The sequence below is a fragment of the Methylobacterium sp. J-067 genome (assembly GCF_022829465.1).
Lineage (GTDB): Bacteria > Pseudomonadota > Alphaproteobacteria > Rhizobiales > Beijerinckiaceae > Methylobacterium > Methylobacterium litchii.
The window spans coordinates 384,720-494,018 of the sequence record NZ_JAKSXZ010000146.1; the positions used below are offsets into that span (position 1 = coordinate 384,720).

General features: G+C 71.1%; 118 protein-coding genes (2 of these 118 running past the window's edge). 56 read left to right on the plus strand and 62 right to left on the minus strand.

What is annotated here, in order from left to right; genetic code table 11:
- The 11 genes in view from MKK52_RS25270 to MKK52_RS25320 are tightly spaced (at most 32 nt apart) and all read right to left on the minus strand, a layout consistent with a single transcriptional unit that may run on beyond the window.
- On the minus strand, positions 1–2,411 hold the 5' portion of the coding sequence (locus tag MKK52_RS25270) for a glycoside hydrolase TIM-barrel-like domain-containing protein (protein WP_243959185.1). Its footprint begins 1,471 nt before the window's first position; the window shows 2,411 of its 3,882 coding nt (coding positions 1–2,411); it begins with the start codon at positions 2,409–2,411; the stop codon falls past the left edge of the window.
- 32 nt (positions 2,412–2,443) lie between these two features.
- A complete protein-coding gene (locus tag MKK52_RS25275) occupies positions 2,444–2,890 on the minus strand; it encodes a peptidase P60 (protein WP_243959187.1) in 447 nt (148 codons plus the stop codon).
- Complete coding sequence (locus MKK52_RS25280; protein ID WP_243959189.1) at positions 2,887–3,762, minus strand: DUF2163 domain-containing protein; 876 nt, start codon at positions 3,760–3,762, stop codon at positions 2,887–2,889. Before MKK52_RS25280 ends, MKK52_RS25275 begins: the two co-directional genes overlap by 4 nt.
- On the minus strand, positions 3,759–4,394 hold the full coding sequence (locus MKK52_RS25285) for a DUF2460 domain-containing protein (RefSeq protein WP_243959191.1): 636 nt from the start codon (positions 4,392–4,394) through the stop codon (positions 3,759–3,761). The genes MKK52_RS25280 and MKK52_RS25285 overlap by 4 nt, the downstream gene beginning before the upstream one ends.
- Positions 4,395–4,407: 13 nt before the next feature.
- Positions 4,408–4,989, minus strand: coding sequence for a phage tail tape measure protein (locus MKK52_RS25290; protein ID WP_243959193.1), 582 nt, complete (start codon positions 4,987–4,989; stop codon positions 4,408–4,410).
- On the minus strand, positions 4,986–5,225 hold the full coding sequence (locus MKK52_RS25295) for a phage tail assembly chaperone (protein ID WP_243959195.1): 240 nt from the start codon (positions 5,223–5,225) through the stop codon (positions 4,986–4,988). Before MKK52_RS25295 ends, MKK52_RS25290 begins: the two co-directional genes overlap by 4 nt.
- On the minus strand, positions 5,201–5,557 hold the full coding sequence (locus MKK52_RS25300) for a gene transfer agent family protein (protein WP_243959197.1): 357 nt from the start codon (positions 5,555–5,557) through the stop codon (positions 5,201–5,203). The genes MKK52_RS25295 and MKK52_RS25300 overlap by 25 nt, the downstream gene beginning before the upstream one ends.
- Before the next feature lie 14 nt (positions 5,558–5,571).
- Entirely contained in the window at positions 5,572–5,982 is a 411-nt protein-coding gene (locus MKK52_RS25305; RefSeq protein ID WP_243959199.1) for a phage major tail protein, TP901-1 family, read from the minus strand.
- Between the two features lie 13 nt (positions 5,983–5,995).
- Positions 5,996–6,412: a DUF3168 domain-containing protein gene (locus MKK52_RS25310; protein ID WP_243959200.1), complete on the minus strand. Its 417-nt coding sequence runs from the start codon at positions 6,410–6,412 to the stop codon at positions 5,996–5,998.
- Positions 6,409–6,762, minus strand: a complete 354-nt coding sequence (locus tag MKK52_RS25315; RefSeq protein WP_243959202.1) for a head-tail adaptor protein — start codon at positions 6,760–6,762, stop codon at positions 6,409–6,411. Before MKK52_RS25315 ends, MKK52_RS25310 begins: the two co-directional genes overlap by 4 nt.
- A 26-nt stretch (positions 6,763–6,788) precedes the next feature.
- Positions 6,789–7,352, minus strand: coding sequence for a hypothetical protein (locus tag MKK52_RS25320; protein ID WP_243959204.1), 564 nt, complete (start codon positions 7,350–7,352; stop codon positions 6,789–6,791).
- A 26-nt stretch (positions 7,353–7,378) separates the two neighbouring features.
- On the opposite strand from MKK52_RS25320, the gene MKK52_RS25325 reads away from it, so the two are divergent.
- A complete protein-coding gene (locus MKK52_RS25325; RefSeq protein WP_243959206.1) occupies positions 7,379–8,116 on the plus strand; it encodes a S1 family peptidase in 738 nt (245 codons plus the stop codon).
- 131 nt (positions 8,117–8,247) lie between these two features.
- Positions 8,248–9,123, plus strand: a complete 876-nt coding sequence (locus MKK52_RS25330) for a S1 family peptidase (protein ID WP_243959208.1) — start codon at positions 8,248–8,250, stop codon at positions 9,121–9,123.
- Positions 9,124–9,149: 26 nt separating this feature from the next.
- Here MKK52_RS25330 and MKK52_RS25335 read toward each other — a convergent pair whose 3' ends face one another.
- Genes MKK52_RS25335 through MKK52_RS25345 form a run of 3 tightly spaced genes read right to left on the minus strand, consistent with a single transcriptional unit; the run spans position 9,150 to position 12,087 of the window.
- Complete coding sequence (locus MKK52_RS25335; protein ID WP_243959210.1) at positions 9,150–10,421, minus strand: phage major capsid protein; 1,272 nt, start codon at positions 10,419–10,421, stop codon at positions 9,150–9,152.
- Positions 10,418–10,909: an HK97 family phage prohead protease gene (locus MKK52_RS25340; protein WP_243959212.1), complete on the minus strand. Its 492-nt coding sequence runs from the start codon at positions 10,907–10,909 to the stop codon at positions 10,418–10,420. The genes MKK52_RS25335 and MKK52_RS25340 overlap by 4 nt, the downstream gene beginning before the upstream one ends.
- A gap of 29 nt (positions 10,910–10,938) precedes the next feature.
- On the minus strand, positions 10,939–12,087 hold the full coding sequence (locus MKK52_RS25345) for a phage portal protein (RefSeq protein ID WP_243959214.1): 1,149 nt from the start codon (positions 12,085–12,087) through the stop codon (positions 10,939–10,941).
- Between the two features lie 256 nt (positions 12,088–12,343).
- Here MKK52_RS25345 and MKK52_RS25350 point away from each other — a divergent pair, with 256 nt between their 5' ends.
- Complete coding sequence (locus tag MKK52_RS25350) at positions 12,344–12,610, plus strand: hypothetical protein (protein ID WP_243959215.1); 267 nt, start codon at positions 12,344–12,346, stop codon at positions 12,608–12,610.
- 29 nt (positions 12,611–12,639) lie between these two features.
- Here MKK52_RS25350 and MKK52_RS25355 read toward each other — a convergent pair whose 3' ends face one another.
- Entirely contained in the window at positions 12,640–13,932 is a 1,293-nt protein-coding gene (locus tag MKK52_RS25355) for a DNA-packaging protein (RefSeq protein ID WP_243959756.1), read from the minus strand.
- On the minus strand, positions 13,907–14,548 hold the full coding sequence (locus MKK52_RS25360) for a hypothetical protein (protein ID WP_243959217.1): 642 nt from the start codon (positions 14,546–14,548) through the stop codon (positions 13,907–13,909). Before MKK52_RS25360 ends, MKK52_RS25355 begins: the two co-directional genes overlap by 26 nt.
- A 208-nt stretch (positions 14,549–14,756) precedes the next feature.
- Here MKK52_RS25360 and MKK52_RS25365 point away from each other — a divergent pair, with 208 nt between their 5' ends.
- Positions 14,757–15,821, plus strand: coding sequence for a sensor histidine kinase (locus MKK52_RS25365; RefSeq protein WP_243959219.1), 1,065 nt, complete (start codon positions 14,757–14,759; stop codon positions 15,819–15,821).
- 8 nt (positions 15,822–15,829) lie between these two features.
- Positions 15,830–16,252 carry a SufE family protein gene (locus MKK52_RS25370; protein WP_243959221.1) on the plus strand — a complete coding sequence of 141 codons (423 nt, stop codon included), beginning with the start codon at positions 15,830–15,832 and terminating at the stop codon, positions 16,250–16,252.
- Here the strand turns inward: MKK52_RS25370 and MKK52_RS25375 are convergent.
- The 3 genes from MKK52_RS25375 to MKK52_RS25385 form a co-directional block, all read right to left on the minus strand.
- On the minus strand, positions 16,249–17,109 hold the full coding sequence (locus MKK52_RS25375; RefSeq protein ID WP_243959223.1) for a DUF6456 domain-containing protein: 861 nt from the start codon (positions 17,107–17,109) through the stop codon (positions 16,249–16,251). The genes MKK52_RS25370 and MKK52_RS25375 overlap by 4 nt on opposite strands.
- A gap of 74 nt (positions 17,110–17,183) precedes the next feature.
- Positions 17,184–17,402: a hypothetical protein gene (locus tag MKK52_RS25380; protein WP_243959225.1), complete on the minus strand. Its 219-nt coding sequence runs from the start codon at positions 17,400–17,402 to the stop codon at positions 17,184–17,186.
- Positions 17,403–17,508: 106 nt separating this feature from the next.
- A complete protein-coding gene (locus tag MKK52_RS25385) occupies positions 17,509–17,940 on the minus strand; it encodes a MucR family transcriptional regulator (RefSeq protein ID WP_243959227.1) in 432 nt (143 codons plus the stop codon).
- A gap of 384 nt (positions 17,941–18,324) precedes the next feature.
- Between MKK52_RS25385 and MKK52_RS25390 the strand changes: the two genes are divergently transcribed.
- Positions 18,325–20,436, plus strand: coding sequence for a S9 family peptidase (locus MKK52_RS25390; protein WP_243959228.1), 2,112 nt, complete (start codon positions 18,325–18,327; stop codon positions 20,434–20,436).
- On the opposite strand, the gene MKK52_RS25395 is transcribed toward MKK52_RS25390, so the two are convergent.
- The 3 genes from MKK52_RS25395 to MKK52_RS25405 all read right to left on the minus strand — a co-directional run bounded on the left by MKK52_RS25395 (position 20,400) and on the right by MKK52_RS25405 (position 24,726).
- A complete protein-coding gene (locus MKK52_RS25395) occupies positions 20,400–20,852 on the minus strand; it encodes a type II toxin-antitoxin system MqsA family antitoxin (RefSeq protein WP_243959230.1) in 453 nt (150 codons plus the stop codon). The genes MKK52_RS25390 and MKK52_RS25395 overlap by 37 nt on opposite strands.
- 72 nt (positions 20,853–20,924) lie before the next feature.
- Positions 20,925–24,383, minus strand: coding sequence for an AsmA-like C-terminal region-containing protein (locus tag MKK52_RS25400; protein WP_243959232.1), 3,459 nt, complete (start codon positions 24,381–24,383; stop codon positions 20,925–20,927).
- An 85-nt stretch (positions 24,384–24,468) separates the two neighbouring features.
- Positions 24,469–24,726 carry a hypothetical protein gene (locus MKK52_RS25405; protein WP_243959234.1) on the minus strand — a complete coding sequence of 86 codons (258 nt, stop codon included), beginning with the start codon at positions 24,724–24,726 and terminating at the stop codon, positions 24,469–24,471.
- Between the two features lie 106 nt (positions 24,727–24,832).
- Between MKK52_RS25405 and MKK52_RS25410 the strand changes: the two genes are divergently transcribed.
- From MKK52_RS25410 to MKK52_RS25440, 7 genes are all read left to right on the plus strand, one after another.
- On the plus strand, positions 24,833–27,196 hold the full coding sequence (locus MKK52_RS25410; protein ID WP_243959237.1) for an ATP-dependent helicase: 2,364 nt from the start codon (positions 24,833–24,835) through the stop codon (positions 27,194–27,196).
- Positions 27,197–27,513: 317 nt separating this feature from the next.
- Positions 27,514–28,230: a PhoH family protein gene (locus tag MKK52_RS25415; protein WP_243959238.1), complete on the plus strand. Its 717-nt coding sequence runs from the start codon at positions 27,514–27,516 to the stop codon at positions 28,228–28,230.
- A 134-nt stretch (positions 28,231–28,364) separates the two neighbouring features.
- Complete coding sequence (locus MKK52_RS25420; RefSeq protein WP_243959240.1) at positions 28,365–28,619, plus strand: hypothetical protein; 255 nt, start codon at positions 28,365–28,367, stop codon at positions 28,617–28,619.
- A 179-nt stretch (positions 28,620–28,798) separates the two neighbouring features.
- On the plus strand, positions 28,799–29,080 hold the full coding sequence (locus MKK52_RS25425) for an accessory factor UbiK family protein (protein ID WP_243959242.1): 282 nt from the start codon (positions 28,799–28,801) through the stop codon (positions 29,078–29,080).
- Positions 29,081–29,361: 281 nt separating this feature from the next.
- Positions 29,362–29,871: a YbjN domain-containing protein gene (locus tag MKK52_RS25430; RefSeq protein ID WP_243959244.1), complete on the plus strand. Its 510-nt coding sequence runs from the start codon at positions 29,362–29,364 to the stop codon at positions 29,869–29,871.
- A 14-nt stretch (positions 29,872–29,885) separates the two neighbouring features.
- Positions 29,886–30,689 carry a pyrroline-5-carboxylate reductase gene (gene proC, locus MKK52_RS25435; protein ID WP_243959758.1) on the plus strand — a complete coding sequence of 268 codons (804 nt, stop codon included), beginning with the start codon at positions 29,886–29,888 and terminating at the stop codon, positions 30,687–30,689.
- A gap of 100 nt (positions 30,690–30,789) precedes the next feature.
- Positions 30,790–31,587: a TetR/AcrR family transcriptional regulator gene (locus MKK52_RS25440; protein WP_243959246.1), complete on the plus strand. Its 798-nt coding sequence runs from the start codon at positions 30,790–30,792 to the stop codon at positions 31,585–31,587.
- 24 nt (positions 31,588–31,611) lie between these two features.
- Here the strand turns inward: MKK52_RS25440 and MKK52_RS25445 are convergent, their stop codons facing one another.
- On the minus strand, positions 31,612–31,962 hold the full coding sequence (locus tag MKK52_RS25445; protein WP_243959248.1) for a histidine kinase: 351 nt from the start codon (positions 31,960–31,962) through the stop codon (positions 31,612–31,614).
- Between the two features lie 318 nt (positions 31,963–32,280).
- Here MKK52_RS25445 and argJ point away from each other — a divergent pair, with 318 nt between their 5' ends.
- From argJ to MKK52_RS25480, 7 genes are all read left to right on the plus strand, one after another.
- Entirely contained in the window at positions 32,281–33,528 is a 1,248-nt protein-coding gene (argJ, locus tag MKK52_RS25450) for a bifunctional glutamate N-acetyltransferase/amino-acid acetyltransferase ArgJ (RefSeq protein ID WP_243959250.1), read from the plus strand.
- Positions 33,525–34,229 carry an SIMPL domain-containing protein gene (locus MKK52_RS25455; RefSeq protein ID WP_243959253.1) on the plus strand — a complete coding sequence of 235 codons (705 nt, stop codon included), beginning with the start codon at positions 33,525–33,527 and terminating at the stop codon, positions 34,227–34,229. The genes argJ and MKK52_RS25455 overlap by 4 nt, the downstream gene beginning before the upstream one ends.
- Entirely contained in the window at positions 34,226–34,636 is a 411-nt protein-coding gene (locus MKK52_RS25460) for a (deoxy)nucleoside triphosphate pyrophosphohydrolase (protein WP_243959255.1), read from the plus strand. Before MKK52_RS25455 ends, MKK52_RS25460 begins: the two co-directional genes overlap by 4 nt.
- Positions 34,637–34,865: 229 nt before the next feature.
- Positions 34,866–36,044 carry a malate--CoA ligase subunit beta gene (locus MKK52_RS25465; RefSeq protein ID WP_243959257.1) on the plus strand — a complete coding sequence of 393 codons (1,179 nt, stop codon included), beginning with the start codon at positions 34,866–34,868 and terminating at the stop codon, positions 36,042–36,044.
- Between the two features lie 21 nt (positions 36,045–36,065).
- The gene (gene sucD / locus MKK52_RS25470; protein ID WP_243959259.1) at positions 36,066–36,956 is read left to right on the plus strand and encodes a succinate--CoA ligase subunit alpha; all 891 of its coding nucleotides are present in this window, start codon (positions 36,066–36,068) and stop codon (positions 36,954–36,956) included.
- Positions 36,957–37,140: 184 nt separating this feature from the next.
- Entirely contained in the window at positions 37,141–39,885 is a 2,745-nt protein-coding gene (locus MKK52_RS25475; RefSeq protein WP_243959262.1) for a phosphoenolpyruvate carboxylase, read from the plus strand.
- A gap of 109 nt (positions 39,886–39,994) precedes the next feature.
- Complete coding sequence (locus MKK52_RS25480) at positions 39,995–40,963, plus strand: HpcH/HpaI aldolase/citrate lyase family protein (RefSeq protein ID WP_243959264.1); 969 nt, start codon at positions 39,995–39,997, stop codon at positions 40,961–40,963.
- A gap of 642 nt (positions 40,964–41,605) precedes the next feature.
- Here the strand turns inward: MKK52_RS25480 and MKK52_RS25485 are convergent.
- The 3 genes from MKK52_RS25485 to MKK52_RS25495 all read right to left on the minus strand — a co-directional run bounded on the left by MKK52_RS25485 (position 41,606) and on the right by MKK52_RS25495 (position 43,579).
- A complete protein-coding gene (locus MKK52_RS25485; RefSeq protein WP_243959266.1) occupies positions 41,606–42,457 on the minus strand; it encodes a glycosyltransferase family 2 protein in 852 nt (283 codons plus the stop codon).
- Positions 42,454–43,191 (minus strand): PIG-L deacetylase family protein, encoded by a 738-nt coding sequence (locus MKK52_RS25490; RefSeq protein ID WP_243959268.1) that lies wholly within the window; start codon positions 43,189–43,191, stop codon positions 42,454–42,456. The genes MKK52_RS25485 and MKK52_RS25490 overlap by 4 nt, the downstream gene beginning before the upstream one ends.
- Before the next feature lie 64 nt (positions 43,192–43,255).
- Complete coding sequence (locus tag MKK52_RS25495; RefSeq protein ID WP_243959270.1) at positions 43,256–43,579, minus strand: multiprotein-bridging factor 1 family protein; 324 nt, start codon at positions 43,577–43,579, stop codon at positions 43,256–43,258.
- A 177-nt stretch (positions 43,580–43,756) separates the two neighbouring features.
- On the opposite strand from MKK52_RS25495, the gene MKK52_RS25500 reads away from it, so the two are divergent.
- The 3 genes from MKK52_RS25500 to MKK52_RS25510 all read left to right on the plus strand — a co-directional run bounded on the left by MKK52_RS25500 (position 43,757) and on the right by MKK52_RS25510 (position 45,356).
- Positions 43,757–44,272, plus strand: a complete 516-nt coding sequence (locus tag MKK52_RS25500; RefSeq protein ID WP_243959272.1) for an META domain-containing protein — start codon at positions 43,757–43,759, stop codon at positions 44,270–44,272.
- A gap of 93 nt (positions 44,273–44,365) precedes the next feature.
- On the plus strand, positions 44,366–44,527 hold the full coding sequence (locus MKK52_RS25505) for a hypothetical protein (RefSeq protein ID WP_243959275.1): 162 nt from the start codon (positions 44,366–44,368) through the stop codon (positions 44,525–44,527).
- A gap of 28 nt (positions 44,528–44,555) precedes the next feature.
- Entirely contained in the window at positions 44,556–45,356 is an 801-nt protein-coding gene (locus MKK52_RS25510) for an ABC transporter permease (protein ID WP_243959760.1), read from the plus strand.
- Here MKK52_RS25510 and MKK52_RS25515 read toward each other — a convergent pair whose 3' ends face one another.
- A complete protein-coding gene (locus tag MKK52_RS25515) occupies positions 45,357–45,539 on the minus strand; it encodes a hypothetical protein (RefSeq protein ID WP_243959277.1) in 183 nt (60 codons plus the stop codon).
- Positions 45,540–45,715: 176 nt separating this feature from the next.
- A complete protein-coding gene (locus tag MKK52_RS25520; protein WP_243959279.1) occupies positions 45,716–45,994 on the minus strand; it encodes a hypothetical protein in 279 nt (92 codons plus the stop codon).
- A gap of 107 nt (positions 45,995–46,101) precedes the next feature.
- On the opposite strand from MKK52_RS25520, the gene MKK52_RS25525 reads away from it, so the two are divergent.
- Both MKK52_RS25525 and MKK52_RS25530 read left to right on the plus strand, forming a co-directional pair.
- Positions 46,102–46,881, plus strand: coding sequence for an ABC transporter ATP-binding protein (locus tag MKK52_RS25525; protein WP_243959280.1), 780 nt, complete (start codon positions 46,102–46,104; stop codon positions 46,879–46,881).
- Positions 46,882–46,904: 23 nt separating this feature from the next.
- Positions 46,905–47,435 carry a gamma carbonic anhydrase family protein gene (locus MKK52_RS25530; protein WP_243959282.1) on the plus strand — a complete coding sequence of 177 codons (531 nt, stop codon included), beginning with the start codon at positions 46,905–46,907 and terminating at the stop codon, positions 47,433–47,435.
- 47 nt (positions 47,436–47,482) lie between these two features.
- On the opposite strand, the gene fchA is transcribed toward MKK52_RS25530, so the two are convergent.
- The 4 genes from fchA to MKK52_RS25550 form a co-directional block, all read right to left on the minus strand.
- Entirely contained in the window at positions 47,483–48,124 is a 642-nt protein-coding gene (gene fchA / locus MKK52_RS25535) for a methenyltetrahydrofolate cyclohydrolase (protein WP_243959284.1), read from the minus strand.
- Positions 48,124–48,984 (minus strand): NADP-dependent methylenetetrahydromethanopterin/methylenetetrahydrofolate dehydrogenase, encoded by an 861-nt coding sequence (locus MKK52_RS25540; RefSeq protein ID WP_243959285.1) that lies wholly within the window; start codon positions 48,982–48,984, stop codon positions 48,124–48,126. Before MKK52_RS25540 ends, fchA begins: the two co-directional genes overlap by 1 nt.
- A 159-nt stretch (positions 48,985–49,143) precedes the next feature.
- A complete protein-coding gene (locus MKK52_RS25545) occupies positions 49,144–50,088 on the minus strand; it encodes a D-2-hydroxyacid dehydrogenase (RefSeq protein WP_243959287.1) in 945 nt (314 codons plus the stop codon).
- A 105-nt stretch (positions 50,089–50,193) separates the two neighbouring features.
- A complete protein-coding gene (locus MKK52_RS25550; RefSeq protein ID WP_243959289.1) occupies positions 50,194–51,405 on the minus strand; it encodes an aminotransferase class V-fold PLP-dependent enzyme in 1,212 nt (403 codons plus the stop codon).
- A 510-nt stretch (positions 51,406–51,915) separates the two neighbouring features.
- Between MKK52_RS25550 and MKK52_RS25555 the strand changes: the two genes are divergently transcribed.
- The 3 genes from MKK52_RS25555 to MKK52_RS25565 are packed head-to-tail and all read left to right on the plus strand — an operon-like array spanning position 51,916 to position 54,414.
- On the plus strand, positions 51,916–52,749 hold the full coding sequence (locus tag MKK52_RS25555) for a UDP-2,3-diacylglucosamine diphosphatase (RefSeq protein WP_243959291.1): 834 nt from the start codon (positions 51,916–51,918) through the stop codon (positions 52,747–52,749).
- Positions 52,746–53,786, plus strand: coding sequence for a glycosyltransferase family 4 protein (locus MKK52_RS25560; protein ID WP_243959293.1), 1,041 nt, complete (start codon positions 52,746–52,748; stop codon positions 53,784–53,786). Before MKK52_RS25555 ends, MKK52_RS25560 begins: the two co-directional genes overlap by 4 nt.
- A 31-nt stretch (positions 53,787–53,817) precedes the next feature.
- On the plus strand, positions 53,818–54,414 hold the full coding sequence (locus MKK52_RS25565) for a ribonuclease HII (RefSeq protein WP_243959295.1): 597 nt from the start codon (positions 53,818–53,820) through the stop codon (positions 54,412–54,414).
- Here the strand turns inward: MKK52_RS25565 and MKK52_RS25570 are convergent.
- Positions 54,401–55,498, minus strand: coding sequence for a PA0069 family radical SAM protein (locus tag MKK52_RS25570; protein WP_243959298.1), 1,098 nt, complete (start codon positions 55,496–55,498; stop codon positions 54,401–54,403). The two genes, MKK52_RS25565 and MKK52_RS25570, sit on opposite strands and share 14 nt — an antisense overlap.
- A 135-nt stretch (positions 55,499–55,633) precedes the next feature.
- On the opposite strand from MKK52_RS25570, the gene MKK52_RS25575 reads away from it, so the two are divergent.
- Both MKK52_RS25575 and MKK52_RS25580 read left to right on the plus strand, forming a co-directional pair.
- Entirely contained in the window at positions 55,634–56,149 is a 516-nt protein-coding gene (locus MKK52_RS25575; RefSeq protein ID WP_243959300.1) for a hypothetical protein, read from the plus strand.
- Between the two features lie 134 nt (positions 56,150–56,283).
- The gene (locus MKK52_RS25580) at positions 56,284–57,735 is read left to right on the plus strand and encodes an amino acid permease (RefSeq protein WP_243959302.1); all 1,452 of its coding nucleotides are present in this window, start codon (positions 56,284–56,286) and stop codon (positions 57,733–57,735) included.
- Here the strand turns inward: MKK52_RS25580 and moaB are convergent.
- The 3 genes from moaB to MKK52_RS25595 form a co-directional block, all read right to left on the minus strand.
- Complete coding sequence (moaB, locus tag MKK52_RS25585; RefSeq protein ID WP_243959304.1) at positions 57,732–58,280, minus strand: molybdenum cofactor biosynthesis protein B; 549 nt, start codon at positions 58,278–58,280, stop codon at positions 57,732–57,734. The two genes, MKK52_RS25580 and moaB, sit on opposite strands and share 4 nt — an antisense overlap.
- Positions 58,281–58,335: 55 nt before the next feature.
- Positions 58,336–58,884 (minus strand): GNAT family N-acetyltransferase, encoded by a 549-nt coding sequence (locus MKK52_RS25590; RefSeq protein WP_243959761.1) that lies wholly within the window; start codon positions 58,882–58,884, stop codon positions 58,336–58,338.
- Positions 58,885–58,972: 88 nt separating this feature from the next.
- On the minus strand, positions 58,973–60,139 hold the full coding sequence (locus MKK52_RS25595; RefSeq protein WP_243959306.1) for a type III PLP-dependent enzyme: 1,167 nt from the start codon (positions 60,137–60,139) through the stop codon (positions 58,973–58,975).
- A gap of 689 nt (positions 60,140–60,828) precedes the next feature.
- On the opposite strand from MKK52_RS25595, the gene MKK52_RS25600 reads away from it, so the two are divergent.
- Together MKK52_RS25600 and MKK52_RS25605 are read left to right on the plus strand one after the other, a co-directional pair.
- The gene (locus tag MKK52_RS25600; RefSeq protein ID WP_243959764.1) at positions 60,829–61,293 is read left to right on the plus strand and encodes a GNAT family N-acetyltransferase; all 465 of its coding nucleotides are present in this window, start codon (positions 60,829–60,831) and stop codon (positions 61,291–61,293) included.
- 89 nt (positions 61,294–61,382) lie between these two features.
- A complete protein-coding gene (locus MKK52_RS25605; protein WP_243959308.1) occupies positions 61,383–62,825 on the plus strand; it encodes a lipopolysaccharide biosynthesis protein in 1,443 nt (480 codons plus the stop codon).
- Between the two features lie 34 nt (positions 62,826–62,859).
- Here the strand turns inward: MKK52_RS25605 and prfB are convergent.
- The 7 genes from prfB to MKK52_RS27035 form a co-directional block, all read right to left on the minus strand.
- Positions 62,860–63,988 (minus strand): peptide chain release factor 2 gene (gene prfB / locus MKK52_RS25610; RefSeq protein WP_243959310.1). Its coding sequence is split into 2 segments (ribosomal slippage): positions 62,860–63,918 and positions 63,920–63,988, totalling 1,128 coding nucleotides; the frame shifts between segments, so codons are not numbered across the junction.
- 81 nt (positions 63,989–64,069) lie between these two features.
- Positions 64,070–65,068 carry a MaoC family dehydratase gene (locus MKK52_RS25615; RefSeq protein ID WP_243959312.1) on the minus strand — a complete coding sequence of 333 codons (999 nt, stop codon included), beginning with the start codon at positions 65,066–65,068 and terminating at the stop codon, positions 64,070–64,072.
- 17 nt (positions 65,069–65,085) lie between these two features.
- Positions 65,086–66,183: a redox-regulated ATPase YchF gene (gene ychF / locus MKK52_RS25620; RefSeq protein WP_243959314.1), complete on the minus strand. Its 1,098-nt coding sequence runs from the start codon at positions 66,181–66,183 to the stop codon at positions 65,086–65,088.
- An 8-nt stretch (positions 66,184–66,191) separates the two neighbouring features.
- Entirely contained in the window at positions 66,192–66,641 is a 450-nt protein-coding gene (locus tag MKK52_RS25625) for a PIN domain-containing protein (RefSeq protein ID WP_243959316.1), read from the minus strand.
- Positions 66,631–66,867 (minus strand): hypothetical protein, encoded by a 237-nt coding sequence (locus MKK52_RS25630; protein WP_243959318.1) that lies wholly within the window; start codon positions 66,865–66,867, stop codon positions 66,631–66,633. The genes MKK52_RS25625 and MKK52_RS25630 overlap by 11 nt, the downstream gene beginning before the upstream one ends.
- A 46-nt stretch (positions 66,868–66,913) precedes the next feature.
- The gene (gene pth / locus MKK52_RS25635; RefSeq protein WP_243959320.1) at positions 66,914–67,522 is read right to left on the minus strand and encodes an aminoacyl-tRNA hydrolase; all 609 of its coding nucleotides are present in this window, start codon (positions 67,520–67,522) and stop codon (positions 66,914–66,916) included.
- A gap of 118 nt (positions 67,523–67,640) precedes the next feature.
- Entirely contained in the window at positions 67,641–67,766 is a 126-nt protein-coding gene (locus tag MKK52_RS27035; RefSeq protein ID WP_279598080.1) for a hypothetical protein, read from the minus strand.
- Between the two features lie 262 nt (positions 67,767–68,028).
- Here MKK52_RS27035 and MKK52_RS25640 point away from each other — a divergent pair, with 262 nt between their 5' ends.
- Positions 68,029–68,298 carry a hypothetical protein gene (locus MKK52_RS25640; protein WP_243959322.1) on the plus strand — a complete coding sequence of 90 codons (270 nt, stop codon included), beginning with the start codon at positions 68,029–68,031 and terminating at the stop codon, positions 68,296–68,298.
- A 27-nt stretch (positions 68,299–68,325) separates the two neighbouring features.
- Here the strand turns inward: MKK52_RS25640 and MKK52_RS25645 are convergent, their stop codons facing one another.
- Together MKK52_RS25645 and MKK52_RS25650 are read right to left on the minus strand one after the other, a co-directional pair.
- On the minus strand, positions 68,326–69,939 hold the full coding sequence (locus MKK52_RS25645; RefSeq protein WP_243959324.1) for a putative bifunctional diguanylate cyclase/phosphodiesterase: 1,614 nt from the start codon (positions 69,937–69,939) through the stop codon (positions 68,326–68,328).
- 94 nt (positions 69,940–70,033) lie between these two features.
- Complete coding sequence (locus MKK52_RS25650) at positions 70,034–70,300, minus strand: DUF1127 domain-containing protein (RefSeq protein ID WP_243959326.1); 267 nt, start codon at positions 70,298–70,300, stop codon at positions 70,034–70,036.
- Positions 70,301–70,411: 111 nt separating this feature from the next.
- Between MKK52_RS25650 and MKK52_RS25655 the strand changes: the two genes are divergently transcribed.
- Positions 70,412–71,806, plus strand: a complete 1,395-nt coding sequence (locus tag MKK52_RS25655; protein WP_243959328.1) for a PLP-dependent aminotransferase family protein — start codon at positions 70,412–70,414, stop codon at positions 71,804–71,806.
- A gap of 4 nt (positions 71,807–71,810) precedes the next feature.
- Here the strand turns inward: MKK52_RS25655 and MKK52_RS25660 are convergent, their stop codons facing one another.
- The 10 genes from MKK52_RS25660 to rho all read right to left on the minus strand — a co-directional run bounded on the left by MKK52_RS25660 (position 71,811) and on the right by rho (position 80,484).
- On the minus strand, positions 71,811–72,695 hold the full coding sequence (locus tag MKK52_RS25660) for a TIGR01459 family HAD-type hydrolase (protein WP_243959330.1): 885 nt from the start codon (positions 72,693–72,695) through the stop codon (positions 71,811–71,813).
- A gap of 22 nt (positions 72,696–72,717) precedes the next feature.
- A complete protein-coding gene (locus MKK52_RS25665; protein ID WP_243959332.1) occupies positions 72,718–73,920 on the minus strand; it encodes an alpha/beta hydrolase family esterase in 1,203 nt (400 codons plus the stop codon).
- A gap of 26 nt (positions 73,921–73,946) precedes the next feature.
- Entirely contained in the window at positions 73,947–74,366 is a 420-nt protein-coding gene (locus MKK52_RS25670; protein ID WP_243959334.1) for a CopG family transcriptional regulator, read from the minus strand.
- Positions 74,367–74,458: 92 nt separating this feature from the next.
- A complete protein-coding gene (gene dnaQ, locus MKK52_RS25675; protein ID WP_243959336.1) occupies positions 74,459–75,178 on the minus strand; it encodes a DNA polymerase III subunit epsilon in 720 nt (239 codons plus the stop codon).
- A gap of 31 nt (positions 75,179–75,209) precedes the next feature.
- Complete coding sequence (coaE, locus tag MKK52_RS25680; RefSeq protein WP_313898778.1) at positions 75,210–75,839, minus strand: dephospho-CoA kinase; 630 nt, start codon at positions 75,837–75,839, stop codon at positions 75,210–75,212.
- A complete protein-coding gene (locus MKK52_RS25685) occupies positions 75,836–76,666 on the minus strand; it encodes a shikimate dehydrogenase (RefSeq protein ID WP_243959338.1) in 831 nt (276 codons plus the stop codon). Before MKK52_RS25685 ends, coaE begins: the two co-directional genes overlap by 4 nt.
- Positions 76,663–77,625, minus strand: coding sequence for a cation diffusion facilitator family transporter (locus MKK52_RS25690; protein ID WP_243959340.1), 963 nt, complete (start codon positions 77,623–77,625; stop codon positions 76,663–76,665). The genes MKK52_RS25685 and MKK52_RS25690 overlap by 4 nt, the downstream gene beginning before the upstream one ends.
- An 18-nt stretch (positions 77,626–77,643) precedes the next feature.
- Complete coding sequence (locus tag MKK52_RS25695; protein ID WP_243959342.1) at positions 77,644–78,255, minus strand: Maf family protein; 612 nt, start codon at positions 78,253–78,255, stop codon at positions 77,644–77,646.
- 159 nt (positions 78,256–78,414) lie between these two features.
- Positions 78,415–79,038, minus strand: coding sequence for a PAS domain-containing protein (locus MKK52_RS25700; protein WP_243959344.1), 624 nt, complete (start codon positions 79,036–79,038; stop codon positions 78,415–78,417).
- 102 nt (positions 79,039–79,140) lie between these two features.
- Positions 79,141–80,484: a transcription termination factor Rho gene (gene rho, locus MKK52_RS25705; protein WP_243959346.1), complete on the minus strand. Its 1,344-nt coding sequence runs from the start codon at positions 80,482–80,484 to the stop codon at positions 79,141–79,143.
- A gap of 361 nt (positions 80,485–80,845) precedes the next feature.
- Here rho and MKK52_RS25710 point away from each other — a divergent pair, with 361 nt between their 5' ends.
- From MKK52_RS25710 to MKK52_RS25740, 7 genes are all read left to right on the plus strand, one after another.
- Positions 80,846–81,349, plus strand: coding sequence for a DUF3429 domain-containing protein (locus tag MKK52_RS25710; protein ID WP_243959348.1), 504 nt, complete (start codon positions 80,846–80,848; stop codon positions 81,347–81,349).
- 94 nt (positions 81,350–81,443) lie between these two features.
- Positions 81,444–82,979 carry a histidine--tRNA ligase gene (gene hisS / locus MKK52_RS25715; RefSeq protein ID WP_243959350.1) on the plus strand — a complete coding sequence of 512 codons (1,536 nt, stop codon included), beginning with the start codon at positions 81,444–81,446 and terminating at the stop codon, positions 82,977–82,979.
- A 5-nt stretch (positions 82,980–82,984) separates the two neighbouring features.
- Positions 82,985–83,548 carry a carboxymuconolactone decarboxylase family protein gene (locus MKK52_RS25720; RefSeq protein WP_243959352.1) on the plus strand — a complete coding sequence of 188 codons (564 nt, stop codon included), beginning with the start codon at positions 82,985–82,987 and terminating at the stop codon, positions 83,546–83,548.
- 72 nt (positions 83,549–83,620) lie between these two features.
- Positions 83,621–84,103 carry a 6,7-dimethyl-8-ribityllumazine synthase gene (ribH, locus tag MKK52_RS25725; protein ID WP_243959354.1) on the plus strand — a complete coding sequence of 161 codons (483 nt, stop codon included), beginning with the start codon at positions 83,621–83,623 and terminating at the stop codon, positions 84,101–84,103.
- A gap of 11 nt (positions 84,104–84,114) precedes the next feature.
- Complete coding sequence (gene nusB / locus MKK52_RS25730; RefSeq protein ID WP_409564752.1) at positions 84,115–84,639, plus strand: transcription antitermination factor NusB; 525 nt, start codon at positions 84,115–84,117, stop codon at positions 84,637–84,639.
- Positions 84,640–84,641: 2 nt separating this feature from the next.
- Positions 84,642–85,634 carry a thiamine-phosphate kinase gene (gene thiL, locus MKK52_RS25735; RefSeq protein WP_243959356.1) on the plus strand — a complete coding sequence of 331 codons (993 nt, stop codon included), beginning with the start codon at positions 84,642–84,644 and terminating at the stop codon, positions 85,632–85,634.
- A gap of 246 nt (positions 85,635–85,880) precedes the next feature.
- Positions 85,881–88,025, plus strand: a complete 2,145-nt coding sequence (locus MKK52_RS25740; RefSeq protein WP_243959358.1) for a sodium-translocating pyrophosphatase — start codon at positions 85,881–85,883, stop codon at positions 88,023–88,025.
- Here the strand turns inward: MKK52_RS25740 and MKK52_RS25745 are convergent.
- Entirely contained in the window at positions 87,985–88,632 is a 648-nt protein-coding gene (locus MKK52_RS25745; RefSeq protein ID WP_243959360.1) for a TetR/AcrR family transcriptional regulator, read from the minus strand. The genes MKK52_RS25740 and MKK52_RS25745 overlap by 41 nt on opposite strands.
- Before the next feature lie 253 nt (positions 88,633–88,885).
- Here MKK52_RS25745 and MKK52_RS25750 point away from each other — a divergent pair, with 253 nt between their 5' ends.
- From MKK52_RS25750 to MKK52_RS25760, 3 genes are all read left to right on the plus strand, one after another.
- A complete protein-coding gene (locus tag MKK52_RS25750) occupies positions 88,886–89,977 on the plus strand; it encodes an alkene reductase (protein WP_243959362.1) in 1,092 nt (363 codons plus the stop codon).
- A gap of 142 nt (positions 89,978–90,119) precedes the next feature.
- Complete coding sequence (locus MKK52_RS25755) at positions 90,120–92,030, plus strand: PAS domain-containing protein (protein ID WP_409564741.1); 1,911 nt, start codon at positions 90,120–90,122, stop codon at positions 92,028–92,030.
- A complete protein-coding gene (locus tag MKK52_RS25760; protein ID WP_243959364.1) occupies positions 92,027–92,677 on the plus strand; it encodes an HAD hydrolase-like protein in 651 nt (216 codons plus the stop codon). Before MKK52_RS25755 ends, MKK52_RS25760 begins: the two co-directional genes overlap by 4 nt.
- Here the strand turns inward: MKK52_RS25760 and MKK52_RS25765 are convergent.
- A complete protein-coding gene (locus MKK52_RS25765) occupies positions 92,671–93,168 on the minus strand; it encodes an outer membrane protein assembly factor BamE (RefSeq protein WP_243959366.1) in 498 nt (165 codons plus the stop codon). The genes MKK52_RS25760 and MKK52_RS25765 overlap by 7 nt on opposite strands.
- Before the next feature lie 173 nt (positions 93,169–93,341).
- Here MKK52_RS25765 and MKK52_RS25770 point away from each other — a divergent pair, with 173 nt between their 5' ends.
- From MKK52_RS25770 to MKK52_RS25820, 11 genes are all read left to right on the plus strand, one after another.
- Positions 93,342–93,905 (plus strand): ubiquinol-cytochrome C chaperone family protein, encoded by a 564-nt coding sequence (locus MKK52_RS25770; protein WP_243959368.1) that lies wholly within the window; start codon positions 93,342–93,344, stop codon positions 93,903–93,905.
- Entirely contained in the window at positions 93,902–94,420 is a 519-nt protein-coding gene (locus MKK52_RS25775; RefSeq protein ID WP_243959370.1) for a YceD family protein, read from the plus strand. The genes MKK52_RS25770 and MKK52_RS25775 overlap by 4 nt, the downstream gene beginning before the upstream one ends.
- A gap of 120 nt (positions 94,421–94,540) precedes the next feature.
- Entirely contained in the window at positions 94,541–95,575 is a 1,035-nt protein-coding gene (gene plsX / locus MKK52_RS25780; protein ID WP_243959372.1) for a phosphate acyltransferase PlsX, read from the plus strand.
- Positions 95,576–95,632: 57 nt separating this feature from the next.
- On the plus strand, positions 95,633–96,598 hold the full coding sequence (locus MKK52_RS25785) for a beta-ketoacyl-ACP synthase III (RefSeq protein ID WP_243959374.1): 966 nt from the start codon (positions 95,633–95,635) through the stop codon (positions 96,596–96,598).
- Positions 96,599–96,744: 146 nt separating this feature from the next.
- Complete coding sequence (locus tag MKK52_RS25790; protein ID WP_243959376.1) at positions 96,745–97,065, plus strand: integration host factor subunit alpha; 321 nt, start codon at positions 96,745–96,747, stop codon at positions 97,063–97,065.
- Between the two features lie 83 nt (positions 97,066–97,148).
- Positions 97,149–97,640, plus strand: coding sequence for a MerR family transcriptional regulator (locus MKK52_RS25795; protein WP_243959378.1), 492 nt, complete (start codon positions 97,149–97,151; stop codon positions 97,638–97,640).
- Positions 97,641–97,710: 70 nt separating this feature from the next.
- Entirely contained in the window at positions 97,711–98,130 is a 420-nt protein-coding gene (locus MKK52_RS25800; protein WP_243959380.1) for a hypothetical protein, read from the plus strand.
- An 83-nt stretch (positions 98,131–98,213) separates the two neighbouring features.
- Positions 98,214–98,684, plus strand: a complete 471-nt coding sequence (locus MKK52_RS25805) for an Ig-like domain-containing protein (RefSeq protein WP_409564753.1) — start codon at positions 98,214–98,216, stop codon at positions 98,682–98,684.
- Positions 98,685–98,913: 229 nt separating this feature from the next.
- Positions 98,914–100,866, plus strand: coding sequence for a PrkA family serine protein kinase (locus MKK52_RS25810; protein WP_243959382.1), 1,953 nt, complete (start codon positions 98,914–98,916; stop codon positions 100,864–100,866).
- Between the two features lie 97 nt (positions 100,867–100,963).
- A complete protein-coding gene (locus MKK52_RS25815; protein ID WP_243959384.1) occupies positions 100,964–102,259 on the plus strand; it encodes a YeaH/YhbH family protein in 1,296 nt (431 codons plus the stop codon).
- Between the two features lie 55 nt (positions 102,260–102,314).
- On the plus strand, positions 102,315–103,883 hold the full coding sequence (locus tag MKK52_RS25820; RefSeq protein WP_243959386.1) for a SpoVR family protein: 1,569 nt from the start codon (positions 102,315–102,317) through the stop codon (positions 103,881–103,883).
- A gap of 4 nt (positions 103,884–103,887) precedes the next feature.
- Here the strand turns inward: MKK52_RS25820 and MKK52_RS25825 are convergent, their stop codons facing one another.
- Positions 103,888–105,618: a sensor domain-containing diguanylate cyclase gene (locus MKK52_RS25825; RefSeq protein WP_243959388.1), complete on the minus strand. Its 1,731-nt coding sequence runs from the start codon at positions 105,616–105,618 to the stop codon at positions 103,888–103,890.
- A gap of 231 nt (positions 105,619–105,849) precedes the next feature.
- Here MKK52_RS25825 and MKK52_RS25830 point away from each other — a divergent pair, with 231 nt between their 5' ends.
- Positions 105,850–106,278, plus strand: coding sequence for a PaaI family thioesterase (locus tag MKK52_RS25830; protein ID WP_243959390.1), 429 nt, complete (start codon positions 105,850–105,852; stop codon positions 106,276–106,278).
- A gap of 4 nt (positions 106,279–106,282) precedes the next feature.
- Here the strand turns inward: MKK52_RS25830 and MKK52_RS25835 are convergent, their stop codons facing one another.
- The 4 genes from MKK52_RS25835 to glyA form a co-directional block, all read right to left on the minus strand.
- Complete coding sequence (locus tag MKK52_RS25835) at positions 106,283–106,903, minus strand: riboflavin synthase (protein WP_243959392.1); 621 nt, start codon at positions 106,901–106,903, stop codon at positions 106,283–106,285.
- A gap of 3 nt (positions 106,904–106,906) precedes the next feature.
- A complete protein-coding gene (gene ribD, locus MKK52_RS25840) occupies positions 106,907–108,007 on the minus strand; it encodes a bifunctional diaminohydroxyphosphoribosylaminopyrimidine deaminase/5-amino-6-(5-phosphoribosylamino)uracil reductase RibD (RefSeq protein ID WP_313898779.1) in 1,101 nt (366 codons plus the stop codon).
- Positions 108,004–108,528 (minus strand): transcriptional regulator NrdR, encoded by a 525-nt coding sequence (gene nrdR, locus MKK52_RS25845; protein WP_243959394.1) that lies wholly within the window; start codon positions 108,526–108,528, stop codon positions 108,004–108,006. The genes ribD and nrdR overlap by 4 nt, the downstream gene beginning before the upstream one ends.
- A 92-nt stretch (positions 108,529–108,620) precedes the next feature.
- On the minus strand, positions 108,621–109,299 hold the 3' portion of the coding sequence (gene glyA, locus MKK52_RS25850) for a serine hydroxymethyltransferase (RefSeq protein ID WP_243959396.1). It continues 626 nt past the right edge of the window; 679 of the gene's 1,305 nt are visible here — the last part of the coding sequence; the start codon falls outside the window, past its right edge; its stop codon occupies positions 108,621–108,623.

Sequence of the window (109,299 nt, forward strand, 5' to 3'; positions counted from 1 at the left end):
GTGCCGCCCGTGGCCGACACGTCGAGGCCGAAGACCTGCGCCAGGGGTTCGAGGGCACCGCGTGCGGTGAGCGGCCGGTCGATGGCGTAGCCGTCGCAGAAGGCCGCCGCCTCCACCGTGACCGGGGCGTCGAAGCCGAACTCGGCGAGGATGCGCGCGATCAAGAGGTCGAGGTCGCAACCCTCGATCCGGCCGGTGATCCAGTGGCCGAGGCCCCATTGCGGAGCGTCCGCCCAGGTGGCCGTCATGTCGGAGAAGACGGGGAAGGGCCGCGCGTCCCAGCACCAGACGAACACGCCGGCCGGATCGACCATCCGCCCGCCATAGACCGGCGAGACCGGGTTGTCGGCGGCCGAGAAGCCCGGCGCGGCGGGGTCGAAGCGCGTCAGCACCGCCTCCAGGCCGCGGAGCTGGATCAGGTCGTCGCGCACCCCGCGCGAGAAGGGCGGGACGGCGTTCTCGGCGGATTTCGGATCGGGGAAGACGTTGGGGCCGTTCGTGCCCTTGTCCACGGCCGGCACGCCCACTTCCGTGAGCCAGATCGGCTTGCCCGCCGGCACCCAGGCGGTGGCGCGGGTCTCGACACCGCCGTCGCGCTCGACGTGGCGGTTCGACCACCAGCCGACGAGGTCCTTCGGCCGGAAGATCCACGGCTTGCCGGAGGCGCCGTCGGTGATTGGGTGGCGGTCCTGCGCGGCGCGGGCCGTCGTGTTCGGGTAGTACCAGTCGAAGGCCTCGGCCGAGGCGCCGGCCGCCTTGAGATAGGCGCGGTCGTGGATGTCGCCCGCCAGCGCGAGGTCGGCATGGCCCGGCCCGTCGCGCCAATCGGTGAAGGGCGGATACCAGTCGATGCCGACCGCCGCGATGTTGGCGTCCGCGAACAGGTCGTCGAGGGGGAAGCGGATCGTCGCCCCGCCGTCGCGGACATGGGCGCCGTACTCGGTCCAGTCGGCGGCGTAGACGAGGGGCACGCCCGCCCCGAGCCGGCGCCGCACCTCGGCGGCGAGGTCGCGCAGGGCGGCGACCGCCGGGTAGCCGGAGGCGCCCCGCACCCGCGTCAGCCCGAGGAGTTCGCTGCCGACGAGGAAGCCCGCGATCCGCGCCCCCGCGCCGATCCACCCGGCGGCGAGGTCGGCGTAGTGCAGCACGAGGGCGCGGTAGCCGTTGGCGAAGAAGGCCGCGACCTGGGTCTCGGCGGCCTGCGTGCCGTCCGGGCTTCCGGCGACGCCGGGGGCGGGATCGCAGGAGATGCGCCCGCGCCAGGGATAGGGCGGCTGGCGGGCCGCCGGGTCGCGCGGATCCGGCAGGGCGTTGCCCGGCGGCACGTCCATCATCACGAACGGGTAGAGCACCACGTCGAGCCCCCGCGCGGAGAGTTCCGCCACGAGCCGCCCGAGCCCGGCATCGGAGGGCGTGCCGCCATAGGCGGGGGTCGTGCCGTCGGGCAGGAGGGAGACGGTGCCCGCCGCCTCGCGCGACAGGCCGGCGACGCTCCACTCATCGCCCGTCGTCGCCTTCAGCGCGGTCTCGACCTTCGGCGCGATGCGGCATTGGCCGGCGCGCAGGTCGTCCCCGAACCACGCCGCCACGACGGCGACCCGGCGCAGGTTGGGGCAGAGCGCCTGGAGCGCGTCGAGGGAGGCCAGCACGTCGCTGGCATGGGTCTGCTGGTGGCGGTTCGCGGCCTGCGTGCGCCCGCAGCCGAGATCCACCGTGACGGCGGCGGGATCGAGGACGAACTCCCCCGCACCGGGGATGAGGTCGACGGCGCGGATCAGCGGGCACAGGCCGTTGACCGGGCGCACCACCTCGAAGGTGAATTGCGGGATGCGGTTGCCGTAATCCGCGAGCGGCAGGGCCTCGAACACCACGTAGGCGAGGCCGCGATAGGCGGGGGCGTTCTGCGCGCCCTCCTTGGCGACGATCAGCGGATCGGGCGCCTGATCCGCCGTGCCGGTGTGGACGCGCAGCGTGAGGCGCGTCCGGTCCACCTCGACCCCGTCCGCCCAGATCCGGCGGACATAGGCGATCTCGCCCTCGCACAGCCCCACCGCGAGGTTGGCGTAATCGGCGTAGGCGGTGCGCACGGTGCGCTGGCCACCCGAGCCCTTCGACGGGGAAGCCGCACGCTCGACATGGGTGTTGGCGATTTCCAGGGGCCGCGTCGCCCAGATCAGGCACCCGCCGATCCGCGCCCGGCCGTAGACGCGCGGGATCGGGTCGCCCTCGGTGGAGGTCATGCCCGCCACGTCGGAGAGGCGTGGCCCCTCGACGAAGCGGGTCTTGTGGCCTGCGCCGGACAGCGCGCCGCCGAGCGCCGCCCCGGCCGCGCGCCCGAGCGCCCCGCCGACGGGTCCCCCGAAGGCGGAGCCAAGGGCGTTGCCGACGGTGGAGAGGACCAGGGTCGCCATGGACGGCTCCGAAGCGGGTCAGTGCGGGCGGGTCAGGGGCGTGGCGGGAAGCGGAACGCCCCCGCCAGATGCCGCCGCCACCAGGGGGTGAGGGCGACTTCCGTCACCTCCGCCCGGTCGTGGGCGTGGATCATCGCGTCCGGCCCGGTGGCGATGGCGCAGTGGCGCGCGGGCAGATGCGCGCGGAAGGCGAAGAGCAGCACGTCGCCGGGGGCGGGCCGGTAGGCCGGCAGCGGCTCCTCGACGGGGAGGAGATGGCGGACGGCGGCCTCGCGGAACGGGTCGGCGCCGGCGGGCGCCGATTCCGCCCAGGTGGCGCCATAGGGCGGCGGGCGCTCCGGCTCGTCGCCGTAGAGTCCCCGCCAGACTCCGCGCAGCAGGCCGAGGCAATCGCACCCGACGCCGTGCAATGAAGCCTGATGGCGGTAGGGCGTGCCGAGCCACAGGCGCGCCTGCGCCACGGCCTCCTCGCCGATCATCGGAAATAACTCCCGCCGTCGAGGACCGGCGCGGAGCCCGGCACACCGTGCAGCAGCGTGTCGTTGCCGGGCATGTGCGGGAAGCCCTGGAAGTTCACCGCGTTGGCGAAGCGGTCGCGGCAGGTGGCGAGGCGCTTGTCGCAGCCGGCCGTGAGGGTGAACGTGTCCCCCGCCGCCACCGGTCGCGGCGGCGCCTCCCACAATTCCACGAGATCGCCCGCGTGCAATCGCAAGTCGGCAGAAAGGCCTGCGTTGGCCCCGCCGGTCCAGGCGAGGCGCCCGCCCGTGAACAGCCCGTCCGCGAAAGTGCCGTCGATGGCCACACGCAGCGTGGCCGGCTCCGGCAGGGCGAGGACGCGGCCCGTTTCCCGCCACGCCGCGAGGTCCACCCGGCAGCGGGCATCCCCCAGCACGGCGCCGCAGGTCGCCCGGTAGCTGTGCCCGATTTCGGCGTCGAGGCGGGCGGCGACCCCGCGCAACTCGGCCACGAAGGCGTCGTCCTCGCGGCGGATCTCGCCGATCGTGCCGATGTCGAGGAGGAGGCGCGTCTCGGGGTTCGTCCAGTCCACGAGCCAGGTCTCGACGCTCGCCCCGTCGTAGAGGCCGCCCGCGATGTCGGCCTCGGTGAGCCCGAGGGAGGACAGCGCCCCGGCCACGTCGCCGCCGGAGACGGCAAAGCCGCCCTCGGCGCTGGCCTCGGCCGCCTCCAACCCGGTGCGGGCGGCGTGGACGAGGCCGGCAAACGTCAGGTCGCGATCATGGTCGGTGAAGCCGAGGGCGACGCCGTCCCGGCGGCGCAGCGACCAGCAGCGGCACAGGGTGGTGACGCCGCCCGCGCAATGGGCGACGAAGGCGGGAGGCAGGTCCCTCACGGCACGATCTCCACGAGCGGCACTTTCGGGATCTCCCCCGCCGTGAAGGCGGCGAGGTCGATGGTGAGGTCGTCGGTGTCGAAGCGGACGGGCACGTCGAAGGCGAAGCCCGCCGTCACGGGGGCGTTCGCGGCGGGCGCGCGGGCGAGGGTCACGAGGCCCGTCGCCAGGTCGCAGGCGAAGGCGGCGGGCGCCAGTTCGGTGCCCGCCACCGCCACCCGCACGCTGCCCGCCACCGGCTTGGCGATGGCCCTGCGGTAGGGCGCGAAGCCGCCGCCATAGGTCTTGGTGAGGGGGAAGGCGGTGGTCGCGCCGTCGCCCCGCCCGATCACCTGATCGAACGGCCCCGGCGCCTGCCCCGGCGGGCCGGAGCGGAAATCGACCCTGTCGCGGTAGCGGAAGCCGTAGAGGCGCCCGCGCCTTTCCTCGAAGAAGCCGATCACCGCGTGGAGCGCGTCGAGGCTGCGGATGCCGAAACCGGCATCGTAGCGGCGGCGGGAATCGGCCCAGCGGCCGTTGCGGTGCTCCCGCCCCGAGGCCAGCGTGACGATCTCGGTCATCCGCTGCGGCCCGCCGCTGCCGCGCAGGGCGACGTCGAGGGGGAACAGCACCTCGTGGAAGTCCTCGGCCATGGCGCCCTCCGGGTCAGAGGGCGCGCTGGCCACGGGCCACCGCCCGCGCCAGGGTCGCGGCGACCTGCGCCTCGGAGCGGCGGAAGGCGGCGGGGTCCGGCGTCGCGATGGTGACGTTCACCGAGACCGGCCGGGCAGCGGCCCCCGCCGCGACGCCGAGCTTGCCGTCCGGCCCCCGGCGCAGGGGCATGATCGCCTCCGGCCCCGCCTCGCCCATCAGCCCGGCGCCGCCCGCCATGGGGAAATAGGTCGGCGCCGCCACGACCCCGCCGGACGCGAAGGGCGTGACCCGCCCGCCCCGGAAGACGGCCCCCCTGGCGAAGGTCGGGGCGGAATCTTCCGAATCCGGCCCGTCCGAGGATTCGAACAGGCTCCGGAAGCCGGCCTGCAGGGGCTTGGCGGCGGCCTTCGCCGCGAGGGTCGCGAGGCGGGCGCCGAGCGTGCCCAGCACCCCATCGAGGCTGCGGCCGGAGGTGGCGCTGCGGGCGAGCGCACCGCTGAGGCTGCGGCCGAAGCTCTGCGAAAGCCGGTCGAGGTTCACGAGCTGCGCGGCCCGCGCATCGTTCTGCCGGTCGGTGTCGGTCTCGTCGCTCATGGGGCACTCCTGCGGGGCGAGGGATCGGGATGGGCCGCGAGCATTCGCTCGAACTCGGCCCGGCCGAGCCCGTCGGGGGCGCCGGCCCGGCCGAGGGCGGCGGCGAGTTCACGGGGCGTCGCGGCCCAGAAGTCGGCCGGGCGCCAGCCGAGCGGGCCGAGGGCCAGGGCGAGGGCGTCGTCCCAGGGGAAGGGCCGTGGGGGGGCGGGGCTCAGGCCCCGCGCTCCTCCCCCCACGGCGGGGGAGGGTTTTCCAGCGGCCCCGCGCCGAAGGCCGCCTCCAGCACTTCGGCGAGGGCTTCGACCAGGGCGTCCATGTCGCCGGCCAGCGGCAGTCGGCGCACGTCCTCGTCGGTGAGGGCGTGGCCGCCGCCGCGCAGGGCGGCGCCGAGGAGCGCGATCAGGTCGGCGGTGCGGGGGCGGCCGGCGGCGAGGCGCTGGCTGAGCCCGGCGAGGTCGCCGGCCCGCAGCGCGTCCTCCAGGTCGGCCAGCGCCCCGAGGGTGAGGCAGAGGGTGTAGCGGTGACCGCCCAGGGCGAGGGGCACCTCGCCGCGCCTGCGGTTGGCCATGGCGTCGCCCTCCCTCAGGCCGCCGTGAAGGTGAGGGCGCCGGCCGATTCCAGGCTCATGTCGAAGGTGACTTCGCCCGTATGCTCGCCGCGATACTCGAGGCTCGCGATCTGGAACGGCCCCTCCATCGTCCCGAAGGCGGGCACCACGATCTGGAAGGGCGCGACCTGCCCGTCGAAGAACATCTGCCGCAGGCGCAGGTCCGACGCCTGGTCCCGGAACACGCCGGAGCCCGAGACCGCAGCGCGGCGCACGCCCGCCCCGGCGAGCAATTCCCGCCAGCGGCCGGCGGAATCGGCGTTGGTGACGTCTACCGCCTCCGCGTTGAGGCTGAAGTGCCGGGCCCGCAGCCCCGCCACCGCGACGTAGCCGCCGGCCCCGTCGCTCGCCCGGATCAACAGGTCCTTGCCCGCCTGCGCGCCCATCTCATCCTCCGTGTCAGAGTGCTTCGGTGACGGCCTCGACCGTCAGGGTCGCGCGGGCCTCGCCCGTGCGCTCGTCGCGGCTCGCCTTCAGGGCGCTCACCCGCAGGGTGACGAGGCAGCAGCCCTGGAGCGGCATGTCCGGTTGGGTCAGCAGCGCCGCCATCCGCGCGGCGGCATCGAGCGCGGTGCGGACGGAGCCGGGCTTGGCGATCACCGCCACCTCGTGCCGGTGGCGGTGGCGGCCGGCGCCATCGACGGAATCGTCGCGGATCTCGGCCTCGCCGAACAGCGCGTAGACCGGCACGGCCCCGCGCGGCGGCTCGTCGTAGAGGCGGACGCCGCCGCCGAGCAGCGCCACCCGGGCCGCGTCGGCGGCAAACCGCGTGAGGAGGCCGGCGCGGAAGGCCAAGAGCGGGCTCGGGTCGCTCATTGGCCCGCCTCCGGCACCAGTTCCTCGACCTCGCAGACGCAGTCGCGGCCCCGTTCGTCCGGGTCGGACACGGCGCGGATCGCGAAGCGGCGCGGGCCGGCGCTGAGGCGCATGGCGGGGGTCAGGTCGGCGCGGGCACGAAGGGTGACGCGGTGGGTCACGAGCCTGTCGGCCCGGCCCCCGCGCGGGCGCTCCACGGCGCCCACCGCCGCGATGGCGCCCCAGAGGGTGGGGCCCGCCACGTAGCGGCGCAGCACGCCGCCGAACCCGTCCGGCTGCTCCACCGGCTTTTCGAGCACGAAGCGGCGGCGCCGCGCGCCAAGCGACGGGCGACGGTCAGGGGATGCCATGGCGGGCTCCGGGTTTTCGGGAGGTGTCAGAGGCGCAGGCGGCGCGCGGGCGCGGCGAGGCGGCGCGCGTCGGCGGGGCTGTCGTCGGGCTCGTCGCCCCGGTGCTCGTAGCGGGCGGCGGCGAGGCGCAGGATCGCGAGACGAAGGTCCTCCGGCAGCGGCGGCCCGTCGCCGCCGTAGCCGGCCGCGACCTCGATCACGAGGGTCGCCGCGCCGAGGTCGGGCAGCGGGCCGGTGAAGCACAGGGCCGGCGCCTCCACCGGGTCCGGCCCGAGGCTGACGAGCCCGGCGGGCAGGTCGGCGACGCTGCCGTCAGGCGCCGCGAGGCCCGCCCGCACCAGCCCGACGAGGGGGCTCAGCGGCAGGGGCAGCCAGTTCTCGCGCGGCCAGCCCGGCAGGGCGATGCGGTAGCGGCCGGGCACGAGGACCCGCCAAGCCTCCCGTTCCAGGCTCGCCCGCGCCCCGGCGAGGAGCTGCCCGAGGAGCGCGTCCTCGACGCCGCCGTCGTCGGGATCGAGGCGAAGGTACAGGCGCAGGTCGGTGACGCTCACCGGCTCGACGGGGGGCGTCGCGGCGCGTATCGGGGTCATCGCGCGGGTCTCCTTCAGGACGTTCGATGCCGTTGCCCAGAGCTGTGCCCGCCCTCTGCCTGACCCTGTCGGCGTGGCTTCTGTCGACTTGGCCGGCGGCGGCGATCGTGGGCGGGGCCGACACCCCGCCGGGGGGCGCCGTGATGGTGCTGAACGCGGTGGGCGGCGTGTGCACGGGCATCGTGCTCGCCCCGGACGCGGTGCTCACCGCCGGCCATTGCGTTGCCGGGCCGCACGCCCTGCGGGTGCATTACCGGGGCACGGACGGGGCGCCGGTCCTCGTCGAGGTCGCCGCCCGGGCGGTGCATCCGGGCTACGATCCGGGGGCGGTGGCCAAGCGCCGCCGCTCCATCGACCTCGCGCTGGTGCGCACCGCCGAACCCCTGCCGCCGCGCTTCGCCCCCGCGACCCTCGGCACCGCGCCGGCGCGGGCGGGGGAGAGCCTGACGCTCGCCGGCTACGGCGCGTCGCGGCCCGGCGATCCGCGCTCCACCGGCACCTTCCGCAGCGTGGCGGTGCCCGTGGTGGAGCCCTACGGCCCCAGCGGGATCCTCCTGTGGCTTCAAGGCAGCCAGGGCGCGGGCGCCTGCCAGGGGGATTCCGGCGGCCCGGTGACGGGGGCGGACGGCGCGGTGCTCGCGGTCTCCGCCTGGATCGGCGCGGCCTGCGGCGGGCTCACCCAGGCGGTGCGCCTCGGCCCCCAGCGCGACTGGCTCGACCGCACCCTCGGAGGGTGGGGCATCACGGCCCGCTGGACACCCTAGAATTCCCTTGGATGACCCTGCACAACGGCCAGTACTGCGGAACCGCAGCTTGGCCGCTCGGTTTGTCTGAACTACCGTTGCTTGGGTACGGTCCCCCTGGCGTCGCCTTGGCCCTTCCCCCGGAGTCCCCGATGCCAGCCCGTTTGCCCCGCACGACCGGCCCGATCCTCGCCGGCCTCGCGGCCTTCGTCGGCCTGACCTTCGGGGCGGTGCCCCCGGCGCGGGCGGTGATCCAGGGCGAGGTGGCCCGCGACCCGAACGGCACCCGCAGCTTCGTGGTGCGCGTGGAGAGCACGGACGGCGAGATCTGCTCCGGCACGCTGATCGGGCCGGATCTGGTCCTCACCGCCGCCCATTGCGTGATGCGCCCGGCGGGCTACCGCGTGGTGAGCGTGGACCGCGCCTTCCGGCAGCACCGCATCGACGTCATCGCCGCGACGATGCACCCCGATTTCGTCCCCGGCACGACGCCGGAGGACCAGCCCGGCGTCGACCTCGCCCTGCTCAAGCTCGCCCAGCCCCTCGGGGCCGATTACATGCCCCTCGACCCGCGCAGCGCCGGCTCCATCGGCACGGGCGACACGGTCGAGATCGCCGGCTACGGCGTGGTGGCCGAGAACCGGCGCGGCAGCGCGCGGGTGCTGCGGCAGGCACCGCTCGTGTCCATCGGCTCGCTGCAGGTCGCCAACCGCGTCACCGTGGTGACGGACCGCCGCCGCCTCGCGGAGACGGCGGGCGCGGGCGCCTGCCTCGGCGATTCCGGCGGGCCGATCCTGACCGGCGGGCCCGGCGGCTACCGCATCGCGGGCGTGGTGAGCTGGTCGAGCGGCGCCCTGCAGCAGGGCGCCCGCCGCACCGCCTGCGGCGGCTTCACCGCCGTGACCCCCGTGGCCGAGCATACCGGCTGGATCGCCTCGCGGGCGGCCGAGCTGGCGCAGGTGCAGCCCGGCGAGGCGATCCCCCGCCGCCACAGCTCCGACTGGATGGCCCGTCCCGGCCGGCGCTGAGGCGCACCGGCCGGGCGGACGCGCGATCAGGCGAACTTCAGAAGCTTGATCGCGTCGAAATCCTGCACCCCGCCGCCGACGCGCTTCGTGGTGTAGAACAGCACGTAGGGCTTGGCGGAATAGGGGTCGCGCAGCACCCGCAGGCCCGTCCGGTCCACCACGAGATAGCCCCGCCGGAAATCGCCGAAGGCCACGGACAGGCTCCCGGCGCCGATGTCGGGCATGGCCTCGGCCTCCGTGACGGGGAAGCCCATCAGCGTCGCGGAGCGGTCGGCGGCGAGCGCCGGCTGCCACAGGTAGTTGCCGTCCGCGTCCTTGAACTTGCGGATGGCGCTCTGCGTCCTGCGGTTCATCACGAAGCGGGCGTTCTGGCGGTAGGCGGCCCGCAGGGCGTAGACAAGGTCGAACAGCACGTCGGACGGGTTCGCCGCCGCGAAGGCGCCGGCATTGCCCGTGCCGACGAAGCCGAGCTTGCCCGGCACCCAGGCGGCGTTCGCCACCGTGTCGGAGGTGAGGAAGCCCTTCGGCCGCCCGACGCCGCTGCCGGTGACGAAGGCGATGCCCTCCTGCTCGGCGAAGGCGGTCTCGACCTCCCCCGCCAGCCATTCCTCGACGTTGACCACCGCATCGTCGAGGAGAGTCTGGGTCGCGGCGGGCATCGCGTAGAGTTCCGCCGCCGGGAAGGCGAGCTGCGCGAGGCTCGGCGCGTCGGTGCCGGGGCGGGCCGCCGTCTCGGACACCCAGCCGGTGACGGGGGCGCCGGTCGAGACCGCCCGCTTGTACTGGCCGCCGGAGATCTGCTGCACGCTGGCGATGGCGCGGATCGGCGAGAGCACGGCGAGCCGTTGCAGCACCGTCCGCTCCAGGGTGTCGGGCACGAGGTAGCCGCCATCCGGCCCGGAGCCCGCCGACATCGCCTTCGATTCGAGCCGCTTCAGCCCGCCGCTCTCGCCGGCCCGGACATAGAGGTCGAAGGCCGCCTTGTGCTCCTGCGCGGCGCCGTCGTCGCGGGTCAGCGGGTCGGCGAGCGCCGGGCGGGCGCGTTCCAAGCCCATCCGGTCGAGGCGGGTGCGGGCGGCATCGATGGCGGCGTCGAGGCGGGCCAGCTTCTCCTCCGTCACCACGTCTGCGCCGAAGCGGGTCTCGATCTGCCGCAGGCGTTCGTCGTTGGTCTCCTTGAAGGCCGCGAAGGCGGCGGCGACGTCATCGACGGCCGAGCGGACGGGGGCGGGCTCGGCGGCCTTGTTCTCCAGCGGAGGCAGGACGGCCTTGGTTTCGAGGGCGGCATGGAACGTCATCGGCAAACCTCGGTGCGGGGGGTGGAAAGGGGTCGCGCGGGGGCGATGAGCCGGGCGAGGCCGCGCAGGGCCTCGGGGCTGGGGCTCGGGCTCGCCCGGGCCCCCGGCTGCAGGGGAAAGGTCACGACGGAGATCTCCCAGAGGTCGATCCCCTGCAGGCGGCGGGACCCGTCGGCGCTGGGGCGGGCGCTGAGGGTGCGGAAGCCGATGGAGAGGCCGTCGAGCGACCCTTCGCGCATCAGCGCCGCGATCTCGCGGGCGCGCTGGACGGCGAGGTTGAGCCGGCCCTCCGCGTAGAGGCCGCGCGCATCCTCGCGGAGCGCGATCCAGCGGCCGATGGGCTCGGCCGGATCGTGCTGGAACAGCATCCGCACGCCCGCCGCGCCGCGCCGGGCCAGGGTGCCGGCGAAGGCGCCGGGCATGACCACGTCGCGGCCGAGATCGGGCACGCCGAACAGGCTGGCATAGCCGGTGATGAGGCCATCCATGGGGGCATTCCTGGTGGAGGGGGGCGGGCTCAGGCCTCGGGCGGGTAGCCCACCGCCTCGCGCTTCTCGGCCTGGGTGAGGAAGTCGGCGCCCTGGACGCGCCGCCACAGGGATTCCCGCTCGGAGGCCAGGGCCTCGATCCGGTCGAGGTCCGGTTCCAGCTCCACCGCGCCGAAGGCGGGTTCCAGCCAATGGGCGATGGTCTGCGCCGTGCGCCGCGCGAGGGGGATCAGGGTCTGGCGGTAGAGGGCGCGGTTGGCCTCGGCGTAGTTGGCGTGGGTGCTGTCCCCCGGCAGGCCGAGGAGGAGCGGCGGCACCCCGAAGGCCAGGGCGATCTCCCGCGCCGCCGCGTTCTTGGCCTCCACGAAATCCATGTCGCGGGGGGAAAGCGCCAGCGGCTTCCAGTCGAGCCCGCCTTCGAGGAGGAGCGGGCGCCCGGCATTGCCGGCCCCCTGGTAATTCGCCTCCAGCTCGCCCTTCAGCCGGTCGAACTGCGCCTCCGAGAGGGTGGCCCCCGCGAAGACGAGGGCGCCGGAGGGCCGGGCGGCGTTGTCGAGGAGCGCCTTGTTCCAAGCCGCCGCCGCGTTGTGGATGTCGAGCGCCGTCGCCGCCGCCGCGATGGGCGGCAGGCCGCCATGGTCGTCGCCCGGATGGAACAGGCTGAGCGCCAGGATCGGCGGCACCATTCCGTCCATCAGGTCGAAGCGGCGGCTGCGCCCGCCCACCGTGTAGACGTAGGCGCTCGGCCAGCCGTCCGGCCCCGTCACCACCCGCATCCGCTCCGGCCGCAGGGCCTGCAACCCGACCACGCGGCCGTCGACGCTCACCGCTTCGAGATACGCCGAGCCGGCGAGCATCAGGTCGGCATAGACCGTCTCCAGCAGCTGCACGCCGCTTTCGCGCAGGTTCGGCCGGGCGAGGAGCGCCATCAGCCCCCGCCCGTCGCCGGAGACTGCGCTGAGCGGTAGGCTCGCGGCCGATTCCGCCACGAGCCGCACCGCCCGGTAGACCACCGGATTGCGCTGGTACCCCGCGAGCGCCAGGGAGGCCGGATCGCGCGGCGTCCAGTTCGGCCGGCAATCGGCATAGAGCGCGAAGCCCGGCGGCGACGCCTTGGTGGCGAGTGGCGGGCGTGCGCGTCCGGCTGCCCGGACGAGCCGGTCGAGAAGCTTGGGCATGGTTTGCCTCGTGCGGGAGGAAGGCGGCGCGCGGGGCGACGCAACTTAGGCGCGAAAGAATGACGCATTGCCCGGCGGGCGTGATGCTTTCGCCACAGCGAGCCACAGCATGATGCTGTATTCGGAATACGGTTCGTTCCAGAGACCACGGACCCACTGACGGCGCGCCCTTCACGGGGCGCGCCGTTTTTCTGCGAACCTCTTCGCGCCGGGGCACGTTGGACAGCGAGACTTCTTGGAAAGAGGGTTCGCTTACATGCTCGTTCGTACCATCGTCGCGTCCACGACCATCGTGCTCGGCTTGACCGGCGCCGCCCTGGCGCAGACCGCCGCGACCCCGCCCACCGCGCCGCAATCCTCGGCGCCCGTGGTCACGCCGCAATCGGGCTCGACCGGCGCGCCGAACGCCGCCACCATCTCGAACGGCAACCCCGCCGACACCGTCACCACCAATTCCTCGGCCGGCGGCAATGCGGGCCAGCCCTCCCGCGCCGTGCCGCAGGGCGGCGGCAGCAACAAGTAAGGCCGGTCCCCGGCGCCGGGCGGTTCCCGCTACATGCGCCGGATCCTCGGCTCGGCGCGGGCGCCGAGCATGAGGTCGGTGAGCGCCCAGACGAGGGCGTCGAGCCGATCCGGGGAGGCCCCGTTCGACAGGCCGTCGGGCCCGAAATCGCACATCTCGTCCTCCAGCGCAGGCAGCGCGCCGACATGGTGGACGAGGCCACGGGCGTAGAGCAGCGAGACCGGCTCCGCCCGCAGGTACTTCCCCCGCCGCGCCCGCACCGCCACCACCGGCACGGCGGGGTCGCATTGGGCGATGACGCTCTCCGCCATCTCGCCCCCCTGGTTCACCTCCACCACGAGGGCGTCGGCCTCCAGCCGGTGATAGAGCGCGAGCGCCGCCGCCGCCCAGGCCTCGGGCGTGGCCCGGCGCAGGCTCGCATCCGCCAGCACGAAGGCGCGCTCCCCCTGCCGCCCGGCGGCGATGATCCCGCAGGCATCCGAGCGCGCCCCGGAACTCGCGGGCGGGTCCACCGCCACGACGATCCGCGACAGGTCCGGCGCCGCCGCGACACGGGCCGCCTCGATCCCCTCCCGCGTCCACAGGGCGTCCGGCCGGTCGGCGATGAGTTCGCCGTCGAGCTCCTGCCGCCCGAGGCGGGTGCCGGCGTAGCGCCCGACCACCGCCGAGAGGAAATCCGGGGCGAGGTTCTCGGCGTTGTCGTGGGTGCGCGCCCGGGTGACGACCGTGCGCGGGTCGGCGAGCAGCCGCCGGATCAGCGGCACCGGCCGGGGCGTGGTGGTGACGAGGCTGCGCGGTCGCGCCCCGAGGCGCAGGCCGAATTGCAGCATGTCGAAGGCGGCCTCCGTATCGCGCCACTTGGCGATCTCGTCGCACCAGGCCGCGCCGAATTGCGGGCCGCGCAGGGAATCGGCCTCCTCGGCCGAGAAGGCCTGCGCCACCGCCCCGTTCCCCCAGACCAGCCGGCGGCGGCTGGGGAACCAGACGGGCCGCGCCCGGCCCCGCCGGGGCAGGTTGAGCAGGCCCGATTCCCCCTCGATCATCACGTCGCGGACATCGTGCAGGGTCTCGCCGACCAGGGCGATCCGCCCCACCGCCTCCCCCGTGAAGGCGGGGTCGCCCCGCGCCAGGGCATCGACCCATTCGGCCCCCGCCCGCGTCTTGCCGCAGCCGCGCCCGCCGATCACCGCCCAGATGGTCCAGTCGCCCTCCGGCGGGAGCTGGTCCGCCCGCGCCCGGTGGAGCCAATCGGCGTCGAGCCCGGCCAGCAGATCCGGCGGCAGGCCCGCCAGGAAGTCAGGGAGCCTCCCCGCCCGCGACAAAGCGATCAAAGCGCCGCGCGATCTCCTCGCGGAGGGCGGCCGGGTCGCCGAAGCCGGCGGGATCGTCGGAGCGGGACGGCTCGTCATGGACCGCGCCCTCCCCTGCCCCATCGGAATCGAGATCGTCCAGCAGCCGCTTCAGGCCGCCGAGGTCGCGCAGCACCTTGGCCGAATCGAGCCCCGGCCGCTCCGGCGCCGAGAGCGCCGCGTCGAGCACCGCGATCTGCCGGCCGATATGCGCCCGCAGCCGCGCCCGCAGATGGGGCGGGTCCGCCACGTCCCCGTCCGCTTCCCGCCAGGGCGCGGCGCCGAAGGCGGCGAGCAGCATGTCCGCCGCGTCCCGCGCATAGCCCGCCGCCTCCGCGACGTCGCCGGGGTCGATCTCCGGCACCGCGAGGAGCCGGGACATCGCCCCCCGCCGGGACGGGAGCCATTCCTTGAGGGTGCGGGGATGAGGCTTGGGCGGGCGCGCGCCGCAGCGCAAGTTCCAACCGACGACCGTGCGCGCGGGCACGCCGAGCCGCTGCGCGATGGCGCCGACGGTCAGGCTTCTGTCTTGAAGGAGACGCTGCGCCTCGGCGCGCAATGCGGCCGGGTGGCCGGCTTTGTTAGGCATCGGCCGCCCCCACACTTCTTGAGCGTGCGTACCTTCTACCGAACCAGCGCACCGCTGTCAACGATAAAAATCATATCCTGGGCCTGTAATCTTGGGAGAGGTGCCGCGTCGGCATGTCCGCTGTGCGAAGCCGGAACGGCACCCACCCCGACACGTTGACCGGCGCGTTTCCTTCGGCCACCCATCCCGATAGCGCTATGAGTTAAGCATGGGCGAAACCCCATCATCGGCTGATCGGAGCGGATCCCAGGTGTCGGACGATGCGGGGGCTGCTGCCCTGAGCGACAGCTTCCGCCGTTTCGCGGACGTGGTGCCTCTGATGTTGTGGCGTTCCGACCAGTATGGTCAGGCGGTCCACCACAATGAATGCTGGCTGGAATTCACCGGGCGGACCCTGGAGGACGAGCTCGGCCGGGGCTGGCGCGAGGGCCTGCACCCGGAGGATTTCGAGCGCCACGCCCGGATCGTCGAGACGGCGCTGGCCGCGCGGGAGCCCTTCACCGTGGAGTTCCGGCTGCGCCGGCACGACGGCGTCTACCGCTGGCTCCTCGACACCGCGCGCCCCCTCGTGGAGGAGGGCCGGTTCCTCGGCTATCTCGGCTCCTGCTTCGACATCACCGACCGGAAGCATGCCGAGGAGCATATCGAGCACGCGCTCGCCGAGAAGGAGGCGCTGCTCGCCGAAGTCTACCACCGGGTGCGCAACAACCTCCAGGTGATGGTGAGCCTGATCGGCCTCTACGGCCGCGCCGCCCCGGATGCCTGCCGGGGCAGCTTCGAGGCCCTGGGCCAGCGGGTGCGGGCCATCGCCCTGGTCCAGCAGCACCTGCACGAGGCGCCGCACATCGCCTCCATCGACCTGCGCGACTACCTGCGCCGCCTCGCCTCCGGCCTCGGGCAGTTGCGCCGGGCCGGGCGGATCGGCGTGCAGGTGAACGGTGGCGGCAACGGCCTCGTGGAGCCGCGCACCGCCAACGCACTCGGCATGATCGTCGCCGAGATCGTCGCCGAATGCCTCGACGCCACCGCAGAGACGGTGGCCTGCTCCATCGCCATCGGCATCGAGGCGCCGCCGGACGCGCCGATCACCGTCACCGTCATCTCCAACGTCAGCGATGTCGGCGAGCCGAACCGGCCGACCGTGCCGAAGCTCGGCCCGCGCCTCATCGCCGCCTACGCCGCGCAGGCCGAGATCCTGGCCAGCGGCGAGGCGACCCCCGCCAACCCGCTGACGCTGGAACTGCCCCTGCCCCGCGCCACCGAGGCGCCGTGAGCCCCATCATGCTGCCGCCCATCACGACCATCATCGACAATTTCGAGTTCATCGACGATTGGGAGGAGCGCTACCGCTACCTGATCGAGCTCGGCCGCCAGCTGCCCCCCGCCGACGAGGCCCTGCACGCCGAGGCCAACAAGGTGCAGGGCTGCGCCAGCCAAGTCTGGCTCGACCTCGCCGTGGACGAGGCCGGGGGCGACCGCAGGTTGCGGGTGAAGGGCGACAGCGACGCCCACATCGTGCGGGGCCTCGTCGCCCTGATGGTCGCCCTGTTCGACGGCAAGTCCCCCCGCGAGGCCGCCGACACCGACGCCTTTGCCCTCTACACCAAGCTCGGCCTCGGCGAGCACCTGACGCCCCAGCGCTCCAACGGCGTGCGCGCCATGGCCGACCGCATCCACCGCGACGCGGTGCGCCTCTCGGCCTAGCCGTTCATCCGCCACAGGCGGGAGCGGGCCCGCTCCGGCCCGCGCGCCTCGCGCTCCAGCCCGTAATGCTCCGCGAGCCGCGCCAGGGCGATGCGGGCCACCACCTTGGCCGAGCGCGCCGGCCAGCGGCGCTCGGTCTCGATCCGCTCCAGCCCCTTCAGGAAGCCGCAGAGGTCGAGGAGCAGGTCCGACAGGTCGCGCCCCACCGCCGCGAGCGCCGCCCGCACCCGCTGGCGCGCCGCCACCGCGCTGTCGGACCCCGAGGCCGGGTCCCACGCGCCGCCGCCATCGACGCGGGGGGCGGTCCAGTCCGCGCCCATCTTCGGCAGCATCAGCGCCTGGGCGATGTCCCGGCGCAGGCGCTCCCCCGCCTCGTATTCGACCGGATCGATCATCGGGCGCCCGTCGCGGTCCCGGCGGCGGGCCATCCAGGCGAGCGGGCTCTCCCCGGCATCGCGCAGGGGCGGCTCGCCCGGCCCCCGGCCGCGCACCACGTCGAGATGCTGCCCCCGGAACGGCTCGATGGCGCCGCCCTGCTCCCGCCGCAGCCGCGCGAGGCCCGGCGCCGTCACGACCACGCGCCCGCCCGCCATCGCCGCCGCGAGGTCGGCCGCGCGCAACTCCTGCGCCGCCCGCCGGGGGAACCGCCCGCCGCCGAGGGACACCCCGCCCTCCGCCCGGCGGACGATCAGCGCCTCCCCGTCGAACGGATCGGGCCGCGCCTCCGCCCCCGGATTCGCCAGGGCCGCCAGCAGCCGCGAGGCCTCCCGCGAGAGGATCACGCTCGCGGGGGCGGCCCGCCGCGCCTCGCCCCGGCGCAGGGGGCCACGGGCCACGCTATCCGTGCGCTTGTTCATGGTTTGTTCCCTCATCGTGACGCGGTGGACCGGAGGGAACCAGAGATACCAGAAAATAGTCTTAAGTCAAGAATTCAGGCAGATCTGTCCACAGGGCGCGTCGGCGGGTGGCGCAGCACCTCGGCGATCGCGTCCTCGTCCTTGCCACGGACCTCGTAGCCCATGGCCTCGAACCGCTCCACCAGCGCGTCGCTGGTCGCGGCCGAGCGCGCCGCCCAGTCCGCGAGGTTGGCGTTGATGGCGTCAAGATCCTCGGCGGGGCTCGCCTCGCCGGTCACGGGGTCACGGGCCATGTCGTTCCTCGCTGGGACCATCGCGGCAAGCGCGGCTCAGCCATAACGCCGCGGGTGCGCAAGCGTTGCCCTGCCCCGGGCCGGAACCCGGGGCCGCAGCGGCGGATCAGGCCGCCTGCCCGAAGCTCTCGCGCGGCTGGCCGAGGCCGATCGCCTTGGCGAGGTTGGAGCGGGCCTGGGCGTAGTTCGGCGCCACCATCGGGTAATCCGGCGGCAGGCCCCACTTGGCCCGGTACTGCTCGGGGCTGAGATTGTATTTCGCGCGCAGGTGCCGCTTCAGCGACTTGAAGCTGCGCCCGTCCTCCAGGCAGATGATGTATTCGTCCGTCACCGACTTCTTGATCGGCACCGCCGGCTCGAGCGGGCCGGTGGGCGCCTTCGCCACGACCTTGCCCGTCGCCACCCCGACCAGCGCATGACTGATGCGCTCGAGCAAGGGCACGAGTTCTTCCGCCGCGACGTTCCTGTTGCCGACGTAAGACGTGGCGATCTTGACGGTCATCCGCATCCGGTCGAGCGCGACTTGCTGTCTTTTCATGACCTTAGATCCTTACCTCAAGGGCAGTGAGTGGTTAGCCCGTGTCGTTTCCTGTTTAGTTTTTAAATCGCTAACGCGCTGACTGAGTTATCACTAACGAACTTGCTGCATGCCGCCGGAGCCTGACTTCGCGACAACCACACCATGCGGCATTCAATTCGGATAAGATATCGGAAAAGGCATCGCAAGGCGCCAATACGGCAAAATTGACGAATCAATTGCTTCCGATATCCCTCATTTGATTTGCAATACCTCTCCTGCAGTAGTATTTACCACTTAAATACGATCCGCAGTTGCTTTGCGATCCCGCGACGGCTCCGCTTGCCTCCGTCCGCCGCACGCGGCACACCCGGCGCCATGAATGCCGAGACGGAGTGGGCGCAGATGCTGAAGGGTAAGGGCGGGGATGCACCGGTCGCCGAGATCCGCCCGTCGCAGGTCACCGTCCACGGGCGGACGGTCGAGGACGATTACGCGTGGCTCAAGGCCGCGAACTGGCAGGCGGTGTTGAAGGACCCCGCCGCGCTGCCGGAGGACATCGCCGCGTATCTCCGCGCGGAGAACGCCTATACCGACGCCGCGCTCGCCGGCACCGCCGACCTGCGCAAGCGCCTCGTCGCCGAGATGCGCGCTCGCATCCGCGAGGACGACAGCGGCGTGCCCGAGCCGGACGGCCCCTTCGCCTACTACACCCGCCACCGCGACGGCGGGCAGCACCCCCTGGTCTGCCGCCGCCCCACCCGGCCGGAGGCGCCGCTCGGCCTGCCGGAGGAGGAGACGATCCTCATCGACGGCGACAAGGAGGGGGCCGGGCTGCCCTTCTTCGAGATCGCCTCGGCCTCCCATTCGGACGACCACGCCCGCCTCGCCTGGGGTGCGGACACCAAGGGCTCGGAGTTGCACGCGATCCGGGTGCGCGACCTCGCCACGGGGGAGGACGGGCCGGACCTGATCGAGGCGACCTCCGGCGAGGCCGTCTGGACGGCGGACGGCGGCGGGTTCTGGTACGTCGCCCTCGACGCCAACCACCGCCCGGCGCGGGTGATGTTCCACCGGCTCGGCCAGCCCCAGGCCGAGGACGAGACGGTCTATGTCGAGCCGGATGCCGGCTACTTCGTCCACATCTCGGAGACGCAATCCGGCCGGTTCCTGGCCATCACCGCGAGCGACCACGAGACCGCCGAGGTGCGCCTCATCGCCCGCGCCGCGCCGGCCTCGCCCGCGCTCCTCGTCCAGGCGCGCACGCCGCTCCTGATCTACTCGGTGGACGACCACGGCGAGAGCCTGTTCATCCGCACCAACGCGGACGGCGCCGAGGACTTCAAGGTCGTCACCGCGCCGCTCTCCGATCCGGGCATCGAGAACTGGCGGGATCTGGTGCCGCACCGGGCGGGGGTGATGATCCGCCACCTGCACGTCCTCTCCGGCCACATGGTGCGGCTGGAGATCGAGAACGCGAAGCCCCGCATCGTGGTGCGCGACCTCCTCGACGGGCAGGAGCACCCGGTGGCCTTCGGAGAGGAGGCCTATTCCTTGGGCCTGCAGCCCGGCAGCGAGTTCGAGACGGCGCGGATTCGCTTCGTCTATTCCTCGATGACGACCCCGGCCGAAACCTTCGACTACGACTGCGCCAGCCGCGAGCGCTACCTGCGCAAGCGCCAGGAGGTGCCGAGCGGGCACGATCCGGCGAACTACGTGACGCGCCGCCTGTTCGCGACCGCCGAGGACGGGCAGGAGGTGCCGATCTCGCTGCTGCACCGGAAGGGGCAGGCCCTCGACGGCTCCGCGCCGCTGCTGCTCTACGGCTACGGCTCCTACGGCACGCTGATGCCGGCGGCCTTCCGCACGAACCTGCTCTCCCTGGTGGATCGCGGCTTCGTCTACGCCATCGCCCATGTCCGGGGCGGCACGGAGAAGGGCTGGCGCTGGTACCTCGACGGCAAGCGCGAGAAGAAGCCGAACACCTTCACGGATTTCGTGGCCTGCGCGCGGGCGCTGATCGCGGCCGGCTACACGGCGGAGAAGCGCATCGTCGCCCATGGCGGCTCGGCGGGCGGGATGCTGATGGGGGCGGTGGCCAACCTCGCGCCGGAGCTGTTCGCCGGCATCGGCGCGGACGTGCCCTTCGTGGACGTGCTGAACACGATGCTCGACGCGGAATTGCCGCTCACCCCGCCGGAATGGCCCGAATGGGGCAACCCGGCCGAGAGCGTCGCGGCCTTCGAGACGATCCTCGCCTACTCGCCCTACGACAACGTGCAGGCGAAGGCCTATCCGGCGATCCTGGCGCTGGGCGGCCTCACCGACCCGCGCGTGACCTATTGGGAGCCGGCGAAGTGGGTCGCCCGCCTGCGCGCGACCATGACGGGCGGGGGGCCGATCCTGCTCAAGATCAACATGGAAGCCGGCCACGGCGGCGCCGCCGGCCGGTTCGACCGCCTGGAGGAAGTCGCCCTGATCTACGCCTTCGCCCTAGCGGCGGCGGGGGTGGAGTAGGAAAGCCGAAGCTCCTCGGCGAGTTCGGGGTGGCGGTCCAGCACGCGCATGAGCTGGATCGTCGGCCCGCTGGGTTCCACGAGGCCGCGCTCGTACTTGTCGAACGCGTTCTCGCCGACCCGCAGCAGGGTCCCGGCCTCCCGCTGGGAGAGCTTCAGCTTGCGCCGGACCCGGCGGATGGTCGCCGGGCTTGGCAGCCCGTCGATCCTCTCCTTGAGGGTCCGCAGCGCCGCATCCACGATGGTCATGTCGTCGCCGACATGGACCCCCTCCCCCTCGCCGTCGGGGTAATAGCCCGGCAGGTCGACGGTGAGCGTCTCGCCCTTGTACGTCACCGCGAAGGGACGCACGCCGCGCGCGAGCGTCAGGCCCGTCTCCGGCGAGGTCATCGTCTCGGGCAGGATCGGCCGGGGCATTTCACCGCTCCTTGAACGACATGAGGCGCAACTGGATCATCTCCTCTGCAAGGGAGGCAGATCAATGTGTCGCTACGGTTGCGGCGACACCGGCTCTGGGGCCGCCGGAGCGGGCGCTTCGCTGCGCTCGCGGGCTTGGCGCTCGGCCTCCTCGGCGGCGAGCTTGTCCGCGTAGGCCTTGAGGGCGGCGGCGCGGGTCTTGTCGAGCTCGATCCGGTCGCGGCGGCGCTGGCGCTCGATCTGATCCGCCTCGTTCAGTTCCAGCGATTCCAGCTCGCGCTGCAGGACGAAGGCCGCGAGGCCGGTCGCAAGGGGGCCGGCATCGAGACTCCGCGCCGGGTCGGCGAGGCTGCCGGTCAGGGCGTACTGCACCGAAGGCGGGCCCGCCGGCCAGCCCGGGGGCACCGCGCCGCCGGCGAGGGTGCCGCGCGCGTCGAGGCGGCCTTCGCGAAGATCCTCGGTGACGCTGCCGGTCCAGCGGGCGGGGCCGAGATCGATGTCGAGGGGCCCGGCCCGCAGCACGCCGCCGACGATGGTGGCGGGGGCCGAGACCGGCGCGGGAGCCTGCGCCCCCGCCTTGCCGAGTTCCTGCGAGACCAGGGCACCGAGCCGTCCCTCGCGCAGCGGGTCCTCGGCCTCGGCGGCCAGCGCCAGGGCGCGGCCGAGGGCGGCAGGATCGAGCCCCGAGACGGCGAGGTCCTTGAGCGTCAGGCGACCGCTCCCGGCGAGGTTGGCGGCCAGAGCCGGCAGGGCGTTGGCGCTCGCCGCGAACCGCATCCCGGCGGTCAGGCGACCGGTGAGCGCGCGGCCCCCGGACAGGGCGCCGAGCGACAGGTCCTCCGCACTCCCCTCCCCCGTCACGGCGAGGCTGTCGCCCCGGCGCGCCAGGGTCGCGCTGCCGGAGAGCCGCCCGTCCGCCAGCCGCGCCGTCAGGCCGCCGAGTGTGAGGGTGTCGGGCTCCAGGCCGAAGGTGAAGGCCGCGTCCGAGGCGACGAGCCCCCGGCCGAGATCGAGGCGCGCGACACCGAGGTCGAGGCTGCCCTGCGGCCGGGCCGGCAACGGGCCGGGGCGGCCCCCCTCCAGCGGCATGAGCAAGGCGGCCGCGAGCCGGGGCAGCGACAGCTGGGCGAGGCGGGCCCGGCCGCGCAAGGCGCCGTCGCCGCCGCGGATGAGCGTGCCCTCGACGGCGGAGCCCGCGATCGCGCCGCTGACCGCCGCCTGCGGATCGCCCCCGTCCGCGGACAGGGTCGCCGTGAGGTCGGCGGGCCATGCGCCCGGCTCCAGCCGCGCCGCGCCCGCGAGGGTGAGGAACGGGGCGAGGTCGGCCGTGCGCAGGGTGATCCGCCCGCCCTCCGGCGCCGCGCCCTTCGCGGGCAGGAGGATCGGCTGGTCGGTGCCGATGGAAAGCCCCGCCACGGTGCCGGCGACGGTGAGGGCGAAGCCCATCCCTTCAGGCTCCTTCGGCAGGCGCAGCTCCGAGACCGCGCCGCGCGGCTCGGCGGTGAAGCGCAGGTCCGCCGGCTGTTGCAGCCCGGGGATGTCGGTGCGGCCGAACCACGATCCCGCGTGGGGGGTGGAGAGCGTGCCGTTGCCGGCGAGGAAGCGTCCGTCGCGGCTGCGCACGGCAAGGTCGAGGGTGCCGCCGCCGGCCTTGCCCTTGGCCTGCACCCGCAGGCCGCCGCTCTCCGGCGCGTCCCGGTCGAGGACCACGGCGAGGTCGAGGGGCGCGGTGCGCAGGAAGGCCGGAACGGCCTGCAGCTCGTCCGACCAGACCCGTTCGAGCAGCCCGACGAGGGGCGCGGCGGCGGGGGCCTGAAGCCGGCCGGCGATGCGGCCGGTGCCGTCCGCCGCGAGCGAGCCGGAGAGCTTGGCGCTGGCGCCCGCGAGGTCGCTCACGTCGAGGCTGTCCACCACGAGGCGGCCTCCATCGGACTGGATCCGCGCGGCGATGGTGCCCGCCCCGGAGCCGACGCTGCCGAAGCGCACGTCCTTCGCCTGGAGGGTCAGGGCGAGGTCCATGTCGCGCAGGGCCGAGAGGGCCGTGCCGGAGGGCGGGAGGGCGGCGATGTCGAGGCCGCTCGCCAGCAGCTGCGCCTCGAACCGGCCCCGCGTGCCGGCCTCGGGGGCGACGTAGCGGGCATTGCCGCTGAGGCGGGCGGTGCCGAATCCGGCACGCAGGTTGCGTAGGGAAAGATCGGAGGGCGAGGCCGCGACATCCGCCGAGAGGTCGAGGGCCCGCCCGTCGAACAGGCTCAGCCACGGCCCCTCGGCGCCGAGGCGGCGCAACAGCCGCCCGAGGGCGTCCGACTGCTTGGCGAGGAGCGAGACCGGGCCGGTGAGCCGCAGGGGTGCCCCCTCGATCTCGCCGCTGGCGGTGATCCGCGCCTCGCCGGGGCCGGTCGCGGCGAGGCGCCGGATCAGGAGCCCGCCGCCCCGCTCCGCCGTGCCCGCGACCGCGATGTCGCTCCATTCGGCGGCCCCGAAGGCGGCGCTGTCCACCGCGACGTCGAGATCGAGCATCACCGGCAGGCCCCAGCCGCCGCGCGGGATGCCCCGCGCCAGCAGGGCCCCGCCCTCGGTGGAGGTGAGGAAGGCGTCGAGATCGAGCCGGCGGGCCTTGAGGGAGAGGGCCGCCCGCCACTGGTGCAGGTCGAGGCGGCCGGTCCCTTCGAGGTGCAGGGTCTTGCCGCCGGGGTCGATGTCCACGCTCGCCTGATCGAACCGCACCTGCGTGCCGCGCGACTTGAACGCCCCGGACAGGGTGAAGGGCAGGTAGGCGCCCGCCGCCTGGCTCGGCGGCCCGACGACCAGCCGCGCGGTGCCCTCGGCCCGCACGATGCTGGCATCCGAATCGGTGTCGTCGAGGGCGAGCCCGAACCGCGCATCGACCTCGAACAGGGGCGAGGCGTCGCCGCCGCCGGAGATCTTCACCGGCAGGCGGCCCTCGGGATCGGGCGTGCCGCTGACGGCCCGGAAGGGCACGCCGCCGCTCGTCGCCTCGACGCGCCACGGGCCGACGAGGGAGGGCGCCTGCACCCGCACGTCGTCGGCGGTGAACTGGTCCGTCCGGCCGGTGGCGCGCACCGCCGTGGTGACGAGGAATTGCTGGATCTGAAGGTTCTCGATGGCGAGATCCTTCGTGCGCAGCCCGTCGAGGAGGCCGCGCGGCAGGTGGACCGATTCGCCCTCGCTCACCGGCAGGCGGATCTCGGCTCGGCCGACCCGCGTCTCGGTGAACCGCGCCTCGCCCTTCAGGAGCGGGGCCAGCGCGATCTCGGATTTCACGAAGCGGGCGTCGAGGGCGGGGCCGTCCCGCCCGCCGACCACGAGCCGGTCGACGCGCAGGCGCGGCGAGGGCAGGAGCCGCACCTCGACGCGGCCCTGGCTCTGCACCGGCACCCCGAGGGATTGCGACAGCGTGCGGTCGATGAAGGCCCGGTGGGCCGTCCAGTCGATGAAGGGCGGAACGGCGAGCGCCGCGATCAGGACGAGGACGATCGCGCCTGCCAGCGCGGTCAGCAGATCACGCACCGTTCCCGTTCCAGACCTCTCCGCGTGCCCCCGTGGGCCGCCCGCCCGCGCCTATAGCATGAAGGGGGCGGGCCCGCGCGAGCCCTCAGCGGCCCGTGGCGCCGCCGGCCCTGGGGATGGGCGACGGGATGGGCGGCGGGGTCGGGGCGCTGCGCGGCTGGGTCATCGTCGCGCCACCGTTCGCGGAGGGGCCGGCACCGATCTCCTGCGAGCGCTGGGTGCTCATCCGCGACATCGAATCGTTGGCGGCGTTCGGGTTGGCCTGCTGCACCTGCGCCAGGGCCGGGGCGGCCGTGAGGGCGAGGGACAGAGAGAGGACAGTCAGGGCGGTGAACGGACGCATGGGGGGCCTTGCGGTGTCGGTTATCGAGACGTCTGACGGGTCAAGCGGCAGCCGGCGGCGGGGTTCCGGCCTCGACGCCGTTCGCGATTTGGTCCAGTGAGGAACGATGCAGAACCGCCCGAATGCCCTGCCCGCCGCGGACGGCCCCACCGCTTCGATCACCGCCCGCGCCCTCGGCACGCTACGGCGGGAGTCGGACGGCTATCTCGACGGGCTGAACCCCGAGCAGCGCCTCGCCGTCGAGACGACGGAGGGGCCGATCCTCGTGCTCGCGGGCGCGGGCACGGGCAAGACGCGGGTGCTGACCACGCGCATCGCGCACCTGATCACCACCGGCCGCGCCCGGCCCTTCGACATCCTGGCCGTGACCTTCACCAACAAGGCCGCCCGCGAGATGAAGTCGCGGATCGGGTCGCTGATCGGCCCGGCGGGCGAGGGCATGCCCTGGCTCGGCACCTTCCACGCCATCGGCACCAAGATCCTGCGCCGCCACGCCGAGATGGTGGGGCTGAAATCCGACTTCACCATCCTCGGCACGGACGACCAGCTGCGCCTGATGAAGCAGGTGCTGGCCGACCAGAACATCGACGAGAAGCGCTGGCCCGCCCGCGCCCTCGCCCACACGATCGACGGCTGGAAGAACCGCGGCCTCTCGCCGGAGCAGGTGCCGCCGGGCGAGGCGACCTCCTTCGCCTTCGGCAAGGGCGGCGCCCTCTACACCGCCTACCAGGCCCGCCTCGCGACCCTGAACGCGGTCGATTTCGGCGATCTGCTGCTGCTCTGCCTCAAGCTCTGGCGTGAGAACCCGGACGTCCTCGAAAACTACCAGGAGCGGTTCAAGTACATCCTCGTCGACGAGTACCAGGACACCAACGTCGCGCAGTACCTGTGGCTGCGGCTGCTGGCGCAGAAGCGCAAGAACGTCGCCTGCGTCGGCGACGACGACCAGTCGATCTATGGCTGGCGCGGCGCCGAGGTCGACAACATCCTGCGCTTCGAGCACGACTTCCACGGCGCCACCGTGGTGCGCCTCGAACGCAACTACCGCTCGACGGGGCACATCCTCGCCGCCGCCTCGGGCCTCATCGCCAAGAACGAGAGCCGGCTCGGCAAGACGCTGCGCACCGAGGACGAGCCCGGCGAGCCGGTGACGGTGACGGGCGCCTGGGATTCGGAGGAGGAGGCGCGGCTGCTCGCCGAGGCCATCGAAACGCTTCAGGTGAAGAAGCATCCGCTCTCGGAGATCGCGGTGCTGGTGCGCATCTCGGCGCAGATGCGCGAGATCGAGGACCGGTTCGTGCAGCTCGGCCTGCCCTACCGGGTGATCGGCGGTCCGCGCTTCTACGAGCGGGCCGAGATCCGCGACGCGCTCGCCTATCTGCGCGTCACCATGAACGGCAGCGACGACCTCGCCTTCGAGCGGATCGTCAACACGCCCAAGCGCGGCCTCGGCGACGCCACGCTTCAGCAATTGCACGGCTACGGCCGCGCCGAGCGGGTGCCGCTGCTCACCGCCGCCCGCCGCCTGTGCGAGACCGACGAGCTGAAGCCCAAGGTCCGCCAGACCCTGCGGGCGCTGACCGAGAGCTTTTCCCGCTGGGCGCGGCTCGTGGAGAGCCAGCCGCACAACGAGGTCGCGCAGACGATCCTGGAGGAATCCGGCTACACCGAGATGTGGCAGAAAGAGCGCTCCGCCGACGCTGCAGGCCGATTGGAGAACCTGAAGGAATTCGTCCGCTCCATGGAGGAATTCCCCGACATGGCGGCCTTCCTCGAACACGTCTCCCTGGTGATGGAGGCCTCCGAGGCCGAGGGCGCCGACCGCGTCTCGCTGATGACGCTGCACGCGGCCAAGGGGCTGGAATTCGACACGGTGTTCCTCCCCGGCTGGGAGGACGGCCTGTTCCCGAACCAACGGGCGCTGGACGAGAGCGGCCGCGCGGGCCTGGAGGAGGAGCGCCGCCTCGCCCATGTCGGCCTCACCCGCGCCCGCAAGCGCGCGAAGCTGTCCTTCGCGGTCAACCGGCGCATCCACGGGCTGTGGTCCTCGACCATCCCCTCGCGCTTCATCGACGAATTGCCCGCCGCCTCGGTGGACGTGGTGGACGCTCCCGCCCACTATTCGGCCGGCGCCTCGCGCTTCGACCGCAACCCGCAGCCGTTCGGATCGAGCTACGGCACGCCGGGCTGGCAGCGCGCGCAAGAGCGCACGAATGCCAACACCGGCGGGCGCGGCTTCGGCGCCTCCCCCGGCCGGCGGGGCACCGCCTCGTCGGGCCCCCGGCAGATCGAGGGCGAGTTGATCGCCAAGTCGACGGGCACGCCCTCCGCCTACAGCACGGGGCAGCGGGTCTTCCACACGAAGTTCGGCCCCGGCGAGGTCGCGGCGGTGGACGGCAACAAGCTCACCGTCGATTTCGACAAGGCGGGGCGGAAGATGGTCCTCGACAGCTTCGTCCAGCCCGCCTGAGCGTGGCCGCCGGGACACGCCGGCCCGGGACGGAATAGGACTTCGCGCCTTTCCGGCCCTCCGGCCCGAAACCGTCACCCGCGAGTCACACCCGGTGAACAAATCTGGCGCGCAGCCGATTTTGGTGTGTTGGTTGCTTCGCCGGCTCCGTTCCGGGGGTGAAATGGTTTACTCTCCACAGGCAACCTTCGAAGCCCTGGAACTTCGATGAGCGCCAAGAATTGGCCCATCGCTATGCTTGAAAGTAGCAGGAGTACGTAGACTACGTCGGTTCAGGTACACGTCCAGATAGGCCAGCCCCGTTGGAGTGTTGACCCATGAAGAGACGCCGCGCACGCCTTGAATTGGTTGAAGACCGAACGACCCGCCTCCACCGCACACGGTTCGACGAGGAGCGGCATCTCAGCCCGATACAACCTCTCACCGATCGCCAGGCCGAGTATCTCGAAGCCCTCGGCCGCTCCCCTCAAGTGATCGTCCTCGGCCCCGCCGGCACCGGCAAGACCTACATCGCCGGAACCCGCGCCGCCGACCAACTCCGCCAGCGCCGCATCGCCAAGGTGGTCATCACGCGGCCCAACGTGCCCTCCGGCCGGTCGCTCGGCTTCTTCCCCGGAACCCTCGAAGAGAAGATCGCCCCCTGGGTCGCCCCGCTCACCGAGGCGATGAAGGAGCGGATGGGGGCCGGTGCCTTCGAGATCGCCCTCAAGGCCGGGGACATCGAGATCGTCCCCTTCGAGGTGATGCGCGGACGCACCTTCAAGAACTGCCTCGTGATCCTCGACGAGGCGCAGAACACCACCACCAACGAGATCAAGATGTTCCTGACCCGCATCGGCGACGATTGCCAGGTCATCATCAACGGCGACGTGTCCCAGACCGACCTGCGGGAGACCTCGGGCCTGCGCACGGTGATCCACCTCGTGAAGAGCCGGATGATGCCGATCCCGGTCGTGGAGTTCACCCGCGCGGACATCGTCCGCTCCGGCATCTGCGCCGAATGGGTCGCAGCCTTCGAGGAAACGAATCTCTGACCTGACCGTTACACACGGCGGACTGGCGACGGTCCGCCGTGCCCTTCTCGGCGCGAGACAACTCCCCGAACCTCCCCCTGCGGGAGGACAAACCGGGTGTCATCCCGGCAAACGGAAGAATTGGAGTCTCCCTCGTGAGGAAACTGACCCTGACCGCCGCCGCCTTCGCGTCCCTGTTCGGCGCGGCGCTGGCGACCCCCGCCCTTGCCGTCCCCGCCTCCCCGACCGCGATCGCCGCCCCCGCGGCCATGACCACGGACGTGCGCATGTCGCCGATGGAGCGCCGGATGATGCACCGTCGCATGGAGCGCCGCATGATGCACCGGCACATGGAGCGCCGCATGATGCGCCGCCACATGGAGCGCCGGATGATGCGCCACGGCATGTGAGCCGTTCGGCGCCTTCCGGTCGCGACCGGAGGGCGCCACCCCTCGACCGACGACGAACCGATCCGAGCCGGGCCGGCGTTGCCCCGGCGCCGCAAGATTCTTATGTCGGGGCGCACGCGGTCCCCGGATCTGCCAGCGCCGCCGGCGCGGCGTCCGGCGACCCTTCCGGGAGACGGACGATGCCCCCCTCCAACCGCCTGTTCGACGACCTCGCCCGCCTGATGACCGACGCCGCCGGAGCCGCCCAGGGCGTGCGCCGCGAGGCCGAGACGGTCGTCCGCGCCCAGGCCGAACGGCTGATCCGCGACCTTGACGTGGCCTCCCGCGAGGAGCTGGACGTGCTGCGCGACCTCGTCACCACGCTCCGCACCCAGAACGACGCCCTGACCGCCCGCGTCGCCGCCCTGGAAGCCAAGGCGGGCCCCGCCGCCGGGGTCGCGGGCCTGAGCGAAGGGGCTTGATTTCGGCGGAAATGGTTTTGCACAGGAAGCCGCCCCGGCGATTCCGTTTCCTGTTCACCGATCCCGCAATCGGCTTTGTGTCGCGAGTCGCGCCCGGTTTATATTGGGTCATGGACTGATTCGGGGCAGGCGGAAGGATGAGAGCGGACGTTTCCTAGTCGTTCTCGTTGTCCACCTCCCTATCGGCCAAACAACTCTCGATCTCGGGGCGTCGAGGCGCCCCTCGTCACGTGGTCATTGCGCCGGCACGGAGAGTATCCGCGCCGTCAACTTGGATCGTCATGCCGCTGCTTCACATCGACTATCACGATCCGAACCGGACCGAGCACCCGCTCGACGTGGTCGAACGGCTGGCTTCGCTGCGCGACTGGATCTTCGACCGGGCGGAAACGGACGAGATGTCCGTGAACAGTCCCGGCCGGTGGACCGACTATCACGTCGCCTTCACCTGGATCGAGGACGTGGAGGCCCTGCACGTGGCCTGCGCCTTCGACCTGAAGGTGCCGGAGCGCCGCCGCCCCGAGATCCAGAAGCTGATCGGCCTCGTGAACGAGCAGCTCTGGATCGGCCATTTCGACCTGTGGTCGAGCGACCACGTGGTGATGTTCCGCCACTCCCTCCTCCTGGCGGGCGGGGTGGTGCCGACCCAGCCGCAATGCGCGACCATGATGAAATGCGCGGTCGATGCCTGCGAGCGCTACTTCCAGGCGTTCCAGTTCGTGCTCTGGGCGGGCAAGAACGCCCGTGAGGCCCTCGACGCCGCCCTGTTCGAGACCGAAGGCGAGGCGTGAGCGCCCGGCCGGGTATGCCCGCCTCGCTGATGCTGGTCGGCGTGGGCAAGATGGGCGGGGCGATGCTGGAGGGCTGGCTGGAGGCCGGCCTCGACCCGACCGCCACCGTCGTGCTCGACCCGGCGCCCTCCGAGACGATGGCACAGCTCTGCGCCGAGCGGGGTGTCGCCCTCAACCCGCCCGACCCGGCCCCGGCGGCCGTGCTGGTGCTCGCGGTCAAGCCCCAGGGGCTCGACGCGGCCGCGCCCGGCCTCGACCGGCGGATCGGGCCGGACACGCTCCTCGTCTCGGTGCTGGCCGGCAAGACCGTCGCGGATCTGCACGGGCGCCTGCCAGCGGCGCGGGCCGTGGTGCGGGCGATGCCGAACCTGCCGGCGAGCATCGGCCACGGCGCCACGGGGGCCTTCGCCAACGGCGCGGTCTCCGAGGGCCAGCGGGCGAGCGCCGACGCGCTGCTCGCGGCCTCGGGCACGGTCGCGTGGCTCGACGACGAGGCGATGATCGACGCCGTCACCGCCGTGTCGGGCTCCGGCCCGGCCTATGTCTTCCTCCTGGTCGAGACCCTTGCCCAGGCCGGGATCGAGGCCGGGCTCCCGCCGGATGTGGCGACGCGGCTGGCGCGGGCGACGGTGGCCGGCGCGGGCGCCCTGCTCGACGCCGAAGGGACCGAGGCCGGCGCCCTGCGGCAGGCCGTGACTTCCCCCGGCGGCACCACGGCGGCGGCCCTTCAGGTGCTGATGGCCGAGGACGGGATGGCGCCGCTGATGCGCCGCGCCGTGGCTGCCGCCCAGCGTCGCGCGGGTGAATTGTCGGGCTGAATCGGGGGGCCTTCCCTCTGCGGCATCCCGCGCCCGCCCCTGACATGGGGCGGTTCCGCGCCTAAATGGGGGGCAGGACAGACCGGAACGACGACCTGCGATGACCGATCCCAAAGGCCCGACCAAGCGCCCCCGCAAGGCCGCCGCGCCCGCCGCTTCCGCCGCCGCCACCGAGGCGCCCGCCGCCGCGCCGGAGCGCGAGGATGCCCCGGCCGCCCCGAAGCCGTCGCCGCGCGAGGCCGCCGTCGAGGCGCTGATGCGGCTCGCCGCCGAGCAGCCCTGGAACGACATCGAGGTCAGCGACATCGCCCGCGAGGCGGGGATGACGCTCGGCGAATTGCGCGAACTGTTCCCCTCGAAGGGCGCCGTGCTCGGCGGCCTTGCGCGAATCATCGACCGCAAGGTGCTGGAGGGCGACGGCACGGACCTCGCCGACGAGCCGACGCGGGAGCGCCTGTTCGACGTGCTGATGCGCCGCCTCGACGCGATGACCCCCTACAAGACCGCCCTGCAGCGGATCTCCTACGCCCTGCGCGGCGATCCGTTCTCGCTGCTCGCCCTCAACGGCGTGATGCTGAACTCGCACCGCTACATGCTGGCCGCCGCCGGCATCGACACCGAGGGGCCGCTCGGCCAGCTCAAGCTGCAGGGCGTGGTGATCGCCTTCGCCCGCGTGACGCAGGTGTGGCTGGACGACGACGATCCCGCGCTCGCCCGGACCATGGCCCGGCTCGACAAGGAGATCCGCAGCGGCGAGCGGTTCATGGAACGCGCGGAGGACGTCCGCCGCCTCACCGCCCCCCTGCGCGCCGTGGGCCGCTCCCTCCTCGACCGGCGCTCGCGGGCGGATCGGGAGGACAATCTGCGCGACGAGCCGCCTGCCTCGACCTCATCCTGAGGTCGTGGAGGGTCGGGGTACCTCTCAGGAAAACCGCCCGGCCAGCACGTCCCGCACGGTGCCGACCACCTCGCCCCCGGTGAGGCGGTCGCGGTCCACGGTGAGGGCGTCGGGGATCATGTCAGCGATGCCGTCGTCGGTGTCGTCGCTGGCGAAGACGATGCGCAGGTTCGGCCGCAGCACCCGCGCCTCCACGGCGAGGCGGCTGCCGCACAGGCTGCCCCGCAACGCCGTATCGATGACCAGCACATCGACGGGCAGGCCCAGCGCCAGCACCGTCATCGCATCGACCCCGCGGTCGCAGAGCGTGGCCTGGAAGCCGACGCGGTGGACATGCGCCGCCGCCTCGTCGCGCCAGCGCTTGTCGTGCCCCACCACGAGCACCTGGATGCGGTAACAACCCCCGGTAGCGGAAGCAAACCGTACGGAGGGTCCGACGGCGGTTGATCCCATGCGCGTAAGGCCACCACTTCGCGTTGCAATGCGGCATGCTATGCCGTGATCTTGTTTTCGCGCAAGGGCGGAACCGCGAAATTGCCCCAAACGATGCCGGCGCTGCCCAAGGGGGAGGCATGCGCCGAGGGTGGCGCCGTATGAGGCAACGGCCCCTGGAACCGGTTGACGCGGCGGGGCCCCGGCGGGCAACACCAATGGGCGGCCGGCTCTCAGCCGGATCACGGAGCTTCCGATTCGATGTCGTCCAAGCCGTCGCCCGTTTCGCCCCTCGCGCCCACTTCCTATCCCGACCTGCCGCCGGTCGCCGGGGTGCGCCTCGCTACGGCCCAGGCCGGCATCCGCTACAGCGGGCGCACCGACGTGCTGTTCGTCGGGCTCGATGCCGGCACCCGGGCGGCGGGGGTGTTCACCCGCTCGAAATGTCCCTCCGCGCCGGTCGATTGGTGCCGCGATGCCCTCGCCAACGGCGGGGCCCGCGCCCTCGTGGTGAATTCGGGCAACGCCAACGCCTTCACCGGCCGGCTCGGCCGCGAAGCCGTGGCGCTCACCGCCCGGATCGCCGCGCAGGCCGCCTCCTGCGCCGAGGACGAGGTCTACATCGCCTCGACCGGCGTGATCGGCGAGCCGCTGCCGGCCGAGCGGTTCGAGGGCGTGCTCGCCGACTGCGCGGGCCGCGCGCAGGACGGCGCCGAGGCTTGGGCCGAGGCCGCCCGCGCCATCATGACCACCGACACCTTCCCCAAGCTCGCCACCCGCGAGGCCGAGATCGGCGGCACCAAGGTGCGCATCAACGGCATCGCCAAGGGCGCGGGGATGATCGCCCCCGACATGGCGACGATGCTCGCCTTCGTGTTCACCGACGCCGCCCTGTCCCAGGGGGCGGCGCAGGCCCTGCTGGCGCAGGGCGCGAACGACAGCTTCAACTGCGTGACCGTCGATGGCGACACCTCGACCTCCGACACGCTGATGCTGTTCGCCACGGGCCAGGCCGGCCACGCCGAGGTGGCGGACGCCGCCGACCCGGCGCTCGCCGGGTTCAAGGCGGCCCTGGACGACCTGCTCGCGGAACTGGCCCAGCTCGTCGCCCGCGACGGCGAGGGCGCCCGCAAGTTCGTGACGGTGCGGGTCGGCGGCGCCGAGAGCGACGCCTCCGCCCACCGCATCGCGATGTCCATCGCCAACTCGCCGCTGGTGAAGACCGCCGTGGCCGGCGAGGACGCCAACTGGGGCCGCGTCGTGATGGCGGTCGGCAAGGCCGGCGAGCCCGCCGACCGGGACCGCCTCGCGATCTGGTTCGGGGATGTCCGCGTCGCCGTCGCGGGCGCCCGCGACCCCGCCTACAGCGAGGACGCCGCCAGCGCCGTGATGCGGGCGCCGGAGGTGGAGATCCGCGTCGACCTCGGCCTCGGCTCCGGCCAAGCGCGGGTGTGGACCTGCGACCTGACCAAGGGCTACATCGAGATCAACGGGGATTACCGCTCGTGAGAGCGGCGCCCCTCGCCCTCCTCGCGCTGCTGGCCGGCGGGGCCGCCCGCGCCGACGACCGGCCCTGCGACCGGCACGTCAGCGTCACCGGGCACGCCGCCTCCGCGCAGGCGCCGGATTTCGCCGAGGTCGCCATCGGCATCGAGGCGAAGGGCGCCAACGCCGCCGCCGCCCTCGACGCCGCCTCGAAGGCCGTGGCGGGTCTCACCGCCACCGCCCGCGACGCCGGCCTGTCGTCGGCGGAGATCGGCACGGCGGCGGTGAGCCTCCAGCCCGCCATCCGCGCGGTCAACCGGCCGGGGGGCGTCACCGAGGAGCCGGACGGCTACGCGGCAACCAACATCGTGCGCCTGCGCGTCGGTGACATGGGCCGCCTCGGCGACCTCCTACGGCGGATCCTCGATTCGGGCGCGAACCGCATCGACGGCATCACCTTCGGCCTGCGCGACCCGGAGGCGGCCCGCGCCGCCCTGCAGGTCGCCGCCGCCAAGGATGCCCGCACCCGCGCCGCCACCCTGGCCGAGGCCGTGGGCGCGAAGCTCGGGAGCCTCTGCACCCTCACCGCCCTCGACACCGGCCCCGGACCCTTCGCCATGCGCGCCATGGCGGCGCCCTCCCCCAAGGCGCGGCCGGTGCCCGTCGAGGCCGGCAGCATCGAGAGCGCGGCCTCCGTCTCGGCCACCTTCGCCCTCGACCGATGAGCGGTCTTCGCCTTCTCCTCGTCGTCGCCGTGGCCCTCGTGGATGCGGACGGGCGCGTGCTGGTGAGCGAGCGCCCCGCCGGCAAGCAGCTCGCCGGCCTGTGGGAATTCCCCGGCGGCAAGGTCGAGCCCGGCGAACGCCCGGAGGAGACCCTGATCCGCGAGCTGGCGGAGGAGCTCGGCATCACGGTCGCGGAGCCCTGCCTCGCGCCCCTGACCTTCGCGAGCCACCCCTATCCGGACTTCCACCTGCTGATGCCGCTCTACGTCTGCCGCCGCTGGGAGGGCACGCCGCGCTCCCTGGAGGGGCAGGCCCTCAAGTGGGTGTCTCCGAAGGCCCTGCGCGACCTCGCCATGCCCCCGGCCGACGCGCCGTTGATTCCGTTCCTCATCGACCTGCTCGGATAGCCGCCGCAAAATATTTTTGCCGGCACCTCAAGTCGAAGCCGGGCGCGGACAGCGTCCGGCTTCGTCGTTTCAAGCATTTCGCAACGCACCATTGCATACGGTTCGTGCTGCGGCCGCGAGAAAGGCAGGCTGAACCAGCAAATCAAAAAATTTGACGGGCGGAATCGTGGGCTACAAGTAAAATAAACGCCGAACACGGGTCACCAAGAGACACCGGAGGAGGCGCCGCATGGACGTTCACGAGTACCAGGCCAAGGAGCTGCTCGCGAGCTTCGGCGTCGCGGTTCCGAAAGGCGCCATCGCCTTCAGCCCGGACCAAGCGGTTTACGCCGCCACCGAACTCGGCGGCTCCTTCTGGGCGGTGAAGGCGCAGATCCATGCCGGCGCCCGCGGCAAGGCCGGCGGCATCAAGCTCTGCCGCACCTACAACGACGTCCGCGACGCGGCCAAGGAGCTCCTCGGCAAGCGCCTCGTCACGCACCAGACCGGCCCCGAGGGAAAGCCGGTCCAGCGCGTCTACGTCGAGACCGCCGACCCGTTCGAGCGCGAACTCTATCTGGGCTTCGTCCTCGACCGGAAGGCCGAGCGCGTCCGCGTCATCGCCAGCCAGCGCGGCGGCATGGAGATCGAGCAGATCGCCGCCGAGGAGCCTCAGGCGCTGATCCAGGTCGTGGTGGAGCCCGCCGTCGGCCTGCAGCAGTTCCAGGCCCGCGAGATCGCGTTCAAGCTCGGCCTCAACATCAAGCAGGTCGCTGCGGCGGTGAAGACGATCATGAACGCCTACCGGGCGTTCCGCGATTGCGACGGCACGATGCTGGAGATCAACCCGCTGGTCGTCACCAAGGACGACCGGGTGCTGGCGCTCGACGCCAAGATGTCCTTCGACGACAACGCCCTGTTCCGCCGCCCCGGCATCGCGGACATGCACGACCCGTCCCAGGGCGACCCGCGCGAGGCCCAGGCCGCCGAGCACAACCTCAGCTACATTGGCCTCGAGGGCGAGATCGGCTGCATCGTCAACGGCGCCGGACTGGCCATGGCCACGATGGACATGATCAAGCATGCCGGTGGTGAGCCGGCGAACTTCCTCGATGTCGGCGGCGGCGCCTCCCCCGAGCGCGTGGCGACCGCCTTCCGGCTGGTCCTCTCGGACCGCAACGTGAAGGCGATCCTCGTCAACATCTTCGCCGGCATCAACCGCTGCGACTGGGTGGCCGAGGGCGTCATCCAAGCCGCCCGCGAGGTGAAGATCGACGTGCCGCTGGTGGTGCGGCTGGCCGGCACGAACGTCGAGGCCGGCAAGAAGATCCTGGCCGGAAGCGGTCTCGACCTCATCACCGCCGACACGCTGACCGAGGCCGCACGCAAGGCGGTCGACGCCTGCAACGCTGCCAAGAATAACCGCTGAGTTCAGGGGGGAGATCGCGCCATGAGCATCCTCATCGACGAAACCACGCCGATCATCGTCCAGGGCATCACCGGCGACAAGGGCACCTTCCACGCCAAGGAGATGCTGGATTACGGCTCCAACGTTGTCGGCGGCGTCACGCCCGGCAAGGGCGGGCGCACCCATCTCGGCCTGCCGGTGTTCAACACCGTGAAGGAGGCCGTGGAGGCGACCGGCGCCACCACCTCGATCACGTTCGTCGCCCCGCCCTTCGCAGCGGACGCGATCATGGAGGCGGCCGATGCGGGCCTGCGCCTCGTCTGCTCCATCACCGACGGTATCCCCGCCCAGGACATGATGCGGGTGAAGCGCTACCTCTACCGCTACCCCAAGGAGAAGCGGACGATGGTGGTGGGTCCGAACTGCGCGGGCATCATCTCGCCCGGCAAGTCGATGCTCGGCATCATGCCCGGCCACATCTACCTGAAGGGCAATGTCGGCGTGATCTCGCGCTCCGGCACCCTCGGCTACGAGGCCGCCTCGCAGCTGAAGGAACTTGGCCTCGGCATCTCGACCTCGGTGGGCATCGGCGGTGACCCGATCAACGGCTCGTCCTTCCTCGACCACCTCGCCCTGTTCGAGATGGACCCGGACACCGACGCGGTGCTGATGATCGGCGAGATCGGCGGCCCGCAGGAGGCGGAGGCCTCGGCCTGGATCCGGGACAACATGTCGAAGCCGGTGATCGGCTTCGTGGCCGGCCTCACCGCCCCGAAGGGCCGGCGCATGGGCCATGCCGGCGCGATCATCTCCGCGACCGGCGACAGCGCCGCCGAGAAGGCCGAGATCATGAAGAGCTACGGCCTCACCGTGGCGCCCGACCCCGGCTCCTTCGGCCAGACCGTCGCCGACGTGCTCGCGCGGGCGGCGTAGCCGCCTCCAAAAGCCTCATCGTCTTTGCGAGCGACAGCGAAGCAATCCAGGGCAGCGGGACGTCTCAGACCGTGGCGTGTCCCTGGATTGCTTCGCTCAGCTCGCAAAGACGGAGCCCGGTTTGAGAGAGGGCGCAGGCGTCGCCGCGACCTTCGAGACGAACGACAGAAAAGAGGGCTGCCCCATGCCCACGACGCTTCACGCCAGCCCCGCCTCGGTCACCGGCTTCGCGCCGCCGGTCATCACCGGCACCTCGTCCGAGGGCGCGCTGGACATCCTGTTCCAGGCCCTGCTCGACGTCGCCCGCCGCCACGATCCCGAGCTGGAAGCGGTGCTGCACGGCACCGCCGACATCTCACGCTTCTCGCCGGAGATGCTGGCCCGCGCCCTCCAGGTGCAGGGGATCTGGTTTCAACTGATCTCCATCGCGGAGCAGAACGCCGCCATGCGCCGCCGCCGCCACACGGAGCGGACGGAGGGGCGCGCGGCGCTGGGCGGGTCCTTCGCGAAGGTGTTCGCCGAGGCCCGCGCCCGGGGCATCCCGCCGGAGACGATCCAGGCGCTGCTCAACGACCTGCGCATCCGCCCGACGCTCACCGCCCACCCGACCGAGGGCAAGCGCGTGACCGTGCTGGAGAAGTTCCGCCGCATCTACCTCGTGCTGCGCGAACTGGAGATGCCGCGCTGGACCGACCGCGAGCGCAACGGCCTGATGAACGAGCTGCGCGACCAGATCGAACTGGTCTGGATGACGGGCGAGTTGCACTTGGAGAAGGCGACCGTCGAGCGCGAGGTCGCCTGGGGCCTGCACTTCTTCGATGAATCGCTGTTCGAGATGCTGCCGGAGACCATGGTCTCCCTCGAAGAATCGCTGAGCGAGGCCTATCCCGACACCCCGTTCAAGGTGCCGCCCTTCTTCCAGTTCGGCTCGTGGATCGGCGGCGACCGGGACGGCAACCCGTTCGTCACGGCGGCGGTGACGCGCACCACCCTGCAGCGCAACGCCCTCGCCTCGCTGAGCCGCTACCGCGACGGCGTGCGCGAACTCGGCCGAACCCTGTCGCTCACCGAGCGGACGCTCGCCGTGCCGCCGGCGTTCCGCGAGGCCCTGGCTCACCAGCTGTCCGAGAGCGGGCAGGCGCGGGCCATCGAGCGGCGCAACCCCGGCGAGGCCTATCGTCAGTATCTCTCCTGCGTCCTGCGCAAGATCGAGGCGACCATCGCCCGCAACGAGGGGCTCCACCCCTCCGGCCCGGATTATCCGAGCGCGGATAGCTTGATCGAGGACCTGCGCACCCTGGAACGGGGCCTCGCCGACGCGAAATGCGGCGCGCTGGCCCGCGACCTCGTGCGGCCGGTGCGGCGGATGGTGGAGATCTTCCGCTTCTCGACGGTGCGCCTCGACTTGCGCGAGAACACCACCCGCACCAGCGAGACCCTGCGCGCCCTGTGGCAGCAGGAGAACGGCGAGGGCGAGCCCCCCGCCCTCGATTCCTCCGCATGGCGGTCCTGGCTCGACGCGAGCCTCGCCCGCCCGCGCGACCCGGAGCGCTCCTTCGAGAACCTGCCGGACGCCGCCCGCGAGACGCTGGCCACCTTCGCCCTCGTGGCCGAGATGCGCGAGAACCTCGACCGCGAGGCCTTCGGCGCCTTCGTCCTGTCGATGACCCGCTCGGTGCCGGACATCCTCGGCGCCTACCTGCTGGCCAAGGAGGCGGGCGTGTTCCTCGACGCCTCGGGCACCGAGATCTGCCCGCTGCCCATCGTGCCCCTGTTCGAGACCATCGACGACCTGCGCGCCGGCCCCGCCATCATGCGCGAATTGCTCGCCGTGCCGGTGGTGCGCCGCTCAACCCGCTGGCAGGGCGGGGTGCAGGAGGTGATGATCGGCTATTCCGACTCGAACAAGGATGGCGGCTTCGTCGCGGCGAACTGGGAGCTCTACAAGGCGCAGAGCAAGCTCACGCGCCTCGGCCAGGAACTCGGCGTGCCGATTGCCTTCTTCCACGGGCGCGGCGGCTCGGTGAGCCGGGGCGGCGTGCCGACCCATCGTGGCATCGCGGCCCAGCCGCCGGGCTCGATCCGGGGACGCTTCCGCATCACCGAGCAGGGCGAGGTGGTCTCGTTCAAATACGCGAACCGGGGCACCGCCGCCTACCAGATGGAATTGCTCGCGGCCTCGGTGTTCGAGCACGCGCTCGCCGGCGACGGCAACGGCCAGCCGGCGGGCCACGACGACGCCCTGGAAGCCCTCGCGGGGGCCTCGCGCGCGGCCTACGTCAACCTGCTCAACACGCCGGGCCTCGTCGATTACTTCCAGGCCGCGAGCCCGCTCGACGAGATCGCGCTCCTCAACATCGGCTCGCGCCCGGCCCGGCGCTTCGGCGCGCGCTCGCTCTCGGACCTGCGCGCGATCCCGTGGGTGTTCGCGTGGTCGCAGAACCGGCACGTCGTGACCGGCTGGTACGGCGTCGGCTCGGGGCTCGCGAGCTTCATCGACGTGCGCGGCCGGGAGGGCGAGGCCACCCTGAAGCGCCTCTTCGCCGACTCGCGGGTGCTGCGCCTCGTGCTCGACGAGGTCGAGAAGACGCTGCTGATGGTCGATCTCGACATCGCCCGCGCCTATGCCGGCCTCGTGCCGGATGCGGGCATCCGCGACCGGATCTTCTCCGCCATCGAGGCCGAATACGCCCTGACGCGGGAGATGGTGCTGCGGGTGAGCGGCGGCTCGGAACTGGCCGAGCGCTTCCCCCTGTTCCGCGACCGCCTGAAGGGGCGGTTGCCGACGATCAACCAGGTCTCCCGCGAGCAGGTCGAACTGCTCGCCCGCTACCGCAGCGAGACGGACGAGGACCGGAAGGAGGCAGTGAAATCCGCCCTGCTCCTGTCGATCAACTGTATCGCCGTCGGCTTCGGGGCGACCGGGTGAGCGCGACGCCCCGGCGGCCCTGTTCGGAAGGGTCGGCGGCCCCAGTTGAAACCCCAGCGCGCGCCATCCCACCCGCGCGGGACAAGACCACCCAAGGAGGAAAACAAGAATGAGCTTCACCCTGATCCAGCAGGCCAAGGCGCGCCTGCACCGCTCGGAACTCGCCGTTCCCGGCTCGAACCCGACCTTCATGGAAAAGTCGGCCTCCTCGGCCGCCGACGTGATCTTCCTCGACCTCGAGGATGCCGTCGCGCCCGACGACAAGGAGCAGGCCCGCAAGAACATCATCCAGGCGTTGAACGACCTGGATTGGGGCAACAAGACCATGATGATCCGCATCAACGGTCTCGACACCCACTACATGTACCGGGACGTGGTGGACATCGTGGAGGCCTGCCCGCGCCTCGACATGATCCTGATCCCCAAGGTCGGCGTGCCGGCCGACGTCTACGCCATCGACGTGCTCACCACCCAGATCGAGCAGGCCAAGAAGCGCGAGAAGAAGATCGGCTTCGAGGTGCTGATCGAGACCGCGCTCGGCATGGCCAACGTCGAGGCCATCGCCCAGTCGTCCAAGCGCCTGGAGGCCATGTCCTTCGGCGTGGCCGACTACGCCGCCTCGACCCGCGCCCGCTCCACCGTGATCGGCGGCGTGAACCCCGACTTCTCGGTCCTCACCGACAAGGACGAATCCGGCGCCCGCCAGACCCATTGGCAGGACCCGTGGCTGTTCGCCCAGAACCGGATGCTGGTGGCCTGCCGCGCCTACGGCCTGCGCCCGATCGACGGCCCGTTCGGCGACTTCTCCGATCCGGACGGCTACCGCTCGGCGGCCCGCCGCTGCTCGGCCCTGGGCTTCGAGGGCAAGTGGGCGATCCACCCGAGCCAGATCGAGCTCGCCAACGAGGTGTTCACCCCCTCCGAGGCCGAAGTGACCAAGGCCCGTCGCATCCTCGAAGCGATGCAGGAGGCTGCCAAGGCCGGGCGCGGCGCCGTCTCCCTCGACGGCCGCCTCATCGACATCGCCTCCATCCGCATGGCCGAAGCGCTGATCGAGAAGGCCGACGCGATGCGCTGACCGCTCACACCGGATAGGAGGCCTGACTTCGGTTGCGCCTTCTGTCCGTCCTGATAGGGATATTGTCGCGGGCCTGACCAGCCCGTCCGTGATGGGCCGCACGCGGCCGGTTGCGGCCGGGAGTAAAGCGAATGGTCTTCGCTCTGACGATCGTCAGAAGAGCAGACGGCGAGTGGAGAGTTCATCTCCGCCTCGCCGTCCACATGTTCGGTCTGACGTGGCTAAACCCTAACGGGTAATCGCCAGGAGCCGGCGTCTAAGCCTCGCCGGCTCCACTCCCGAATATAAGCGAAATCGCCCGCCGCGCCAAGAACCGACGCTTCCGGTTGCGCTGCCCGAATTCATCTTGATAGGAAAGTTTCCGCGGGCCTCACCAGCCCGCCCGTGACGGGCCGCACGCGGTCGGTTGCGGCCGGGAGTCGAACGAATGGTTATCGTTCTGACGATCGACAGGAAGGGAAACGGCGAGTGGAGTGTTCACCTCCGCCTCGCCGTCCATCCAATCTTCCTGAAATGGCTAAACCCTAACGGGTGATCGCCAGGAGCCGATGTAGCCCCACCGGCTCCACTCCCGAAGATAAGCGAAGTCGCGCGCTGCGCCAAGAACCGGGGGGCTTCCCCCTCAAGACAGGGGAACGCCTGTCAGAACGGCCGTTCGTCCGGCAGGCGGGCTGCGGCGATCTCCTCCGCCGTGGGGTCGCGGCGCAGCGTGATGCCCTCCCGCCAGGTTTTCGCGATGAGGCCGAGCCGGGCGAAGCCTTCGAGCCAGCCGTCCATCGGCCAGATTCCGTGGCGATCATGGAAGCGCTGCGCGTTGGCGACGATGTCGCGAAAATGCTGCAGGGGCGGGTCGTAGGCCGCATGGTGCTGGTGGAAGGCCAGCGGGCCGCCGAGGAACAGGATCGGCACACCCATCGCCGCCGCGCGGAAGGCGATGTCCGTGTCCTCCGCGCCGTAGCCGAAGAAGCTCTCGTCGAACCCGCCGAGCCGGTCGTAGGTCGAGGCCCGCACCGCGAAGGCCAGCGACCAGAACAGGCCGGGCTGCGGCGAGGGGACGATCCCGCGCTCCGGAAAATGCCGCACCGGATGCAGGTGCCCCGCCGCCACGAGGTCGGCCTCGCACCAGCCGTCCCGCACGGCGCCCGCCGGAAGGTAGCGCACCGCGCAGCAGATCAGCCCGTCCCGCTCCGCGACCGCCGCCGCGAGGCCCGCGACGAGATCCGCCGAGGGGATGCAATCGACATCGAGATAGACCAGCGTCTCGGCCTCGCCCGCCGCCCGGCGCCCGGCATTGCGCGCCGCAGCGAGAGGCAGGCCCTCGCCCGCGAGGGGGACGCGTTCCACGGGGAAGGGCAGCGGCGGCAGGGGCGTGGTGTCCCCGCCCATCTCCACGACGATGCAGCGATCCGGCACCTGCCCCCGGGCGAGCCCTTCGAGGAGCCGCGCGAGATGCGCCCCCCGCCTCTTGTTCAGGGTGACGACCGCGAGGCTCATGCGGGGATCGCCACGAAGCGCTCGCTCGGCCCGCACAGGCGTTCGATCATCGCCGGCTCCAGGCGGAAGCCGGTGGGGTCGTCGCTGATGAGGTCGGTGGTCTGCGATTCGTGGGCGTGGACCGCCTTCGCCTTGGTCGCCGCATGGGCCGACACGTCGAGGCGCATTCCCTGCGGCGGGGGGCCGACCTCGGTCTCCGGCGGCAGGGTCCAGCCCCAGACGGGGTATTCGTAGATCCGCACGCCGGGCATGTGGCGCCGGGCGAGGCCGACGATGGCGGCGGAGGCCTTGTGGTCGCAATGGGGATCGTGCCGCCATGTCACGAACACGGCGCTCGCCGAACTCGCCCGAGCCGCCTCGGCCACGGCGAGCGCCGCCGCCTCGGCTTCGTGACCCTCGCTCGGGACGTGGGCGTCGGGCAGGCGCAGGAAGGTGACGTGGGCGGGGTCCATGCCGAGAACCGTGACGGCGCGGCAGGTCTCGTCCTCGCGTAAGGAGCGCAGCCGCTCGGTCGGGTAGAGGGCCGAATGGGTGTGCGAGCCGCAGCCGTCGCTCACCACGACGAGGCGCACGTCGCGGCCCTCCGCACGGGCGGCGGCGATGAGCCCGCCGCAGCCGAGGCTTTCGTCGTCCGGATGCGGCGCGACCACGACGAGGCCGCCGGGCCCCGCCAGGGCGTCGAGGGTGCCGAACGGCAGGGAATCGGCGGCGGCGAGGAAATCGTCGGCACGCATCGCGGTCGGGGCTCTCCAGGTTCGGCCGGACCATCGGTCAGGCCGGCTGAACGGGCCCTGAGCGCTAGCGGTCGTTCTCGGTCGTCAGGTTGCCGAGGCGCGTGCCCTCGTCGACGCCCTGCGCCTCGCCGAGGCTCACCCCCGGCAGGGGCGATTCGGTGAAGACGATGCCGGCGGCGGTCAGCGCGCTGCGCAGCACCTCGATCTGCCCCGAGGGCGAATCACCGTAGCCGTTCTCGAAACTGGTCACGAGAGAGGCCTCGCAGCCCGCCTTCTCCGCGAGCTTCGCCTCGGACCAGCCGAGCAGCCCGCGCGCCGCCCGCGACTGCGCCGGGCTCATCGCCAGGGGCACCGCGCCGCTCTGGACGCCTTCGTCGGATCCCGTCACGCCAACCCTCCCGTCACTGCGTCCACAACGGCGTGCGCACGGCAACGTTTCCCTGCGGCGCCCGCCATGATCATAATTGTGCTGAAATTCGCCGCCATGGACGCCGACGCCGGAACCGCCGGGGGGCGGGGGCCGGACGGCTAATCCGCGCGAACGCGCGACTGAAGGGGCAGAACGATGAGAGCGGTGCTGATCGCCACGCTGGCCTGTACCGTGACGGCCGCGAGCGTGTTCGTGACGAGCGAGGCGCAGGCGCAGATGGGCGGTCCGTCCACAGGCTACGGCAAGGGCTATCGCCGCCCCGGCGGCGAGGAGGGCAAGAAGCCCCAATACGTGCCGGGTGCCAAGGCGCAGGAAAAGAACTTCCCCCTCGATTCCACCTGGACGGCGGTGAGCCTGAACGGCAAGCCCTTCGGCGGCGCCGACCGGCCGAGCTTCATCGTGGACAAGCAGTACCGCGCCCGCGGCTACGGCGGCTGCAACACCTTCGCGGCCACCGCCTTCCCACTCAAGGAGCAGCACATCGCGGTGGGACCCCTCGCCCTCACCAAGAAGTCCTGCGACAAGTCCCTGGCCGCCACCGAGCAGGCGTTCTTCGTCGCCCTGCGCACGGCAGCCGCCTGGGACCTCGTCGGCTCGCAGCTGGTGCTGAAGAGCCCGAACGGCGAGCTGAAGTTCGACCGCGCCCTGTAAGAATCTGTTCATGACGATCCGTGAAAGCCGCCCCGGTTGAGGCGGCTTTCAGGGCTTCCGGTATTCTCTCTTCCCGCGACAGGGAGGTGGCGTATGCCGGTCGGATCGGGTGCAGGACGAGGCGATGCGGCCGGGCGTGCCCCGGCTCCGGTGAGCGCCGCCGGACCCCGCGGCTTCAACCCCCTCGCCCTGTGGATCGCCGCCGCCTCGCCGCTGGCCGCGACCCTGCTCCTCCTCTCGCGGCTGGCTGCCTGATCCGGCCGTCCGCCACCCGGTGACCGCCATCCCCGACGCCGATCCGAAGCCCGCCGCCCGCCGGCGCGGCGCCCCTCTGCTGCTCGGGCTGCTGCCGCCCCTGGTGCTCGGCCTCCTGTGGGAAGGGGGCGTCGCGGCGGGCCTGTTCTCCGGCCGCCTGCTGCCGCCGCCGAGCCGGATCGGGGCGACCCTCTGGGGCCTCGCCGCCTCGGGCGACCTCGCCATCCATGTCGAGGCGACGCTGACCCGCGTCGGCCTCGGCTTCGCCTTCGGGGCGCTCGCGGGCATCCTGGCTGGGGCCCTGGTCGCCACCCTGCCCCGCCTGCGTGCCCTCATCGATCCGAGCCTGCAGGCGCTCCGCGCCGTGCCCTCCCTCGCCTGGGTGCCGCTGTTCATCCTGTGGTTCGGCATCCTGGAGACGCCGAAGGTGCTGCTGATCGCGGTGGGCGTGTTCTTCCCGGTCTATGTCGGGGTGGCGGGGGCCATCGCCTCGGTGGACCGCAAGCTCGTGGAGGTCGGCCGCGTGTTCCGCCTGTCGAAGGCGGCGCAGGTCCGGCGGATCCTGCTCCCGGCCGTGCTGCCGGCCACCCTCACCGCCCTGCGGACGGGGCTGGGCCTCGGCTTCCTGTTCGTGGTGGCGGCGGAACTGATGGGTGCGTCCGAGGGCCTGGGCTACCTGCTGGTGGACGGCCAGCAATTCGGCAAGCCGGACCAGATCCTGGCCGCGATCATCGCCTTCGCCGTGGTCGGCAAGCTCGCCGACGCGCTCCTCGTCGGCCTCACCGCACCGCTGGTGCGCTGGCAGGATACGGCGCGCGATTCGCTCTGATCAGCGCTCGCGGCGCTCGCCGGGGGCGTCCGCACCGCCATCGTCGCGGTGCTCGTCCCGCGCCGGGCGGGGCATGGGCGATTCGACCGGCGGGAACAGCCGCGCCAGCCCGGCGGCGACGCCGTAGAGGACGGGATCGGCATTCGGGCCGTCGAGCGGCGGGTGGAGATCACTCTTCAGCATTGTCTTGGTCCGGCCTTCGCAACGGATGGCGATTACCGGCCTTCACACCATTGACGGTCAGCGCAGGTTCAATGCGGCACGCGCGACTTTGTTGCAGGACGCTCCAACTTTTTCCTACGGAAGAATTATTTTCCTTCACCTGGCGGCGCGGCATGGCACCCGTGAGGGGAAAAAGCTCAGCCGCGGCGGCGGAGGATCACCGCATCCGGCGGGACCGGCAGGGGGCAGGCGGCGGGCCGCACAGTCATGATCACCGCGCTCCGGCACTGGGCCCGGCAGCCCTGCGCGGCCTCGATCTGATCGCGCCCGCAGCCTTCGGCGAAGCAGAGCCGGCCCAGATCCTCGCAGGTCGCGAGGAAGCGGCCGAGGGGCGCCGGGCGCAGCAGGTCGGCCGCCGGGGCGGGCGCGGCGGCGAACAGGCCCAAGAGACCGACAGCGAGCTTCCAACGTGTCATCGCGCCCTCCGGGGACCCACTTAGCATTGGCAGGCCGGACTCACCTGTGCCATTCCCGCGACAGGGAGCGGGGACCGGGAACGGCCCCGAGACAATCGGAGCGCGGCGTGCTCGCCATCGGCGACCTGACCAAGACCTATGCCGACGGCACGCGGGCGCTGGAGGGCATCGCGCTCACCGTGCCGGCGGGGGAGATCCTGGCCCTGGTCGGCGGCTCCGGCTGCGGCAAGACCACCCTGCTCCGCCTGATCGCGGGCCTCGACCGGCCGAGCGCGGGGGCGATCACCCTCGACGGAGAAACCATCGCCGGCCCCCATCCCGGCGTCGGGCTGGTGTTCCAGGAGCCGCGTTTGCTGCCCTGGCTCGATGTCGCCGCCAATGTCGGCTTCGGCCTGTCCGCCCTGAAGCGCGGCGAGCGCCGGGCGCGGGTGATGCACGCCCTGGAGCGGGTCGGCCTCGCGGACCATGCCGGGCGCTGGCCCCGCGACCTCTCGGGCGGCCAGCAGCAGCGGGTCTCCATCGCCCGCGCCTTCGTGGCCGAGCCGCGGGTCCTGCTCCTCGACGAGCCGTTCTCGGCGCTCGACGCCTTCACCCGCAAGGATCTGCACGGGCATCTCCTCGCCCTGTGGGAGGAGCACCGGCCGACGGTCGTGCTCGTCACGCACGATGTCGGCGAGGCGGTGGCGCTGGCCGACCGGGCCGTGGTGATGCGCCCGCGCCCCGGACGCCTCGACGAGACGATCCGCATCGGCCTGCCGCGCCCGCGCGATCCGGCCTCGCCGCAGAGCGAGGCCTCGGTGCGGGCGATCCTCGCCGCCCTCGACCGCTCGCTGAAACCCACGCCGGCCCGCGCCGACGCCGCCCCCACCAACGCCAACTGGTGGTAGCCCCCCCCGACCGGAGAGACGCCATGCCCCTCTACGCCCTCGACGCGCACGTGCCCCAGCTTGCCGACCCGGACCGCACCTGGATCGCGCCGGACGCGGCGGTGATCGGGCAGGTGCATCTCGGGGTCGATGTGGGGATCTGGTTCGGGGCGAGCCTGCGGGGCGACAACGAGCCGATCCGCATCGGCGACCGCAGCAACGTGCAGGAGGGCGTGGTGATGCACGTCGATCCGGGCTTCCCGCTGACCCTCGGCGAGGACGTCACGGTGGGCCACGGGGCCATCGTCCACGGCTGCACGATCGGCGACGGCACGCTCATCGGCATGGGCGCGACGGTCCTGAACGGGGCGAAAATCGGGAAGGGCTGCCTCGTGGGCGCCAACGCGCTGGTCACCGAGGGGAAGGAGTTCCCGGACAACAGCCTGATCGTCGGCGCGCCGGCCAGGGCGATCCGGGTGCTGGACGAGGCGGCGGTCGAAGCCCTGCGGGAGTCCGCGCGGCGCTACGTCGAGAACGGGCAGCGGTACAAGACGGGGCTGCGGCGGGTGGATTGAGCGGGGCACTCAGCCCTCCCCCCTCTGCGGGGGAGGGAGAGTTGGCCTCAGTTCACCTTACCCTTGACCACCTCGTAGATCTCTTCGGTCAGCGGCCCGGCCTCGGCCAGGATGCCTTCGAGTTCGTCCAGGCGCTCCTTCGCGAACTCGCGATCCTCGAGGCCCTTGGCGTTGACGTAGACGTTGAGCGCGGCGCTGCGCAGGCCCGCATAGGCCGAGAGCACCGCGACGCCCGCGTCCGACACGACGTTCAGGTTGCCCTTCTCCGCCGTGATCTTGGCGAGGTCGATCACCGCCCGGCAGGCCCGGCAGCAGGAGAGCGGCACGTCGCACGCCTCCTTCAGCGCCGCCTGGATCCGCTCGGAGCGGGTCGCCTTCTCCTCGTCGGTGCCCTTCGGCAGGCCATAAGCCCCCATCACCGCGTCGAAGGCGGCGACGTCCTGGGCGATCATGCCGGTGAGGCCGACGCGCAGGCCCTCGGAGCGGGCCAGCACGTCCTTCAGCTCCGCCTCGACCTCGACGTACTTCTTCTTGCCGATGGTCAGGTTGCACACCATCGAGACCAGGGCCGCGCCCATGGCCCCGGAGATGGCCGCCGCCCCGCCGCCGCCGGGGGTGGGGGCGGCGCTGGCGAGTTCCGTCAGGAACGTCTCGATCGAGTCGGACTCGGGCCGGGTCTTGTCGCCCATCACGCCATCTCCTTGGCGAGCGCGTAGATCTCCTCGGCGTCGAACATCGTGTCGGTGCTCTCGAAGAGCTTGCCGATGCAGGCGCGGTGCAGCTTGAGCTTCAGGCCGCCGATGCCGAGTGCGCCGAACGCGCTCTTGCCGTGTCGCTCCTTGCCCTTGTCCATGGCGTCGAGACCGCCGATGCCCGTCGGGGGCTGGGCGTTGTAATCGGCCAGGAACTCCACCGCCGGATCCTGGCTCCAGGCCGATTCAGGCAGCAGCTCGACGCCGATGGCGCCGGCCGAGAAGATCAGGTTCTTGCCCTTGGCCAGCGCGATCCGGGACGCCTCGTCCGGCGTCGCCGCCGCCTGGACGCTCACCTTGAAGCGTGTGTTGATGGCATCCGCCGCGGCCTGCGTCTTGTCGAGGCTGCGGCCGGCGATGGTCACCTGCGCGCCCTCGCCCGCCAGGAGCGCGGCCGAGCGCATGCCGACCGGGCCGGTGCCGGCGAGCACGACGGCGGTCTTGCCCTGCAGCGAGCCGGCGGCCTTGGCCACCAGCGCGACGCCGGCGGCGGCCGTCGTGTTCGAGCCGTTCGAATCGAGCATGCAGGAGACGCGGAACGGGCCGAAGAAGCGCTTCTTCACCGCCGCGAACACCGCCTCGCCCTCGGCCATGGAGCCGCCGCCGACGAAGATCGCGGTCGACTTCTTCTCCGAGCCGCCCCGGGTGTAGATCGTCCCGTCGACATAGGCGCCGACATTGTCCGGCGTGACGTTGCCGTAGCCGGTGATGTGATCGGCCCCGCCATCGTAGCCCACCACCACGTCGAAGACGCTCGGGGCGGAATCGGTGTCGAACTGGAACAGCAGCTTTTTCATGGGCTCGTAAGTCCTGCTTTCAAATCAGGTCAATGTACCGATCCGCTCACCGTCTTTGCGAGCGGAGCGAAGCAATCCAGGGCAGCGCCACATCCGGAGACGTCCCGCCGCCCTGGATCGCTTCACTGCGTTCGCGATGACGGGGGGGTGAGGCGAAACCTACCCCTCGACCACGTTCTGCGGCTTGCCGGCGACGAACGCCTCGACGTTGTCGACGAGCTGGTCGGCTAGGATCTGCATCGCCTCCTTGCTCGCCCAGGCGACGTGCGGGGTGACGATCAAGTTCGGCAGGTCGGCGTCGCAGAGGATGTTGCCGTCGCGCGGCGGCTCCTGCGCCACCACGTCGAAGCCGGCGCCCGCGATGGTGCCGTCCTTGAGGGCTTCCAGCAGCGCCGCCTCGTCCACCAGACCGCCACGGGCGGTGTTGATGAGGATGGCGTTCTTCTTCATCCGCTTCAGTTCGGCGGCGCCGATCAGGCCCTTCGTCTCCGGCGTAAGCGGGACGTGCAGGGTGATGACGTCGGACTGGGTGAGCACCGTCTCGAAGTCGGACAGGCCCTCCTGCGGGAAGGTGTCGTAGGCCAGGACCTTCATGCCCAGGGCCTCGGCCCGCTTGGCGATGGACTTGCCCAGCGCCCCGTAGCCGACGATGCCGAGCGTCGAGCCGGCGATGTCGTAGATCGGGTAGTCGAAGTAGCAGAACTGGCGAGACTTCGCCCAATCGCCCCGCTTCACCGAATTGGCGTAGGGTACGATGGCCCGGCGCAGGGCGAACATCAGGCCGACCACGTGCTCGGGCACGGTGTTGAAGGCGTAGTTGCGGATGTTGACGACGGTGATGCCCTGGGCCTTCGCCTGGGCCTTGTCGACCACGTCCGTACCGGTGGCGGCCACCGCGATGAGCTTGAGGTCCGGGAGCTGCTTCAGCACCTCGGCGCGCATCGGCACCTTGTTGATGAGGGCGATGTCGGCGCCCTGCAGGCGGGCGACCGTGTCCTCCGGCGTCCAGGTCGATTCGTGCTCGACATACTCATGCTCGAAGCTGAACGGCTTCAGCGTCGCATCGAGCGATTCCCGGTCGAGGAACACGATTTTCTTCGCCATGGGTCGTCGGCTCCCTCTCCGGCGGCCGGGCGGCGGCCGGCTCTGTCTGGATTGTCATTCTTATTGGCGTCCGGCGGAGGGGGCGAGCCCTCCGCCGGCCACGGATCACGCCTTGTGCAGCGGATTCTCGCGGAGGTAGCTCGACGCGGCGGCGACGCCCGAGCCGGGGGTGAGCTTCATGCCGCAATCGATCATCGCCATCTCCGCGCCCGCGATGGCGCCGAGCAGCGACAGCTCGTTGAGGTCGCCCAGGTGGCCGATGCGGAACACCTTGCCCGCGACCTTGGACAGGCCGGCGCCGAGGGAGAGGTTGTAGCGGTCGTACGCGTGGATGATGATCTTGGCGGCGTCCACACCCTCCGGCACGACGATGGCCGTGACGGTGTTGGAGTTCCACTTCGGCTCCTTGGCGCAGGGCTTCAGGCCCCAGGCCGCCACCGCCTGGCGGGTCGCCTCACCCAGCACCGCGTGACGGTGGTAGATGTTCTCCATTCCCTCCTCCTTCATCGTGGCCAGCGCCTCGCGCAGGCCGTAGAGGAGCGGCAGGGCCGGAGTATAGGGGAAGTAACCGCCCTTGTTGGCGTTGAGCTGGTCGGACCACGCGAAGTAGACGTGGCCGAGCCGGTCGTTGGCGCCGCCCTGGCCGCCCTCGGCGACCTTCAGCGCCTTCTGGCTGACGCAGAGCAGGCCGAGGCCCGCCGGCAGCATGAAGCCCTTCTGCGAGCCCGCCACCGCGCAATCGACCTTCCACTCGTCCATCTTGAACGGCAGCGAGCCGATGGAGGAGATGCCGTCCACGAAGAGCAGCGCCGGGTGGCCGGCGGCGTCCATCGCCTTGCGCACCGCGCCGACGTCGCTCGTGACGCCCGTGGCCGTCTCGTTGTGGACGATCATCACCGCCTTGATGGCGTGGTCCTTGTCGGCGCGCAGGGCCTCGCCGATCTTCTCGGGGTCGGCGCCGGTGCCCCATTCCTCGTCCTGGACGATCACGTCGAGGCCGAGGCGCTGGGCCATGTCCACCCAGAGGTGGCTGAACTGGCCGAAGCGGGCCGCGATCACCTTGTCACCCCGGCAGAGGGTGTTGGTCAGCGCCGATTCCCAGATGCCGGTGCCCGAGGACGGGTACAGCAGGATGGTGCCCTCGGTCGTGCCGTAGACCATCTTGGCGTCCTGGAAGAGCGGCTTGGCGAGCTCGGGGAAGCTCGGCGAGCGGTGATCCTCGGACTGCACCGACATCGCCCGGATCACCCGGTCGGGAATCGTGGTCGGACCGGGGATGAAGAGGTGGTTGCGACCGGGGCGCCGGGTTGCGGCCATGATGTCTCCTCCGAATTGGTTTCGCGCACGGGATCGGGCCCGAGGCGGGATGTGTCGCGCTCGTCGGGGTGTCGGGCTTCGGGGAATGCCGGGCGGGTCCGCCCGCTCTCGCGGCCGGCGCCCACCCTGGACCCTGGGCGCTGCGGAGCGGCAGGCGGCTCGTGCCGCTCGCGTCGCGGCGCGCCGTAATCCCGCGCCGGTCGCCTCCGATGTGCCGTCCTATCCTCGCGGCGCCGGATCTCGCGCCGCATTCCCTTCCGCGCTGGCCCCACCGGCGGCCCGGCCGGGGCCGTCGGATCGCATGTATTATGGGATGGTGAGGCCCCAAAGCAAAACCGATAAATCTTCGGAGGGGCGCCAAAAAAATTTGGCGTGCAGTGCAACCTCTCGCCTTGAAGGTTGAGTGCACCTTCTCTCGACAGTTGCTCCGGCCCGACCAACCGGCATCGTCATCAAAACGAGACGTAATCGCGCTCTGGATCCCAGCACTTGTCGCGGGGAGACCGAAGAGTGGCAGAGGACGACGACAGGCCGATCCGCGTCCGCACCCTGTTCCTGTCCGATCTGCACCTCGGCACCAGGGGGTGCCAGGCGGGGATGCTGCTCGGCTTCCTGAGGGACTACGACGCGGACACCATCTACCTCGTCGGCGACATCGTCGACGGCTGGCAATTGCGCTCCGGGTGGTACTGGCCCCAGGCGCACAACGACGTGGTGCAGAAGCTCCTGCGCAAGGTCCGCAAGGGGACGCATGTCGTCTACCTGCCGGGCAACCACGACGAGTTCCTGCGCGACTATGTCGGCACAACCTTCGGTGGCATCGAGATCGCCGACACGGCGCTCCACGATTCGCCCGACGGCCGCCGCTACCTCGTCATCCACGGCGATCAGTTCGACATGGTGATGCGCCACCAGCGCTGGCTCGCCCATCTCGGCGACGGCGCCTACACGCTCGCCCTGTGGTTGAACACGCTCATCAACCGTTTCCGCCGCCGGCTCGGCCTGTCCTACTGGTCGCTTTCGGCCTGGGCCAAGCTGAAGGTGAAGAACGCCGTCAGCTTCATCGGCAAGTTCGAGGAGATCCTGGCCGAGGAGGCGCGCCGCCGGGGCGCCCAGGGGGTGATCTGCGGCCACATCCACCACGCGGCCGACCGCGCCATCGGCGACCTGCGCTACCTCAACACGGGGGATTGGGTGGAATCCTGCACCGGCATCGTCGAGCATTACGACGGCCGGATCGAAGTGATCCATTATCCCTCGCTCCTGCGCGCCAAGGAGGCCGAGGCGCAGGCGCAGGCCGAGACGCAGCAGGCGCTGCCGCCGGGACGGAGAGCGGTCGCTTGAGGCTGCTGATCGCCAGCGACGCATGGCACCCGCAGGTGAACGGCGTGGTGCGCTCCCTGGAGCAGATGGTGCGGCGCGCCCCCGCTCACGGCTTCCAGGCCTCGGTGCTGAGCCCCTCCGAATTCCCCTCGATGCCCCTGCCGGGCTATTCCGAGATCCGCCTCGCCTGCCCGGTGCCGGGTCGCCTCGCCGCCCGCTGGGACGAGGCGGCACCGACCCATGTCCACATCGCCACCGAGGGGCCGGTGGGGTTCGCGGTCCGCCGCCGCTGCCTCGCGCAGAGGCTGCCCTTCACCACGAGCTACCACACCCGCTTTCCCGAATACCTCGCCGCCCGCGCCCCCGTGCCGGAGGCGTGGTCCTACGCCTATCTGCGCCGCTTCCACGGGGCCGCGAACGGCACGATGGTGAGCACGGGAAGCCTGCAGTCCGAGCTGGAATCGCGGGGCTTCGGGCGGATCATGCGCTGGACGCGGGGGGTCGACACCGACCTGTTCCGGCCCGCCGCGCCGGGGACCCCGGAGCCTGCCGACCTCGCCGGCCTGCCCCGGCCGTTCTTCCTGTTCGTCGGGCGGCTCGCCATCGAGAAGAACGTCGCCGCCTTCCTCGCCCTCGACCTGCCCGGCACCAAGGTGGTGGTGGGTGACGGGCCGGACCGGGCGCGGCTGCAGGGCCTCGCCCCGGAGGCGCGCTTCCTCGGCACCCGGACGGGGGCCGACCTCGCGGCCGTCTACGCCGCCTGCGACGCCTTCGTCTTCCCGAGCCTCACCGACACGTTCGGCATCGTGCTTCTCGAAGCCCTGGCCTGCGGCCTGCCGGTGGCGGCCTTCCCTGTTCCCGGGCCCCTCGACGTGATCGGCACGAGTGCGGTCGGCGTGCTGGACGACGACCTCCGCGCAGCCTGCCTGCGGGCGCTCACGCTCTCCCGCGCCGCCTGCCGCGACGAGGCCCTGCGCCGGGGCTGGGACGAGAGCGCCCGGCAATTCTACGGGAACATCCTCCTCGCCCGGCGCCTCGCCGAGCCGCAGGCGGCGTGACGCGGACGCCCGCAGATGCCAGGAGGGCGCCATGCCGCCCTTCGACCCCGATCTCGCCGCCCGCTACCCCATCGTCATCGGCTGCGACGAGGTCGGACGGGGGGCGCTGAGCGGCCCGGTGGTGGTCGCCGCCGTGTGGTTCGAGCCGGCCTCCCTCCCGCGTGATCTCCTCGCGGCCCTGGACGACAGCAAGAAGTTGCCCGAGCCGGCGCGGAACCGTCTCGCGCCGCTGATCCGCCGGCACGGGCGCGTCGCCCTGGCGGCGGGCTCGCCCGCGCTCATCGACCGGATCAACATCCGCGCAGCCACCCTCGACGCCATGGCGCGGGCGGTGACGAAGCTCGGGATCGACGCCCCCGTCTATGTCGATGGGCGGGATGCGCTGCCGGGCTTCGCGGGGAAGGCCCTGGTGGGGGGCGAGCGGCTGGTGCCGCAGATCGCCGCCGCCTCCATCGTGGCGAAGGTGATGCGCGATGCCTTCATGCGGCGCCTCGCCCGGGCGCATCCCGGCTATGGCTGGGAGCGCAACGTCGGCTACGGCACCGCCCTCCACCGCGCCGGCCTCGCCACCCTCGGCCGCAGCGCACACCACCGGATGAGCTTCACCCGCGGGTTCAGAACAGACTGAGCTGCGCCCCCGGCGCCCGGAAATCCGCGCGGTTTAGGGCCATGCGCCCGAACGCGAACCCGAGCCTCTTGCCTGCGAGCCGCACTCGCTGGCCCACCATCTCGGCATAGGGCCCCTCTCCCCGGAAGCGGTGGCCGAAGCGCGAATCGTTCTCCTGGCCGCCGCGCGACTGGCGCAGCAGGGCGAAGGCCCGCTCCTTCCGCTCGGGGTAATGCGCCGCGAACCAATCGGCCACGAGGTCCTTCACCTCCCCCGGAAGGCGCAGCAGCGCGTGGCCGATCCGGCTGGCCCCATGGGCGCGGGCGGCCTCCAGCACCGCTTCGATCTCATGGTCGGTGAGGCCGGGGACGATCGGCGAGACGTTGACCATCACCGGCACCCCCGCCTCCGACAGGGCCCGCATGGCCGCGAGCCGCTTCTCCGGGCGCGGCGCGCGGGGGTCGAGGCGCCGGGACAGGGCGGGATCGAGGGTCGGCAGCGAGATCGCGACGAGGGCGAGATTCCGCGATGCCATCCGCGCCAGCAGGTCGAGGTCGCGCAGGATCAGGTCCGATTTCGTCGTGACGCCCACCGGATGGCGGGCCTCGTCCAGCACCTCCAGCACGGCGCGGGTCAGGCGCTGCTCCCGCTCGATGGGCTGGTACGGGTCCGTCGCGGTGCCCAGCGCGATGGTCTCCGGCCGGTAGCCCGGGGCCGCCAGTTCCCGGCGCAGCAGTGCCGCCGCGTCGGGCTTGGTGAACAGCCGCGATTCGAAATCGAGCCCCGGCGAGAGCCCGAGATAGGCATGGGTCGGCCGCGCGTAGCAGTAGATGCAGCCGTGCTCGCAGCCCCGATACGGGTTGATCGAGCGATCGAAGGGGATGTCCGGCGAGGTGTTGCGGGCGATGATCGACGACGAGCGCTCGGGCCGGACCTCCGTCCGCAGGGGCGACGGGGCCTCAGGCTCCCAGCCGTCGTCGAACGCCTCCCGCCGGGCGGGCTCGAAGCGGCCGGCGGGATTCGCCGTGGCGCCGCGCCCCCGCCGGCCCTCCGGCGGTGGGGTGCTCCCCGGCAAGCGCAGGGCGGGCGACGGGTCGTGGCGCATGGGGCTCGCTCCTCGTCAGGAACGTAACACGAACATACCGATTGGTCTGCCGAAAATGCGGGCAAAACGAAACACTTGAGCCGTCCAGAGCGGGAGGGGCGTTGTCCCGCGTGGAGAATCGGGTATGCGCGCCGCATGCTCTCCGCCGTGACCCTCCTCGACGATCCGGCCGATCCGGATGCGATCGACCGGCTGGCCGACACCCTCAGTGCGCTCGTGTCGGGCGTGGCGGGCGGCCTCGTGGGCGATGCGATCATCGTCGTACCGCGGGAGGCGCCGGGGGTGGAGACCGTCGCGGAGGCGACCGGCGCGGTCCTCGTCATCCATGACGGCGGGGCGCCCTTCGCGGCGGGGGCGGCGCACGCCCGGCGCGACTGGATCCTGTGCCTGGAGGCCGGCGACGTGCCGGCCGAGGGCTGGATCCGCACCCTCGACCGTTTCGTGGGCATGGCCAAGCCCGACATCGGCATCGGCCGCCTTCACCGCGCCGCGCCGCTGCGCACCCGCCTCCTCGCCCGCATCGAGGGCGTGGTCGGCGCGCGCGGCGTCCGGGCCGGGGACGTGGTGCGGAAGGAGGACCTTCTCGGTCGCTCTGGACGCAGCGGGCGGCTGCGCATCCGCACCCTTAACGGGCGAATCGACCGGTCCTGAGCAACAACCACGACGGTGCGAAAGCTCATCCCATGTAATTGTGGGATGCATCCCTGGCGGAACGGCCGGAAACTTGCTCAGTTGCCGGCAATGATAAGCCGCCGCCTTGGCGGAGCCGCTGTGGGACATTGCCGATGGATAGCTCCGGCCTGATGGCGCGCAAGTCCGTCGAGGACATCGTCTCGGGTGGGGAAGCGGAGGCGCAGAGCCTGTCGCGCACCCTCGGGCCGTTCTCCATCATGGCTATGGGGATCGGCGCCATCATCGGCGCGGGTATCTTCGTGCTGACCGGCACCGCCGCTGCGCAATATGCGGGCCCGGGCATCATGCTGTCCTTCGTGCTCGGCGGCATCGCCTGCGCCTTCGTCGGCCTGTGCTACTCCGAGATGGCCGCCCTGATCCCCGTGGCGGGGTCGAGCTACACCTACACCTACGCGACGCTGGGCGAGTTCTTCGCGTGGCTGATCGGCTGGGACCTGATCCTCGAATACGCGATGGGCGCGGCGACGGTGGCGGTTGGCTGGTCGGGCTACGTCACGAGCATCCTCAAGGATGTCGGGATCGTCATCCCGGCCCAGATCGCCCACGCGCCGGGCACCGCCATCGAGGGCGGCGGCACCGCCCTGTTCAACCTGCCCGCCGTGCTGATCGTGGCGGTGCTGACCCTGCTCCTGATGCGCGGCACCAAGGAATCCGCGCGGCTCAACAACATCATGGTGGCGGTGAAGCTCGTAGTCGTCCTCGCCTTCATCGGGCTGGGCTGGCGCTACACCAACTCGGCCAACTGGAGCCCGCTGATCCCGCCGAACGACGGCACGTTCGGCCAGTACGGCTACAGCGGCATCCTGCGTGGCGCGGGCGTCGTGTTCTTCGCCTTCATCGGCTTCGACGCGGTCTCGACGGCGGCGCAGGAGGCTAAGCGCCCGCAGAAGGACATGCCCATCGGCATCCTCGGCTCGCTGGCGGTGTGCACGATCCTCTACGTGCTGGTGGCGGCGGTGCTCACCGGCCTCGTCCCCTATAAGGACCTGAACGTGCCGGACCCGATCGCCAAGGGCGTGGACGTGATTGGCATCGGCTGGTTCGGGGCGCTCATCAAGCTCGGCGCGCTCACCGGGCTCACCACGGTGATCCTCGTGCTGCTCTACGGCCAGAGCCGGATCTTCTACACGATGGCCTCGGACGGGCTGCTGCCGAAGCTGTTCTCCCACGTCCACCCGACCTACCAGACGCCCTACCGCAGCCAGGCCTTGATCGGCACCTGCGTCGCCCTGGTGGCGGCGCTCGTGCCGATCAACATCCTCGGCGAGATGGTGAGCATCGGGACGCTGGCCGCCTTCTGCCTCGTCTGCGGGGCGGTGATCCACCTGCGCCGCACCGAGAAGCGGATGAAACGCCCGTTCCGCGTCCCCGCCGTGCCGCTGGTGCCGATCCTCGGCATCCTATTCTGCCTGCTGCTGATGGCGGGCCTGCCCCTCGACACGTGGCTGCGCCTCTTCATCTGGATGGCGATCGGCCTCGTGATCTACTTCTTCTACGGCCGCCGCCACTCCGTGCTGCGCAAGCGCAACGGGACGACGGCCTAGCCCGCCCCCCGCCGCAGGTGCTCGTCGAGGCGGGGCATGATCTCGACGAAGTTGCAGGGGCGGTGGCGGTAATCGAGCTGCTGGCCGAGGATGCCGTCCCAGGCGTCCCGGCAGGCACCGGGTGAGCCCGGCAGCACGAAGACGTAGGTCGATTTCGCCACGCCCGCGGTCGCGCGTGACTGCAGGGTCGAGGTGCCGATCTTGTCGTAGGAGATGCGGTGGAACACCGCCGAGAAGCCGTCCATGCGCTTCTCGAACAGGGGCTCCAGGGCCTCCGGCGTCACGTCGCGGCCGGTGAAGCCGGTGCCGCCCGTGGTCAGCACCACATCGACGGTCGGGTCGGCGAGCCACGCCTCCACCTGCGCTCGGATCCGCGCCACCTCGTCGGGGACGATGGCGCGGCCGGCGAGGCGGTGCCCCGCCTCGGTCAACCGCCCGACCAGGGTGTCGCCCGAGCGGTCGTCCTCGGGCTTGCGCGTGTCGGAGACGGTCAGCACCGCGATCCCCAGGGGGATGAAACGGCGGGCTTCGGAAATATCGGCCATCGGTCAGGGCTCTCCCGGTCGTGACGGGAGATATGGGACGGACCCGAACGAAGGGTTAGGCCGCGCGTCGTCGCGCGGCCGCTCCGGCGGCCGGCACCGCCACCGGCTCGGGCAGGCCCGTCGCCCGCAGGATGCCCTCCGCCCCCGCCAGGGCGCCCTCGCGCAGCTCCAGCCCGAGAAAGCGGTCGCGCTCGAACGGGCCGGGCATGGCGAGGCCGGTGGCGAGATCGCCGCGGAAGCCGAACCGGGCATAGTAGGGCGCATCGCCCATGAGCAGGATCGCCCCGTGGCCCAGCGCCTCGGCCCGGCCGATGGCCGCCTGCATCATCACCGAGCCGAGCCCCTGGCCCTGCACCGCCGGATCGACGGCGAGCGGCCCGAGCAGCAGCGCGGCCCGGTCCGGCCCGGCCTCGACGTGCCACAGGCGCAGGGTGCCGACGAGCTGGCCCCGGCGCATCGCCGCGAAGGCGAGACCGCGCGCGGGCAGACGCCCCTCGCGCAGGCGCTCGGAGGTCTTGGCACGGCGGTGGCCGGGAAAGCAGACGTCGAGCAGGCGCTCGCGCGCCGGGACGTCGTGGGGGAATTCCGTGCGGATCTCGATCACAGGCATGCCCTCCCAGGGCGGACCCAGGTGACAGAACAGGAGTGCGGACGGACGAATCCCTCCGCGCGTGCAGGGCGAGGGCGCCCTGCTAGATCACGATCTGCTCCAACGGCGGGAAGCCGTTGAAGGCGACGGCCGCATAAGTCGTGGTGTAGGCGCCCGTTCCCTCGATCAACACCTTGTCACCGATCGAGAGGGAGACCGGCAGCGGGTAGTGCTGCCGCTCGTAGAGCACGTCCACCGAATCGCAGGTCGGGCCCGCGATCACGCAGGGCTCGGTCCGCTCGCCGTCGTGGCGGGTGCGAATCGGGTAGCGGATCGCCTCGTCCATCGTCTCGGCGAGGCCGCCGAACTTGCCGATGTCGAGGTAGACCCATCGGACCTCATCCTCGTCCGCGGACTTCTTCGAGACGAGCACAACCTCGGCCTCGATCATCCCGGCATTGCCGACCATGCCACGACCCGGCTCGATGATCGTCTCCGGGATGCGGTTGCCGAAATGCTTGGTGAGCGCGCGGAAGATCGCGTCGCCGTAGCTCTCCACGCCCGGGACGGCCTTCAGGTACTGGGTCGGGAAGCCGCCGCCCAGGTTGACCATCGACAGGAAGATGCCCCGCTCGGCGCACTCGCGGAAGATCGCGGCGGCCGAGGCCAGGGCCCCGTCCCACGCCTCGGTGTTGCCCTGCTGCGAGCCGACGTGGAACGACACGCCGTAGGCGGCGAGGCCCTGGCGGTGCGCGTGCTCCAGTACGTCGGTCGCCATCTCCGGCACGCAGCCGAACTTGCGGGAGAGCGGCCAGTCGGCGCCCGCGCCGTCGCACAGGATGCGGCAGAACACCTGCACCGCGCCCGCCTCGAGGCCGGCGGCAGCGGCGGCACGGGCGATCTTCTCGACCTCGGCCTCGCAATCCACCGCGAACAAACGGATGCCGTGCGCCAGGGCGCGGCCGATGCAGCGCTCCTTCTTGATGGTGTTACCGAACGAGATGCGCTCCGGCGTGGCGCCGGCGGCGAGCACCATCTCGATCTCGGCGACCGAAGCGGTGTCGAAGCAGGAGCCCATCTCGGCGAGCAGGCGCAGCACCTCCGGCGCCGGGTTCGCCTTCACGGCGTAGAACACCCGCGTGTCCGGGAGGGAGCGGGCGAAGGCGGTGTAGTTCTCGCGCACGACATCGAGGTCGAGCACCATCACGGGGCCCTCGTCGCGGCCGAGGTCGCGGCGCGCGCGCAGGAAGTCGCGGATCCGGTCGGTCATGGTAGGCTCCCATCCACGTCTCGAGAGCGCCCTCTGCCGGGGCGCCATGTCGAAATCAGGCGACCTCGCGGCCGCCGGCGTCAGGGGGCGATGCGTCGCGCGGTGCGGCGTGCTTTGGAGACACGTCGATCCGAGCGGGCGCAGAGCACCCGGAAGCTGCCGTGGATTGGAAGGGAGAATCCCCACCGCACGCCGGGCAAAGAGAAACAAGCCTCTTCGGTGCCAACCTTTGGAGGGTCAGCGAGACCAAAAAAGCCCGTTCGTCGTTGCTTTAAGCTGCGTCCCCCGTGGAGAGCGGGGTTCGCCGGTTTCGCCTCCGGCTGCCGGTTGTTGTCGGGGTCCGGTGTTGCCACCTGGATTGCCGGAAGCGGGGGATCCACCCCCACGACCATCGATCCTAAGACCCCTGGCGGCTGTCCGGCAGTTGACCGGATACCCACCAACCGACACGCGGCCACAGGCACGTGCGAAATTGGGCAGGGCGGACATAAGGGCTGACGACCCCGACGGCAAGACCGAATTGTGCCCCATCCCCAAAATGCAACCCGCCGGGCCGTTGGTGTTGCAGCGGCGCCGCATCCGGGGCATCTCCCACCGGCACAGGGATCCGACGGACGGGCGATGGCAGGGCCGAGAGTGACGCAATCGACCGCAGCGCGGGCCGCCGCGTGAACGCTCCCCTCCGCGAGATGCCGCCAGCCCGGCCGGAACCCGATCTGCGCCCGGCCACCCTCGGCGACCTCGACGCGCTGGTCGCCCTGGAACACGCCGCCTTCGCCACCGACCGGGCGGAGCGGCGGGCGATCCGCCACGCGATCCGCTCGCCCACCATGGACGTCCTGGTGGCGCTCCTGGACGGGGACGTGCTCGTCGGCGCAGCGGTGCTGGAGCGCCGCCGGGCGAGCCGCATCGCCCGCCTCGCCTCCATCGCCGTGGCGCCGAACCGGGGCGGGCTCGGCCTCGGCGGCCACCTCCTCGACGCGGCGGAGGAGACCGCCCGCGCCCATGGCTGCGACCGCCTGCGCCTGGAGGTCCGCGCCGACAACGGCGCCGGCATCCGCCTCTACGAGCGGCGGGGCTACACGCGATTCGCGGTGCGGCCGGATTATTACGAGAACGGGATGGAGGCGTGGCGCTACGAGCGCCCCCTCTGAGGCCCGCCCCGAAGACGCCCGATTAGAGGATTCTTACGGGCGGCGGCGCTAGATCCTGGGCGCCGCCGCTCCGCACGGACCCGAACGCCTTGGCCGTCATCGCCGCCTTCATCATCAATGCGGGGCTGAACTTCGTCCTCGGCCTGCTGATCGCGCGGCTCCTCGGCCCGGCCGATTTCGGCCGCTTCGCCCTGGCGACGACGGGGGCCATCGTCCTCAACACCGTGCTGTTCGAGTGGCTGCGCCTCTCGGCCACGCGCTTCTATTCCGGCCGCGTGCGGGTGGACGAGCCGTGGATCCGCCACGGGCTCGACCGGGCCTATCTCCGCCTCGGGATTCTCCTCGCCGCCGCCGCCGCCCTCTGCGGCGCCCTCGGCTACGGCGAGGGCGCGGAGGCCCGCGAGGCGGTTCTCTGCGGCACCGGCCTCGCGGCCCTCGGCATCGGCGTGTTCGATTATCACGCCGCGCTTGCCCGCGCCCGGTTCGACGGCAAGCTCTATCTCGGCCTCGTCGCCGTGAAGAACGGTCTGGCCTTCGTGACGATGGCCGGCGCCGCGTGGTTCCTGCCGCAGCCGGCCTGGGTGCTCGCGGCGGCGGGGATCAGCCAGTTCCTGGCCGTGGTGCTGCTGCGGGGCTGGCTGCGCGATCCGGCGGCGACCTTCGAGCGGGCGCGGCTGTCGACGACCTGGGGCGTGTTCGCCCGCTACGGCCTGCCGCTGATCGCGGCGAACGCCGCCTACCAGCTCCTGTCCTTCGTGAACCGGGGCGCCGTGGCGAGCCATGCGGGCTTCGAGGAGGCCGGCTATTTCGCCCTCGCCGCCGACGTGACCTCGCGGGTGCTGACGACCCTCGGCATGGCCCTCGATCTGCTCCTCTTCCAGATCGCCGTCCACGCGGAGGAGCATCACGGCCGGGCGGCGGCGGAGGCGCAGGTGGCGCGCAACGCCGCGATGGTCTTCGCGATCCTGGCCCCCTGCGCCGTGGGATTCTGGGCGGTGCTGCCGGCCTTGCAGGCCCTCGTCGTGCCGGAGGCGTACCGGGGGCCGTTCGAGACCTACAGCCTCGCACTCCTCCCCGGCCTGTTCGCCTTTTCGATGATGCTCTACGCGGTGAGCCCCGGCGTCCAGATCCGCCGCCGGACGCTGCCGGTGATCGTCGCCGCCGTCATGGGCCTCGTCCTGAACGGGATCGGGCTCCTTGTCCTGCCCGGGGCCTTCGGGGGGCTCGGCGTCGCCTTGGCGCAATCGCTCGGCCTCACGGGCGCCGGCCTGTGGCTCGGCTGGCGGGTGCTCACCGGCCCGGATCGGCTGACCTTCCCCTGGGGGCAGATCGGCGGGGCGGCGCTCGCCTGCCTCGCCATGGGCCTCGCGCTGGCCCCCTTCCGCCACCTGCCGCCGGCCATGGCCCTTGCCGTGCTCGTGCCGGCGGGCATGGCGCTCTACGGCGCACTCGTGTGGGCCTTCGACATCGCCGGCCTGCGCGGGCAGGTCCTCGCGCGCCTGCGCCCCTCGCGGGCGGTGGCGGCGGAATGAGAAAGGGGCGCCTGCGGCGCCCCTTTCGAACCCGTTACTCGATGTCCTCGACCCCCTCGGCGCCGCCATAGACGCGCTGGGCCAGCGACGATTCCATGAAGGGGTCGATATGGCCGTCCAGCACCTCGTCCGGATCGGTGGACTGAGTGCCCGTGCGCAGGTCCTTCACCAGCTGATAGGGCTGCAGCACGTAGGAGCGGATCTGGTGGCCCCAGCCGATATCGGTCTTGGAGGCGGCCTCCGCATTGGCCTTCTCCTCGCGCTTCTTCAGCTCGGCCTCGTAGAGGCGGGCGCGCAGCATGTTCCAGGCGGTGGCCCGGTTCTTGTGCTGCGAGCGCTCCCGCTGGCACGCCACCACGATCCCGGTCGGGTTGTGGGTGATGCGCACCGCCGAGTCCGTCGTGTTCACGTGCTGGCCGCCCGCGCCGGAGGAGCGGTAGGTATCGATCCGGCAGTCGGATTCCTTGATCTCGATCTCGATCCGGTCGTCGATCACCGGATAGACCCAGACGCTGGCGAAGCTGGTGTGCCGCCGGGCGTTGGAATCGTAGGGCGAGATCCGCACCAGACGGTGCACGCCGGATTCGGTCTTGAGCCAGCCGTAGGCGTTGTGGCCCTTGATCAGGAGCGTGGCGCCCTTGATCCCGGCCTCTTCGCCGTCGGTCATCTCGACCACGTCGACCTTGAACTTCCGCCGCTCGGCCCAGCGGGCGTACATGCGCTGGAGCATGTTGGCCCAATCCTGGCTCTCGGTGCCGCCCGCGCCGGCATGGACCTCGACATAGGTGTCGAACCCGTCCGCCTCGCCGGAGAGCAGGGTCTCGACCTGCCGGCTCGCGGCCTCCTTCTCGACGGCGATGATCTGCTGCTCGCCCTCGGTGATGGAGGCGGAATCGCCCTCCATCTCGCCGAGTTCGATCAGCGTCGCCGCGTCCTCGAGGTCGCGTTCGAGCTTGCGGATGGCCTGGACGGATTCATCGAGCTGCTGGCGCTCGCGCATCACCGCCTGGGCGGCCTCGGCGTCGTTCCACAGGTCGGGATCCTCGGAACGGGCGTTCAGCTCCGCGAGGCGTTTGTCGACTGTATCCCAGTCAAAGATGCCTCCTCAGCAGTCCTATAGACTGCTTGGCGGCATCCGAGGCTTGCTCGATCTCGGCGCGCATCTGGTGTTTCGAAGTGAGGTGTCAGGGCCGGGGTGATACCGGCCGCATCCGGCGGTGTAAATGGGCGAGGACGGCCCCGGGTCACTCCCCCGGCGGCGCCCATTGGTGGAACACCGTGCTGTCGAAGGCGAAGACCGGCTCGTCGCGCTGGTTCATCCCGGTGTTGCGGGCGAAGATCAGCCCCCAGCCGGGGCGCGAGGCCGAGGCGCGCTTGTCCGTGACCTTCGTGGCGAAGCGGATCGTGTCGCCCGCGTAGACCGGCCGGATCCAGCGCATGTTGCGGAAGCCGGGGGACGGCCCCGATTCCGGCACGGGCCCGCGCTCGGCCGTGAAGGCGACGTCGCGGGCGCGGGTGGTGAGCAGGCGGTTCATGTAGGCCGCCGCCGTGTGCCAGCCCGAGGCGCAGAGCCCCCCGAAATGCGTCTGCCGCGCCGCCGCGTCGTCGAGGTGGAAGGCCTGCGGATCGTAGGCCCGCGCGAAGGCGATGATCGCGTCCGCGTCGAAGCTGGCGGCCCCGAGGTCCCGCGTCGCGCCGATGGCGAGGTCGCGCAGGTAGGGGACGGGCTCGGCGTCGTTGGGCTCCGCGACCGGGGACGGCGTGCCGACCGTGACCGGGCGCGGCGGCAGGGGCTGCGTGCCGCGCCGCGCGAGCATGAAGGTGAAGCGTTGCGTCATCACCGTCTCGTCCCGCCCGTTCGCGAGGGCGAGCAGGGCGTTGACGAAGCCGAGGCCCGGCTTGGTGGCGCTGTCACGCAGGCCGGTGATCGTCAGGCTCACCCGCAGCGTGTCGCCCGGCAGGACCGGGGCGAGCCAGCGCAGTTCGTCGATGCCCGGCGCCCCGAGGGATGAGCCGCCCTGGAACGGCCCCTGCTGCAGGAGCCGCATCCCCAGCGCCGCCGTGTGCCAGCCCGAAGCGATGAGCCGGCCGGCGAAGGTCTGTTCCGCCGCCGCCTCGTCCAGGTGGAAGGGCTGGAAGTCGAAGGCCCTGGCGAAGGCGACGATGTCCTCGCGGCTCACCGTCATCGGTTCGCCGGTCAGCACATCGCCGACGGAATAATCCTCGAAGGCCAGTTCGGGCATTCGACCCCGGACGTTGATCAGTTGGCGAAGCGGAAATGCAGCACGTCACCGTCCTGCACGACGTATTCCTTACCTTCAAGCCTGAGCTTGCCGGCATCGCGCGCGCCGGCCTCGCCGTTGAGGCTGGTGTAATCTTTGAACGCGATGGTCTCGGCGCGGATGAAGCCCTTCTCGAAATCCGAGTGGATCACGCCCGCCGCGCCCGGCGCGCGGGTGCCCTTGGTGATCGTCCAGGCGCGGGCCTCCTTCGGGCCGACCGTGAAGTAGGTCACAAGGCCGAGGAGGTCGTAGCCGGCGCGGATCACCCGGTTCAGGCCGGGCTCGGCGAGCCCCACGGCTTCGAGGAAGTCGGCCTGATCGGCCTGCGGCATCACCGCGATCTCGCTCTCGATCTTGGCCGAGACCACGACGGCCACGGCGCCCTCGGCCTTGGCGCGGGCGAAGACGGTCGCCGAATGGGCGTTGCCCTGGTCGGCATCGCCCTCGTCCACGTTGCAGACATAGAGGACCGGCTTGGCGGTCATCAGGCCGAGTTGCTGGAACAGCTTCTCTTCCTCGGGCTTGCGCTCCACGAGGCGGGCGGGCTTGCCGTCGCGCAGCAGCGGCAGGGCGCGGTTCACGAGGTCGAGGAACTCCTTGGCCTCCTTGTCGGAGCCCTTGGCCTTCTTCTCCAGGGCGACGGCGCGGCGCTCCAGGCTGTCGAGGTCGGCGAGCATCAGCTCGGTCTCGATGGTCTCGATGTCGGCGGCCGGATCGACCTTGCCCTCGACGTGGGTGACGTCCCCGTCCTCGAAGCAGCGCACCACGTGGGCGATGGCATCGACCTCGCGGATGTTGGCGAGGAACTGGTTGCCGAGGCCCTCGCCCTTCGAGGCGCCGCGCACGAGGCCGGCGATGTCCACGAAGGTCAGGCGGGTCGGGACGATCTCCTTCGAGGAGGCGATCCGGGCGAGGTCATCCAGGCGCGGATCCGGCACCGCCACCTCGCCGACGTTGGGCTCGATAGTGCAGAACGGATAGTTCGCCGCCTGCGCCGCCGCCGTCTGCGTCAGCGCGTTGAAGAGGGTCGACTTGCCGACGTTCGGCAGGCCGACGATGCCGCATTTGAAGCCCATGACGTGTCCTAGTGTTCTGCGCCGACGGCTTCAGGGCCGACAGTGAAGGGGTTGAGGATCGTGACGCCGTGAGGCGTGCGACCGTGTTGAAAGTCCTCGGTCAGCAGATACCGGCAGCCAGCGCGAACGGCTGCGCCGAGGATGGCACAATCCCACCATTGGAACGCGGTCTCCCGCCGGAGTGACCACGCGATCCGGATCAATTCAAGGTCGACGGCGCCTTGGGAGTAGGCCTCGAGTTCAAGGGTCGCCTGCCGGGCCGCGTCGGCCGTGATCGGCAGCTTTCCCCTGAGCGTGACGTGGAGAAACTCGCCGAGCACCTGAGGGCTCACCACGAGGACACCCCGGTCCGCCAGCACGGACAGCCAGCGCGCCGCGGCGGCTTGCTTGGAAGGTTCACGATCGTCGCGGGCGTACAGGAAGACGTTTGTATCGACGAAGACAGGGTCAGTCGTCATCGTACATCTGATCGCGGGTCGGTGCCTTCCCGTTCTCGTCCAGGACACGCAGCGGCGGACCGGCGAGGAACCGTTTCATCGCCTCGGACTGCGACATCGCCGGCCGCCCGACACGCTGCTCGACCGTCTTGGCGATGAATTCGGACAGACTCGTCCCCTCGCGGGCGGCATCTTCCTGCGCCCGCTGGAGCACCACGTCGTCCAGGCTCACGGTGATGGTCTGCATCGGTCCCGCTCCGTCGCCTTCGATATCGTGTCCCCATGTTTTCGTGTCAATTTTTGCTACCCAGCGGCTTCACCTCGTCCCAGCCGCGCCCGGCCATGGCGAGGTGGACCTTGTTCTGGAAGCTCGCATCCTCGCCCGCGGCGAGCACGGCGGCGTGGTCGGCCACCGCCCGGCACAGGTCCTCGACCCAGGGCATCTCGGCCTTGCCGAAATCGTTGAGCACGTAGGCATGGACCAGCGCCTTATCGCCGGGGTGCCCGATGCCGAGGCGGACCCGGCGGTACTCGTTCCCGCATTGGGCGGTGATGGAGCGCAGGCCGTTATGCCCGGCATTGCCGCCGCCCTGCTTCACCCGGAGCTTGGCCGGGGGCAAATCGAGCTCGTCGTGGAGCACGATCACGTCGGACAGCGCGATCTTGTAGAAGCGCTGCGCCTCCGCGACCGAGCGGCCCGAGTCGTTCATGAAGGTCTGGGGCTTCAGGAGGATCGCGCGCTCGGAGCCGAGCGCGACCTCCGCCGCCTCCCCCTGAAAGCGCCGCCGGAACGGCGCCGCCCGGTGGACGCGGGCGATCTCGTCGATGGCGAGGAAGCCGATATTATGCCGGTTGGCGGCGTAGCGGGGGCCCGGATTCCCGAGGCCGACGATCAGGCGCATCCTGTGCCGGAGCGGCCTACGGGCCGCCCCGTCCTCCTATGATGCGCTCACCGGAAGCGAGCGCGCGGCGGGAAAGGCCCGCGCATAACAGATCGTCAGGAGGCCCCCAACCCGATCCTCAGGCGGCGGCGTGCCGGCGCAGGAGGTCTCGGACCATGCGGAAGGGCAGGAGAGGAAGCTTGATCAACCCGCCCAGGGCGACGACGACGAGGACGGTCAGGAGCGCGAGGACGGTCTTGAACACGGCGGAGAACTCCGTGGCACTGCGGCCACAACGCGCCGCGAAATCGCACTGAGCGCCTCAAAGCGGGCAACAGTGTGGACACGGAGACACCGGGCCTGCGGCAGATCGCACGGGACCCCAGTGCAGTCCGAGCATGGCGAGGGGCGCAGAACCCCGTCAGGATTGCGTCACGTTCATGCCATGGTCGGAAGGCATCCGCTCGCCTTCGCCGGTTTGCGCCCCACGGGCGCGTCCCTGCGGTTGTTGAGTGGAAGGAAGTCCGATGTCCAAGACCCTGGCGGCTCTGCTGGCCCTCGCCCTCGGCGCGGCCCCCGCCGTGTCCCTCGCCGAGTCCTCGCCCGCGCGGGATGCGCTGAAGCGGTCCTGCACCGGCGACTACATGGAACTGTGCAGCGAATTCGCCCCCGGCGGCCCGGAGGTCGAGGCCTGCTTTCGCGCCAACATGAAGAAGCTCTCGCCCGACTGCTCCTCGGCGATCACCGCCTACAAGAAGGAGCAGAAGGCCACCCGGCGGGTGAGCGAAGCCCGCTGAGGCGCCCCGCTCCCGGCCGGGACGCGGTCAGGACGCCCGCGCCAGGGTGATGATCGCCTCCCGCGGCACGGCCTCGGGCAGGATCACGACGGGGGCCCGGTCCCCCGCCGGCCCGCACAGGATGTCGTCCATCTCGGCTTTCGGCATGGCCCGGCCGAACAGGTAGCCCTGCCCGAAATCGCAGCCCTGGTCGGAGAGCCAATCGACGCTGGCGTCGGTCTCGATGCCCTCGGCGGTGGTGGCGAGCCCCAGGCTGGACCCGAGCTTGATGATGGCGTCCACCAGCTTCGCGCGCTCGTCGCTCATGGTGATGGCGTCGACGTAGCTGCGGTCGATCTTCAGCTTGTCGAACTTCAGCTCGCGCAGGTGGTACAGGCTGGAATAGCCGGTGCCGAAATCGTCCAGCGCGATGCGCACGCCGAGGCGCTGCAGGGAGGTGAGCGTCGCCCGCGTCGCCTCGAGATCCTGGATCAGGGCGCTTTCGGTGATCTCGACCTCGAGCCGGCCCGGCGGGAAGCCCGTCTCGGTGAGGATGGCGAGGATCCGCTCGGCCAGCCACACGTCCTGGAACTGGTGCGGGGCGATGTTGACCGCCAGGACCAGGTGCGCGGGCCAATCCCGCGCGTCGAGGCAGGCGCGGCGGATCAGGTTGTAGCTCAGTTCCGCGATCATGCCCGTCTCCTCGGCGACGGGGATGAACTCGTTCGGGCTGATCAGCCCGCGCTCCGGGTGGCGCCAGCGGGCCAGCACCTCGAGGCCGACGATCTCCTTGTGCGGCAGGGCCACGACCGGCTGATAGAAAGGCTCGATTGCCCCCTGCTCGATCGCCATGCGCAGCTCCGCCTCCAGACGGGCGCGGGCGCGCAGCTCCTCGTCCATGGCGCTGCGGAAGAAGCGGTAGGTGCCCCGCCCCTCCTTCTTGCCCTGGTACATGGCGAGGTCGGCAGCGTGCAGGATCGCGTCGGAATCCGCATACTCGGCCGAGACCGCCGCGACGCCCACCGTGGCGCCGACCTTGAGTTCGTTCTGGCTCCAGTTGATCGGCGTGGCGATGGCGGCGATCACGCTCTGGGCGAGGCGGGTCAGCCCCTCGCTGCCGTGGGTGAGCGGGACGAGGAGGGCGAACTCGTCGCCCCCGAGCCGGGCCGCGACGCCGCCCTGGGGCAGCAGGCCGGTCAGCCGCTCCGCGACGGCGCAGAGCACCGCGTTGCCCGCGGCATGGCCGTACAGGTCGTTGACCGGCTTGAACCGGTCGAGGTCGATGAGCAGCACCGCGAGAAGTTCGCCCGAGGCGTTCTGGCGCACCCGCTCGACCTCTTCGAGGAAGCGGCGGCGGTTGGCGAGGCCGGTGAGGCCGTCGTGGCGGGCGATGGCCTCGGCATTCGCGGCGGCGGCGTCGCGCTCCAGCATGAGGCGGCGCATCAGGATCGACTTGCGGATGCTGGCGCCACAGATCGCCACGCCCATGCAGGCGCCGAGGATCATGAAGTCCCCGAGCCGGTAGGCCTGGACGGCCTCATGGAGCACGTCGAAGGAGCCGAGGGTGACCCCGACGAACCAGATCCCCGCCCCGATCAGGAGCAGGCATAACGTCTCGTAGAGTTCGCCCTTCCGCCACTGTTTGATCGTCGCCTTGGTCATTACGGCCACCTCTTGCGGCCGCATCACACCACCGATCACCTAAAACGGCGTGAAGCCGATGTCCGAAAGATCACATTCGGGGGCAGGGGTTCGGTCATTCACATTGAACCGACCGTTTGCATTGCAACGAAATCGGGTCGCGGGCGGCACGCCGCGCCATCAGGAAGGCGGTCGCATCCGCGACGTCCGGCGCGGCGGCCTCGCGCACGTCGCGGGGCGTCAGGCCGAGCCGGGCGAGATCGGCCTCGCCCGTGGCGGCGAGGCGGTGGAGGACGCGACGATTCATCGCCGGGCGGCCGAACTCCTCGCGCAGCCCCGCCGCGATCCGATCCCATGCCCTGAACCAACGCCCCGCCACCATGGCCCTCTCCTCTTGCACCAACGAGGCGCCAGGATGCAGCCATCGCCCTGGGCAAGACAGGGACGATTTCGTACGGTTCGCCCGAATTGTCCGGGCGAAGGACCAGTACGGATGAGCCTCGCAGATCAAGTCGGCCGGACGGAGGCCGTCGCCGCCGGCATCCGCCAGCGCATTGCCGCGCGGGCGCTGCCCCCCGGCGCGCGCATCCCGTCGGTGCGCGCCCAGGCCGAGGCGATGGGCGTGTCGAAATCGACGGTGGTGGAGGCCTATGAGCGCCTGGCCGCCGAGGGCGCCATCGTCTCGCGCCCCGGCTCGGGCTTCTACGTGGCGGGCAAGACGAGGCCCCTCTGCCTGAAGGCGATGGGGCCGGAGCTCGACCGGGCGGTCGATCCGCTCTGGCTCGCCAAGCAATCGGCGCTCGCCGGCTCGACCATGATGACGCCGGGGGGCGGCAACCTGCCGGAGACTTGGCTGCCCGACGAGGCGGTGCGCCGGGGCCTGCGGGCGGTGGCCCGCGCCGAGACCGCCGTGCTCACCCGCTACGACCAGCCCCTCGGCTACGGCCCGTTGCGGGCGCTGATCGCCCGGCGCGGCGCCGAGAAGGGCGTCGTGGCCGACCCGGACCAGATCGTCCTCGTCGATTCCGCGACGCAGGCGCTGGACCTGATCGGCCGGTTCCTGCTCCAGCCGGGCGACACGGTGCTGGTGGACGATCCCTGCTACTTCAACTTCGTCGCCCTGCTGCGGGCGCAGCGCGCCACGGTGATCGGCGTGCCGATGACGCCGGAGGGGCCGGACCTCGCGGCCCTCGCCACGCTCCTCGCGGAGCACCGGCCGCGCTTCTACCTGACGAACTCGGCGTTGCAGAACCCGACCGGCACGAGCCTGCTTCCGGCCACGGCCCACCGCATCCTGCGCCTGTGCGAGGCGCACGAGACCCTGGTGGTGGAGGACGAAATCTTCGGCGACCTCGAACCCGACGCGGCGCCGCGCCTCGCCGGGTTCGACGGGTTCGACGGGTTCGAGCGGGTGATCCAGATCGGCGGCTTCTCGAAGACGCTGACCGCCGCCGCCCGCTGCGGCTGGATCGCCCTGCGGCAGGATTGGGTGGAATCCCTGGTCGATCTGAAGCTCGCGCTGAGCCTCGGCAACGGCCATGTCTGCGCCGCCCTGGCCCACGGCCTCCTGACCGACGGCAGCTACCGCCGCACCGTGGCCGAGACCCGCCGGAGGCTGGCGGGGGCGATGGCGCAGGTTTCCCGCGATCTGTCAGGCTGCGGCCTGCGGATCTGGGCCGAGCCGCGCGGCGGCTACTTCCTCTGGATGCGCCTGACGGACGGGCGCGACGCCGCCGACGTCGCCCGCCGCGCGCTGTCGCGCAACATGCTGCTCGCCCCGGGCGTGGTGTTCAGCCCCTCCGGCGGCTGGCGGGACTTCTTGCGCTTCAACGTCGGCCATTGCGCCGACCCGCGGGTGATGGAAGGCCTGCGGGCGGTGCTGGGGTAAGGCCCTACCAGACCAGCCGCTCGATCACCGCGTCGGGATGCACCGCCTGCCGGCCAAGCCATTCGGCAATGTCGCCGAGGGTGTGGTGGTCCGCCGTGACGCCGAGTTCCTCCGCGTGGATGCCCCGGGCGACGAGGAGGCTCGCGATGCCGAAGGCGCTCGCCCCGGCGATGTCGGTGCGGATGGCGTCGCCGATGGCGATGACGCGGCCCTTGTCGTCGGGCAGGCCGCCGTCGAGGGAGGCGGCGACCGCGAGGGCCGCCTCGTAGACCGGCCGGTGCGGCTTGCCCGCATAGACCACCTCGCCGCCGAGATCGGCATAGGCGGCGGCGAGCAGGCCGGCGCAGGGGATCAGCCGGTTGCCGCTCTCGACCACGAGGTCGGGGTTGGCGCAGATCATCGTCAGGCCGCGCGTCGCGAGGCGGGTGAGTTCGTCCCGGTAATCGTCCGCCGTCTCGGCGCGGTCGTCGAACAGGCCGGTGCAGACGACGAGGTCGGCCTCATCCTCCGGCACGAGCGCGATATCGAGGTCCTTGAACACGCCGAGATCGCGCTCGGGCCCGAGATGCCGGATCCGCGCCCCGGGCCGGGCCGCGATCAGCTCGCGGGTGAGATCCCCCGAGGTGAGGATCGCGTCGTAGGCCTCGCGCGGGACGCCGAACCGGTCGAGGATGCGCCCGACGCCGTCCCCCGGACGCGGGGCGTTCGAGACCAGCACCACCCGCCGCCGCCGCGGGCCCGGCAGGGCGCGGAAGCGGATCAGCGCCTCGCCCGCCGCGACATGCGCCTTCTGGCCGTCATGGAGCACGCCCCAGACATCGCAGAGGATCAGGTCGCGCTCCTCCGCGATCCCGGACAGGCCGGCGAGGGTGGGGATCGGCGCGGTCATCAAACAATCCTGGTCGTTGGCATCAATGGGACTTCGCCAGCGTGTGCTCCGCGAAGAAGTCGAGCATCGCCCGCGAGGCATCCGGCCCCTCCGGGTCGGTGTAGGAGCCTTCCGGCTTACCGCCCGACCACGCATGGCCGGCGCCCCGGATACGCCAATCCTCCACGACGACCCGGCCCTGGCGGTCGGTGAAGCGGGTGCGGGTGAAGGGATGACCGCCGAAGCGGTCGCTCGCGCCCTCGAACCGCTCCGCGCTGGCGGTGAGGCCGGCGGCCTCGGCCTGGGCGAGGATCTGGTCGGCGTTGCGCACGCTCACCGTGTTGTCCTCCATGCCATGGAAGACGATGGTGGGGATGCGCTTGTTCGCGACCGGCGCCCCGAAGTTCGGCCCGGTTCCGAGGCCGGGGGCGCCGACCTGCATCGCCATCAGCGCCGAGCCGAGGTCGCGGGCGCAGCCGGCCGCGAGGCCCGAATGCACGCCCACGGCGGCGTAGAGGTCAGGATAGGCGTGGGCGATGTTGAGCGCCGCCGCCCCCCCCGCCGACATGCCCGCGATGTAGACCCGCGCCGGATCGATCGGATAGGCCTCCATGATCGCGCGGGTGATGCCCGCGATGATCGCCGGCTCGCCGCTCTCACGGCTCTGGTCGCTCGGATCGTACCACTTCCAGCATTTCTGCGGATGGGCCGACCGGCTTTGCGCCGGATAGGCCACGAACAGCCCCAGGCGCTCGGCCAGCACGTTCATGCCGGTGCCGGCGGCGAAATCGTCCGGGTTCTGGGTGCAGCCGTGCAACATCACCACGAGGGGCGCAGGCGCCTGCGGGCTACTCGGCACAAACAGCTTGTAGTCCCGCGACCCGGCGGCGACCGCGTGGCTGCGGGGCAGGAAGGCGCCGGGCCCGCCAGCATTGCCGCCGCCCCGCTCCGGGGCCGGGGCGGGCTGGCGGTGGCCGAGGCCCTTCAGCACGGGCGCGATGCCGCGCACCACAGTCTCCACCACCTCGCGGACGCGCAGGGCGGGCGACGGCTCGGCGGCGCCGTGGCGATGGGGCGTCGGGGTCTGCGATCCGCTGCGCCCGGTGAGGGTGCGCTGGATGAGGGCGGTCGCCTCCTCCAGCCGGCCGAGGCCGGTGAGCCGGGTCGCCTCCGCGAGATCGGAGAGGGGATCGCCGGAGGAACGCTTCCCGGACTTGGGGTCGAACTTGCCGAAGATGTCGGACATGGGGGTCGCCTCGTCTCGGGTTGCGGTCAGCGCAGGCGGTCGGCCAGCGCCGCACGAACGGCAGGGCTGGCCTGAAGGCTGCCCAGCACGGTCAACGTGCCGATGGTCTCGCGGGCGAGTTCGGGGGTGACGTCGGGCCCGATCATGGCGAGCCCGAGGACGCGGATGTCGAGCATCCGCCCCTCGGCGCGAGCCGCTTCGAGTTCGGCCCGCCCGATCCGGCAGAGGCCCAGCTCGACGCTGCGGCGCTCCACCGATTGCTTGGTGATGTCGGAATGGCGCCCGATCTGGTTGCGGATCGCCGTGCGGATGAAATCGCTGCGGTTGGCATAGACGCCCTCCGCGACGAGCAGGTCCACATAGCCCAGATCGACATGGCCGAGGTTGATCGTGATCTTTTCGCTGTCCGGCACCCGCGTGCCGGCCAGCCCCTGGCCCTGTGCCATCGCCGACTCTCTACCATCCGTGTGGATGGTATATAGAGGGTCGATTTCGCATTGCAATAGAAGCCCGCCGCATTGCAGCATACGGGCGCGGCTCAGGCCGGATCGGCGGCGCCGATGTAATCCGACCAGATCGCGTTGGCGCCAAGACCGACGCGGAAGGCATCGTGGCGCTCGCGTTCGGCATCGGTGAGGCGGCTGCGGAAGGCGCGCGGGGCGGGCCCTCCGAGACTGGGCAGGTCGGCGGACGCGGGCGCAGCGGCCTCCGTGACGAGGAGGCCGAGGCTCGTCTGCTTGCCCCCGAGCAACTCGACATAGACCTCGGCGAGGATCTGCGCGTCGAGGAGCGCCCCGTGCTTGGTACGCCGGGAATTGTCGATGCCGTAGCGGGAGCAGAGTGCATCGAGGTTGTTGGCCGCGCCGGGATGCTTGCGCCGGGCCATGGGCAGGGTGTCGACCACGTCCTCCAGCCGGATCGGCGGCGGGGCCTCGGCGCCGAGTCGGGCGTATTCCATGTTGAGGAAGCCGACGTCGAACGGGGCGTTGTGGATGACGAGGCGGGCGTCGCCCAGGAAGTCGAGGAGGTCGGGCACGATCTTGGCGAAGACCGGCTTGTCGGCGAGGAACGCGTCCGACAAGCCGTGTACCCCGAAGGCGCCCTCGGAGACCGCCCGCTGCGGGTTGACGTAGCAGTGGAAGGTGCGGCCGGTGGGGATGTGGTTGAACAGCTCCACCGCGCCGATCTCGATGAGGCGGTCGCCGTTCTGGGCTTCGGTGCCGGTGGTCTCGGTGTCGAGGACGATCTCGCGCAGCATTCTGTCTGGCCCTGCCGGTCGGGCGGCGACCCTACGCCTTTCCGGGTATGGGGGCCACCGGCGGTGAGCCGGTCAGGTCCGCCACGATCCGCGCCACGGCCGCCTCCGCCGCCGGGAAGCCACTCCCCGTGTCGATGACGTAATCGGCCCGCCCCCGCTTCTCTTCATCCGGCATCTGCTGGGCGAGGATCGCCGCGAAGGCCGCCTCTGTCATGCCGGGGCGGGCGAGGACGCGTTCGCGCTGGATCGCGGCCGGAGCGCTCACCACCGCGACGGCGTCGCAGCGCCCCTCCCCGCCGGTCTCGTAGAGGAGCGGGATGTCGAGGACGACGAGCGGCGCCCCCGCGTGCCGGGCCAGGAACGCCTCGGATTCCCGCCGCACCAGCGGATGGACGAGGGATTCGAGCTGCTTGAGCCGCGTTGCGTCCCCGAGCACCGCTTCCCGCAGGGCTGCGCGGTCGACGCCGCCCTGCGCGTCGAGTGTTCCGGGAAACTCGCGCCCGATGGCCTCAGCCGCCGCCCCGCCCGGCCCGTAGAGGGTGTGGACCGCCGCGTCGGCGTCGTGGACCGGCACGCCGCGCTGGGCGAACAGGGCGGCGGTCGCCGACTTGCCCATGCCGATGGAGCCGGTGAGCCCCAGGACGAAGGGTTTGCCCCTCACGGCCGGAGATCCGCGACGATGAGATCGCGCAGGCGCTCCGTCACCTCCGGGCGCGTGCCGAACCACGCCGCGAAGCCCGGCACCGCCTGGTGCAGCAGCATCCCGAGCCCGTCGACCGCCGCGAGCCCCCGCCGCCGTGCGGCGGCGAGGAGGTCGGTCTCCAGGGGCGCATAGACGATGTCCGCCACCGCCGCCCCGGCCGGGAGGGGCGCGAGGTCGATGTCGAGGGCCGGCTGGCCCTTCATGCCGAGCGAGGTCGTGTTCACGAGGAGCCCCGCCCCCTCCAGCGCGGCTGGCAGGTCGTCCCAGGCCAGCGGCTGGGCGATGCCCGGCGCGAGGGCGGCGACCGCCTCGGCCCGGGCCGGCGTACGGTTCGCGACGCGGATGCGGGCGACGCCGCGCTCCGCGAGGCCGACCACGATGGCCCGCGCCGCACCGCCCGCGCCGAGGATCACCGCCTCGCCGCGCTGCGGCCATGCGGGGCCGAGGCTCTGGTCGAGATGGGCGCAGAAGCCCGGCGCGTCGGTGTTGTCGCCGTGGACCCGGCCGTCGCCGCCGACGACGAGGGTGTTCACCGCACCGATGCGCTGGGCCCGATCCGTCAGCGTGTCGGCCAGCGCGAAGGCGGCTTCCTTGTGCGGGATGGTGACGTTGCCCCCCGCGAAGCCCGATCCGGGCAGGCCGCGCAGGAAGGCGGGAAAGTCGGCCGGCGGCACGTCGATCCGCTCGTAGGAACCGCTGATGCCGTGCTCGGCGAGCCAATGTCCGTGGATCAGCGGCGAGCGCGAATGGGCGATAGGATGCCCGGTGACGAAGGCCCGGATCATGCCGCGCAGGCTCCGGCGAGGCGGCAATCGGGCCCGCCCGCCTCCTCGATCTGAAGGGTGGCGTGCCCGATGCCGAACCGCGCGCGCAGGCCCTCGCAGGTTTCCACGAGGAAGCCGTTGCCGGGATGCCCCTGCGCCATCACCAGATGGGCGGTGAGCGCGACGCTCGTCGTGCTCATCGACCAGATGTGGAGGTCGTGCAGGTCCGACACCCCGGGGCGCTCGCGCAGAAAGCCCTCGACGGCGGCGGGGGAGATCTGTGGCGGTACCGCGTTCAGGGACATGGCGACGCTGTCGCGCAGAAGTCCCCAGGTCGCCCAGACCACGAGGCCCGCCACGACGAGGCTGACCGCCGGATCGATCCAGGCTTGGCCGGTCATCCAGATGACGAGGCCCGCCACCACCACGCCGGCCGAGACCGCCGCGTCCGCCGCCATGTGCAGGAAGGCGCCCCTTATGTTGATGTCGTCCTTGGCGCCGCTCGCGAACAGCCACGCCGTGATCCCGTTCACGAGGATGCCGATGGCGGCCACCACCATCACCGTCCCCCCCGCCACGGGCTCCGGGTGGACGAGGCGCACCACCGCCTCCCACATCACCGCCCCCATGGCGATCAGCAGGAACACGGCGTTGAACAGCGCCGCCAGGATCGAGGAGCCCCGCAGCCCGTAGGTGAAGCGGGCCGTCCGCTGGCGGCGCACCAGCACCGAGGCGACCCAGGCCGCGACGAGGCCGAGCACGTCGGACAGGTTGTGGCCCGCATCGGCCACGAGGGACATCGCGTTGGCGGCGTAGCCGTAGCCGGCCTCCACCACCACGAAGACCGTGTTCAGGGCGATGCCGAGGGCGAAGGCCGTGCCGAAATGCTTCGGCGCATGGGAATGGCCTCCATGGGAATGGCCCGCGTGGCTATGGCCGTCGTGGCCATGGCTCCCATGCGAATGGTCGTGTCCTGCCAAGGATCGGTCCCCCTCGTCCTAGAAGCGCAGCAGGCCGGCGTCCCGCAGCCGGGCGAGCAGCGGCATCAGCGGCAAGCCGAGGACCGTGCTGTGGTCGCCCTCCACCCGCGCGAACAGGTGGATACCCGGCCCTTCGAGCTGGTAGCCGCCGACGCTGGCACGGACCCGCGCCTCGCCCGCACAGGCGAGGTAGGCCTCGATGGCCTCCGCTGCGAGGGGGCGCATCGTCATCCGTGCGGTCTCGACGAAGAGATCGGTCCGCCCGTTCCGCACCAGGGCGACGGCGGAATGCAGCGCATGGGTGCGTCCCGCGAGACGGGCCAGATGCTCCCGTGCGGCATCCAGGTCGGCGGGCTTGTGGAACACCGTGCCGTCGAGGGCGAGCACCTGATCGGCGCCGATCACCACCCGGTCGGGATGGCGGGCGGCGACCGCCTCGGCCTTGGCGCGGGCCAACGCCTGCGCGAGTTCGACGGGCGAGAGGCCGGCGGAGGCCACCTCCACCGCGCGCTCGTCGACGCCGGGCGATTCTGTCTCGACGGGCAGGGCCGCGCTGTCGAGGAGCAGCCGCCGTGTCGCGCTGGTCGAGGCGAGGAGGAGCGGCGCCGAGCCGAGCCAGGGGGAGGTCATCGCCCCAGTGTCACGGAACGCTTCGCTGCCGCAAGGGGATGAGCCGTGCTGTGCGACGCGCCCCACCGCCGGATTCGAACCGGGCAGCGGGGCTGTCGCTGGGGTCGTTACGCCACCTGACCCCTGCGCAGACCTTGGCAGGAATCGGTTAGCCGAATGTCAACGCGACCGGCGCGAAAGGCCGGGAACCGGCATGTCGCTGATCACATGCCGCTCGGCGATGGCGGTGTTGATCTCCCAGAGGAGAAGGTCGGCGGCGAGCCGGAGGGCGCCGTGGCCCGTCCGGCCTAGGGACGTGCGAAGCTGCACCGCGAGGTCGGCCGCCTCCGCCAGCGGATCGGACGGGACCGTGGGCGCCGCCATCGGCGGTTGCCGCACCGTCAGGACGGCGCTCTGGCTCGGGATCGGCCCCGACCAGGCATGGAGGTCGGTGACGTCGACCAGCACGCCCCGGCCGGTCATCACGCCGCCCTCGCCGAGCGCGTACTGGCCGCGGCACTGGATCCAGCGGATGTCGCCCGCCGCATCGATGACCCGGAATTCGCTCAGGAAGGGACCGCCGTTGCGCGTCACGTCCAGATGGATCTCGCGCATCACGTCGCGATCCTCCCCCTGGAGGCGGCTCATCACCTCCTCCAGATGGACGGGCTGGCCGGGGCTGTAGCCCTCGACCTTCATCATCGCCGTCGCCTGCGCGTCGAGCGTCGCGAGTCCGGTGCTCGCATCGACCTGCCACAGCCCGACAACGTCACTGACCGTCGGCGATTCCGTCTGACGGCTCACCCGCATTCCCATCGATCGCCCCCCACAAACTGTGGCCCGGGGAAAGCATTTAGTGAGTCTTAACCGCTAGACAAGCCGTTCGTACCAAAGTCCACATCAAACTTAGGTGTTCATCGAGTCGAAGAAGTCAGTGTTCGTTTTCGTCTGACGGAGCTTGTCCAGCAAGAATTCAATCGCATCAGTGACGCCCATCGGGTTGAGGATGCGGCGCAGCACGTAGGTCTTCTTAAGAGAATCCGGCGGGACGAGAAGTTCTTCCTTCCGGGTGCCCGACCGGGTGATGTCGATGGCGGGGAAGATTCTTTTATCGGAGACCTTCCGATCGAGAATAATCTCCGAGTTACCGGTGCCCTTGAACTCCTCGAAGATCACCTCGTCCATGCGCGAGCCGGTATCGATCAGCGCCGTGGCGATGATGGAGAGCGAGCCGCCCTCCTCGATGTTGCGGGCGGCGCCGAAGAAGCGCTTCGGCCGCTGCAGGGCGTTGGCATCGACACCGCCGGTCAGCACCTTGCCGGAGGACGGCACCACCGTGTTGTAGGCGCGGCCGAGGCGGGTGATCGAATCGAGCAGGATGACCACGTCGCGGCCATGCTCCACGAGGCGCTTGGCCTTCTCGATCACCATCTCGGCGACCTGCACGTGGCGGGTGGCCGGCTCGTCGAAGGTGGAGGCGATGACCTCGCCCTTCACCGAGCGCTGCATGTCGGTGACCTCCTCCGGCCGCTCGTCGATGAGCAGCACGATGAGGTAGCACTCGGGGTGATTGAGGGTGATGGACTGCGCGATGTTCTGCATCAGCACGGTCTTACCCGTGCGCGGCGGCGCCACGATCAGGGCGCGCTGGCCCTTCCCGATCGGGGCCACGATGTCGATGATGCGGGGCGAGAAGTCCTTCTTGGTGGGGTTGTCCAGCTCGAGCTTGAACCGCTTCGTGGGGAAGAGCGGCGTCAGGTTGTCGAAATGGACCTTGTGCTTGATCTTCTCGGGGTTCTCGAAATTGATCGTATTGACCTTGAGGAGCGCGAAATAGCGCTCGCCGTCCTTCGGGCCGCGGATCGGCCCCTCGACGGTGTCGCCGGTCCGCAGGCCGAACCGGCGGATCTGGGTCGGCGAGATGTAGATGTCGTCCGGCCCCGGCAGGTAGTTCGAGTCGCTGGAGCGCAGGAAGCCGAAGCCGTCCTGCAGCACCTCGACGGTGCCGGCGCCGATGATCTCGACATCCTTCGAAGCGAGCTGCTTCAGGATGGCGAACATCAGCTCCTGCTTGCGCATGGTCGAGGCGTTCTCGACCTCGACCTCCTCGGCGAAGGCGGTGAGCTCGGTCGGCGTCTTGGCCTTGAGTTCGGAGAGCTTCACCTCGCTCATGCCCTCGAGGGCGGCGATGGGAGTCTCGGCCGGCTCAACGGTCTCAAGATCGGCGAGGGCGTCGGAGTCTGGCGTCATGGAGTGTATAAGACCGACGAAGGGACGGGACAGGGAGGTCGGTTTCGCGCCAAACGCCCCGGGGAGAGGCGCCGGAGGGCGGGCCGCACCGCGGCGTGAAGCCCGTACATCGACTTTGGCGGACCGTCTTGGCAGGACCCTGAAGGCTCACCGGCGCGCTACGGCGCTGACCTTGTGAGGAGGGCAAGGCTTACTTACCGTGTTTTCGCCGCAGGCTCAAGGGGCTCCCGCCTGCAGGCCTCGGCGGCGCCGGGAACCCCTCCCCCGCGCGCCCGTTCCCCCTGCCGTTCACCGCGCCGCAGCGAAGGCCGTGCGGGAGCCTTCGCCCCGACCGGCGACAGGATTGCGAAAGACCTTTTCCATGCTCGACGACGCCACCGGCCGCACCATCGTCACCCATGAACCGCGCCGGGTCCCGTGGCTCGACATCGTGTTCGGCTTCGGGCCGATGGTGCCGATCGCGGCGGGCGCCGCCGCCGCGTGGTGGCTCCAGGGGGAGCCCCTCGACTACCTCGCGATCCTCGTGACGCTGCTCTACGCGGCCTCGATCCTGTGCTTCCTGGCCGGCGTGCACCGGGGCGTCAGCTTCCGCACCGAGGGCGGGCCGCGCCTGTCGCAGATGGTCACGATGCTCGTCCTCTACGGGCTCGGCCTCGGGAGCCTCATCACCGTGGTGACGGGCAAGGTCGTCCTCGGCCTGTCCATGCTGATCCTGGGCTACGCGCTGGTGGCCATCCTCGACCCGCTGGAGGCCCGCAGCGGCAGCGTGCCCCTGGCCCATGCCCGCCTGCGCCCGATCCAGATGCCGATCGCCGTGGTGAGCCTCGCGGTGCTGCTCTGGATCAAGCTTCACGCCCCCTACTGACGGGCCGCGCTTGCCGCTTCCCGACCGCCTGCGCTAGAGCCGGCCGGGAGAAGCCCCCCTCGGGGCGCGGCGAAAAGCGAAACGAATCACAGCCATGTCGAAGGGCGAAAACCGGGCCGACACCCTGAAGCCCCGCCTGCCCCGCGGCTTCGTGGACCGCCGCGCGGGCGAGATCGCCGCGCAGGCGCGGATGCTGGAGACGATCCGGACGAGCTTCGAACTCTACGGGTTCGAGGCGCTGGAGACGCCCTTCGTCGAATACACCGAGGCGCTAGGCAAGTTCCTGCCCGACCTCGACCGGCCGAATGCCGGCGTGTTCTCCTTCCAGGACGACGACGAGGCGTGGCTGTCGCTCCGCTACGACCTCACCGCGCCGCTCGCCCGGTTCGTGGCCGAGCACTTCGATTCCCTGCCCAAGCCCTATCGCAGCTTCCGCAACGGCTACGTCTTCCGCAACGAGAAGCCGGGGCCGGGCCGCTTCCGCCAGTTCATGCAGTTCGACGCGGACATCGTCGGCGCGCCCACCGTGGCGGGCGACGCCGAGATCTGCATGCTGATGGCCGACACCCTGAACCGCCTCGGGCTAGCCGGGCAGTTCGTGGTGAAGGTCAACAACCGCAAGGTCCTCGACGGGGTGATGGAGGCCGCCGGCCTCGCGGGCGCCGACAAGGCCGGACAGCGCCTCACCGTCCTGAGGGCCATCGACAAGCTCGACCGCCTCGGCGTCGACGGCGTGCGCGACCTCCTCGGGCGCGGCCGCAAGGACGAGAGCGGCGACTTCACCAAGGGCGCTGGCCTCGACGAGGCGGCGGCCGAGCGCATCCTCGCCTACGTCTCCCTTCAGGCGGATCCGGGCGAGGGCGCCGACCGCGTGGCGTTCTGGGAGAAGTTCTTCGAGGGCTGGCACGCGGCGGTGGGCGAGTCCGAGACCGGCCGCGAGGGTATCGCGGAGTTGCACGCAATGATGCGCCTCTGCGGCGCGGCGGGCTACGGCCACGACGTGATCCGCGCCGACCCGAGCGTGGTGCGCGGCCTCGAATATTACACCGGCCCGGTCTACGAGGCCGAGCTGACCTTCCCCGTCACCAACGAGGACGGGCAGGTGGTGCGCTTCGGCTCGGTGGCCGGAGGCGGGCGCTATGATGGGCTCGTCGGACGCTTTCGCGCCGAGCCCGTGCCGGCGACCGGCTTCTCGATCGGCGTCTCGCGCCTGTTCTCGGCCCTGCAACTCGTGAAGAGCCCGCTGCTCGCCGGCACCGAGGCCCCCGGGCCGGTGGTGGTGCTCGTCCTAGACCGGGAGAACATGGCCGATTACCAGCGCCTCGTCGCCCTCCTGCGGGCGGACGGCATCAAGGCCGAGCTCTACCTCGGCACCGCCGGCATGAAGGCGCAGATGAAATACGCCGACCGCCGCAGGGCGCCGGTGGCGATCATCCAGGGCTCCAACGAGCGCGTGGCCGGCGAGGTCCAGATCAAGGACCTGATCGAGGGGGCCCGCGCCGCCGAGACCATCGCCAGCAACGCCGAGTGGAAGGCCGCCCGCCCGGCGCAGTTTTCCTGCGCGGAGATGGACATGGTGGCCGAGGTGCGGGCCGTGCTGGCGCGGCATTTCTCGGCTGTAAACGGGTGAGGCTCATGACCGACCGCATGCCGGAGCTCCCGGCCGAGGCCCTCACCGACGCGCAGCGGGAGGCCGCCACCGCGTTTCAGGCCGAGCGCGGCGTGCCGGTCTTCGGGCCGTTCACGCCGCTGCTGCGCAGCCCCGAGATGATGCAGTGCGCGAGCCGGATGGGGCTCTACCTGCGCTACAACAGCATCCTGCCCCTGCGGATCAGCGAGTTCGCGATCCTGATCGTCGCGCGGGAATGGAGCCAGCAGGTGGAGTGGCACATCCACCACCCCATCGCCCTCAAAGCCGGCGTCGCCCCGGAGACGGCCGCCGCCCTCGCGGAGGGACGCCGCCCGACCACGATGAGCGAGGACGAGGCCCTGGCCTACGACTTCTCCCTCGAACTGCAGCGCAACCGCGCGGTGAGCGACCCGACCTATGCGGCCCTCGTCGCCCGGTTCGGGGAGCAGGGCGCGATCGACCTCACCGGCATCAACGGCTACTACGCGCTCCTCGCCATGACGATGAACGTCGCCCGCACGGCCCTGCCGGAGGGCGCCCCGCGCCCGCTGCCGCCGCTGGTGCCGTGACGCCCCCGCTTGTGGCGGCGGCCGCTTCGGTCTAACCCCCGCCATCCTTCTTCCTCCGGCCGGACGAGAGCCATGGTCGCCCATACCCGCGCCGACGCGGCGCGCCGCCCCGCCGACCCCAGCGTCGCCGGAGCCCGCATCCTCGTCGTCGAAGCCCGCTATTACGACGGCCTCGCCGACGAACTCCTGGCCGGCGCCCGCGCCGCCATCGAGGCCGCCGGGGCGCAGGCCCATGTCGTCACCGTGCCCGGCGCCCTGGAGATCCCCGCCGCCGTCGCCATCCTCCACGAGACCGGAGCCTACGACGCGGTGGTGACGCTGGGCTGCGTGATCCGTGGCGAGACCGGCCATTACGACATCGTCGCGGGCGAGAGCGCCCGCGCCCTCATGGACCTGTCGGTCGAGCGGCATATCCCGCTCGGCAACGGCATCCTGACCGTCGAGAACGAGGAGCAGGCCTGGGCCCGCGCACGCGTCTCCGAGCAGGACAAGGGCGGCGGCGCGGCCGAGGCGGCGCTGGCGGTGCTGGCGATCAAGCGGGCGGCGGCGCGATGACGGAGGACCGCATGGTCGAGGGCCAGACCGCGCAGGCGGGCGTCCAGGAGGGCAAATCCCCCGCGATCAACCCGCGCAGCGGCGCCCGGCTCGCCGTGGTGCAGGCGCTCTACGACATGGACATCTCGGGCAAGGGCGTCCTCGACGCGCTGGCCGAGTTCGAGGCCCATTGGATCGGCCGGGAGATCGACGGCATCGTCCACCCCCCCGCCGAGACCGCCTTCTTCCGCGATCTCCTGCGCGGCGTGGTGGACGAGCAGCGCGCCATCGACCCGCAGCTCGACGCCGCCCTGAGCCAGGGCTGGCCCCTGCGCCGGATCGAGACCGTGCTGCGCGCCATCCTGCGCGCGGGCGCCTACGAGCTGATGTTCCGGCCCGACGTGCCGGCCCGCGCCGCGATCTCGCAATATGTCGACGTCACGCACAGCTTCTACAACGCCGACGAGCCCGGCCTCGTGAACGCCGTGCTCGACCGCCTCGCCCGGCAGGTGCGGCCCGACGAAGTGTCCGACAAGCCCGGCGCGAAGCGGGGCTGAGCGTGTATGGGGGGGCGCCGCGCCCGAGAGAGGACGAGCTGATCGCCCGCTACTTCGCCCCCCTCGCCGGCCCCGGCGCGGACGGGATGCGCGACGACGCCGCCACCCTCACGCCCTCCCCCGGCTGCGACCTCGTCCTGACGACCGACGCCATCGTCGCGGGCGTCCACTACTTCCCCGACGATCCCCCCGCCTCCATCGCCCGCAAGGCGCTCGGGGTGAACCTGTCGGACATCGCCGCCAAGGGCGCGGTGCCGCGCGGCTTCCTCCTGACGCTGGCCCTGCCCGACGACTGGACGGAGGCGTGGCTTGCGGCCTTCACGGCGGGGCTCGGCGAGGCCGCGCGGGAAGCCGGCTGCCCGCTGCTCGGCGGCGACACGGTGCGCTCCGGCGGCCCGGCGCTGATCGGCGTCACCGTCTTCGGCGAGGTGCCCCGGGGCGGGATCGTGCGGCGCACGACCGCGCGAATCGGCGACCGGCTCTGCGTCAGCGGTACCCTGGGCGACGGTGCCCTCGGGCTCCTCCTCCGGCGGCAACCCGCCTGGGCCTCCGCCCTCGACGGCGCGATGCGCGACCACCTCGCCGACCGCTACTGGCATCCGCGCCCGCGCCTCGCCCTCGCGCCCGTCCTGCGCCGTCATGCGAGCGCGTCGATGGATGTCTCGGACGGGTTCGCGGGCGATCTCGCCAAGATGCTGGGGGACGGGCGCGGGGCCCTCATCGACGTGCAGGCCCTGCCCCTCTCGCCCGCCGCGACGGCCGCCCTCGCCGCCGAGCCCGGCCTGATCACGCCGATCCTGACCGGCGGCGACGATTACGAGATCCTCTGCGCCGTCCCGCCCGAACGCCTCGACGCCTTCCTGGCCGAGGCCGACGCCACCGGCATCCCGATGCGGGCCGTGGGGAGCGTGATCGCGGGAGAGGGACCGCCCGCCTTCGCCATGCGCGATGGCACGCGGCACGTCTTCGCGGCCGGATCCTTCAGCCACTTCTGACGCCGCCAAGTCGAACGACGTCGCATCTGCGAAGATCACGCGCCGGCAAAGCGCTATTTATTTCGCATCGCACCATAAACACCGATGACCCGAAGGTCTCGTTTGCGCTCTGCGGCGAAGTTTGGCAATCAATGCATGGTTCTGGGAAGGAAAGCCCCGAATCCGAGCGTCTCGTCCCGCGGCCTCAACGGCCGAGCTCGTCAACGACAAGCCCCAGCCAGGCACCAGAAACCCAAGGACGGTCGAATGCTTCCCCTGATTCTGATCATCGTAGGCGGGCTCTGTGCCATCGCCTACGGCATCGTCACGATCACCGACGTGATGAAACGCGACGCGGGCACGCAGCGCATGCAGGAGATCGCGGGGGCGATCGCCGAGGGCGCGCAGGCCTATCTGAAGCGCCAGTACCTCACCATCGGCATCGTCGGGATCGTGCTGTTCGTGGCGCTCGCCGCGTTCCTCGGGCTCAAGGTCGCCATCGGCTTCCTGATCGGCGCCGTCCTCTCGGGAGCGGCCGGCTTCATCGGCATGAACGTCTCGGTGCGGGCGAACGTGCGCACGGCGCAGGCCTCGTCCTTCTCGCTGGGCGCCGGCCTCGACGTGGCGTTCAAGTCGGGCGCCGTCACGGGGATGCTGGTCGCGGGCCTCGCACTCCTCGGGGTCGCCCTCTACTACCTCGTGCTGACCCGCGGCGCCGGGCTCGACCCGTCGAGCCGCGAGGTGATCGACGCGCTGGTGGCTTTGGGCTTCGGCGCCTCGCTGATCTCGATCTTCGCCCGCCTTGGCGGGGGCATCTTCACCAAGGGTGCGGATGTCGGCGGCGATCTCGTCGGCAAGGTCGAGGCGGGGATTCCGGAGGACGATCCGCGCAATCCCGCCACCATCGCGGACAACGTCGGCGACAACGTGGGTGACTGCGCCGGCATGGCCGCCGACCTGTTCGAGACCTACGCGGTGACGGTGGTCGCCACGATGGTGCTGGCGGCGATCTTCTTCTCCGGCCCCACCGGCACCGGCCGGGCGGTGCTGGAGCCGATGATGCTCTATCCGCTCGCCATCGGCGCGGCCTGCATCGTCACCTCCATCGCCGGCACCTATGCGGTGCGGCTCGGTGCCAACCAGTCGATCATGGGCGCCCTGTACAAGGGCCTCCTCGCGGCAGGCGCGCTCTCCATCGTCGCCATCGCCGCCGTGACCTACGCCATGTTCGGCGGGTTCTCGACCGCCTTCACCACCTCCACCGGCGTGACCTTCACGGCGGGCGGCCTGCTCGGCTGCGCGGTGATCGGGCTCGCCATCACGGCGCTGATCGTGGTGATCACCGAGTACTACACCGGCACGAACTTCCGGCCGGTGAAGTCCATCGCCGACGCGTCCGTGACCGGCCACGGCACCAACGTGATCCAGGGTCTGGCGATCTCGCTGGAATCGACGGCGCTGCCGGCCATCGTGATCGTGGCCGGCATCATCGCGACCTACGCGCTCGCCGGCCTGTTCGGCATCGCCATCGCGGTCACGGCCATGCTGGCGCTCGCCGGGTTCATCGTGGCCCTCGACGCCTTCGGCCCGGTGACGGACAACGCGGGCGGCATCGCCGAGATGGCGGGCCTGCCCTCGGACGTACGCAAGTCCACCGACGCGCTGGACGCGGTCGGCAACACCACCAAGGCGGTGACGAAGGGCTACGCCATCGGCTCGGCCGGCCTCGGCGCCCTGGTGCTGTTCGCGGCCTACACCTCCGACCTGAACTACTTCATCGCCAATGCGAGCCCGACGCAGTACCGCTTCTTCCAGGGGGTGAGCGTCGATTTCTCCCTCTCGAACCCCTATGTCGTGGTCGGGCTGCTGCTCGGCGGGCTGATCCCGTTCCTGTTCGCGGGCATCGCCATGACCGCCGTGGGCCGCGCGGCCTCGGCGGTGGTGGAGGAGGTCCGCCGCCAGTTCCGGGAGAAGCCCGGCATCATGCAGGGCATCGACCGGCCGGATTACGGCCGGGCGGTGGACATGCTGACCCGCGCGGCGATCAAGGAGATGATCGTCCCCTCGCTCCTGCCGGTGCTATCGCCGATCGTGCTGTTCTTCGTGATCCAGCCGATCGCGGGCAAATCCCAGGCCTTCGCCACGGTCGGCGCGATGCTGCTCGGCGTGATCATCACCGGGCTGTACGTCGCGATCTCGATGACCTCGGGCGGCGGCGCCTGGGACAACGCCAAGAAGTACATCGAGGACGGCCACCACGGCGGCAAGGGCTCCGAGGCCCACAAGGCCGCGGTGACCGGCGACACGGTCGGCGACCCCTACAAGGACACCGCCGGCCCCGCCGTGAACCCGGCGATCAAGATCACCAACATCATCGCCCTGCTGCTGCTGGCGGTGCTGGCGCACGCGTGACCGGAAGCATCGCCAGGGACGCCCTGGCGATGCGCTCCAAATCCTCGCGCGGGGCGCCGTCCCGCGCCTGAGCCGACATGCCCTGGAGCACGGCGGCGAAGGTGGCTGCCAGCGCCTCGACATCCGCGTCGGGCGGCAGATCGCCCTCGGCGCAGGCACGGTCGAGCCGCGCCAGGAACGCCGCCTTGCTCGCTTCCCGGAGCAGCCGGAGGGCGTCGCGCACCTCATCGGAATCCGGCGACACGCTGCCGGAATTCTGCACCACGAGGCAGCCGCACGGCACGTCGCGCGAGGACAGGATCGCCGCCGCCGCGAACAGGAAGCGCTCCATTCCCCGGCGCAGGTCCGCCTCGTCCGCGAGGGCCTGCCACGGGGAGGCCCAGTACGTCGTCTCGTAATGCTGCAGCGCTTCGAGGAAGAGCGCATCCTTGTTGCCGAAGGCCGCATAGAGGCTCGGCGGGTTGATCCCGATCGCCGCGCAGAGCTCCGCCACCGTCGCCGGGCCGTAGCCACGGGTCCAGAAGACCTCCAACGCCTTCTGCAGGGCCTTGTCCCGGTCGAAGCTGCGGGGACGCCCCTTGCCCCGGGCCGGCATGATCGCGCTCATCTCCTCACCGTATGCCGATCCTGGCGTGCCATGCCGCACATCCTGCGGCCAGAACCGCCCCGCCGCCTTGACGACCTGTAGCGGCCATTACAGATATGGCATTCGTAGCAGCCGCTACAATAATCGATTCCCGGCGAGACGGCGAGCCATCCCCCGCCCGAGGGTGCGCTTCGTTGCCCTTTGCCCTGGCACGTCCGGGGTGGCGCGCCATCTCGTCCTCCGAGCCACGTCCAACCCGAAGAAACGAGTCAGCATGCCGTCCTTGTTCGATCCGATCCGTATCGGCGCCATCGAGGCCAAGAACCGGATCTTCATGGCCCCCCTCACCCGTGGCCGCTCCACCCGCGAGCACGTGCCGACGCCGCTCATGGCGCAGTACTACACGCAGCGCGCGGGCGCCGGGCTGATTCTCACGGAGGCCACCGGCATCTCGCAGGAAGGCCTTGGCTGGCCCTTCGCGCCGGGCATCTGGTCCGACGCGCAGGTCGATGCGTGGCGTCCCGTGGTGAAGGCCGTCCACGACCACGGCGGCAAGATCGTCTGCCAGATCTGGCACATGGGCCGGATGGTTCATTCGGACTTCCTCGGTGGCAAGCCCCCGGTCTCGTCCTCGGCCACCACCGCGCCGGACCACGCCCACACCTACGAGGGCAAGAAGCCCTATTCCCAGGCCCGCGCGCTCGAGGTCTCCGAAATCCCGCGTCTCCTCTCCGATTACGAGAAGGCCACCGCCAACGCCCTGGCCGCCGGGTTCGACGGCGTGCAGATCCACGCCGCCAACGGCTACCTGATCGACGAATTCCTGCGTGACGGCACCAACCTGCGCACCGACGAATACGGCGGCTCCATCGAGAACCGTGTCCGCCTGCTCCGCGAAGTGACGCAGGCCGTGGTGAAGGTCGCGGGCGCCGAGCGCACCGGCGTGCGCCTCTCGCCGAACGGCGCGATCCAGGGGACGAACGATTCGAACCCCGAGCCGCTGTTCGTCTCCGCCGCCAAGGCGCTGGACGAGATCGGCATCGCCTTCCTCGAAATGCGCGAGCCCGGCTACGAGGGCACCTTCGGCAAGGCCGACCACCCGCCGATCGCCCCGGCGATGCGCAAGGTGTTCCGCGCGCCGCTGATCCTGAACGCGGATTACGACGCCAAGAGCGGTCAGGAGGCCCTGGACCGGAACGAGGCCGACGCCATCGCCTACGGCCGCACCTTCATTGCCAACCCGGACCTGCCGGAGCGGTTCGCCAAGGGCGCCCCGCTCACCAAGGACAACGCCCAGACGTGGTACTCGCAGGGGCCGGAGGGTTACACCGACTACCCGACGCTCGGCGAGCAGAAGGCCGCCTGAGCACTCTTCCGCATGCCGGCCCGAACCGGGCCGGCATGCCCAGGCCCTTGCAGCCGCACGATGATTCGGAACCGGCTGTTTCCACTTTTCCGTGACGTGCCCTAGGCATGGCCGTTACGGGCGACTAAGTGTCGGGCACACCATGACCAAGCCGATGCCCGGCGCATGCGCCCTCCCCGACATGTCCGAATCCCGCCGGGACGCCGCGGACCGGGCGGCGGAGCTTGACGAACTCGGCATCCTCGACACCCCCTCCGAGCGCGCCTACGACGACCTCGCCTCCGTCGCGGCCCATGTCTGCGGTGCGCCCGTCGCGCTGGTGAGCCTGCTCGATTCGGACCGGCAATGGTTCAAGGCCGAGATCGGCCTCGGCCTGCGCGAACTCGGCCTCGACCGGACGATCTGCGTCCACACCCTGGCGGCCGGCGGCGAGTTGACGATCCCCGACCTCACAGCCGACCCGAGGACCGCCGCCAGTCCCCTCGTCACCGAGGATGGGTACCGCTTCTATGCCGGCGCGGGCATCCCCGGCCGGAACGGCGTGTTCCTCGGCGCCCTCTGCGTGCTGGATTACAAGACGCGCCCCGAGGGCCTCACCCCCGGCCAGACCGCGACCCTCGCCGCCCTGGCCCGGCAGGTCTCGACCCTGTTCGAACATCGCCGCGCCCTCGCCCTCGTCGCCAAGCGCGAGGCGGAGCTGGCCGCCACCGAGCGCCGCTTCCGGGTGATGACCGCGTCCATGCCGCAGATGGTCTGGACGACCCTGCCGGACGGGTTCCACGACTATTACAACGACCGCTGGTACGAGTTCACCGGCGTGCCCTACGGCTCGACGGACGGCGAGGGCTGGAACGACATGTTCCACCCCGACGACCAGCAGAGGGCCTGGACCCGCTGGCGCCACTCCCTGGAGACCGGCGAGCCCTACGAGATCGAGTACCGCCTGCGCCACCACAGCGGCGTCTACCGCTGGACCCTCGGCCGCGCCATGCCGATCCGTGACGCGGAGGGCCGGATCGAGCGCTGGTTCGGCACCTGCACGGACATCGACGACCTGAAGCGGGCCGAGGGCGAGGCGGTCCGGCTCGCGGCCATCGTCGCGGCCTCGAAGGACTTCATCGGCCTCGCGGGCGAGGACGGCCGGGTCGATCACCTCAACGAGGCGGCTTTGGCGCTGGTGGGCCTGCCCGACCTCGCCGCCGCCCGCACCCTGACGATCCCCGATTTCTTCACCGCCGAGAGCCGGCTGGCACTGGCCGACACGGTGATGCCGGCGGTGCACCGCCAAGGCTGGTGGGAGGGCGAGCTCGCCTTCCGGCATTTCACGACCGGCGAGAGCATCGCCGTGCGCTCCACGATCTTCACCGTGCGCGATGCCTCGGGCGCGGTGGCGGGCTTCGCCACCGTCACCCGCGACCTGCGCGAGGCGAAGCGCTCGGAGGAGGCGCGCGACCTGCTGATCCGGGAATTGTCCCACCGGATCAAGAACATCTTCGCAGTGGTCGGGGGCCTCGCCGCCCTCACCGCGCGCAGCGATCCGGCCTCGAAGCCCTTCGCGGCGGCATTCCGCGAGCGGCTGGGGGCGCTGGCCCGCGCCCACGAATACGTCCGCCCGCATTCCCCCGACAGCGCCCCCGCCGTGGCGGGCCAAACCGTGCTCGGCCTGATGCGGCTGCTGATGGCGGCCTACACCGAGGGGGGCCGCGAGCGGGTGGCGATCGGCGGCGACGACGTGGAGATCGGCGAGCGCACCGCCACGGCGCTCGCGCTCATCATGCACGAGCAGGCCACCAACGCCGTGAAATACGGCGGCCTCTCCCAGGCGGGCGGGCAGGTCGCGCTCACCGGGATGCACGCGGACGGGCGCTACACCCTGACCTGGGCCGAGAGCGGCGGCCCCACCGTCGCCGCGCCGCCATCGCGAAAAGGCTTCGGCACGGTGTTGGCCGAGCGCAGCATCGCCGGGCAGCTCGACGGGTTGCTCGAACACGATTGGGCGCCGGGCGGGCTGGTGATGCGCCTCGACGTGCCGGTGGCGAACCTGCGCCATTGACGGCCCGCGCCGGCCCCTACGGCCTCGTGGTGCTCGACGTCGATGGGACGCTCATCGACAGTTTCGGCTGGTTCTGCAGGGTCCTGAACGGCGTCGCCGACCGCTATCGCTTCCGCCGGGTGGAGGCGCACGAGGTCGAGGCCCTGCGCCGCCTCGGCGCGCGGGAGATCCTGCGCCATCTCGGAATCCCGCGCTGGAAGGTGCCGCTCATCGCCCGGCACATGCACCGGCTCGCCGCGCGGGACGTCGCGCAGCTGCACCCGTTCCCCGGCATCCCGTCCATGCTGGCGGGGCTCTCCGCGACGGGCGCGGGGCTCGCGATCCTCTCCTCGAATCGCGAGGACGTGGTGCGGCGGGTGCTGGGGCCGGAGGATGCGGCGCGGATCGGCGCGTGGTCCTGCGGCGCCTCTATCTTCGGCAAGGGCCGGCGCCTGCGCCGGCTGGTGAAGGCCGCGCGGCTGCCGCCGGGGCGGGTGCTCTGCGTCGGGGACGAGGTCCGCGACGCGGAAGCCGTGCGGGCGATGGGCTGCGCCTTCGGGGCGGTGGCCTGGGGCTACACCGACCCGCAGGCACTCGCCGCGCTCGCGCCGGACCACCTGTTCCGGGAACCGGGCGAGGTGGTCGCGGCGGTCGGCGGGGCCTACTGACCCCGGTTCGCGCCCGGCACGATGCTGGCGCCGGAGCCCGAGCCGAAGGGCTCGTAGCGGGTGAGGCCGCGGAAGAGCTGGCTGATGAAGGCCCGATCCTGGCCGCTCGTCGGCGTCGTGCGGTCGATGAAGTCGAACACCTTGCCGTCCTGCATGCCGTAGAGCGCGACGCGCTCCACCTTGAAGCCCGGCGTGAAGTAGACGGCGATGACCTTCTGGTCCTGCACCTGCTCGCCCAGGAACATCACCGTGCGGCTGGTGTTCTGGGAGATGTAGTACCAGGACTTGTTGCCGACCGTGGACACGGTGGAGGGCGTGCCGAGGATCTGGAGCACCTGCTCCGGCCCCATGCCCGGCTTCACCGTGGCGAGGGCGGCCTGATCGACCTGATAGCCGTGGCGCAATTCCTCGCCGATACAGCCGGACAGACCTGCGCCGACGAGGCCGAGCAGGGCAAGGCGCGTGAAAGACGAGACGAGACGGCGCCGCATCGGCCCCCCAAGCATTCCATTGACCGCCAGGACGCGGCGGACCGGCCGCACGATGTGCGGCGGCGCTTGCGCCCCGGGCGTCGGTTGGCCTACCGCGTGGTCATGGCTTTGACAAGGCAAGCTTGGCCACACCGCCGTGGCCTTCTCGTTCCCCCGCCGCCGGGCGCGCTCCGGTGATCGCCCGGTTCTTCCGGCGCGGCGCCGCGCGCAGGCGCCCCGTGGAGGCCCTGCATGGGGCCATCGTGGCCGCCGCGCGGCAGCCCGGCCTCTATACCGACCTCGCCGTGCCGGACACGGTGGAGGGACGGTTCGAGGCCCTGTGCCTGCACGTCTACCTCGTGTTGCGCCGGCTCGACCGGCTGCCGCCCCCCGCCGCCGACTTCGCGCAGGAGCTTGTGGACGCGGTGTTCGCGAACCTCGATGCCAATGTCCGCGAACTCGGCGTCAGCGACGTGGGCGTGAGCAAGCGCATGAAGAAGATCGCCTCCGCCTTCTACGGACGGGCGCGCAGCTACGATGCCGCCCTCGCGGCCCCGGACGAGGCGGGGCTCCGCGCGGCGCTCGCCCGCAACATCCTCGGCCCCGATTCCGACCCGGCCGGGCTCGCCGCCTATGTCCGTGCCGCCGAGGCCGCGCTCGCGGCCGTCGATTTCGATTCCCTGCTCCAAGCAGGGCCGCCCTTCCCCGAACCGGCCGCCTTCGCGCGGCCCGCTACTGTCACGGACAACCAGGCATGAGTGCCACGCCCCGCCAGCCCCTCTCCCGCCCCATCGAGGTCGGCCGCCTGCCGCGCGGCCGGGCCGAGGTCTCCGTCGAGGCGACCGAGGAGGAATGCGCCGTGCTGGCCCGCGACTTCGGCATCCCGGCGGTGCGCGACCTCGTCGGCCGCTACGCCCTGACGGGAACGGTGAGCCGGCTCACCGTCACCGGCACGTTGGAGGCGGTGGTGACGCAGGTCTGCACCGTGACGCTGGAGCCCTTCGAGACCGCCGTGCGCGAGCCGGTGGAGGTGGTGTACAGCGACGCCCCGCCGCCGGAGGAGCCGGAGGAGGGCCCGCCCGAGGGCGCCCCCGAGCCGCCGGACCCGATCGTGAACGGCCGCATCGACCTCGGCGCGCTCACCGCCGAATTCCTCGCGCTCGGCCTCGATCCCTATCCGCGCAAGCCCGGCGTGGATTTCGAACCGGTGGCGAGCGGGCCGGAGAGCAGCCCGTTCGATGTCCTTCGCCGGCTTCGCGAAGAAGGGACCTGAGCGGCGGAACCCGACCCGGCGCCGAATTCGTTTGCCCATGCGGCGGGCATCGCTATGGTCCGCCGCGCCCGGTGGTGCCCCGCCGGATCCCTCCCCGCCGAGGCCGCGAACCTAGATCCAATGTCCGACCGCGTCCGCATCTCGCTCGACGCCATGGGTGGCGACCACGGCCCCGCGACGGTGGTGCCCGGTGCCGCCATCGCCCGCGAGCGCCACCCCGGCATGACCTTCCTGATGTTCGGCGACGAGGCGATCCTCGCGCCGCTGGTGGCCGCCGAGCCACGGCTGAAGGATTGCGTCGAGATCCGCCACACCACCGTCTCCATCGCCATGGACGACAAGCCGAGCCAAGCCGTGCGCCAGGGGCGCGGCAAGTCCTCCATGTGGCAGGCGGTCCAGGCGGTGCGCGACGGGCAGGCCGACGCCTGCGTCTCGGCCGGCAACACCGGCGCGCTGATGGCGATGTCGAAGATCTGCCTGAAGACCATGTCCGGCATCGAGCGCCCGGCCATCGCCTGCCTGTGGCCGACCGTGCGCGGCGAGAGCGTCGTGCTCGATGTCGGCGCCACCATCGGCACCGATGCCGAGCATCTGGTGGAGATGGCGGTGATGGGCTCGGCCATGGCCCGCATCGTGTTCGACCTCTACCGGCCGACGGTCGGCCTGCTCAACGTCGGCACCGAGGAGATGAAGGGCAACGAGGCGGTGAAGGAAGCCGCCCGGATGCTGCGCGAGATGGAGGCGGCGGGCCTGACCTACCATGGCTTCGTGGAGGGCACGGACCTCGGCAAGGGCACGGTGGACGTGGTCGTCACCGAGGGCTTCACCGGCAACATCGCCCTGAAGACCGCCGAGGGCACGGCCAAGCAGATCGGCTCCTATCTGCGCTCGGCCATGACCCGCACCCTCTCGGCCAAGATCGGCGCCTTCTTCGCCCGCCACGCCTTCCGGGCGCTGAGGGACAAGATGAACCCGAGCCGCGCCAATGGCGGCGTGTTCCTGGGCCTCGAAGGCATCGTCGTGAAGAGCCACGGCTCCGAGAACGCCGCCGGCTTCGCCTCCGCCGTGGACCTCGCCCACGACATGGCCCGCCACGACATGATCCGCACCATCCGCGAGATGCTCGACCAGACGCCGGCCCTGGCCCCGGCCTGAGCGCCGCTTGAGGAGACGGGCGGGCCGCACGACGGGCCTGCCGGAAAGGACCACACGATGTCAGCCCTGCGTTCCGTCGTCCTCGGCACAGGCTCCTGCCTGCCCGAGCGGGCGGTCACCAACGCCATGCTCGCCGAGCGGGTCGAGACCTCCGACGAATGGATCGTCCAGCGGACCGGCATCCGTCAGCGCCACATCGCCGCCCCGCACGAGACCACCGTGACGCTGGGCACCCGCGCCGCCCAGGCCGCCCTCGACGCGGCCGGGCTCGGCCCCGACGCCATCGACCTCGTGATCTGCGCGACCTCGACGCCGGACCACACCTTCCCCGCCACGGCCACCGAGATCCAGGCGGCCCTGGGCATCGGCCAGGGCGCGGCCTTCGACCTGCAGGCGGTCTGCGCCGGCTTCGTGTTCGGCGTCACCACCGCCGACAAGTTCCTCGTCACCGGGGCGGCCCAGCGCGCGCTGGTGATCGGCGCCGAGACCTTCTCGCGAATCGTCGATTGGGAGGACCGCACCACCTGCGTCCTGTTCGGCGACGGCGCCGGGGCCGTGGTGCTCGAAGCCCGCGAGGGCGGTGAGCGCGGGGTGCTCTCCGCCGCCCTGCGCTCGGACGGGCGGTATCGCGACAAGCTCTACGTCGACGGCGGCCCCGGCTCGACCGGCGCGGTCGGCCATCTCCGCATGGAGGGCAAGGACGTGTTCCGCTTCGCCGTGGGGCAGGTGACGGACGTGATCGTGGACGCCTTCGCGAAGGCGGGCGTCACCGCCGACGACCTCGACTGGTTCGTGCCGCACCAGGCCAACCGCCGGATCATCGAGGCCTCCGCCGACAAGCTCGGCATCGCCCGCGAGAAGATCGTGATGACCGTGGACCGGCACGGCAACACCTCCGCCGCCTCGATCCCGCTAGCCCTCGACGTGGCCGTCCGGGACGGCCGCATCAAGCCGGGCGACCTCGTGATGATCGAGGCGATCGGCGGCGGCTTCAGCTGGGGCGCGGCACTCCTCCGTTGGTAGGAGAGGCGGGCGCAAAACCCGTGGTTGACCGGGCCGCCGCAGCGGATTAGCGTGGCGGATCATAGAGATACGTCCCACTGGGCCCGGCGGCAGGACCGCCCGGAGGCCCGCGTCGGGACAGGGGCCAGCCGGCGAGGGGACGAGGAATGGCGGGGAAGACGGTGACGCGTGCCGACCTGAGCGAGGCCGTCTACCATCAGGTCGGGCTGTCGCGGACCGAATCCGCCGCCCTGGTCGAAACCGTCCTCTCCGAGATCTGCACCTGCCTCGCCAACGGCGAGACGGTGAAGCTCTCCTCCTTCGGCTCCTTCGTGGTGCGCAGCAAGGGCCGCCGGGTCGGCCGCAACCCCAAGACCGGCGTCGAGGTGGCCATCGAGCCCCGTCAGGTCATGGTGTTCAAGCCCTCGAACGTCCTCAAGGCCCGCATCAACGGCCTCACCGGCGAGGGCGAGGACGACGACGAGTGAGGACGCGGCCTCCGATCGAGGCTTGAGCGTTGCCCGCGAGGGCTGCAAGATCGCCCTCACCCGATAGCCTCAGTCGAATCACGATGCCCCCAGTGCTGGCCGCCACCGACGACACGAACGAGGCGCGGGAGAAGAGCGCGGGCGCCTTCCGCACGATCAGCGAGGTGGCGCAGGACCTGGACGTGCCCCAGCACGTCCTGCGCTTCTGGGAGACGCGCTTCGGCCAGATCCGTCCGCTGAAGCGGGCCGGCGGCCGGCGCTACTACCGGCCGGAGGATGTCGACCTCGTCGCCGGCATCAAGAACCTGCTCCATGTCCGCCGCTACACGATCAAGGGCGCGCAGCGGATCATCAAGGAGAACGGCATCCGCTTCGTCCAGGCGGTCGGCCGGGGCGAGGCCATGGCCGCGCCGCCGCCGCTGCAGGACCTCGAATCCGGCGCCGAGGGCCACGCCGCCTACGATTCGGCGAGCGCCGCCCTCCCCTCCGTCGATCAGGCCGCCCTGGAGGACGCCCTCCACGAAATGCGGGCCTGCCGGGCGATCCTCGACGGGCTGCGCCAGCCGCCGGACTAGCGGATGCAAGGCCTGACAGGGCGTTGTCGCAGGGGCCGAACTTTACCGGGGGACTTGCGTTGTCGCCCGAATGGCCACTCCTCACCAGAAGTTGTCTCCCAGTCAGGAGTTGATGGCCCGCATCCTGCGGATCGTCCGCGCCTGCCCGGATGCGGCCTCTGAAATCCTCGAACTGATCACCCTGGTCAGTCAGGTCGAGGCGGCGACCGCCGTCGATCCGAAGTACCGCGATGCGCGGCGGGTGATCGCCCGCCTGCGCGCCCCCCTGTGGGAGATGGGCCCCGCCGACCGCCAGAAGCTGCTCGCCGCCGCCGAGACGATCCGCAAGGTCTGCCGTCTGAAGGAAGACGAGATCCCCGCCTCCCCCATCGCCGATGCCGGCGAGCGGGCGCGGGTGGAGGAACGGCTGGCCTCGACCCTCAGCGGCGAGTTCACCCCCGCGCAGATCGCCCGCGTCACCGGCATCGTCGCGGCGGCGCTTCAGGACTGAGGCGGGTTCGTCGGCCGCCGCCCCTCGACGCGCGCCGTGGACGTTCCCACATGCCCATCAGGCGGGCCGGTCCACTGCCCGCGATGGAGACCTGCCCCGTGACGATCGCCACCGCCCTCCCCGGCCGCTGCTTCCCGGCCCTGTTCGGCGTCCTGTTGCTGGCGGTCCCTGCCGCCGCCCAGACGACGGTGACGCGCTCCAAGACGGTGGCGCCGGGCCAGACGGTGCGGCTGGAGATCGCGCCCAATCTCAAGAAGGATTGCAGCTCCGGCCCGATGCCGGAGTTCAAGGTGTCCGGCGCACCGAAGAACGGTTCGGTGATCACCAAGGTCGGCAAGCTGAAGACCCCCGCGAGCTACCGCTGCCCGAACAAGGAGGCCGCCGTCCAGGCGCTCTTCTACCAGGCCAATGCAGGCTATAGCGGCCAGGATGAGGTGACGTTCGAGGTCAAGACTTCGGACGGGCAGATCCAGACACAGACGATCAAGATCACCGTCGGCGGCGCCACCGCCAAGCCATCGACCGATGCCAAGAAAGAAGGCACCGACCTCTAAGCCGCAGGCAGTCGAATTCGCTCAATGCATCGTTTTTCGGCGACGACAGCAAAGGCTCTTGGAAGAATACCACTCCGTAGTCTGACGAGTGTGGAATTCGTTTCCGCGAGTGTTGCACGCAATCACCATGATTGCGGCGTCGTCGCCGCACTGCGACAAATGGCGGGCCTGTCGGTTGCATCCGAGCCGGGACAGGATGAAGCTGTCCCGGTCTGAGAGGGTGACGCGAATGCCTATGCAAGCGACGAACGACCTCTTCCAGAGCTTCGCCCGCGGCTACGAAGCACGCCGCGACACGGAGATGAGCCTCTCCGAGTATCTCGAAGCCTGCCGCGACGAACCGCTGATGTATGCCTCCGCCGCGGAGCGCATCTTGGCGGCGATCGGCGAGCCGGAATTCGTGGATACGGCCAAGGATTCCCGCCTCGGCCGGATCTTCATGAACCGGACGATCCGCACCTACCCCGCCTTCCGCGAATTCTACGGCATGGAGGAGACGATCGAGCGGATCGTCTCGTTCTTCCGGCACGCGGCGCAAGGCTTGGAGGAGCGCAAGCAGATCCTCTACCTGCTCGGCCCTGTGGGCGGCGGTAAGTCCTCCCTCGCCGAGCGGCTGAAGCTCCTCATGGAGTTCCACCCGATCTACGTGCTGAAGGCCGGCAACGAGGTCTCCCCCGTCTTCGAAAGCCCCCTCGGCCTGTTCGACCCGGAGGTGATGGGCGAGGAGATCCAGCGCCGCTACGGCGTCCCGCGCCGCCGCCTCACCGGCCTGATGAGCCCCTGGGCGCTGAAGCGCCTCGACGAGTTCGGCGGCGACATCTCTCAGTTCAAGGTCATCAAGGTGCGCCCGTCGCGCCTGCGGCAGATCGGCATCGCCAAGACCGAGCCGGGCGACGAGAACAACCAGGACATCTCGTCCCTCGTCGGCAAGGTGGACATCCGCCGGCTGGAAACACTCTCCCAGGCGGACCCGGATGCCTACTCCTATTCCGGCGGCCTGAACCGGGCGAACCAGGGCGTTCTCGAATTCGTCGAGATGTTCAAGGCGCCGATCAAGATGCTCCACCCGCTGCTCACCGCGACGCAGGAGGGCAACTATGTCGGCACCGAGAATATCGGCGCGATTCCGTTCACGGGCGTGATCCTCGCCCACTCGAACGAGGCCGAGTGGCAGACCTTCAAGACCAACAAGAACAACGAAGCCTTCATCGACCGCATCTACGTCATCAAGGTGCCCTACTGCCTCCGGGTGACGGAGGAGCAGAAGATCTATGACAAGCTGATCTCCGGCTCCGAACTCTCGGACGCGGCCTGCGCGCCGGGCACGCTGGAGATGCTGGCGCGATTCTCGGTGCTCTCGCGCCTGCGCGACCACGCGAACTCGAACCTGTTCTCCAAGATGCGGGTCTATGACGGCGAGAGCCTGCGCGAGGTCGATCCCCGCGCCCGCTCGATGCAGGAGTACAAGGATTCGGCCGGCGTCGACGAGGGCATGGACGGGATCTCGACCCGCTTCGCCTTCAAGGTGCTGGCTGCGACCTTCAACCACGACACGACCGAGGTGTCCGCCGACCCCGTGCACCTCATGTACGTGCTGGAGCAGTCGCTCCGCCGGGAACAGCTCCCGCCGGAGACCGAGAAGAAGTACCTCGAATTCATCAAGACGGAACTGGCGCCCCGTTACGCCGAGTTCATCGGCCACGAGATCCAGAAGGCCTACCTCGAATCGTACCACGATTACGGCCAGAACCTGTTCGACCGTTACATCGACTACGCCGATGCCTGGATCGAGGATCAGGACTTCAAGGATTCCGAGACCGGCCAGCTCATGAACCGTGAGCTCCTGAACCAGGAGCTGACCAAGATCGAAAAGCCGGCCGGCATCGCCAACCCGAAGGACTTCCGCAACGAGGTGGTGAAGTTCGCCCTGCGCTCGCGGGCGCAGCATGGCGGGCGCAACCCGAGCTGGACCAGCTACGAGAAGCTGCGGGAGGTGATCGAGCGGCGGATGTTCTCCCAGGTCGAGGAGCTTCTGCCGGTCATCTCCTTCGGCTCCAAGAAGGACGGCGACACCGAGAAGAAGCACGGCGAGTTCGTCGAGCGGATGGTGTCGCGGGGCTACACCGAGCGGCAGGTCCGCCGTCTGGTGGAATGGTACATGCGGGTGAAGCAGGCGGGCTGAGGGCCGGGTTCGAACACCCTCAGCCGCCACAGTTTCGGACGATCGGCCGGCGAGACTTCCAGCCGGCCGGACACGCGGGCGAGGGCTTGAGCACCTGATGCACATCGTCGACCGACGCCTCAATCCGGGGGGCAAGAGCCTCCCGAACCGTCAGCGCTTCCTGCGCCGCGTGAAGGACGTGGCCCAGCGGGCGGTGCGTGAATCGGCCCGAGAGAACGACATCAAGAACCTCGGCAAGGACGGCCGCGTCACCGTGCCGGCGGATGGGGTGCGCGAGCCGCGCTTCAGCCGCCAGCCCGGCAGCGGCCGGCACGACCACATCCTGCCCGGCAACAAGACCTACGTCGAAGGCGATACGATCGACCGCCCGCCGGGCGGCGGCGGGAGCGGCGGCGGCTCCGGCGAGGGCGGGGACGGCGGCGAGAACAGCGAGGACGCCTTCCAGTTCGTCCTCACCCGGGACGAGTTCCTGGAACTGTTCCTCGAAGACCTCGAACTGCCGGACCTTGCCAAGCGCCGCCTGTCGATCGTGGAGACGGAAGGCTTGCGCCGGGCCGGCTACACGGTGACGGGCTCGCCCGCCAACCTCGCCCTGACGCGGACGCTGCGCAACTCGATGTCGCGCCGCATCGCCCTGAAGCGGCCGAAGCCCGACGAGGTCGAGGCCCTGGAGAAGCGCATCGCGGCGCTGCACGAGGGCGACCCGGTGCGGGCCGACCTCGAAGCCTCGCTCACCCTGCTGCGGGAGCGGGCGAGGCGCATCCCTTACGTCGATCCCATCGACCTGCGCTTCCGGCGCTTCGAGCCCTATCCGCGCCCCATCGCGCAGGCGGTGATGTTCTGCCTGATGGACGTGTCGGGCTCGATGACCGAGCACATGAAGGACCTCGCCAAAAGGTTCTACATCCTGCTCCACATCTTCCTCACGCGGCGCTACCGCCACGTGGAGATCGTCTTCATCCGCCATACCGACCGGGCGACCGAGGTAGACGAGGAGACCTTCTTCGGCTCCCGCGAGACCGGCGGCACGCTGGTCTCCTCGGCGCTGATCGAGATGAAGCGCGTCATCGCCGAGCGCTACGACCCGAACGACTGGAACATCTACGCGGCGCAAGCCTCCGACGGCGACAACGTGTCGAGCGACGGGCCGACCGCGACGGACCTGCTGCGCGCCGACATCCTGCCGGCCTGCCAGCACTTCGCCTATCTTGAGGTGGGCGACGAGAACGGCCCCCGCGCCGGCTTCGTGGAGCACCGCACCACCCTGTGGCGGACCTACGAGGCCATCGCCAAGGCGGGCGGCCCCATCGCCATGCGCAAGGTGAACCACCGCCGGGAGATCTACCCCGTGTTCCGCGAGCTGTTCGGCCGCAAGGACAAGGCAGAGGCGTGAGCGCGTGCCCTTCCCGCTTCAGGGTCGGGCTAAGAGTGTCGAGGAAGAGGGTGCCATGGTCGCCACCTTGAGCGGGACGAAGACGAAGTCGATCATCCGCGCCGACAAACCGCTGTTCACCGGCAACGACTGGGATTTCGACACGATCCGGCGGATCCACGACGCCTGCGAGGTCGAGGCGCGGCGGCTCGGGCTGTCCTGGTACCCAAACCAGATCGAGATCATCACCGCCGAGCAGATGCTGGACGCCTATGCCTCCATCGGCATGCCGCTGTTCTACAAACACTGGTCCTTCGGCAAACACTTCGCCCAGCACGAATCGGGCTACCGGCGCGGCCTGATGGGGCTGGCCTACGAGATCGTCATCAACTCGGACCCGTGCATCTCCTACGTGATGGAGGAGAACACGGCGACGATGCAGACGCTCGTCATTGCCCACGCCGCCTTCGGGCATAACCACTTCTTCAAGAACAACTATCTGTTCCGGCAGTGGACTGATGCCGAGGGCATCCTCGACTATCTCGACTTCGCCAAGGGCTTCATCGCCCGCTGCGAGGAGCGCTACGGCCACCAGGCGGTGGAGCAGATGCTCGACGCCGCCCACGCCCTGATGAGCCAGGGCGTCCACCGCTATCCGCGCAAGAAACGCCCCGACCTCGCCTCCGAGCAGCGCCGGGAGCGCGAGCGGGTGGAGCACGGCGAGCAGATCTACAACGACCTCTGGCGCACCCTGCCGAACAAGCCGGGCGCCGCCCCCTCCGACATGGCCGCCGAGCGCCGCCGCGCCCTGCTGGAACTGCCGCAGGAGAACATCCTTTACTTCCTGGAGAAGGTCGCCCCGCGCCTGCGCCCCTGGCAGCGGGAGATCCTGCGGATCGTGCGCCTCGTGGCGCAGTACTTCTACCCGCAGCGCCAGACCAAGGTGATGAACGAGGGCTGCGCCACCTACGTCCACTACCGGATCATGAACGCCCTCTCCGAGACCGGCCAGATCACCGAGGCCGCCTATCTCGAATTCCTGCAATCGCACACCAACGTCATCCGACAGCCGAACTACGACGACCGCTCCTATGGCGGGCACAACCCCTACGCGATCGGCTTCGCGATGATGCAGGACATCGCCCGGATCGCGGAGACGCCGACGGACGAAGACCGGGAGTGGTTCCCCGACATCGCCGGTCGCGGCGACGGGATGGAGGTGCTGCGCGACTGCTGGGAGAACTACCGCGACGAGAGCTTCATCGCGCAGTTCCTCTCGCCCAAGCTGATGCGCGACCTGCGCCTGTTCCACGTGGTGGACGATCCCGACGAGCAGGCCCTGCGGGTCGAGGCGATCCACGACGAGCGCGGCTATCGCCGCCTGCGCCGCTCCTTCGCCCGGCAATACGACGTGGCGTGGCTCGATCCCGACATCGAGGTGGTCGACGTCGACCTCGAAGGGGACCGCCGCCTCGTCCTGCACCACAAGGTGCTCAACAAGATCACCCTGCAGAAGGACGACGCCCGCCGGGTGCTGCAGCACCTCGCCGACCTCTGGGGCTACGACGTGGTGCTCAAGGAGGTGGAGGCCAACGGCACCGTCCTCAGCGAGATGAGCGCCAGCGCCCGGCCGATCTTCTTCTGACGCCTCACGCCCGCTGCGCGTGGACGAGCGCGGCGGCGGGCGCCTCGGTGCAGACGCGGTTCCGGCCCAGGCGCTTGGCCCGGTACAGGGCCGTGTCGGCGCGGGCGACCAGGGCCTCCCAGTCGCGGGCGCAATCCGGTTCGCGGCAGGCGACGCCGAAGCTGCCGGTGACGGGGGGCCCGCCCTGCCGCGCATCCGGTGCGGCGAGGCGGATCCGCATCCGCTCCGCCATCTCCAGCCCCGCCGCCTCGTCGAGGCCGGCGGCGAGGATCAGGAACTCCTCGCCGCCGTAGCGGGCGAGGAGGTCGCCCGGCCGCGCGACGGATTTCAACGCCATCGCCACCCGCCGCAGCACGGCATCGCCGCCGGCATGGCCGTAGCGGTCGTTGACCATCTTGAAATGGTCGATGTCCACGAGGATCGCGGTGACGGGCAGCCCCGACCGGGCGGCCTGCTCGATCATCGCCGGGGCCTGATCCGACACCGCGCGCCGGTTGAGGAGGCTCGTCAGCGAGTCGGTCTGAGCGAGGACCTTGAGGTTGCGGTTCATGCGCCGCCGCGCCCGTTCGAGCACGACCTTGCGCCGCAATTCCCCGCGCAGCACGGCGAGCCCGGCGAACATGCCGTCCACCTCCGGGCCGCAGGGCGCCCTCGGCGCGGGCTCCTCCAGCCGCCCAACCGACAGGGCGAGGATCTCCTCGCGCATGGCGGCGAGCGGCCGGAACAGGCGATTGCGGAAGGTGAGGCCGAGCCAGAGCAGGGCCAGGACCACCGAGGCGGTGATGCCGGCCGAGGCGAGGGTCGCCCCGATGGCCGATTCGCGGGCCTTCTCGATCCGGCGCAGAGTGAGCGCGCCGAGACGGTCCTTCAATTCGGTGGGGGCGGCGAGGCCCGGCACGTAGCGACGGGTGAACTCGGCGGCGCTGCCCCTCAGGGTCGGCTCCGCGAACACATCCATCGCCATGGGCAGGCTGCCGGCGAAGAATTCCGTCTTCACCCGCTCCAGCGCCTCGCCGATGGCGGGATCGTCGGCGTGGTTCTTCCCGAACGTGGCGAGGTTCAGCCACAGATGCCGGAGCGTGCTGCGGGTGCGCGTGACTTCGAGGCGGGCCTCGTCGCTGGGCAGGCCGCCCGTCAGCATCATCACCGCGTAAGAGCCGAGCCGCCCAGCCTGCTCGCGCAGGGTGCTGGCCTCCGCCTGCAGCAGCACCTCGGCGCCGACTTCCGGCGCGTGGCGCAGGAGCCGCCGGCCGAACTCGCTGCGGAGCGTCGCCGCCTCGTCCGCGACGGCGAACATGGCTCGGATCGCCGCCGAGATCGTGGGACCGGAGCGCTCCTCCGGCGCCCTGGCACAGATGGCATCGACCTTGGCCCGGCCCTCGGCGAGGAGGCGTGCGACGGGCTCGAACGCCGCCGCGTCCGGCCCGGCGGCGGCCCGGGCCTCCGCGAGGCGCGCGTCGGTGGCGGCGCGGATGGCGGTGAGGCGGCGCAGGCTCTCCTCGGTGGAGGGCCCGAGCGGGTCCATCGCCGCGTTGGCGGGGCCGCGCTCGGCAGAAATCATGTCGGTGGCGGCCATGACGAGGCCGAAGCGCGACGCATCCTCCACCGCCCGCCCCACCCGGCTCAACTCGGTGAGGTTGGACGCGACAAGGGTGCCGCCGAGGGCCGTGCAGCCGAACGCTGCCACCGCCCCCACGACCCACTGAAGATGCTGGATTCTGATCGTCGCCGCCATGCCAGTCCGGGAGGGCCCGGACCACCCGCCCGGACAGGGCGGGAGCATCCGGGGCTCAGCGACCGTTTTTAGCGCAGACAACACAACGATAGATGAAGTCGAGCCGGTGAATGCTCGCGAGGCGAGGCTGAAAACAATCGAAGGCTGTCATTTCCGCGCGGCTGTCATCCGGGTGAGGATAGTGTGCCGGCCACGATTGCGCCGCGCGGCCACTCATGCTGCAAGACTTGCATGAGCGGCACGATCATGAGCCTCGCGGAAACGCAGGCCTTCCTCGACAGCGAATTTCCGCAGATGCAGGCCGGCGGGCGGGCCTATCATCTGGAAGCGGTGGGACCGCTCACGGCGCGGATGCGGCTCGAAGCGCACGAACGCTTCCTCCGACCGGGCGCGACGGTCTCGGGCCCGGCGATGATGGCGCTGGCCGATTACGCCCTCTACGCGGCGATCCTCGCCAATATCGGCCCTGTCGCGCTAGCGGTGACAACCAACCTCACGTTTAACTTCCTGCGCAAGCCCGCCTCCGGCGACCTTCAGGCCGAATGCCGGCTGATGAAGCTCGGGCGGCGCCTAGCCATGGGCGAGGTCGCGATCACGGCCGTCGGCCACCCGGACGTGGTCTGCCACGCCACAGGCACCTACTCGATTCCGCCGCGCTAGGGAATCAGGCCCGCGCCTCGGAGAGCCGGGCGGCGTAGCGGGCGATGAGATCCACTTCGAGGTTCACGGCGTCGCCTTTCGTCCGCTCGCCCCAGGTGGTGACCTGAAGGGTGTGGGGAATCAGGAGCACCGAGAACAGGTCGCCATCGACGGTGTTCACGGTGAGCGACGTGCCGTCGAGGCAGACCGAGCCCTTCTCGGCGATGAACTTCGCGAGCGCCGGGGGGGCGCGCAGGGTGAAGCGCTCGCTCGGGCCCCAAGCCCCGTCCGTCACCGTGTCGCGGGCGACGATCTCCGCGAGCCCGTCCACGTGGCCGGTGACGAGATGGCCGCCGAGCTCGTCGCCGATCTTGAGGGAGCGTTCGAGGTTGATCCGCCGGCCCGGCGCCCAGGCCCCGACATTCGTGCGCGCCAGGGTCTCGGCCGCCGCATCGACCTCGAACACCGCCCCGCCCTCGGCCGGCGCGATGGAGACCGCCGTGAGGCAGGGGCCGGAACAGGCGATGGAGGCGCCGAGCGCGATCCCCGCCGGATCGTAGGCGCAGCGGATGGCGATGCGGCGCAGGTCGCCCTCGCCCGACACCGAGAGGACCGTGCCGACATCGCTGACGAGACCCGTGAACATGTCTCAGACGCTCCGTTCGTAGGTGACGGCCCGGTCCTGCCCGAGGAGGAGATCCTCGGCCGTGGCGAAGGCGGCGATCCGGCTGGCCAGGACGGGGCCGATGGCGGGCAGCCCGCCCTCCGGCCCGGCCGTATCCGGGCCGGTGAGCAAGGTCACCGCATCGATGAGATCGGCCTGAGCCAGCGCCTCCGCAAGGCGGGGGCCGCCCTCGCTGCACAGACGGGTGAGGCCACGCTCGCCGAGGACGGCCAAGGCCGCCGGCAGGTCGATCCGCCCCTCCGCGCCCGTGGCGACGGGCAGGACCTCGACGCCGAGCGATTCGAGGGCACGGCGGGCATGGACCGGCGCGGAGCGGGTGGTGAGGACGAGCACCGGCACGTCCCGCGCGGTGCGGGCCAGCACGCTCGCAGGGGAGAGGCGCAGGTCCGAATCGAGCACGATCCGCAGGGGCGAGCGCGCGGCGAGCCCCGGCAGGCGCACGGTGAGGGAGGGGTCGTCCGCCCGCGCCGTGCCGATCCCGACGAGGATGGCGTCGGCATGGGCGCGCCACAGGTGCACCGCCCCATCCGCCACCGGCCCGGTGATGCGCAGCCGCTCGGTGCCGGCTCCGGCGGCGAACCCGTCGCGGGTGCGGGCGAGCTTCAGATGCAGCATCGGCCGCCCAAGGGTGACGCGGGTGACGTGGCCGCGATGGTCGCGGGCCGCGTCCTCCCGGCACAGGCCGGTCTCGACGACGATGCCCGCCGCGCGCAAGAGGCCGTGGCCGCGCCCGGCGACCCGGGGATCCGGATCTTCGAGGGCGCTTACCACCCGCCCGATCCCGGCGGCGATGATCGCCTCCGAGCAGGGCGGCGTGCGGCCGTGATGGGAGCAGGGCTCCAGCGTGACGTAGAGGGTGGCCCCCCGCGCCGCCGCGCCGGCCAGGGCCAGCGCCTGCGTCTCGGCATGGGGGCGCCCGCCCGGCGCCGTGACGGCGGCGGACAGGATCGTGCCGGTCTCCGGCGCGACCACCACCGCCCCCACGGCGGGGTTCGGCCATGTCCGCCCGAGGTTCCGGCGCCCGAGCGCCAGGGCGAGGCGCATGACGTTGGCGTCGCGGCTCACGGCTTCGGGCCCCGTCGGCGGGGCGCGGGCTTCGCCTCCGGTTCGGGCTCCGGCTCGAGGGCGGGCACCAGGGTGCTGCCGAGGGTGCCGAGCAGGTCCTCGAAGTCCTTGGCCTCGCGAAAATTCTTGTAGACCGAGGCGAAGCGCACGTAGGCGACGTCGTCGAGGCCCTTGAGCCCGGCCATCACCAGTTCGCCGATCGCCTCCGAGGCGACCTCGGCCTCGCCCGCGCTCTCCAACTGGCGGGTGATGCCGCTGACGAGTCGTTCGATCCGCTCCGGCTCGACGGCGCGCTTGCGCAGGGCCACGTCGATGGAGCGCTGGAGCTTGTCCCGGTCGAAGGGCACCCGCTTGCCGGAGCGCTTCATCACGGTGAGTTCGCGTAGCTGCACCCGCTCGAAGGTGGTGAAGCGCCCTCCGCAATCCGGGCAGACCCGGCGGCGGCGGATGGCGGCGCCATCCTCGGAGGGGCGCGAGTCCTTCACCTGCGTGTCGGACCCGCCGCAATAGGGGCACCGCATCGGGCGGGTTCTCTCAGGGTAAAAACGAAGACGGCCGCGGATCGGGGTGATCCGCGGCCGTCTCGTAGCGCAGGGGCGCTGAACCGGAAAGGTCAGCCGTAGATCGGGAAGCGGTCGGTGAGGGCGTGGACCTTCTGCTTCACGCTCTCCTCGACGGCGCTGTCACCGGCTTCGCCCTTGGCGGCGAGACCGTCCAGCACTTCCACGATGAAGCCGCCGATCTGCTTGAACTCGGCGACGCCGAAGCCGCGCGAGGTGCCGGCCGGGGTGCCGAGGCGGATGCCCGACGTGATCGTCGGCTTCTGCGTGTCGAAGGGCACGCCGTTCTTGTTGCAGGTGATGTGCGCCCGCGACAGCGCGGCTTCCGCCGCCTTGCCGGTGAGGCCCTTCCGCTGCAGATCGACCAGCATCAGGTGGTTGTCGGTGCCGCCGGAGGTGATGTCGTAGCCGCCGGACATCAGCGTGTCGGCGAGCGCCTTGGCGTTCTCCACCACCTGACGGGCGTAGATCTTGAACTCGGGCTTCAGCGCCTCGCCGAAGGCCACGGCCTTGCCGGCGATGACGTGCATCAGCGGGCCGCCCTGGAGGCCAGGGAAGATCGCCGAGTTGAACTTCTTGGCCAGCGCCTCATCGTTCGTGAGGATCATGCCGCCGCGCGGGCCGCGCAGGGTCTTGTGGGTCGTCGTGGTGACGACGTGGGCGTGCGGGAACGGCGACGGATGCACGCCGGCCGCGATGAGCCCGGCGAAGTGGGCGGCATCGACCATGAAG

Excerpts from the sequence above, each read along its gene's own strand:
- MKK52_RS25300 (WP_243959197.1), bottom strand. The coding sequence starts at position 5,557 with ATGGCCAACCGCAGGCGCGGCGAGGTGCCCCTCGCCCTGGGCGGTCAC.
- MKK52_RS25765 (WP_243959366.1), bottom strand. The coding sequence starts at position 93,168 with ATGCGGCGCCGTCTCGTCTCGTCTTTCACGCGCCTTGCCCTGCTCGGC.
- MKK52_RS25795 (WP_243959378.1), top strand. The coding sequence starts at position 97,149 with ATGCCCCCAGTGCTGGCCGCCACCGACGACACGAACGAGGCGCGGGAG.
- proC (WP_243959758.1), top strand. The coding sequence starts at position 29,886 with ATGCCCGCCTCGCTGATGCTGGTCGGCGTGGGCAAGATGGGCGGGGCG.
- dnaQ (WP_243959336.1), bottom strand. The coding sequence starts at position 75,178 with ATGCTGCGCGAGATCGTCCTCGACACCGAGACCACCGGCACCGAAGCC.
- MKK52_RS25440 (WP_243959246.1), top strand. The coding sequence starts at position 30,790 with ATGACCGATCCCAAAGGCCCGACCAAGCGCCCCCGCAAGGCCGCCGCG.
- MKK52_RS25775 (WP_243959370.1), top strand. The coding sequence starts at position 93,902 with ATGAGTGCCACGCCCCGCCAGCCCCTCTCCCGCCCCATCGAGGTCGGC.
- MKK52_RS25660 (WP_243959330.1), bottom strand. The coding sequence starts at position 72,695 with ATGACCGCGCCGATCCCCACCCTCGCCGGCCTGTCCGGGATCGCGGAG.
- MKK52_RS25550 (WP_243959289.1), bottom strand. The coding sequence starts at position 51,405 with ATGGCCGCAACCCGGCGCCCCGGTCGCAACCACCTCTTCATCCCCGGT.
- MKK52_RS25365 (WP_243959219.1), top strand. The coding sequence starts at position 14,757 with ATGGGCGAAACCCCATCATCGGCTGATCGGAGCGGATCCCAGGTGTCG.
- MKK52_RS25315 (WP_243959202.1), bottom strand. The coding sequence starts at position 6,762 with ATGGCATCCCCTGACCGTCGCCCGTCGCTTGGCGCGCGGCGCCGCCGC.
- MKK52_RS25345 (WP_243959214.1), bottom strand. The coding sequence starts at position 12,087 with ATGCCCAAGCTTCTCGACCGGCTCGTCCGGGCAGCCGGACGCGCACGC.
- MKK52_RS25385 (WP_243959227.1), bottom strand. The coding sequence starts at position 17,940 with ATGAAAAGACAGCAAGTCGCGCTCGACCGGATGCGGATGACCGTCAAG.
- MKK52_RS25500 (WP_243959272.1), top strand. The coding sequence starts at position 43,757 with ATGAGAGCGGTGCTGATCGCCACGCTGGCCTGTACCGTGACGGCCGCG.
- MKK52_RS25645 (WP_243959324.1), bottom strand. The coding sequence starts at position 69,939 with ATGACCAAGGCGACGATCAAACAGTGGCGGAAGGGCGAACTCTACGAG.
- MKK52_RS25655 (WP_243959328.1), top strand. The coding sequence starts at position 70,412 with ATGAGCCTCGCAGATCAAGTCGGCCGGACGGAGGCCGTCGCCGCCGGC.
- MKK52_RS25835 (WP_243959392.1), bottom strand. The coding sequence starts at position 106,903 with ATGTTCACGGGTCTCGTCAGCGATGTCGGCACGGTCCTCTCGGTGTCG.
- MKK52_RS25685 (WP_243959338.1), bottom strand. The coding sequence starts at position 76,666 with ATGATCCGGGCCTTCGTCACCGGGCATCCTATCGCCCATTCGCGCTCG.
- MKK52_RS25415 (WP_243959238.1), top strand. The coding sequence starts at position 27,514 with ATGAAGAGACGCCGCGCACGCCTTGAATTGGTTGAAGACCGAACGACC.
- MKK52_RS25360 (WP_243959217.1), bottom strand. The coding sequence starts at position 14,548 with ATGCCTAACAAAGCCGGCCACCCGGCCGCATTGCGCGCCGAGGCGCAG.
- MKK52_RS25710 (WP_243959348.1), top strand. The coding sequence starts at position 80,846 with ATGCTCGACGACGCCACCGGCCGCACCATCGTCACCCATGAACCGCGC.
- MKK52_RS25670 (WP_243959334.1), bottom strand. The coding sequence starts at position 74,366 with ATGGCACAGGGCCAGGGGCTGGCCGGCACGCGGGTGCCGGACAGCGAA.
- pth (WP_243959320.1), bottom strand. The coding sequence starts at position 67,522 with ATGCGCCTGATCGTCGGCCTCGGGAATCCGGGCCCCCGCTACGCCGCC.
- MKK52_RS25695 (WP_243959342.1), bottom strand. The coding sequence starts at position 78,255 with ATGACCTCCCCCTGGCTCGGCTCGGCGCCGCTCCTCCTCGCCTCGACC.
- MKK52_RS25390 (WP_243959228.1), top strand. The coding sequence starts at position 18,325 with ATGCTGAAGGGTAAGGGCGGGGATGCACCGGTCGCCGAGATCCGCCCG.
- MKK52_RS25465 (WP_243959257.1), top strand. The coding sequence starts at position 34,866 with ATGGACGTTCACGAGTACCAGGCCAAGGAGCTGCTCGCGAGCTTCGGC.
- MKK52_RS25785 (WP_243959374.1), top strand. The coding sequence starts at position 95,633 with ATGTCAGCCCTGCGTTCCGTCGTCCTCGGCACAGGCTCCTGCCTGCCC.
- MKK52_RS25395 (WP_243959230.1), bottom strand. The coding sequence starts at position 20,852 with ATGCCCCGGCCGATCCTGCCCGAGACGATGACCTCGCCGGAGACGGGC.
- MKK52_RS25595 (WP_243959306.1), bottom strand. The coding sequence starts at position 60,139 with ATGACCGACCGGATCCGCGACTTCCTGCGCGCGCGCCGCGACCTCGGC.
- MKK52_RS25290 (WP_243959193.1), bottom strand. The coding sequence starts at position 4,989 with ATGAGCGACGAGACCGACACCGACCGGCAGAACGATGCGCGGGCCGCG.
- MKK52_RS25575 (WP_243959300.1), top strand. The coding sequence starts at position 55,634 with ATGCTCTCCGCCGTGACCCTCCTCGACGATCCGGCCGATCCGGATGCG.
- MKK52_RS25380 (WP_243959225.1), bottom strand. The coding sequence starts at position 17,402 with ATGGCCCGTGACCCCGTGACCGGCGAGGCGAGCCCCGCCGAGGATCTT.
- MKK52_RS25630 (WP_243959318.1), bottom strand. The coding sequence starts at position 66,867 with ATGCAGACCATCACCGTGAGCCTGGACGACGTGGTGCTCCAGCGGGCG.
- MKK52_RS25460 (WP_243959255.1), top strand. The coding sequence starts at position 34,226 with ATGAGCGGTCTTCGCCTTCTCCTCGTCGTCGCCGTGGCCCTCGTGGAT.
- MKK52_RS25475 (WP_243959262.1), top strand. The coding sequence starts at position 37,141 with ATGCCCACGACGCTTCACGCCAGCCCCGCCTCGGTCACCGGCTTCGCG.
- MKK52_RS25565 (WP_243959295.1), top strand. The coding sequence starts at position 53,818 with ATGCCGCCCTTCGACCCCGATCTCGCCGCCCGCTACCCCATCGTCATC.
- ychF (WP_243959314.1), bottom strand. The coding sequence starts at position 66,183 with ATGGGCTTCAAATGCGGCATCGTCGGCCTGCCGAACGTCGGCAAGTCG.
- ribH (WP_243959354.1), top strand. The coding sequence starts at position 83,621 with ATGGTCGCCCATACCCGCGCCGACGCGGCGCGCCGCCCCGCCGACCCC.
- MKK52_RS25340 (WP_243959212.1), bottom strand. The coding sequence starts at position 10,909 with ATGGATGGCCTCATCACCGGCTATGCCAGCCTGTTCGGCGTGCCCGAT.
- MKK52_RS25430 (WP_243959244.1), top strand. The coding sequence starts at position 29,362 with ATGCCGCTGCTTCACATCGACTATCACGATCCGAACCGGACCGAGCAC.
- MKK52_RS25745 (WP_243959360.1), bottom strand. The coding sequence starts at position 88,632 with ATGAGCGCGATCATGCCGGCCCGGGGCAAGGGGCGTCCCCGCAGCTTC.
- MKK52_RS25580 (WP_243959302.1), top strand. The coding sequence starts at position 56,284 with ATGGATAGCTCCGGCCTGATGGCGCGCAAGTCCGTCGAGGACATCGTC.
- MKK52_RS25665 (WP_243959332.1), bottom strand. The coding sequence starts at position 73,920 with ATGTCCGACATCTTCGGCAAGTTCGACCCCAAGTCCGGGAAGCGTTCC.
- MKK52_RS25800 (WP_243959380.1), top strand. The coding sequence starts at position 97,711 with ATGGCCACTCCTCACCAGAAGTTGTCTCCCAGTCAGGAGTTGATGGCC.
- MKK52_RS25405 (WP_243959234.1), bottom strand. The coding sequence starts at position 24,726 with ATGCGTCCGTTCACCGCCCTGACTGTCCTCTCTCTGTCCCTCGCCCTC.
- MKK52_RS25275 (WP_243959187.1), bottom strand. The coding sequence starts at position 2,890 with ATGATCGGCGAGGAGGCCGTGGCGCAGGCGCGCCTGTGGCTCGGCACG.
- MKK52_RS25310 (WP_243959200.1), bottom strand. The coding sequence starts at position 6,412 with ATGAGCGACCCGAGCCCGCTCTTGGCCTTCCGCGCCGGCCTCCTCACG.
- MKK52_RS25485 (WP_243959266.1), bottom strand. The coding sequence starts at position 42,457 with ATGAGCCTCGCGGTCGTCACCCTGAACAAGAGGCGGGGGGCGCATCTC.
- MKK52_RS25540 (WP_243959285.1), bottom strand. The coding sequence starts at position 48,984 with ATGAAAAAGCTGCTGTTCCAGTTCGACACCGATTCCGCCCCGAGCGTC.
- MKK52_RS25305 (WP_243959199.1), bottom strand. The coding sequence starts at position 5,982 with ATGGGCGCGCAGGCGGGCAAGGACCTGTTGATCCGGGCGAGCGACGGG.
- MKK52_RS25530 (WP_243959282.1), top strand. The coding sequence starts at position 46,905 with ATGCCCCTCTACGCCCTCGACGCGCACGTGCCCCAGCTTGCCGACCCG.
- MKK52_RS25810 (WP_243959382.1), top strand. The coding sequence starts at position 98,914 with ATGCCTATGCAAGCGACGAACGACCTCTTCCAGAGCTTCGCCCGCGGC.
- MKK52_RS25410 (WP_243959237.1), top strand. The coding sequence starts at position 24,833 with ATGCAGAACCGCCCGAATGCCCTGCCCGCCGCGGACGGCCCCACCGCT.
- MKK52_RS25325 (WP_243959206.1), top strand. The coding sequence starts at position 7,379 with ATGCCGTTGCCCAGAGCTGTGCCCGCCCTCTGCCTGACCCTGTCGGCG.
- rho (WP_243959346.1), bottom strand. The coding sequence starts at position 80,484 with ATGACGCCAGACTCCGACGCCCTCGCCGATCTTGAGACCGTTGAGCCG.
- argJ (WP_243959250.1), top strand. The coding sequence starts at position 32,281 with ATGTCGTCCAAGCCGTCGCCCGTTTCGCCCCTCGCGCCCACTTCCTAT.
- MKK52_RS25825 (WP_243959388.1), bottom strand. The coding sequence starts at position 105,618 with ATGGCGGCGACGATCAGAATCCAGCATCTTCAGTGGGTCGTGGGGGCG.
- hisS (WP_243959350.1), top strand. The coding sequence starts at position 81,444 with ATGTCGAAGGGCGAAAACCGGGCCGACACCCTGAAGCCCCGCCTGCCC.
- MKK52_RS25375 (WP_243959223.1), bottom strand. The coding sequence starts at position 17,109 with ATGAACAAGCGCACGGATAGCGTGGCCCGTGGCCCCCTGCGCCGGGGC.
- MKK52_RS25815 (WP_243959384.1), top strand. The coding sequence starts at position 100,964 with ATGCACATCGTCGACCGACGCCTCAATCCGGGGGGCAAGAGCCTCCCG.
- MKK52_RS25520 (WP_243959279.1), bottom strand. The coding sequence starts at position 45,994 with ATGACACGTTGGAAGCTCGCTGTCGGTCTCTTGGGCCTGTTCGCCGCC.
- MKK52_RS25480 (WP_243959264.1), top strand. The coding sequence starts at position 39,995 with ATGAGCTTCACCCTGATCCAGCAGGCCAAGGCGCGCCTGCACCGCTCG.
- MKK52_RS25515 (WP_243959277.1), bottom strand. The coding sequence starts at position 45,539 with ATGCTGAAGAGTGATCTCCACCCGCCGCTCGACGGCCCGAATGCCGAT.
- MKK52_RS25285 (WP_243959191.1), bottom strand. The coding sequence starts at position 4,394 with ATGGCCGAGGACTTCCACGAGGTGCTGTTCCCCCTCGACGTCGCCCTG.
- MKK52_RS25370 (WP_243959221.1), top strand. The coding sequence starts at position 15,830 with ATGCTGCCGCCCATCACGACCATCATCGACAATTTCGAGTTCATCGAC.
- MKK52_RS25720 (WP_243959352.1), top strand. The coding sequence starts at position 82,985 with ATGACCGACCGCATGCCGGAGCTCCCGGCCGAGGCCCTCACCGACGCG.
- MKK52_RS25640 (WP_243959322.1), top strand. The coding sequence starts at position 68,029 with ATGTCCAAGACCCTGGCGGCTCTGCTGGCCCTCGCCCTCGGCGCGGCC.
- MKK52_RS25335 (WP_243959210.1), bottom strand. The coding sequence starts at position 10,421 with ATGACGTTCCATGCCGCCCTCGAAACCAAGGCCGTCCTGCCTCCGCTG.
- nrdR (WP_243959394.1), bottom strand. The coding sequence starts at position 108,528 with ATGCGGTGCCCCTATTGCGGCGGGTCCGACACGCAGGTGAAGGACTCG.
- MKK52_RS25570 (WP_243959298.1), bottom strand. The coding sequence starts at position 55,498 with ATGCGCCACGACCCGTCGCCCGCCCTGCGCTTGCCGGGGAGCACCCCA.
- MKK52_RS25805 (WP_409564753.1), top strand. The coding sequence starts at position 98,214 with ATGGAGACCTGCCCCGTGACGATCGCCACCGCCCTCCCCGGCCGCTGC.
- MKK52_RS25350 (WP_243959215.1), top strand. The coding sequence starts at position 12,344 with ATGCTCGTTCGTACCATCGTCGCGTCCACGACCATCGTGCTCGGCTTG.
- moaB (WP_243959304.1), bottom strand. The coding sequence starts at position 58,280 with ATGGCCGATATTTCCGAAGCCCGCCGTTTCATCCCCCTGGGGATCGCG.
- MKK52_RS25755 (WP_409564741.1), top strand. The coding sequence starts at position 90,120 with ATGACCAAGCCGATGCCCGGCGCATGCGCCCTCCCCGACATGTCCGAA.
- sucD (WP_243959259.1), top strand. The coding sequence starts at position 36,066 with ATGAGCATCCTCATCGACGAAACCACGCCGATCATCGTCCAGGGCATC.
- MKK52_RS25600 (WP_243959764.1), top strand. The coding sequence starts at position 60,829 with ATGCCGCCAGCCCGGCCGGAACCCGATCTGCGCCCGGCCACCCTCGGC.
- MKK52_RS25490 (WP_243959268.1), bottom strand. The coding sequence starts at position 43,191 with ATGCGTGCCGACGATTTCCTCGCCGCCGCCGATTCCCTGCCGTTCGGC.
- MKK52_RS25545 (WP_243959287.1), bottom strand. The coding sequence starts at position 50,088 with ATGGCGAAGAAAATCGTGTTCCTCGACCGGGAATCGCTCGATGCGACG.
- plsX (WP_243959372.1), top strand. The coding sequence starts at position 94,541 with ATGTCCGACCGCGTCCGCATCTCGCTCGACGCCATGGGTGGCGACCAC.
- MKK52_RS25625 (WP_243959316.1), bottom strand. The coding sequence starts at position 66,641 with ATGACGACTGACCCTGTCTTCGTCGATACAAACGTCTTCCTGTACGCC.
- nusB (WP_409564752.1), top strand. The coding sequence starts at position 84,115 with ATGGTCGAGGGCCAGACCGCGCAGGCGGGCGTCCAGGAGGGCAAATCC.
- MKK52_RS25505 (WP_243959275.1), top strand. The coding sequence starts at position 44,366 with ATGCCGGTCGGATCGGGTGCAGGACGAGGCGATGCGGCCGGGCGTGCC.
- MKK52_RS25740 (WP_243959358.1), top strand. The coding sequence starts at position 85,881 with ATGCTTCCCCTGATTCTGATCATCGTAGGCGGGCTCTGTGCCATCGCC.
- MKK52_RS25830 (WP_243959390.1), top strand. The coding sequence starts at position 105,850 with ATGAGCGGCACGATCATGAGCCTCGCGGAAACGCAGGCCTTCCTCGAC.
- fchA (WP_243959284.1), bottom strand. The coding sequence starts at position 48,124 with ATGGGCGACAAGACCCGGCCCGAGTCCGACTCGATCGAGACGTTCCTG.
- MKK52_RS25750 (WP_243959362.1), top strand. The coding sequence starts at position 88,886 with ATGCCGTCCTTGTTCGATCCGATCCGTATCGGCGCCATCGAGGCCAAG.
- MKK52_RS25650 (WP_243959326.1), bottom strand. The coding sequence starts at position 70,300 with ATGGTGGCGGGGCGTTGGTTCAGGGCATGGGATCGGATCGCGGCGGGG.
- MKK52_RS25820 (WP_243959386.1), top strand. The coding sequence starts at position 102,315 with ATGGTCGCCACCTTGAGCGGGACGAAGACGAAGTCGATCATCCGCGCC.
- MKK52_RS25615 (WP_243959312.1), bottom strand. The coding sequence starts at position 65,068 with ATGCCCGAACTGGCCTTCGAGGATTATTCCGTCGGCGATGTGCTGACC.
- MKK52_RS25790 (WP_243959376.1), top strand. The coding sequence starts at position 96,745 with ATGGCGGGGAAGACGGTGACGCGTGCCGACCTGAGCGAGGCCGTCTAC.
- MKK52_RS25330 (WP_243959208.1), top strand. The coding sequence starts at position 8,248 with ATGCCAGCCCGTTTGCCCCGCACGACCGGCCCGATCCTCGCCGGCCTC.
- MKK52_RS25425 (WP_243959242.1), top strand. The coding sequence starts at position 28,799 with ATGCCCCCCTCCAACCGCCTGTTCGACGACCTCGCCCGCCTGATGACC.
- MKK52_RS25320 (WP_243959204.1), bottom strand. The coding sequence starts at position 7,352 with ATGACCCCGATACGCGCCGCGACGCCCCCCGTCGAGCCGGTGAGCGTC.